This is a genomic window from Actinokineospora guangxiensis, assembly GCF_042657845.1.
GTDB lineage: Bacteria > Actinomycetota > Actinomycetes > Mycobacteriales > Pseudonocardiaceae > Actinokineospora > Actinokineospora guangxiensis.
In genome coordinates this window covers 112,344-225,672 of sequence record NZ_JBHSKF010000009.1, presented here as the reverse complement: position 1 = coordinate 225,672, position 113,329 = coordinate 112,344, and the positions used below count along the sequence as shown (strand labels likewise).

Annotated in this window: 106 protein-coding genes, 3 tRNA genes and 2 pseudogenes (2 of these 111 only partly in view); 52 read left to right on the top strand and 59 right to left on the bottom strand. The window is 73.4% G+C overall.

The features are described 5' to 3' along the window. From ACFPM7_RS18585 to ACFPM7_RS18565, 5 genes are all read right to left on the bottom strand, one after another. Nucleotides 1–3,877, bottom strand: partial view of a beta-ketoacyl synthase N-terminal-like domain-containing protein gene (locus ACFPM7_RS18585; RefSeq protein ID WP_378248903.1) — the 5' portion only. It extends 1,376 nt beyond the left edge of the window; 3,877 of the gene's 5,253 nt are visible here — the first part of the coding sequence; the start codon lies at nt 3,875–3,877; its stop codon lies beyond the left edge, outside the window. A gap of 284 nt (nt 3,878–4,161) precedes the next feature. Further along, nucleotides 4,162–5,478 carry an acyl-CoA carboxylase subunit beta gene (locus ACFPM7_RS18580; protein WP_378248902.1) on the bottom strand — a complete coding sequence of 439 codons (1,317 nt, stop codon included), beginning with the start codon at nt 5,476–5,478 and terminating at the stop codon, nt 4,162–4,164. Nucleotides 5,479–5,629: 151 nt separating this feature from the next. After that, a complete protein-coding gene (locus ACFPM7_RS18575; RefSeq protein WP_378248901.1) occupies nt 5,630–6,289 on the bottom strand; it encodes a maleylpyruvate isomerase family mycothiol-dependent enzyme in 660 nt (219 codons plus the stop codon). A 120-nt stretch (nt 6,290–6,409) separates the two neighbouring features. Continuing rightward, nucleotides 6,410–7,018, bottom strand: coding sequence for a hypothetical protein (locus ACFPM7_RS18570; RefSeq protein ID WP_378248900.1), 609 nt, complete (start codon nt 7,016–7,018; stop codon nt 6,410–6,412). 282 nt (nt 7,019–7,300) lie between these two features. Continuing rightward, nucleotides 7,301–7,663, bottom strand: coding sequence for an STAS domain-containing protein (locus tag ACFPM7_RS18565; RefSeq protein WP_378248899.1), 363 nt, complete (start codon nt 7,661–7,663; stop codon nt 7,301–7,303). 185 nt (nt 7,664–7,848) lie between these two features. Between ACFPM7_RS18565 and ACFPM7_RS18560 the strand changes: the two genes are divergently transcribed. Further along, entirely contained in the window at nt 7,849–8,490 is a 642-nt protein-coding gene (locus ACFPM7_RS18560) for a Pr6Pr family membrane protein (protein WP_378248898.1), read from the top strand. Here the strand turns inward: ACFPM7_RS18560 and ACFPM7_RS18555 are convergent. From ACFPM7_RS18555 to ACFPM7_RS18545, 3 genes are all read right to left on the bottom strand, one after another. Continuing rightward, nucleotides 8,459–8,917 carry a PPOX class F420-dependent oxidoreductase gene (locus ACFPM7_RS18555; protein WP_378248897.1) on the bottom strand — a complete coding sequence of 153 codons (459 nt, stop codon included), beginning with the start codon at nt 8,915–8,917 and terminating at the stop codon, nt 8,459–8,461. The two genes, ACFPM7_RS18560 and ACFPM7_RS18555, sit on opposite strands and share 32 nt — an antisense overlap. A 49-nt stretch (nt 8,918–8,966) precedes the next feature. Beyond that, nucleotides 8,967–9,980, bottom strand: a complete 1,014-nt coding sequence (locus ACFPM7_RS18550; protein ID WP_378248896.1) for an SMP-30/gluconolactonase/LRE family protein — start codon at nt 9,978–9,980, stop codon at nt 8,967–8,969. A 234-nt stretch (nt 9,981–10,214) separates the two neighbouring features. Beyond that, complete coding sequence (locus tag ACFPM7_RS18545) at nt 10,215–10,871, bottom strand: TetR/AcrR family transcriptional regulator (RefSeq protein WP_378248895.1); 657 nt, start codon at nt 10,869–10,871, stop codon at nt 10,215–10,217. A gap of 84 nt (nt 10,872–10,955) precedes the next feature. On the opposite strand from ACFPM7_RS18545, the gene ACFPM7_RS18540 reads away from it, so the two are divergent. Continuing rightward, nucleotides 10,956–11,903, top strand: a complete 948-nt coding sequence (locus tag ACFPM7_RS18540; protein ID WP_378248894.1) for an NAD(P)-dependent alcohol dehydrogenase — start codon at nt 10,956–10,958, stop codon at nt 11,901–11,903. A 167-nt stretch (nt 11,904–12,070) separates the two neighbouring features. Next, complete coding sequence (locus ACFPM7_RS18535; RefSeq protein ID WP_378248893.1) at nt 12,071–13,627, top strand: S8 family peptidase; 1,557 nt, start codon at nt 12,071–12,073, stop codon at nt 13,625–13,627. 52 nt (nt 13,628–13,679) lie between these two features. Here ACFPM7_RS18535 and ACFPM7_RS18530 read toward each other — a convergent pair whose 3' ends face one another. Genes ACFPM7_RS18530 through ACFPM7_RS18510 form a run of 5 tightly spaced genes read right to left on the bottom strand, consistent with a single transcriptional unit; the run spans nt 13,680 to nt 18,103 of the window. Next, entirely contained in the window at nt 13,680–14,315 is a 636-nt protein-coding gene (locus tag ACFPM7_RS18530) for a histidine phosphatase family protein (protein ID WP_378248892.1), read from the bottom strand. Beyond that, on the bottom strand, nt 14,312–15,352 hold the full coding sequence (locus ACFPM7_RS18525; RefSeq protein ID WP_378248891.1) for a phosphotransferase family protein: 1,041 nt from the start codon (nt 15,350–15,352) through the stop codon (nt 14,312–14,314). Before ACFPM7_RS18525 ends, ACFPM7_RS18530 begins: the two co-directional genes overlap by 4 nt. Further along, entirely contained in the window at nt 15,349–16,098 is a 750-nt protein-coding gene (locus ACFPM7_RS18520; protein WP_378248890.1) for an SDR family oxidoreductase, read from the bottom strand. Before ACFPM7_RS18520 ends, ACFPM7_RS18525 begins: the two co-directional genes overlap by 4 nt. Then, complete coding sequence (locus ACFPM7_RS18515) at nt 16,095–16,895, bottom strand: SDR family oxidoreductase (protein ID WP_378248889.1); 801 nt, start codon at nt 16,893–16,895, stop codon at nt 16,095–16,097. The genes ACFPM7_RS18520 and ACFPM7_RS18515 overlap by 4 nt, the downstream gene beginning before the upstream one ends. After that, on the bottom strand, nt 16,892–18,103 hold the full coding sequence (locus ACFPM7_RS18510) for an acyl-CoA dehydrogenase family protein (RefSeq protein ID WP_378248965.1): 1,212 nt from the start codon (nt 18,101–18,103) through the stop codon (nt 16,892–16,894). The genes ACFPM7_RS18515 and ACFPM7_RS18510 overlap by 4 nt, the downstream gene beginning before the upstream one ends. 83 nt (nt 18,104–18,186) lie before the next feature. Here ACFPM7_RS18510 and ACFPM7_RS18505 point away from each other — a divergent pair, with 83 nt between their 5' ends. Next, nucleotides 18,187–18,771 (top strand): TetR/AcrR family transcriptional regulator, encoded by a 585-nt coding sequence (locus ACFPM7_RS18505; RefSeq protein WP_378248888.1) that lies wholly within the window; start codon nt 18,187–18,189, stop codon nt 18,769–18,771. A 100-nt stretch (nt 18,772–18,871) separates the two neighbouring features. Continuing rightward, nucleotides 18,872–19,408: a dihydrofolate reductase family protein gene (locus tag ACFPM7_RS18500; protein ID WP_378248887.1), complete on the top strand. Its 537-nt coding sequence runs from the start codon at nt 18,872–18,874 to the stop codon at nt 19,406–19,408. A 4-nt stretch (nt 19,409–19,412) separates the two neighbouring features. Here the strand turns inward: ACFPM7_RS18500 and ACFPM7_RS18495 are convergent, their stop codons facing one another. After that, complete coding sequence (locus tag ACFPM7_RS18495) at nt 19,413–20,963, bottom strand: acyl-CoA synthetase (protein ID WP_378248964.1); 1,551 nt, start codon at nt 20,961–20,963, stop codon at nt 19,413–19,415. Between the two features lie 190 nt (nt 20,964–21,153). On the opposite strand from ACFPM7_RS18495, the gene ACFPM7_RS18490 reads away from it, so the two are divergent. The 3 genes from ACFPM7_RS18490 to ACFPM7_RS18480 all read left to right on the top strand — a co-directional run bounded on the left by ACFPM7_RS18490 (nt 21,154) and on the right by ACFPM7_RS18480 (nt 24,550). Next, entirely contained in the window at nt 21,154–22,782 is a 1,629-nt protein-coding gene (locus ACFPM7_RS18490) for a bifunctional 3'-5' exonuclease/DNA polymerase (RefSeq protein ID WP_378248886.1), read from the top strand. Between the two features lie 16 nt (nt 22,783–22,798). Further along, the gene (locus ACFPM7_RS18485; RefSeq protein WP_378248885.1) at nt 22,799–23,560 is read left to right on the top strand and encodes a hypothetical protein; all 762 of its coding nucleotides are present in this window, start codon (nt 22,799–22,801) and stop codon (nt 23,558–23,560) included. A 132-nt stretch (nt 23,561–23,692) separates the two neighbouring features. Next, a complete protein-coding gene (locus ACFPM7_RS18480; protein WP_378248884.1) occupies nt 23,693–24,550 on the top strand; it encodes an NAD(P)-dependent oxidoreductase in 858 nt (285 codons plus the stop codon). On the opposite strand, the gene ACFPM7_RS18475 is transcribed toward ACFPM7_RS18480, so the two are convergent. Then, nucleotides 24,543–25,691: a lactate 2-monooxygenase gene (locus ACFPM7_RS18475; protein WP_378248883.1), complete on the bottom strand. Its 1,149-nt coding sequence runs from the start codon at nt 25,689–25,691 to the stop codon at nt 24,543–24,545. The genes ACFPM7_RS18480 and ACFPM7_RS18475 overlap by 8 nt on opposite strands. Nucleotides 25,692–25,732: 41 nt before the next feature. Beyond that, entirely contained in the window at nt 25,733–27,013 is a 1,281-nt protein-coding gene (locus ACFPM7_RS18470) for a tetratricopeptide repeat protein (RefSeq protein ID WP_378248882.1), read from the bottom strand. Between the two features lie 203 nt (nt 27,014–27,216). Here ACFPM7_RS18470 and ACFPM7_RS18465 point away from each other — a divergent pair, with 203 nt between their 5' ends. The 5 genes and pseudogenes from ACFPM7_RS18465 to ACFPM7_RS18445 all read left to right on the top strand — a co-directional run. Then, the gene (locus ACFPM7_RS18465; protein WP_378248881.1) at nt 27,217–28,509 is read left to right on the top strand and encodes a multidrug effflux MFS transporter; all 1,293 of its coding nucleotides are present in this window, start codon (nt 27,217–27,219) and stop codon (nt 28,507–28,509) included. Nucleotides 28,510–28,600: 91 nt separating this feature from the next. After that, the gene (locus ACFPM7_RS18460) at nt 28,601–28,801 is read left to right on the top strand and encodes a hypothetical protein (RefSeq protein WP_378248880.1); all 201 of its coding nucleotides are present in this window, start codon (nt 28,601–28,603) and stop codon (nt 28,799–28,801) included. Nucleotides 28,802–28,869: 68 nt separating this feature from the next. Further along, nucleotides 28,870–30,753, top strand: coding sequence for an SDR family oxidoreductase (locus tag ACFPM7_RS18455; protein WP_378248879.1), 1,884 nt, complete (start codon nt 28,870–28,872; stop codon nt 30,751–30,753). A gap of 41 nt (nt 30,754–30,794) precedes the next feature. Beyond that, complete coding sequence (locus ACFPM7_RS18450; RefSeq protein ID WP_378248878.1) at nt 30,795–31,316, top strand: PH domain-containing protein; 522 nt, start codon at nt 30,795–30,797, stop codon at nt 31,314–31,316. 65 nt (nt 31,317–31,381) lie between these two features. Further along, a pseudogene (locus ACFPM7_RS18445) lies at nt 31,382–32,773 on the top strand (PH domain-containing protein); the annotation flags it as partial. A gap of 70 nt (nt 32,774–32,843) precedes the next feature. On the opposite strand, the gene ACFPM7_RS18440 reads toward ACFPM7_RS18445, so the two are convergent. Both ACFPM7_RS18440 and ACFPM7_RS18435 read right to left on the bottom strand, forming a co-directional pair. Beyond that, nucleotides 32,844–34,319, bottom strand: coding sequence for a glutamate-cysteine ligase family protein (locus ACFPM7_RS18440; protein ID WP_378248877.1), 1,476 nt, complete (start codon nt 34,317–34,319; stop codon nt 32,844–32,846). 56 nt (nt 34,320–34,375) lie between these two features. Continuing rightward, nucleotides 34,376–35,923, bottom strand: a complete 1,548-nt coding sequence (locus ACFPM7_RS18435) for a helicase HerA-like domain-containing protein (protein ID WP_378248876.1) — start codon at nt 35,921–35,923, stop codon at nt 34,376–34,378. A gap of 138 nt (nt 35,924–36,061) precedes the next feature. On the opposite strand from ACFPM7_RS18435, the gene orn reads away from it, so the two are divergent. The 4 genes from orn (at nt 36,062) to ACFPM7_RS18415 (ending at nt 38,629) form a co-directional block, all read left to right on the top strand. After that, nucleotides 36,062–36,670 carry an oligoribonuclease gene (orn, locus tag ACFPM7_RS18430; protein ID WP_378248875.1) on the top strand — a complete coding sequence of 203 codons (609 nt, stop codon included), beginning with the start codon at nt 36,062–36,064 and terminating at the stop codon, nt 36,668–36,670. 52 nt (nt 36,671–36,722) lie between these two features. Further along, nucleotides 36,723–36,798 (top strand) — tRNA-His (locus tag ACFPM7_RS18425). Nucleotides 36,799–36,906: 108 nt separating this feature from the next. Beyond that, nucleotides 36,907–37,488, top strand: coding sequence for a type IV toxin-antitoxin system AbiEi family antitoxin domain-containing protein (locus ACFPM7_RS18420; protein WP_378248874.1), 582 nt, complete (start codon nt 36,907–36,909; stop codon nt 37,486–37,488). Between the two features lie 361 nt (nt 37,489–37,849). After that, a complete protein-coding gene (locus ACFPM7_RS18415) occupies nt 37,850–38,629 on the top strand; it encodes a S1 family peptidase (RefSeq protein WP_378248873.1) in 780 nt (259 codons plus the stop codon). A 71-nt stretch (nt 38,630–38,700) separates the two neighbouring features. On the opposite strand, the gene ACFPM7_RS18410 is transcribed toward ACFPM7_RS18415, so the two are convergent. Next, the gene (locus ACFPM7_RS18410) at nt 38,701–39,885 is read right to left on the bottom strand and encodes a L,D-transpeptidase (protein WP_378248872.1); all 1,185 of its coding nucleotides are present in this window, start codon (nt 39,883–39,885) and stop codon (nt 38,701–38,703) included. Nucleotides 39,886–40,031: 146 nt separating this feature from the next. Between ACFPM7_RS18410 and ACFPM7_RS18405 the strand changes: the two genes are divergently transcribed. Continuing rightward, nucleotides 40,032–40,104: transfer RNA gene (locus ACFPM7_RS18405), tRNA-Lys, on the top strand. Nucleotides 40,105–40,152: 48 nt separating this feature from the next. Here the strand turns inward: ACFPM7_RS18405 and ACFPM7_RS18400 are convergent. Together ACFPM7_RS18400 and ACFPM7_RS18395 are read right to left on the bottom strand one after the other, a co-directional pair. Beyond that, entirely contained in the window at nt 40,153–40,680 is a 528-nt protein-coding gene (locus tag ACFPM7_RS18400) for an SRPBCC domain-containing protein (protein ID WP_378248871.1), read from the bottom strand. Then, complete coding sequence (locus tag ACFPM7_RS18395; protein WP_378248870.1) at nt 40,673–41,029, bottom strand: ArsR/SmtB family transcription factor; 357 nt, start codon at nt 41,027–41,029, stop codon at nt 40,673–40,675. The genes ACFPM7_RS18400 and ACFPM7_RS18395 overlap by 8 nt, the downstream gene beginning before the upstream one ends. A gap of 91 nt (nt 41,030–41,120) precedes the next feature. Between ACFPM7_RS18395 and ACFPM7_RS18390 the strand changes: the two genes are divergently transcribed. The 5 genes from ACFPM7_RS18390 (at nt 41,121) to ACFPM7_RS18370 (ending at nt 46,887) form a co-directional block, all read left to right on the top strand. Next, the gene (locus ACFPM7_RS18390) at nt 41,121–42,968 is read left to right on the top strand and encodes a DUF2339 domain-containing protein (protein WP_378248869.1); all 1,848 of its coding nucleotides are present in this window, start codon (nt 41,121–41,123) and stop codon (nt 42,966–42,968) included. Nucleotides 42,969–43,027: 59 nt separating this feature from the next. Then, nucleotides 43,028–43,948 carry a hypothetical protein gene (locus ACFPM7_RS18385; protein WP_378248868.1) on the top strand — a complete coding sequence of 307 codons (921 nt, stop codon included), beginning with the start codon at nt 43,028–43,030 and terminating at the stop codon, nt 43,946–43,948. Continuing rightward, nucleotides 43,945–44,832: a hypothetical protein gene (locus tag ACFPM7_RS18380; protein WP_378248867.1), complete on the top strand. Its 888-nt coding sequence runs from the start codon at nt 43,945–43,947 to the stop codon at nt 44,830–44,832. The genes ACFPM7_RS18385 and ACFPM7_RS18380 overlap by 4 nt, the downstream gene beginning before the upstream one ends. Nucleotides 44,833–44,961: 129 nt before the next feature. After that, nucleotides 44,962–45,891 carry a hypothetical protein gene (locus ACFPM7_RS18375; RefSeq protein ID WP_378248866.1) on the top strand — a complete coding sequence of 310 codons (930 nt, stop codon included), beginning with the start codon at nt 44,962–44,964 and terminating at the stop codon, nt 45,889–45,891. Nucleotides 45,892–45,900: 9 nt separating this feature from the next. Continuing rightward, nucleotides 45,901–46,887: a hypothetical protein gene (locus tag ACFPM7_RS18370; RefSeq protein WP_378248865.1), complete on the top strand. Its 987-nt coding sequence runs from the start codon at nt 45,901–45,903 to the stop codon at nt 46,885–46,887. A 1-nt stretch (nt 46,888) separates the two neighbouring features. Here the strand turns inward: ACFPM7_RS18370 and ACFPM7_RS18365 are convergent, their stop codons facing one another. Further along, nucleotides 46,889–49,168, bottom strand: coding sequence for a beta-N-acetylhexosaminidase (locus tag ACFPM7_RS18365; protein ID WP_378248864.1), 2,280 nt, complete (start codon nt 49,166–49,168; stop codon nt 46,889–46,891). Nucleotides 49,169–49,351: 183 nt separating this feature from the next. On the opposite strand from ACFPM7_RS18365, the gene ACFPM7_RS18360 reads away from it, so the two are divergent. Together ACFPM7_RS18360 and ACFPM7_RS18355 are read left to right on the top strand one after the other, a co-directional pair. Next, nucleotides 49,352–50,014: a DUF998 domain-containing protein gene (locus ACFPM7_RS18360; protein WP_378248863.1), complete on the top strand. Its 663-nt coding sequence runs from the start codon at nt 49,352–49,354 to the stop codon at nt 50,012–50,014. A 189-nt stretch (nt 50,015–50,203) separates the two neighbouring features. Beyond that, nucleotides 50,204–51,514, top strand: coding sequence for a M28 family peptidase (locus ACFPM7_RS18355; protein WP_378248862.1), 1,311 nt, complete (start codon nt 50,204–50,206; stop codon nt 51,512–51,514). A 102-nt stretch (nt 51,515–51,616) separates the two neighbouring features. Here ACFPM7_RS18355 and ACFPM7_RS18350 read toward each other — a convergent pair whose 3' ends face one another. Both ACFPM7_RS18350 and ACFPM7_RS18345 read right to left on the bottom strand, forming a co-directional pair. Further along, entirely contained in the window at nt 51,617–53,131 is a 1,515-nt protein-coding gene (locus ACFPM7_RS18350; RefSeq protein WP_378248861.1) for an LCP family protein, read from the bottom strand. Between the two features lie 181 nt (nt 53,132–53,312). Further along, nucleotides 53,313–55,379 (bottom strand): phospholipase, encoded by a 2,067-nt coding sequence (locus ACFPM7_RS18345; protein ID WP_378248860.1) that lies wholly within the window; start codon nt 55,377–55,379, stop codon nt 53,313–53,315. Between the two features lie 291 nt (nt 55,380–55,670). On the opposite strand from ACFPM7_RS18345, the gene ACFPM7_RS18340 reads away from it, so the two are divergent. Together ACFPM7_RS18340 and ACFPM7_RS18335 are read left to right on the top strand one after the other, a co-directional pair. After that, nucleotides 55,671–59,132 carry a tetratricopeptide repeat protein gene (locus tag ACFPM7_RS18340; RefSeq protein ID WP_378248859.1) on the top strand — a complete coding sequence of 1,154 codons (3,462 nt, stop codon included), beginning with the start codon at nt 55,671–55,673 and terminating at the stop codon, nt 59,130–59,132. Nucleotides 59,133–59,173: 41 nt separating this feature from the next. After that, nucleotides 59,174–60,025, top strand: a complete 852-nt coding sequence (locus ACFPM7_RS18335; protein WP_378248858.1) for a class I SAM-dependent methyltransferase — start codon at nt 59,174–59,176, stop codon at nt 60,023–60,025. Here the strand turns inward: ACFPM7_RS18335 and ACFPM7_RS18330 are convergent. Together ACFPM7_RS18330 and ACFPM7_RS18325 are read right to left on the bottom strand one after the other, a co-directional pair. Then, the gene (locus ACFPM7_RS18330) at nt 59,997–60,485 is read right to left on the bottom strand and encodes a helix-turn-helix transcriptional regulator (protein WP_378248857.1); all 489 of its coding nucleotides are present in this window, start codon (nt 60,483–60,485) and stop codon (nt 59,997–59,999) included. The genes ACFPM7_RS18335 and ACFPM7_RS18330 overlap by 29 nt on opposite strands. A gap of 86 nt (nt 60,486–60,571) precedes the next feature. After that, nucleotides 60,572–62,419, bottom strand: a complete 1,848-nt coding sequence (locus tag ACFPM7_RS18325) for a hypothetical protein (RefSeq protein ID WP_378248856.1) — start codon at nt 62,417–62,419, stop codon at nt 60,572–60,574. 138 nt (nt 62,420–62,557) lie between these two features. Here ACFPM7_RS18325 and ACFPM7_RS18320 point away from each other — a divergent pair, with 138 nt between their 5' ends. The 3 genes and pseudogenes from ACFPM7_RS18320 (at nt 62,558) to ACFPM7_RS18310 (ending at nt 64,249) form a co-directional block, all read left to right on the top strand. After that, nucleotides 62,558–63,544, top strand: a complete 987-nt coding sequence (locus ACFPM7_RS18320; RefSeq protein WP_378248855.1) for a LysR family transcriptional regulator — start codon at nt 62,558–62,560, stop codon at nt 63,542–63,544. A gap of 274 nt (nt 63,545–63,818) precedes the next feature. After that, nucleotides 63,819–64,055 (top strand): annotated as a pseudogene (locus tag ACFPM7_RS18315) (alpha-lytic protease prodomain-containing protein); the annotation flags it as partial. Beyond that, on the top strand, nt 63,974–64,249 hold the full coding sequence (locus tag ACFPM7_RS18310) for a hypothetical protein (protein WP_378248854.1): 276 nt from the start codon (nt 63,974–63,976) through the stop codon (nt 64,247–64,249). The pseudogene ACFPM7_RS18315 and the gene ACFPM7_RS18310, both read left to right, overlap by 82 nt. 36 nt (nt 64,250–64,285) lie before the next feature. Here ACFPM7_RS18310 and ACFPM7_RS18305 read toward each other — a convergent pair whose 3' ends face one another. Beyond that, nucleotides 64,286–65,215 carry a helix-turn-helix transcriptional regulator gene (locus ACFPM7_RS18305; RefSeq protein ID WP_378248853.1) on the bottom strand — a complete coding sequence of 310 codons (930 nt, stop codon included), beginning with the start codon at nt 65,213–65,215 and terminating at the stop codon, nt 64,286–64,288. An 80-nt stretch (nt 65,216–65,295) separates the two neighbouring features. Here ACFPM7_RS18305 and ACFPM7_RS18300 point away from each other — a divergent pair, with 80 nt between their 5' ends. Further along, on the top strand, nt 65,296–65,691 hold the full coding sequence (locus ACFPM7_RS18300) for a VOC family protein (protein ID WP_378248852.1): 396 nt from the start codon (nt 65,296–65,298) through the stop codon (nt 65,689–65,691). Between the two features lie 92 nt (nt 65,692–65,783). Here ACFPM7_RS18300 and ACFPM7_RS18295 read toward each other — a convergent pair whose 3' ends face one another. From ACFPM7_RS18295 to ACFPM7_RS18285, 3 genes are all read right to left on the bottom strand, one after another. Further along, the gene (locus ACFPM7_RS18295) at nt 65,784–67,283 is read right to left on the bottom strand and encodes a GGDEF domain-containing protein (RefSeq protein WP_378248851.1); all 1,500 of its coding nucleotides are present in this window, start codon (nt 67,281–67,283) and stop codon (nt 65,784–65,786) included. A 183-nt stretch (nt 67,284–67,466) separates the two neighbouring features. Then, complete coding sequence (locus ACFPM7_RS18290) at nt 67,467–68,345, bottom strand: SDR family NAD(P)-dependent oxidoreductase (protein ID WP_378248850.1); 879 nt, start codon at nt 68,343–68,345, stop codon at nt 67,467–67,469. Nucleotides 68,346–68,543: 198 nt separating this feature from the next. Next, nucleotides 68,544–70,043 carry a flavin-containing monooxygenase gene (locus ACFPM7_RS18285; protein ID WP_378248849.1) on the bottom strand — a complete coding sequence of 500 codons (1,500 nt, stop codon included), beginning with the start codon at nt 70,041–70,043 and terminating at the stop codon, nt 68,544–68,546. A 72-nt stretch (nt 70,044–70,115) separates the two neighbouring features. On the opposite strand from ACFPM7_RS18285, the gene ACFPM7_RS18280 reads away from it, so the two are divergent. Further along, nucleotides 70,116–70,754: a TetR/AcrR family transcriptional regulator gene (locus ACFPM7_RS18280; protein ID WP_378248848.1), complete on the top strand. Its 639-nt coding sequence runs from the start codon at nt 70,116–70,118 to the stop codon at nt 70,752–70,754. A gap of 132 nt (nt 70,755–70,886) precedes the next feature. Next, entirely contained in the window at nt 70,887–71,252 is a 366-nt protein-coding gene (locus tag ACFPM7_RS18275; protein WP_378248847.1) for a lipocalin/fatty acid-binding family protein, read from the top strand. A gap of 11 nt (nt 71,253–71,263) precedes the next feature. Here ACFPM7_RS18275 and ACFPM7_RS18270 read toward each other — a convergent pair whose 3' ends face one another. Beyond that, nucleotides 71,264–71,485: a DUF3618 domain-containing protein gene (locus tag ACFPM7_RS18270; protein ID WP_378248846.1), complete on the bottom strand. Its 222-nt coding sequence runs from the start codon at nt 71,483–71,485 to the stop codon at nt 71,264–71,266. Between the two features lie 94 nt (nt 71,486–71,579). On the opposite strand from ACFPM7_RS18270, the gene ACFPM7_RS18265 reads away from it, so the two are divergent. Further along, a tRNA-Leu gene (locus ACFPM7_RS18265) sits at nt 71,580–71,656 on the top strand. A gap of 5 nt (nt 71,657–71,661) precedes the next feature. On the opposite strand, the gene ACFPM7_RS18260 is transcribed toward ACFPM7_RS18265, so the two are convergent. The 3 genes from ACFPM7_RS18260 to ACFPM7_RS18250 form a co-directional block, all read right to left on the bottom strand. Continuing rightward, a complete protein-coding gene (locus ACFPM7_RS18260; RefSeq protein WP_378248845.1) occupies nt 71,662–72,195 on the bottom strand; it encodes an ATP/GTP-binding protein in 534 nt (177 codons plus the stop codon). A gap of 518 nt (nt 72,196–72,713) precedes the next feature. Then, nucleotides 72,714–73,049: a hypothetical protein gene (locus tag ACFPM7_RS18255; RefSeq protein WP_378248844.1), complete on the bottom strand. Its 336-nt coding sequence runs from the start codon at nt 73,047–73,049 to the stop codon at nt 72,714–72,716. Nucleotides 73,050–73,092: 43 nt separating this feature from the next. Then, nucleotides 73,093–74,184: a serine hydrolase domain-containing protein gene (locus ACFPM7_RS18250; RefSeq protein WP_378248843.1), complete on the bottom strand. Its 1,092-nt coding sequence runs from the start codon at nt 74,182–74,184 to the stop codon at nt 73,093–73,095. Between the two features lie 123 nt (nt 74,185–74,307). Here ACFPM7_RS18250 and ACFPM7_RS18245 point away from each other — a divergent pair, with 123 nt between their 5' ends. From ACFPM7_RS18245 to ACFPM7_RS18225, 5 genes are all read left to right on the top strand, one after another. After that, complete coding sequence (locus ACFPM7_RS18245) at nt 74,308–75,501, top strand: sialidase family protein (protein ID WP_378248842.1); 1,194 nt, start codon at nt 74,308–74,310, stop codon at nt 75,499–75,501. Next, nucleotides 75,501–75,683: a hypothetical protein gene (locus ACFPM7_RS18240; protein WP_378248841.1), complete on the top strand. Its 183-nt coding sequence runs from the start codon at nt 75,501–75,503 to the stop codon at nt 75,681–75,683. The genes ACFPM7_RS18245 and ACFPM7_RS18240 overlap by 1 nt, the downstream gene beginning before the upstream one ends. 172 nt (nt 75,684–75,855) lie before the next feature. Then, nucleotides 75,856–76,380, top strand: a complete 525-nt coding sequence (locus tag ACFPM7_RS18235) for a hypothetical protein (RefSeq protein ID WP_378248840.1) — start codon at nt 75,856–75,858, stop codon at nt 76,378–76,380. Nucleotides 76,381–76,405: 25 nt separating this feature from the next. Continuing rightward, nucleotides 76,406–76,873 carry a thioredoxin-dependent thiol peroxidase gene (bcp, locus tag ACFPM7_RS18230; RefSeq protein WP_378248839.1) on the top strand — a complete coding sequence of 156 codons (468 nt, stop codon included), beginning with the start codon at nt 76,406–76,408 and terminating at the stop codon, nt 76,871–76,873. Between the two features lie 49 nt (nt 76,874–76,922). Then, nucleotides 76,923–77,759, top strand: a complete 837-nt coding sequence (locus tag ACFPM7_RS18225; RefSeq protein ID WP_378248838.1) for a hypothetical protein — start codon at nt 76,923–76,925, stop codon at nt 77,757–77,759. Here the strand turns inward: ACFPM7_RS18225 and rdgB are convergent. From rdgB to clpS, 12 genes are all read right to left on the bottom strand, one after another. Further along, complete coding sequence (gene rdgB, locus ACFPM7_RS18220; RefSeq protein ID WP_378248837.1) at nt 77,756–78,382, bottom strand: RdgB/HAM1 family non-canonical purine NTP pyrophosphatase; 627 nt, start codon at nt 78,380–78,382, stop codon at nt 77,756–77,758. The genes ACFPM7_RS18225 and rdgB overlap by 4 nt on opposite strands. Then, entirely contained in the window at nt 78,379–79,134 is a 756-nt protein-coding gene (gene rph / locus ACFPM7_RS18215; protein WP_378248836.1) for a ribonuclease PH, read from the bottom strand. Before rph ends, rdgB begins: the two co-directional genes overlap by 4 nt. 43 nt (nt 79,135–79,177) lie before the next feature. Then, entirely contained in the window at nt 79,178–79,948 is a 771-nt protein-coding gene (locus ACFPM7_RS18210; protein WP_378248835.1) for an MBL fold metallo-hydrolase, read from the bottom strand. 47 nt (nt 79,949–79,995) lie between these two features. After that, nucleotides 79,996–80,796, bottom strand: coding sequence for a glutamate racemase (gene murI / locus ACFPM7_RS18205; protein WP_378248834.1), 801 nt, complete (start codon nt 80,794–80,796; stop codon nt 79,996–79,998). A 3-nt stretch (nt 80,797–80,799) separates the two neighbouring features. Further along, a complete protein-coding gene (locus tag ACFPM7_RS18200) occupies nt 80,800–81,426 on the bottom strand; it encodes a rhomboid family intramembrane serine protease (RefSeq protein ID WP_378248833.1) in 627 nt (208 codons plus the stop codon). A gap of 19 nt (nt 81,427–81,445) precedes the next feature. Continuing rightward, nucleotides 81,446–81,904: an SRPBCC family protein gene (locus ACFPM7_RS18195; protein ID WP_378248832.1), complete on the bottom strand. Its 459-nt coding sequence runs from the start codon at nt 81,902–81,904 to the stop codon at nt 81,446–81,448. A 157-nt stretch (nt 81,905–82,061) separates the two neighbouring features. Beyond that, nucleotides 82,062–83,012: a PLP-dependent cysteine synthase family protein gene (locus tag ACFPM7_RS18190; RefSeq protein WP_378248831.1), complete on the bottom strand. Its 951-nt coding sequence runs from the start codon at nt 83,010–83,012 to the stop codon at nt 82,062–82,064. 7 nt (nt 83,013–83,019) lie between these two features. After that, on the bottom strand, nt 83,020–83,292 hold the full coding sequence (locus ACFPM7_RS18185) for a MoaD/ThiS family protein (protein WP_378248830.1): 273 nt from the start codon (nt 83,290–83,292) through the stop codon (nt 83,020–83,022). Nucleotides 83,293–83,384: 92 nt separating this feature from the next. Then, entirely contained in the window at nt 83,385–83,837 is a 453-nt protein-coding gene (locus tag ACFPM7_RS18180; protein WP_378248829.1) for a M67 family metallopeptidase, read from the bottom strand. A gap of 53 nt (nt 83,838–83,890) precedes the next feature. After that, on the bottom strand, nt 83,891–84,853 hold the full coding sequence (locus ACFPM7_RS18175) for a P1 family peptidase (protein WP_378248828.1): 963 nt from the start codon (nt 84,851–84,853) through the stop codon (nt 83,891–83,893). Between the two features lie 7 nt (nt 84,854–84,860). Next, a complete protein-coding gene (locus tag ACFPM7_RS18170) occupies nt 84,861–85,421 on the bottom strand; it encodes a DUF2017 domain-containing protein (protein WP_378248827.1) in 561 nt (186 codons plus the stop codon). Beyond that, complete coding sequence (gene clpS, locus ACFPM7_RS18165) at nt 85,418–85,717, bottom strand: ATP-dependent Clp protease adapter ClpS (protein WP_378248826.1); 300 nt, start codon at nt 85,715–85,717, stop codon at nt 85,418–85,420. Before clpS ends, ACFPM7_RS18170 begins: the two co-directional genes overlap by 4 nt. 78 nt (nt 85,718–85,795) lie before the next feature. Between clpS and ACFPM7_RS18160 the strand changes: the two genes are divergently transcribed. Next, nucleotides 85,796–87,085 (top strand): nicotinate phosphoribosyltransferase, encoded by a 1,290-nt coding sequence (locus tag ACFPM7_RS18160; RefSeq protein ID WP_378248825.1) that lies wholly within the window; start codon nt 85,796–85,798, stop codon nt 87,083–87,085. Continuing rightward, nucleotides 87,085–87,684, top strand: a complete 600-nt coding sequence (locus ACFPM7_RS18155) for an isochorismatase family protein (RefSeq protein ID WP_378248824.1) — start codon at nt 87,085–87,087, stop codon at nt 87,682–87,684. The genes ACFPM7_RS18160 and ACFPM7_RS18155 overlap by 1 nt, the downstream gene beginning before the upstream one ends. Here the strand turns inward: ACFPM7_RS18155 and wecB are convergent. From wecB to ACFPM7_RS18140, 3 genes are all read right to left on the bottom strand, one after another. Beyond that, a complete protein-coding gene (gene wecB / locus ACFPM7_RS18150; RefSeq protein ID WP_378248823.1) occupies nt 87,681–88,862 on the bottom strand; it encodes a non-hydrolyzing UDP-N-acetylglucosamine 2-epimerase in 1,182 nt (393 codons plus the stop codon). The two genes, ACFPM7_RS18155 and wecB, sit on opposite strands and share 4 nt — an antisense overlap. An 83-nt stretch (nt 88,863–88,945) precedes the next feature. Then, the gene (locus ACFPM7_RS18145) at nt 88,946–89,104 is read right to left on the bottom strand and encodes an LPXTG cell wall anchor domain-containing protein (RefSeq protein ID WP_378248822.1); all 159 of its coding nucleotides are present in this window, start codon (nt 89,102–89,104) and stop codon (nt 88,946–88,948) included. 16 nt (nt 89,105–89,120) lie between these two features. After that, nucleotides 89,121–89,897 carry a choice-of-anchor P family protein gene (locus tag ACFPM7_RS18140; protein WP_378248821.1) on the bottom strand — a complete coding sequence of 259 codons (777 nt, stop codon included), beginning with the start codon at nt 89,895–89,897 and terminating at the stop codon, nt 89,121–89,123. Between the two features lie 280 nt (nt 89,898–90,177). On the opposite strand from ACFPM7_RS18140, the gene xrtP reads away from it, so the two are divergent. From xrtP to ACFPM7_RS18105, 7 genes are all read left to right on the top strand, one after another. Then, entirely contained in the window at nt 90,178–90,729 is a 552-nt protein-coding gene (xrtP, locus tag ACFPM7_RS18135; RefSeq protein WP_378248820.1) for an exosortase P, read from the top strand. Nucleotides 90,730–90,773: 44 nt separating this feature from the next. Next, nucleotides 90,774–92,099 carry a glycosyltransferase gene (locus ACFPM7_RS18130; RefSeq protein ID WP_378248963.1) on the top strand — a complete coding sequence of 442 codons (1,326 nt, stop codon included), beginning with the start codon at nt 90,774–90,776 and terminating at the stop codon, nt 92,097–92,099. Nucleotides 92,100–92,147: 48 nt separating this feature from the next. Further along, complete coding sequence (locus ACFPM7_RS18125; RefSeq protein WP_378248819.1) at nt 92,148–94,172, top strand: ATP-dependent DNA helicase; 2,025 nt, start codon at nt 92,148–92,150, stop codon at nt 94,170–94,172. Between the two features lie 235 nt (nt 94,173–94,407). Beyond that, nucleotides 94,408–95,826, top strand: coding sequence for a family 2B encapsulin nanocompartment shell protein (locus tag ACFPM7_RS18120; protein WP_378248818.1), 1,419 nt, complete (start codon nt 94,408–94,410; stop codon nt 95,824–95,826). A gap of 34 nt (nt 95,827–95,860) precedes the next feature. Continuing rightward, a complete protein-coding gene (locus ACFPM7_RS18115) occupies nt 95,861–97,156 on the top strand; it encodes a family 2B encapsulin nanocompartment shell protein (RefSeq protein WP_378248962.1) in 1,296 nt (431 codons plus the stop codon). A gap of 30 nt (nt 97,157–97,186) precedes the next feature. Further along, nucleotides 97,187–98,353 carry a family 2 encapsulin nanocompartment cargo protein terpene cyclase gene (locus ACFPM7_RS18110; protein ID WP_378248817.1) on the top strand — a complete coding sequence of 389 codons (1,167 nt, stop codon included), beginning with the start codon at nt 97,187–97,189 and terminating at the stop codon, nt 98,351–98,353. Continuing rightward, entirely contained in the window at nt 98,354–99,193 is an 840-nt protein-coding gene (locus ACFPM7_RS18105) for a geranyl diphosphate 2-C-methyltransferase (protein WP_378248816.1), read from the top strand. A 42-nt stretch (nt 99,194–99,235) separates the two neighbouring features. Here ACFPM7_RS18105 and ACFPM7_RS18100 read toward each other — a convergent pair whose 3' ends face one another. Then, nucleotides 99,236–100,210 carry a hypothetical protein gene (locus tag ACFPM7_RS18100; protein WP_378248815.1) on the bottom strand — a complete coding sequence of 325 codons (975 nt, stop codon included), beginning with the start codon at nt 100,208–100,210 and terminating at the stop codon, nt 99,236–99,238. A 63-nt stretch (nt 100,211–100,273) separates the two neighbouring features. Here ACFPM7_RS18100 and ACFPM7_RS18095 point away from each other — a divergent pair, with 63 nt between their 5' ends. Next, on the top strand, nt 100,274–100,456 hold the full coding sequence (locus ACFPM7_RS18095; protein ID WP_378248814.1) for a hypothetical protein: 183 nt from the start codon (nt 100,274–100,276) through the stop codon (nt 100,454–100,456). Here the strand turns inward: ACFPM7_RS18095 and ACFPM7_RS18090 are convergent. The 7 genes from ACFPM7_RS18090 to ACFPM7_RS18060 form a co-directional block, all read right to left on the bottom strand. Next, nucleotides 100,453–101,172 carry a peptidyl-tRNA hydrolase gene (locus ACFPM7_RS18090; RefSeq protein WP_378248813.1) on the bottom strand — a complete coding sequence of 240 codons (720 nt, stop codon included), beginning with the start codon at nt 101,170–101,172 and terminating at the stop codon, nt 100,453–100,455. The two genes, ACFPM7_RS18095 and ACFPM7_RS18090, sit on opposite strands and share 4 nt — an antisense overlap. Then, nucleotides 101,169–102,398: a phosphoserine phosphatase SerB gene (serB, locus tag ACFPM7_RS18085; protein ID WP_378248812.1), complete on the bottom strand. Its 1,230-nt coding sequence runs from the start codon at nt 102,396–102,398 to the stop codon at nt 101,169–101,171. Before serB ends, ACFPM7_RS18090 begins: the two co-directional genes overlap by 4 nt. A 63-nt stretch (nt 102,399–102,461) precedes the next feature. Then, the gene (gene ctaD, locus ACFPM7_RS18080; RefSeq protein ID WP_378248811.1) at nt 102,462–104,234 is read right to left on the bottom strand and encodes an aa3-type cytochrome oxidase subunit I; all 1,773 of its coding nucleotides are present in this window, start codon (nt 104,232–104,234) and stop codon (nt 102,462–102,464) included. 158 nt (nt 104,235–104,392) lie between these two features. Beyond that, nucleotides 104,393–105,634: an aldehyde dehydrogenase family protein gene (locus ACFPM7_RS18075; RefSeq protein ID WP_378248810.1), complete on the bottom strand. Its 1,242-nt coding sequence runs from the start codon at nt 105,632–105,634 to the stop codon at nt 104,393–104,395. Between the two features lie 10 nt (nt 105,635–105,644). Next, complete coding sequence (locus tag ACFPM7_RS18070) at nt 105,645–106,277, bottom strand: TetR/AcrR family transcriptional regulator (protein WP_378248809.1); 633 nt, start codon at nt 106,275–106,277, stop codon at nt 105,645–105,647. A 13-nt stretch (nt 106,278–106,290) separates the two neighbouring features. Further along, on the bottom strand, nt 106,291–106,935 hold the full coding sequence (locus tag ACFPM7_RS18065) for a M50 family metallopeptidase (protein WP_378248961.1): 645 nt from the start codon (nt 106,933–106,935) through the stop codon (nt 106,291–106,293). 68 nt (nt 106,936–107,003) lie between these two features. Next, a complete protein-coding gene (locus ACFPM7_RS18060) occupies nt 107,004–108,119 on the bottom strand; it encodes an FAD-dependent monooxygenase (protein ID WP_378248808.1) in 1,116 nt (371 codons plus the stop codon). 63 nt (nt 108,120–108,182) lie between these two features. Between ACFPM7_RS18060 and ACFPM7_RS18055 the strand changes: the two genes are divergently transcribed. From ACFPM7_RS18055 to ACFPM7_RS18045, 3 genes are all read left to right on the top strand, one after another. Beyond that, entirely contained in the window at nt 108,183–108,770 is a 588-nt protein-coding gene (locus ACFPM7_RS18055; RefSeq protein ID WP_378248807.1) for a TetR/AcrR family transcriptional regulator, read from the top strand. A 152-nt stretch (nt 108,771–108,922) separates the two neighbouring features. Further along, a complete protein-coding gene (locus ACFPM7_RS18050; RefSeq protein WP_378248806.1) occupies nt 108,923–109,126 on the top strand; it encodes a cold-shock protein in 204 nt (67 codons plus the stop codon). A 104-nt stretch (nt 109,127–109,230) separates the two neighbouring features. Beyond that, on the top strand, nt 109,231–111,609 hold the full coding sequence (locus ACFPM7_RS18045) for a Tex family protein (protein ID WP_378248805.1): 2,379 nt from the start codon (nt 109,231–109,233) through the stop codon (nt 111,607–111,609). Between the two features lie 232 nt (nt 111,610–111,841). On the opposite strand, the gene ACFPM7_RS18040 is transcribed toward ACFPM7_RS18045, so the two are convergent. Together ACFPM7_RS18040 and ACFPM7_RS18035 are read right to left on the bottom strand one after the other, a co-directional pair. Continuing rightward, the gene (locus ACFPM7_RS18040) at nt 111,842–112,198 is read right to left on the bottom strand and encodes an STAS domain-containing protein (protein WP_378248804.1); all 357 of its coding nucleotides are present in this window, start codon (nt 112,196–112,198) and stop codon (nt 111,842–111,844) included. Between the two features lie 36 nt (nt 112,199–112,234). Continuing rightward, a protein-coding gene (locus tag ACFPM7_RS18035) for a Gfo/Idh/MocA family protein (RefSeq protein WP_378248803.1) crosses the window boundary here: on the bottom strand, nt 112,235–113,329 show its 3' portion. 60 nt of this gene lie beyond the right edge of the window; 1,095 of the gene's 1,155 nt are visible here — the last part of the coding sequence; its start codon lies beyond the right edge, outside the window — the gene reads right to left on this strand; its stop codon occupies nt 112,235–112,237.

Below are 113,329 nucleotides of genomic sequence, written 5' to 3'. Positions count from 1 at the left end.
CGTGGATGAGCACGCGGTCGCCCGCCTTCATCCCGGCGAGGGCGTGCAGGGCGTAGTGGGCGGTGACGTAGGCCGAGGCCTGCCCGGCCGCCTCGGTCCAGCTCAGCCGGGACGGCTTGGCGACCGCGGCGCTGGAGGGCACGGTGACCCGCCGCCGCATCAGCCCGGTGTGGTTGACGATCACCTCGTCGCCGGGGCTGAAGTCCGCCGTCGGGCCCGAGGCGATGACGGTGCCCGCGCACTCGAAGCCCAGCGGCTGCGGCACGTACTCCACGCCCGCGTCCTGTGCGTGCTGCTTGAGCATCCCCAGCGCGTTGAGCACGTCCTTGAAGTTGAGCCCGGCGGCGTGCACCGCGACCTGGATCTGCGAGCCGGAGGGCAGCTCGTCGGGGACGGGCAGCGGCCTGATCCCGGCGAAGCGGCCGTGCTCGGTGATGGTCAGCGCCAGGTTCTCGCCGGTCTCCTTGGCCGAGGGCAGCAGCCTGCGCACGTGGCGGTGCCCGCCGCGGTAGGCCAGCTGCGGCTCGGCGCTCTCGCGCACCCACTCCTGGGCGAAGGCGGGATCGCCGCCCTCGGGCAGGTCGACCAGGCTGATCCGCAGGTCGGGGCGCTCGGCGCGCAGCGAGCGGGCCGCACCCCACGCGGCGGCGGCCGCGGGCGAGCCGCCCGCGTCGCCGGGCAGCCGCTGCGCGCCCACCGCGGTGATCCAGAGGCGCTGCCCGGTCAGGCGCGCGGCCACCTCCCTCGGGTCGGCCGCGGGGTCGGCCAGCACCACGTCGGTGGCCCCGTCGGCGATCTCGGCGCCGCGGGAGAGCCGTACGCCGAGGACGGCGGCAGCCTCGGCGTACGGGGTCGGGTCGCCGATCACGTGCACGTGCCGGGGCGTGTCGGCGGCGGGCGGCAGCTGCGAGCGCTTCACCCAGGCCTGGCGGTGCAGCAAGCCCGAGCCCGCCGCGAGCCGGGTGAAGCCGAGGCCGCGCACCTGCACCACCGGCTCGCCGTCCTCGGTCACCAGCAGGTCGGCGGTGCGGTCGGCGGTGCCGTCGTCGGTCAGCTTCAGCAGCACGCGCAGATCGTCGGACTTGGGCTTCTTGAACAGCCGCACCTCGCCGAAGCGCACCGGCAGGTAGTTGTGGCCGTCATCGATGAGCGGGGCGATGGTGTGCAGCGCGCCGTCGAGCACCGGCGGGGGCAGCAGCTCCATGCCCGCGACGCGCTCGCCGCGCAGGTCGCCGGTGGCGAAGTCGCCGCCGAAGGCCGCGGCGGCCCGGATGCGCCGGAACGCCGGGCCGTAGCCCATGCCGACGGCGGCGAACTCCGGGTACAGCTCCTCGGTCTCGCGCACGTCGTCGGCCGGGCCGCAGGCGGCGGCGCGGGCGCGCAGGTCGCGGCCGGGCGGCCCGGGGTCGTCCAGGTGCCGAGGGCCGCCGAGCACGGCGGTGGCGTGCACCCGCTCGACGGTCCCGTCGGCACCGCCGCGAACCACGCTGACGATCTCGGCGACGCCGCCGTCGGCGAGCCTGGTGCGCAGCTCGGTGCCCTCGGTGACGAACAGCGGCTCGCGGATGCGCACGTCGGTCAGCGCGCGGCCCGCGTCGCCGTGCACGGCGTCCTGCAGGGCCAGCAGGATCTCCACGTAGCCCGCGCCGGGGAAGACGCACTGCCCGCCGACGACGTGGTCGGCCAGGTAGGCGGGCTGGTCCGGGCTGATGACGGCGGCGAACTCGCCGTCGCCGCGCGGTTCGCCGAGCAGCGGGTGGTGGGTGGAGCCGGTGCGCGGGGCGGGCGCGGGCAGCCAGAACGCCTTGCGATCGAAGGCGTAGGTCGGCAGCGCGGTCTTGGCCCGCTCGCGGCCCTGGTAGTAGTCGGCCCAGCGCACGGGCACGCCGCGCCGGTACAGCTCGGCCAGGGCGAGCAGGTGCGCCTCGGCGCCGCCCAGGGTGGGCAGCCTGCCGTCGGCGCCGGTCGGCGGGCCGAGCTCCAGCAGCACGTGCGCGCCGCGGCGCTCGACGGCGGCCAGCGCGGGCCCCAGGTCCGGGGTATCGACCGCCTGGCGCGCCCAGTACTCCGGCTTGGTGATCTCCGAGCGGCGGGCGACCTTGCCCGACAGCGAGGTGACGAAGGCCAGCGTGGTCTCCCCGAAGGCGACCGGCTCGCCGCGGCCCAGCCGGGCGGCGTCGGCGACGGTGAACAGCCCGGACACGGTCGCGGCGACGACCTCGCCGACACCGCGGCCGACCATGATTCCCGGCTTGACGCCCCACGACAGCCACAGCCGGGCCAGCGCGTACTGGGCGGTGAACAGCGCGCCGTGGCCCTCGCGCTCGCACTCCTGCACGGCGGCGCGGTAGGCGGGGAAGACGCGCAGGTGGGCGTCGTCCACGTCGACAGCGGGCGCCTGCTGGTCCGCGCCGGGGGCGTCGAACACGAACGCCACCTTGGGTGTCTCCTCCGGTGGCTCGCCGGGCTCGGTGTCGAGCAGGGCGCGCAGCTCGTCCTGGGTGCGCACGACCCCGGCCACGCGCAGCGGGAAGTGCGCGCGGCCGACGGCGGCGGTGTAGCAGAGGTCGGCGACCTCGCCCGCCGGGTGCTCGCGCAGCCGGGCCAGCTGGGCGCGCAGCGCGCGCCGGTTCTTGGCCGATGCGGTGAACACGTGCGCCGCGTCGGCGGGGGCGGGCTCGGCGGGGGCGGGCGGCTGCGCCAGCACCGCGACGGCGATCGTGCCGCCGAAGCCGAAGCTGTTGACCACGGCCCGGCGCTCGGCCTCGGCCCACGACGCGGCCTCGGTGGGGATGTCCACCGGGTAGCGCTCCCACGGGATGCGTGCCGAGGGCTTGTCCAGGTTCAGGTGCGGGTAGAGGGTCGCCTCGCTGATCTGGAGCGCGGCCTTGATGAGCCCGGTGAGGCCTGCGGCCGGTTCGAGGTGGCCGAGGTTGGTCTTGGCCGACCCGACCGAGACCCGGTGCCCGGCGAACACGTCGGCGATGGCGCCCAGCTCGATCGGGTCGCCGAGCGCGGTGCCGATGCCGTGCGCCTCGACGTAGGACACCGCGGCGGGCGCGAGCCCGGCGTCATCGAGCGCGGCCCTGATGACCCGCTCCTGGGCGGCCCCGTTGGGCACGGCGATGCCCGGTCCGTCGCCGTCCTGGCCGACGGCGGTGCCGCGCACGACCGCGACGACCCGGTCGCTCCCGGCGTCGGCGAGTCGCTTGAGGACGATCGCGGTGGCGCCCTCGGCGCGCACGTAGCCGTCGGCGGCGTCGTCGAAGGCGCGCACCCTGCCCTGGTCGGAGAGCACGTTGGCGGCGCGCAGGATGGCGCTGGGCCGGGGATTGCTCAAGGTGTTGGCCGCCGCGCACACGGCGATGTCGCACTCGCCCCTGCGCAGCGCGACGACGGCCTGGTGCAGCGCGGTCAGCGAGGACGCGCCCGCGGTGTCGACGGTCATGCTCGGGCCGCGCCAGTCCAGGAAGTAGGACAGCCGTCCGGACAGCGCGAAGGGCGAGGCGCCCGCGGCCAGCGCGCCGTCGAGGTCGGAGTCGCGCAGCCCGTCGATGGCCAGCGCGTACTCCGACGCGCCCGCGCCGACGAAGACGCCGCCGGTGCCGCCCTTGAGCGCCGTCGGGTCGATCGCGGCGTCCTCCAGCGCCTCCCACACCGTCTCCAGCAGCAGCCGCTGCGCGGGATCGGTGTACTGCGCCTCGGTGGGCGTCATGCCGAAGAAGGCGGCGTCGAACTCGTCGACGCGGTCGAGGTAGCCGCCCGCCTGGCCGTCCCTGGTGCTGACGCCGCTGCGCCCCTCGGCCAGGAACTCGGCGAACTGGGCGGGCGTGCGGCTGCCGCCGGGCAGGCGCAGACCGATCCCCACGATGGCCACGGGTTCGTGCGTACGCGCCATTGCTCGGTCCCCTCCCCGGATCTGGATGGATCAACCCAACCAGCAGGCTCTGACAGGGAACTGATGGCCGGGGGACGCCGTCGGCCGAGGTGGGCGCCCGTTCGGGGGCAGCTCAATCGGATGAATTCACTGTGGACGGAGTCGAGGCTCACTTAACCTCGGCTTCACGGACTCCTCCCCTCGGGTGGGATGTTCCCCCAGGCCAGACACCGCCCGCCGCGGAACACAGGCGCGGCGGGCGGTGTCTTCCAGTCCGGTCCCCGCTACAGCGGGATGTTGCCGTGCTTGCGCCGCGGCGCCTCCGTGCGCTTGTGGCGCAGCATGGACAGCCCGCGGGCGACGGCCGCCCGGGTGCGCACCGGGTCGATCACATCGTCCACCAGGCCCCACTCGGCGGCGTGGTGCGGGTGCGCGGGCGGGAGGAGCTCGGCGCTCCGGGCGTTCTCGGTGATCACGTTGGTCGGCCAGGCCAGTGACAGGTCGGTGCCGACGCTTCGCGAGTCCATCACGGTGTAGGCCTCGCCGTAGGCCTTGCGCACGACCACCTGGACGCGCGGCACGGAGGCCTCGCAGTAGGCGTAGAGCAGCTTCGCGCCGTGCTGGAGGTCCTGCTCGTCGCCGGGCGCGAAGCCGGGCACGTCGACCAGGGTGACCAGCGGGATGCCGAAGGCGTCGCAGAAGCGCACGAACCGGGCCGCCTTCCGCGCGCCCGCGCCGTCCAGCGCGCCCGCGAGCACCGTCGGCTGGTTGCCGACCACGCCGACGACCTCGCCGTCGACGCGGCCGAGCGCGCAGACGACGTTGCCCGCCCAGTGCTCGTGCACCTCGATGTACTCGCCGTCGTCAACCAGCTCGGCCAGCACCTCGCGCATGTCGTAGGGCTGGTCGGGGTCGGGCGGCAGGATCTCGGCCAGCCGCGGCCGCTCGTCGGCGCCCGCGCCGCACGCCGGGTGCGCCGGAGCGGACTCGGCGCTGTTGGACGGCAGCAGCGAGACGAGGTAGCGCACGTCGTGCAGGCAGCCCTCCTCGTCGTCGTGGACGAAGCCCGCCAGGCCCGCGCCCGCGTCCTGGCCGACCGCGAAGGTGAAGTCGGCGAGGACGGGTGAGTAGGCCCCGCCCGCGCCGAGAACCACGCTGATCTGCGGGATCACCCCGGAGGCCTCGACGTGGCGGCGGAGGGTGGCGCCGTCGGCCGCGGGGGACCGCGGGCCCTGCGGCACCCGCGCGCCGTCGGTGATCCCGATCAGCGGGGCGCCCGCGGCCAGCGCCAGGTCCATCACCCTGTGGACCTTGGCGGTGTGCTCGGGGCCCGCGGCGGCGTCGTCCTGGGCGTAGACGAACACCCGGCGGCCGTCGACGGTGCCGGAACCGGCGATCACGCCGCCGTGCTCGCCCTGGGCGCGGAACACCTCCAGCTCCGCGAAGGAGCCCGCGTCCAGCAGCAGACCGATCCGCTCGCGCGCGGTGAGCCCGCTGCGCCCGACGGGCCGGGGACCCAGCAGCCGCAGCGGCCGGGGCCTGCTCGCCCTGCGCTCGGCGGCCGTGCGCGGCCGGGGGTGTCGCGCTCTGGCCGCCGTCATCGCCGCACACCTGTCTGAGCCATGTCCCCTGCCTCCCAACGTTCCCTCCACGGAAACACAGGGAATGGGAAAGGATCATCCTCCGGATTGCGCCGATGCTCGGCGTTCAGGGCATCCCCGCTCAGGGCATCCCCGTTCAGGCAATCGCCGTTCAGGGAATCGCCGTGCCGCCCATGGCGGCGGCCACGCGCCCGAGGCCCGCGCCGGACAGCGCGGCGAGCCCGGCGGGGCGGCCGGTGGCCACCATGAGCAGCTCGGCGACCGGGCCGCGCAGCTCGGCGCCCTCCCCCGCCGCGAACTCGGCGTCCTGGGCGACCAGGCGCACGCCGCGGAAGCGCTTGCGCGCGCCGTAGAAGCGGCTGCCGAGCACGTGGCCGAGGGCCGCGGTGGCCGCATCGGTCGGCATGGCGACGGCGAGGCCGAGCGGCCGGGCCATGTCCTGGGCGTGCACGAGGCCGTCGACCAGCGGGTCCAGCGCGCCCGAGCCCGGCGAGCGCCGGGGCGAGGACGCCGTCTCGCGTAGCTGGGCGATCAGCTCGGCCGGGGTGAACGCGCGCGCCCGCGCGCGGGCCTGCTCGGCTTCCATGCGGTCGAAGTCGCCACGGGCGCGGACGATGGCGGGCAGCAGCTCGCGCCAGCCCGTCCTGGTGGACAGGGTCATGTGCGCGAGCACGTCCAGCACCGTCCAGCCGTCGCACAGCGACGCGTGCGCCCAGACGCCGTCCCCTGGCCTGGCGTCCAGTCCCTCGGCCAGCTCCGCCGCCGCCAGCCGCGCCGCCGCTGTCCACCCCATGATCGTCTCGTCGGCCACGCCGCCTCCCTCGCCTCGCGCCGGAGTATGCGGCACCCGACCGACGAACACGGCGAGGCCCGGCTCCCAGAGCGGGAGCCGGGCCCGGGGGCCGCCGGGCGGCCCACTCCTCCAACAGGACTACGGCAGGCCGGGCAGGCCCGGGACGCCGGGAACACCGGGAACGCCGGGCACACCCGGGACGCCGGGAACCTCGGGAACGCCGGGAACGCCGGGCACCCCAGGAACGCCGGGCAGGCCGGGCACCGGGGCGCCGCCCGGGGGCGCGGGAACGCCCGGGATCGGGATCGGGACCGGGATCGGGATGGGCAGCAGGCCGAGCAGGGTGGCGATCAGGCCGCCGACCAGCCCCAGCACCGAGCCCACCAGCCCGAACACCGCGTCGAGCGGGCTGGGGATGCCCAGGGGCAGGATGCGCTGGATCTCCGCGGCGGTGGCGTCGGCCTGGTCGGCGAGGTAGACCGTCTGGTCGCTGCGGGCCACGTCGTAGGTGGCGTCGAGGACCGGTCGCAGGGCGTCGACCGCGGTGCGCAGGGCGATCGAGTCCTCGGCCTTGACCGCCGAGTCGATCTGGACGCGCAGGTCCTCCAGCTGGTCCACGATCTGCTGGGTCTTGCTGTCGACCGCGGGTGGCGGTGGGGTGCTCGCGGCGGCCATACCCGTGGCCGTCGTGGACAGCACACCCACGGCCGTGACGCAGGCCACGATCCGTGCGAGGTGTCGGTTCATCGAAGTTCCTCTCCGGGTAGGTCACTGCTCCGTGTCAACGGCTACCAGCGGAGACCCGCAGTCACCAGACGATCACCAACGGTGATCACCTGCGAGGACTCGATGTGTGCACAAGAGGCGCAATGCGTGCGACACACCATCGAGTGGGAATACGACATCGCGTCACCAAGCGACAGAATCTTGCCGTGGCGATAACCCAATCGCCTATCGCCTGACACGTTCGGCTCAATATAACCGTGTCGCCGCACTATCGGGCGGGGCACGCTCGGGATGATGCCCGGTTCACCAACGGGAGGCGACCAGCGGCCGCAGGGCGCTGTCGAGGTCCGGGCAGAGCGCGACGATCTCGTGCACGCCCGTCAGGCGCAGCGTGTTCAGCACCGGCCCCGGCCGCACGGCCACGCGCAGCCGCCTGCCGCGGTGCAGGCAGTGGTAGTGGGCGCGGATCAGCAGCGGGGCGGTCCCCACGCTGAGATAGCCGACGTCGGTGAGGTCGACCACGACGAGCGTCTTGGCCGAACTCTCGCCGCACGCCTCCTCCACCTGGTCGCGCCACGGCTGCTCACCCGCGAGGTCGATGCGCCCCCGGGCGGCCACCACGACCGCGGAGCGCGTGCTGCGGGTGGTCACCGCCAAGCGCGTCACCAGCAGACCTCCAGGCACAAGGGAGAACCCGACAACAGTCGGGCCTCACGAACTATAACGGACCTATCACCGAGGTACCCCGCATCGGTGATCACCGCACCCGATTGCCACCGATCTCACACCTTTATCGCCGAATTGCGCCGTTGCGACGAGCCCCGCCCGCCCAGCCGGGCTACGTTGCGCGCATGCAGCGCATCTGGTTCGCCGTCACCGCGGTGGTCGCCTTCGCCGGGCTCGCGGCGCAAACGGTCGTCTCGGTGTCAGCCGAGAGCGGCAGCGACACCGACGACACCGTCGCCGGGCGCGTCTTCACGATGCTCTGCTACTTCACCATCCAGTCCAACGTGATCGTCTGCGCGACGCACACGCTGCTGGCCCGCGACCCGTCCCGGTCGGGGCCCGTCTTCCGGGCGTTCAGGCTCGCCGGGATCGTCGGCATCGCGGTGACCGGGCTCGTCTACCACACGATCCTGCGCTCGCTCTACGAGCTGAGCGGCCTGGCGCACGTGGCCGACCTGCTGCTGCACACCGCGACGCCGCTGCTGGCGGTGCTCGGCTGGCTGCTGTTCGGTCCGCGCGGGCTCACCAGCGTCCGCACCGCCGTCCACGCGCTGCTGTTCCCGGCGCTGTACCTGGTGTTCACGCTGGTGCGCGGCCCGTTCGCGGACTTCTACCCGTACCCGTTCGTCGACGTGCGCACGCACGGCTACGGCGTCGTGCTGCTCAACAGCCTCGGCGTCGCCGCGCTGTTCCTGGCGCTCGCCTTCGGCGCGCTGGCGCTCGACCGGGTGCTGGCTAGGCGAGCCGAGCGGGGAAGCCCCCGGTAGCGATCGGACCCCAGCTGTCGATCTCGACCCTGATCAGGCACTTGCCCTGGCGGGTCATCGCCGCGCGGTACTCGTCCCAGTCGGGGTGCTCGCCGGAGATGCCGCGGAAGTAGTCCACCAGCGGCTCCAGCGCCTCCGGCAGGTCCAGCACCTCGGCGCGGCCGGAGACCTGCACGTACGGGCCGTTCCAGTCGTCGGAGACCACGCACGCCGAGACCGCGGGCCGCTGCCGGGCGTTGCGGGCCTTGGCGCGCTCGGGGTAGGTGGAGACGACCAGCCGCCCGTCGGCGTCCACTCCGCAGGTCACCGGCGACATCTGCGGCGAGCCGTCGGCGCGGGTGGTGACCAGGACGCATTTCGACCGCTCCCGGAGGAAGGCGGTCAGCTGCTCGCGGTCCGGGCGCTCGGCGGTGGCGATCTTCGGCATGCGCCCAGGCTATGACACCCGCGGGCACTCGGCCCGGCTCGACCGGGGCTCACGGGACGTCGAAGAACGCCACCGCCCGCTCCTCAAGGCTCCCGAGGTAGACCCGGCCGCCGTGCTCGCGGACGCCGGTCACCATGTGGTAGTCGGCGGGCGTGCCGTAGAAGTCGTGCACGACGCCGCCGGTGGCCGGGTCGAGGGCGCGGACCCACGCGGTGCGCTTCTCCTTCGGCTGCAGGCGGGGCGGCACCCGCCACAGCGCCTTGCGCAGCACAGGCGGGGTGCGCAGCAGGAAGTCGACCAGCGGGTCGCGCGGGCTGGCGAAGGCGATCCAGATGTTGCCGTCGCTGCCGGTGGAGATGTTGTCGGGGAAGCCGGGCAGGTTGTCGGCGAAGACATCGGACTCGCCCGCCCGCGGGCCGCTGAGCCACAGCCGCAGCAGCCGGTACTCCCACATCTCGGCGAACACGACGAAGGACTCGTCCGGGGCGAGCGCGACGCCGTTGGGGAACTGGAGCCCGGTGCGCAGGGTCTCGACCGCGCCGTCGGGGGTGCGGCGCAGGAAGCTTCCGGTCCCGGTGTGCTCCAGCAGGTCGGCCTTCCAGTGGGCCAGCTCGAAGCGCCGGGTGGAGTCGGTGAAGTAGACGGTGCCGTCGGCGGCCACCGCGGCGTTGTTGCAGACGTGCAGGTCCTCGCCCGCCGGGTGCAGCACCTCGACCGCGCCGGTGGTGCGGTCGACGGCCAGCAGCCCGCGCCGCGCGTCGCACACCAGCAGGCGCCCGTCGGGCAGGTGCTCGATGCCCAGCGGGCGGCCGCCGGTGTCGGCGATGGTGTCCAGCCTGCGGCCGTCGGAGGTCAGGCGCAGCACGCGGCCGTCGTCCACCCCGGTGTACACGTTGCCCTTGTCGTCCACGAGCACGTCCTCGGCCCCGCTGCCGTTGACGTGCCACACCGTCAGCCCCGGCAGCGACGGCGCGGGCCTGCGCCCGGCGCGCGGCGCCTTCCAGACCACCGGTTCGATCGCGGGCCTGCGCATCGGCGTCTCCTCCCAGTCGCGCTCGTCCACCCACTCTACGAGCGCGACCGGAACTCCTCAGGACGGCGCGAGAGTGCCGGGTAGCACCCCGAACTCCCCAACGACGCGGTGAGCGGCGGTCACGGCCGGGAAAGCCGCCGTCGCTGGACTCGTTGGTCGCGCCCGCGACGCCGATCGCCGACAAGCGCGACGCCACCGCGTTCTGGCTGCACCAGATCCGGACCTGCCGCCTGTGGACCACCCGCAGCGGACGCGCGTTGAGGCTCAGCCGCCCGCCTCGCGCAGGCGGACCTCGACGCTGTCGAGGATGAGGTCCAGGCCGTACTCGAACTCCTCGGCGTAGGAGTACCCACGCTCCTCGGCGTGCGCGGCGACGAGTTCGGCGAGGTAGGGGTAGCGCTCGGCGGGGATGAGGGCGCTCACGTTGTCGACGAAGGCGTCGACGGAGCCGGCCGGGTCGAAGGGGAGGTTCAGCTCGGTGACGACGAAGCCGTAGACGTAGGCGTCGATCGCGGAGAAGGCGTGGGTGGCCAGCGGCAGGGGGAAGCCGTCGCGGCGCAGGAAGCCGAGCACGGCGTCGTTGTGGCGCAGGACGTGCGGGCCGGGAACGCGGCGGGTGTCGACCAGGGCGAGCGACCACGGGTGGGCGGCCAGGGCGCCCCTGGTCGACGCCGCGCGGGCGGCCATCGCCGGACGCCAGGGGGTCGCGCGCTCGGGGAGGTCGATGCGCGTGTAGATCCAGTCGGCGAGGCCGTCGAGGAGGGCGGCCTTGTCCTTGACGTGGTGGTAGAGCGACATCGCCTCCACGCCCAGCTCCCGGCCGACGTTGCGCATGCTCACCTTGGCCAGGCCGCCCTCGTCGGCGACGCGGGCGGCGGCGTCGACCACGCGCGCGCGGGTCAGCGGGGGGCGCTGGGGCATCCGGACCGTCCTCCGTGCGGCTTGCGGTTCTTACGCACGTAAGGCTACCGTGGCGACCAGGCTTACAGGTGTAAGGAGCGAGTCATGCGCGCAGCGGTAGTCGACCGGTACGGCCCCCCGGAGGTCGCGCGGGTCACCGACGTCCCCAGACCGGAGCCCAGGGCGGGCGAGGTGCTGGTCCGGGTGCGGGCCGCCGCGGTGAACTCCTCGGACGCGCGCATCCGCGGCGCCCGGTTCCCCTCCGGATTCGGACTCTTCGCGCGGCTGGCGTTCGGGATCGGCAAGCCCCGGCGCGCGGTGCTGGGGGGCGCGCTCTCCGGAGAGGTGGTGGCACTCGGCGGACAGGTCGACGGGTTCGCGGTGGGCGAGGCGGTCTGCGGGATGACCGGCGCGCGGATGGGCGCGCACGCCGAGTACGCGGCGGTGCGGGCGTCCACGCTGGCGCGCAAGCCCGACGCGGTGAGCCACGAGGACGCTGCCGCCATCCTCTTCGGAGGGACGACGGCACTGCACTTCCTGCGCCGCAGGACTTCCGTCGGACCGGGGACGTCGGTTCTGGTCAACGGCGCGTCGGGGGCGATCGGCACCAGCGCCGTCCAGCTCGCCCGCCACCTCGGCGCGACGGTCACCGGCGTCACCAGCGCCGCGAACGCCGACCTGGTCCGCGGGCTGGGCGCCGAGCGCGTCATCGACTACACCCGCGTCGACCTCGCCGAGATCCCCGACCGGTTCGACGTCGTGCTGGACACCGTCGGCTCGCTGTCGATCGCCTCGGGCCGGCGGCTGCTCGCCCCCGGCGGGACCGTCGCGCTCATCGTCGCCGGACTCGGGGAGCTGCTGCGGACGCGCGGGAACGTCGTCGCCGGGCCTGCGCCCGAACGGGTGGAGGACTACGACTTCCTGCTGAACCTGGTGGCGGACAAGGAACTCACCGTGGTCGTCGACCAGACCTTCGACCTACTGGCTATTGTGGACGCCTATCGGCGCATTGACAGCGGGCGCAAGGTGGGCAACATCGTCGTGCTTCCGTGAACCAGACTGCGCGATTGGTGTGACATGACCAAAGCGCACGGGACCGCCCAGGCGAATCCCGGCTCTGTTCGGCCGTATTCCGGGGGCGACCGGTGCGCTCCCGTGGGGTTCGTCCGTAGCGTCGGGATGGTCCGTGATCCACTCCCCGATGCCTCAGGAGGGCAGCGTTGAGGTCACGTCCCAGACCCGGCTTGGCGGCACTCGTCACCGGAACCCTCGTCGTAGCCGTGTCCTCCGCGCTCACCCCCAGCGCGGCGGCCGAGTCCACCGGTGAGGTCGTCACCGTGGCGGGCGCCAAGGCGGTCCCCGACAGCTACGTCGTCGTGCTCAAGAACGGCGTGGACGCCGACGGCGCGGCGGCCGCCGTGGTGGACGCCCACGGCGGCGAGGTTCGCGACGTGTGGAGCCACGCGCTGCGCGGCTTCGCCGTCACCGCGACACCCGAGCAGGCGGCGAAGATCGCCGGCGACCCGCGGGTCGCGCTCGTGCAGCAGGACGTCGAAGTCAGCGCGAGCGGGACGCAGAGCCCGACGCCGTCCTGGGGCCTGGACCGCGTCGACCAGCGGACCCTGCCGCTGGACAACTCCTACACCTACCCCAACACCGCCGCCAACGTGACCGCGTACGTCATCGACACCGGCATCCGGGTCAGCCACGCCGACTTCGGCGGCCGGGCGGCCTGGGGCACCAACACCACCGGCGACGGCAACAACTCCGACTGCCACGGCCACGGCACGCACGTCGCCGGGACCGTCGGCGGCACAGCGCACGGCATCGCCAAGGGCGTCAAGCTGGTCGCGGTGAAGGTCCTCAACTGCGCGGGCTCGGGCACCACTGCGGGTGTCGTCGCGGGCGTGGACTGGGTGACGGCCAACCGCACCGGCCCGTCGGTGGCGAACATGAGCCTCGGCGGCGGCGCGCAGCCCGCCCTGGACACCGCGGTCGCGAACTCGATCGCCGCGGGCGTCACCTACGCCATCGCCTCCGGCAACTCCAACGCCGACGCCTGCGGGTTCTCCCCCGCCCGGGTGCCGACCGCGCTCACGGTCAACGCCTCCGACCGCAACGACGCGCGCGCCACCTTCTCCAACTGGGGCACCTGCACCGACCTGTTCGCCCCCGGCGTGGCCATCACCAGCGCCTGGGCCACCAGCGACACCGCCATCACCACCATCAGCGGCACCTCGATGGCCGCCCCGCACGTCGCGGGCGCCGCCGCCCTGCACCTGTCGGCCAACCCGGGCGCGACCCCGGCGCAGGTGGGCGCCGCGATCATCGACGCGGCGACCCCGAACGTGATCACGAACCCGGGCGCCGGCTCGCCCAACCGCCTGCTGTTCGTGCCCGGCGGCGGCACCCAGCCGCCCGCCAAGGCCACCCTCAACCGCTACCGCAAGGGCAGCGACCACGCCAGCGGCACCTCGGCGCCGTCCGGGTACCCGCTGGAAGGCGCGCTGGGCACGGTGAACACCACGCCGGGTCCGGGCACGCACCCGATCTACCAGTGCCTGGTCGGCGGCTGGGACTACATGACGTCGCAGGCCTCCAACTGCGAGGGCACGACGGTCGTCGGCGTGATCGGCTACCTGGCCGACGCGCCCGCCTCCAGCGCCAACCACCCGATTCGGCGGTGCCGGGTCGCGAGCAACGGCAACCACTTCGACTCGGCCTCGGCGAACTGCGAGGGCCAGATCGTGGAGGGCGTGCTGGGGTACTCGACCTGATCTCACCGATCGGGGGCGGCGGCCCGGGAGTGCGACCCGGGCCGCCGTCGGCTCAGCGGTAGGTCAGCAGGTCGCGGCGCTGGCCCTCGAAGTGGCCGTGCTCGTTGAAGGACACCAGGGTCGAGCCGGAGCGGCCGATGACGACCTTGGTGATCGCGGCGTTCACCGCGACGCGGTTGAGTGCCACGACGCCCTCAGGGCCCACGCCCAGCAGCCCGGCGCACAGGGCGGCGATCACCCCGCCGGAGGTCACCGCGACGGCGGTGCCGCCCTCGGCCGCGGCGGCCAGGGCCGCGGCGCCCGCAGCGGCGAAGTCGGCGTAGGTGCCCGCCGCGGCGGCGGGCTCGCCGCGCGCCCAGGCCAGCAGTGCCGCGTCCAGGGCGGACTGGAACTCGCGCGGGTCGGTGGGCAGCGGGTCGACCAGCTCGGTGACCAGTCCCAGGTGGTCGTACTCGTTCCACCGCGCGTCCTCGCCGACCTCCCCGCCGAGACCCGCGGCCACGGCGATCTCGGCCGTGCGCCGCTGCCGCGACAGCGTCCCGGCCAGCACCGCCACCGGCCGCACGCCGCGCGCGGACAGCTCCTCGCCGACGACCTTCGCCTGCCGCTCCCCCACCGGCGAGAGCACGTCGTAGTCGGCCTGCCCGAACGACGCCTGCCCGTGGCGCACCAGGTAGACCACGCTCATGCGCCCGCCACTTCGCGGCAGCGCCACTCCAGGTAGCCCACGAACATCCAGAAGTCCTTGAACCGCTCGTTGTGGGTCTGGCCGTGGTGGTAGCGGTAGTAGATCTGCTGCATGATCACCGCGAGCCGGAACAGGCCGAAGACCTCGTAGAAGGCCCAGTTCGCCGGGCTGGTACCGGACACCTCGCGGTAGCGCTCGACCAGCTCGGCGCGGGTGAGCATGCCCGGCAGGTGCGTGGGCTGGCGCCGCGCCCGCTGGAACACCTCGTCGTCGCCCGCCTCGATCCAGTAGGCGACCGCGCCGCCGAGGTCCATCAGCGGGTCGCCGAGGGTGGACATCTCCCAGTCGAGCACGCCGGTCACGGCCAGGTCCTCGTCGAGGACCACGTTGTCGAAGCGCCAGTCGTTGTGGATGACGACGGTGGCGACGTCCTCGGGCTGCTCGCGCGCCAGCCACGCCGTCACGGTCGCGAAGTCGGGCACGTTGTCGGTGCGCGCGGCGGCGTAGCGCGAGGTCCACCCGGCGACCTGCCTGCCGACGTAGCCGCGCCCCTTGCCCAGCTCCGCCAGTCCCGCGGCGGCCGGGTCGACCTGGTGCAGCTGCACCAGCCGGTCGACCAGCGCGGTGGACAGCGCGCGGGCGCCCGCGGCGTCGAGGTCCATCCCGGGCGGCAGGTCCCCGCGCAGGATCGTGCCCTCGACGCGCTCCATGACGTAGAAGTCCGAGCCCAGCACGGCGTGGTCGTCGCAGAAGCCCAGCACTGTCGGCACATACGGGTACACCGGCTTGAGCCCGCGCTGCACCCGGAACTCGCGCGCCATGTCGTGCGCCGAGGCCGCCTTCCGCCCGACCGGCGGGCGGCGCAGGATCAGCTCGCGGTCGGGGTAGGCCAGCAGGTACGTCAGGTTCGACGCCCCGCCGGGGAACTGGCGGACCTCCGGCTCGCCCGCGACGTCCACCACCGACTTCACCCAGGCGTCCACGGCGGCGGTGTCGAAGCCGTCCTCGCCGCGCACGGCCTCCGGCTCGTCCCTCACGACAGCCTCGCCACCCAGCCCAGCGGCAGGGTCCGCATGGCGAACCCCAGCACCGTCCACGGCCAGCGCGGCACCGAGGCGCTGCCCGGCTCGGCCTCGATCGCCCGCACCATCGCCCGCACGCCGGGCACGGTGTCGACCAGCAGCGGGGTCTTGGCGACGCGGCTGTTCATCTCCGAGCGGATGTAGCCGGGGTGCACGGCGGTGACCGCGATCGGCTTGCCGATCATCTCGGCGCGGATGCCCTCGGCGAGCGCGGACACCCCAGCCTTGGTGGCCGCGTAGGTGGTCAGGTTCTTGGGCAGGCCGCGCATGGCGCTCATCGAGGAGATCACCACCAGGTGGCCCGCGTTCTGCGCGCGGAAGATCTCCATCGCGGCCTCGCACTGGGCGAGCGCGGCGACGAAGTTGGTCTCGGCGGTCTGCTTGTTGGCCTGGAAGCCACCGGTGCCGATGGGCTGGCCCTTGCCCAGCCCGGCGTTGACGATGACCCGGTCCAGGCCGCCCAGCTCGTCGCGGAACTCGCCGAAGACGGTGAACACCGCGTCGTGGTCGGTGACGTCGAGGGCGCGCACGACCACCCGCACACCGGGGTGCTTGGCGGCGATCTCGGCCTTGAGCCCGTCGAGGTTCTCGGTACGGCGGGCGGCCAGCGCCAGGTCGCGGCCCTTGGCGGCGAACTGGCGGGCCATCTCCGCACCCAGGCCCGCGCTGGCCCCGGTGATCAGGATGTTCTTGCGGGTCACGGGGATTCCTTCTCCATCGCGGGCCGGATCTTGGCCCAGTACTTCGCCACCTGCCGGTCGCTGAGCCGGGGCAGCAGCCGCTTGAGCAGGTGGGAGCGGCGTCCGACGGCGTGGGTGTGCACGAGGAAGCGGCGCTCGGCGACGGCGGCGACCACCCGCGCGGCGACGTCGTCGGCGGTGACCGGGGACGAGGCCATCAGCTTGCGGCTGAGCTTGAGCGCGGCCGGGTCCGGGGTGCGGAGCCGGTCGTTGAGGTTGGTCTGGAAGAAGCCGGGGCAGACCACGCTCGTGCTGATCCCGTAGGGGGCCAGCTCGTGCTTGAGCGTCTCCGACAGGGCGAGCACGCCCGCCTTGGTGACGTTGTAGGAGGCCATGCCGGGCAGGTTCATGATCGCGGCCAGGGAGGCGATGTTGACCAGGTGCCCGGAACCCGCCGCCTTGAACAGCGGGACGAACTCCGCGCAGCCGCGCACGACGCCGCGCACGTTGATCTCCCAGATCCAGTCCCAGTCCTCGGCCGGGACGCGCTCGAAGCGCCCGCCCGAGCCGACGCCGGCGTTGTTGACCAGCACGTCGAGCCCGGCCCAGTACTCCTCGCACCACGCGCGAGCGGCGGTCCAGTCCCCGGCCGCGGTGACGTCGAGGGCCCGGTGCTCGGCGCCGATGTCGGCGGCGACGGCCTCGGCCGCGTCACCGTCCACATCGGTCACCAGGACGCGGTCGCCGCGGCGGGCGAAGGCGCGGGCCAGCGCGGCGCCGAGCCCGGACCCGGCGCCGGTGACCAGGACGCGGCTCACGGGAGGTACTTCTTCAGCTCGATGCGCGAGATCACGCCGAGGTGCACCTCGTCGGGGCCGTCGGCCAGGCGCAGCGAGCGCGCGCCCGCGTAGGCGGCGGCCAGCGGGAAGTCGTCGGTCATGCCCGCGGCGCCGTGCAGCTGGATGGCCATGTCGATGACGCCGAGCGCCATGTTCGGCACCACGACCTTGATCTGGGAGATCTCCGAGCGCGCGGCCTGCGCGCCGACGGTGTCGATGCGCCACGCGGCGTGCAGCACCAGCAGCCGGGCCTGGTCGATGGCGATGCGCGCCTGGGCGATGCGCTCGCGGTTGCCGCCGAGGTTGGCCAGCGGCTTGCCGAACGCGGTGCGCGTCGTCGCGCGCTCGCAGGCCAGCGACAGCGCCTTCTCGGCCAGGCCGATGAGCCGCATGCAGTGGTGGACGCGGCCGGGGCCGAGCCTGCCCTGGGCGATCTCGAAGCCGCGGCCGGGACCGGCGATGACGGCGCTGACCGGCAGGCGCACGTCGGTGAAGACGACCTCGCCGTGGCCGGAGGGCTCGTCGTGGCGGCCGAAGACCGGCAGCATCCGCTCGACGGTGACCCCCGGGGTGTCCAGCGGGACCAGCACCATGGAGTGCTGCTGGTACTTGTGGGCGTCGGGGTCGGTCAGGCCCATGAAGATCAGGACGCGGCAGTTCGGGTGGCCGATGTTGGTGGAGAACCACTTGCGGCCGTTGAGGACCACCTCGCCGCCGTCCGGGCCGTCCTTGACGATCGCGGTGGCGGCCATGTTGGTCGCGTCGGAGGAGGCGACGTCGGGCTCGGTCATGCAGAAGGCCGAGCGGATCTCGCCCTCCAGCAGCGGGGTCAGCCAGCGGTCCTGCTGCTCCTGGCTGCCGTAGAGGTGCAGGACCTCCATGTTGCCGGTGTCGGGGGCGTTGCAGTTGAAGACCTCCGGGGCGATGGCCGAGCGGCCCATCGCCTCGGCCAGCGGCGCGTACTCGACGGTGGACAGGCCCGACACCGACGGCAGGAACAGGTTCCACAGCCCGGCGGCGCGCGCCTTCGCCTTCAGCTCGGGCATCACCGGCAGCACTGTCCACGGGTCGTCCAGCGCCGCCAGCTCGCGGTGGTAGTCGGCCTCCACGGGCTCGATCTCGGTGGCGATGAACTCGTTCACCCTGGTCAGGTACTCCTCAGCGCGCGCTGAGCGGGCGAAATCCACGGCGTCCTCCTCGGTGAGCCCTCGTTGAGCGCTGCTCAACAAGGTACCCTTCTTATCGAGCACCGCTCAACAGCAGGAGGACCATGACCCCGGTGACGCGGCCCACCAGGACCCGGCGCACCGCCGAGGACCGCCGCCGCCAGCTCGTCGGCATCGGCCTGCGCATGCTGACCACCCGGCCGATCCACGCCATCACCGTCGACGACGTGGCCGCCGAGGCCGGGATCGCGCGCAGCCTGCTGTTCCACTACTTCCCCACCAAGCAGGACTTCTACGTCGAGGTGGTGCGCGCGGCCGGCCGCAGGATGCTGCGGGCCACCCGGGTCGACCAGGACGCGCCGGGCCCGCAGCGGCTGCGCGCGATAGTTGAGGGCTACATCGCGTTCCTGACCAGGCGGCGCTCGCAGTACGTCGGCCTGTTCCGCGCCGGCGGCCAGGGCGACTGGGTCCGCGCGGTGCACGACGAGACGCAGACAGCGCTGACCGAGCGCACCCTGGACGCGCTGGGCCTGGAGTCGCCGGATGAGGTGGTCGAGCTGTCGGTGCGCGCGTGGTGGGCCTTCGCCGAGGAGCTGACCATCGAGTGGACCGGCCGCGGCCGGGGCGACCTCGACGCCCTCGCCGAGGTGCTTCTGACCACTTTGGACGGCTTGGTCGGCAGGCGCTGATCGGGCTGCCGCACCGGCCACCTCCCATTGGTTGCGAGTCGCCATCGGCTTGACTAGCGTCGCGAAACCGGTTGCGAATCGCAAGCAGATGGGAGCTGTCATGGAGCCGCAGACGGCGGGCGGGAAGGTGCTCTGGCACTTCACGATGTCGCTGGACGGGTTCGTCGCCGCCCCGGGCCACGGCATGGACTGGATGGCGGGCACCGAGTTCCGCGACGGCCTGGTCGAGGAGTACGCGAGCACGACCGGCGCGGTGCTCGGCGGCCGCGACGGCTGGGACGCCTACCCCGACCCGTCGGGCATCTACGGCGGCGCCTGGCAGGGCCCGCTGTTCGTCCTCACCCACCACCCCGAGGACGCCACCCCGGTCGCGGGCGTCACCTTCCTCGACTGCGATGTCGCCGAAGCGGTGCGCATCGCCCTGGAGGCCGCCGACGGCAAGAACGTCGAGGTCTTCTCCGCCGACATCGGCCGCCAGCTCCTCGACCGGGGCCTGCTTGACGAGATCGACCTGCACATCGCCCCCGTCCTCCTCGGCGACGGAATCCGCCTGTACTCCAACCCCGGCGCCGCTCCGGTGCGCCTGGCCCGCGAAGGCGGCGGCGAGGTCGACGTCCGCTACCGCCCCATCCGCTGACCCGCTACCCCAGGGCGCTGAGCCGACCGCGCAGGAGCTTGCCGGTGGCGTTGCGCGGCAGCTCGTCCAGGAACACCACGTCCCGGGGCACCTTGAAGCGCGCCAGCGTCCCCTTCACGTGCTCGCGCAGGTCGTCGGCGGTGACCCGAGACGGATCACCCACCACCACGTACGCCTTGAGCCGCTGCCCGAACCGCTCGTCGGGCACGCCGACCACCGCGGCCTCGACCACCCCCGGGTACTCGACCAGCACGTTCTCGACCTCGCCGGGGAAGACGTTCTCCCCACCGGAGACGATCATGTCGTCGTCGCGGCCGTCGATGAACAGCCTGCCCTCGGCGTCGAAGTGGCCGATGTCGCCGCTGGAGAGCAGCCCATCGATCATGTCCTTGGTGCGCCCGTCGGTGTACCCGGCGAAGCTCAGGCCGCTGCCGACGAACACCCGACCCGTGGCCCCCGGCTCGGTGACGGGCCTGCCGCCCGCGTCGTAGAGCACCACCCGGCAGCCGACCGGGGGCTTGCCCACGGTGCCGGGCGCGGCCTTCCAGTCCTCGGGCGTGGCCACCGCGGCCACCGCCACCTCGGTCGACCCGTACAGGTTGTGGATGACCTCGCCGAAGGCCTTCGTGGCGCGGTTGCCCAGCTCCGGCGACAGCGCTGAGCCGGACACGAAGACGATCCGCAGCGAGGACGTGTCGTACGCGGCGAGGACGTCCGGGCCGAGGTCGAGGATGCGCTGGAGCATCGTCGGCACGAGCACGACCGCGCTCGCCCGGTTCGCGGCGATGTCGGCCAGCACCGTCTCCGGGTCGAACCTGCGCCGCAGCACCACCGCCGAGCCGAGCGCGAAGGACAGGATGAACTGCGAGAGCCCGGTCGCGTGGAACAGCGGCGCGCCGAGCACCGTGCACTCGCGGGCGCGCAGCGGCACCCGGTCGAGGAACTGCGCGGCCGCCAGCGGGGAGCGGACCTGGCGCGGGGCGCCCTTCGGGGTGCCGGTGGTGCCGCTGGTCAGCAGCACCATGCCGCCGGGTTCGGCGGGCGCGCGGACCGGGGCGTCGTCCGTGGCCGCGATCAGCGATTCCAGCGAGTTCGCCGCGCAGCCCCAGGCGAGGTAGCGGGGGATGTCCTCGGGCAGCGCGTCGGCGAGGTCGGCGAACTCCTCGTCGTGGATGAAGACGGTGACGCCCTCGCGCTCGGCGACGTCGACCAGCTGCGGGCGGGCGAACCCGGTGTTCATCAGCAGCAGCCGCGCCCCGAGCTTCCCGGCGGCGAGCATGGTCTCCACCGCCCCCCGGTGGTCGCGGGCCAGCAGCGCGACCACCGACCCGGCCCCGACGCCGCGCTCGCCCAGCGCGCGGGCCAGGGCGTTGGAGCGCAGGTCGAGCTGGTGGAAGGTCAGCGGCCCCAGGTCGTCGACCAGGCCCACCGCCGCCCGGTCCCGGGTCGCCGCGACCCGGGCCGCACCCGCGATCGGACCGTAGCGGCGCACCGCCAGCGCCGACTTGAGCACGTGGTCGGGCCGGGCCAGCGGGACCAGGCCCGCCTTCCGCATGACCTCGACGCCGCGCACCGCCACCACGGCCTTGCCCACCAAGCCGGTCACACCCACCTCCACGGAGCTACTCGCCAGTAGCACCGTGCCCCGGCGGGGCGGGGGCCGTCAACCGGGCCGGCGGAACTCTGGCCTGCGGAACAAATCCAGGGGTGCGGACTGTGTCGGTGGGGTGGCGCACAATCGAGCCGTGCTGGTGGCGGTGAGCCCGACCGAGGACGGCGGAGGCCGGGCGAAGGTGGCAGGCGAGGTGGTGGCGGTCGGCGACCTCGCGGCCTGGGTCGAACGCGTCGAACGGGAGAGCGCGCCGCGCTGGCTCGTGCAGGCCGCGGAGGAGTTCTACCCGCCGCTGCTGGAGCGCGGCGTGCGGATCGGGCGCTGCCACGACCTCGCCCTCACCGAGGCGCTGCTGCTCAACTTCGCCGAGACCCCGCGCCGCCCGCGCAACCTCGCCGCCGCCTGGGCCCGCCTGCACGGCGGCGCCGAGCCGCCCGACCCCCGGCCGCTCTCGCGCGGCGAGCAGCCCACCCTCTTCGAGCCCGACCGCGGCACCGCGCCCGCCGGGGTCGACGTGCTCGACGCCATGGTCGCCGTCCACGCCGACCAGGAGCGCCGCGCCGCCGCGACGGCGCACCCCGACCGCCTGCGGCTGCTGGCCGCGGCGGAGTCGGCCGGTGCGCTGGCGGCCGCGGAGATGACCCACCACGGCCTGCCCTGGCGCGTCGACGTCCACGCCGAACTGCTGGCCGACACGCTCGGGCCGCGCCCGGCCCAGGGCGCGCGCCCGGCCAAGCTCGCCGCCCTGGCCGACCGGATCACCGCGGCCTTCGGCGGGCGCGCGGTCAACCCCGACGCCCCGGCGAGCATCGTCACCGCGTTCGCCAAGGAGGGCGTGGAGATCCCGTCCACGCGCGCGTGGGTGCTGCGCGAGGTCGACCACCCGGCGGTGGAGCCGCTGCTGGAGTACAAGGAGCTGTCGCGGCTGTACGTCGCGCACGGGTGGTCGTGGCTGGAGAGCTGGGTGCGGGACGGGCGCTTCCGACCGGAGTACGTCGTCGGCGGGGTCGTGTCGGGGCGCTGGGCCACCCGCGGCGGCGCGGCATTGCAGCTGCCGAAGCTGCTGCGCACCGCGGTCCGGGCCGATCCGGGCTGGTCACTGGTGGTCGCCGACGCCGCCCAGCTGGAGCCGCGCGTGCTCGGCGCGCTCTCCGGCGACCGCCGCTTCGCCGAGGTGTCGGCGTCGGTGGACCTGTACACCAGCCTCGCCGCCGACGCCTTCGCCGGTGACCGCGGCCGGGCCAAGATCGCCATGCTCTCGGCCATGTACGGCGGCACCAGCGGCGAGGCGGGCCCCCTGCTCGCGGTGCTGCGCAAACGCTTTCCCCAGGCGGTGGAGTACGTCGAGCAGGCCGCGCGCGCAGGCGAACAGGGCCGCGTCGTGCGCTCGCGCCTTGGCCGCACCAGCCCACCCCCGAGCGACGCCTGGCGCGAGCTGACCGCCACCGAGGAGTCGGCGGGCCGCCGCGCCGCCCGCGACTGGGGCCGCTTCACCCGCAACTTCGTCGTCCAGGCCAGCGCGGCCGACTGGGCACTGACCCTGCTGGCCGCCCTGCGCCGCCGCCTGGCCGCCTCCACCGCCGCCATCGTCTTCTTCCAGCACGACGAGGTCATCGCCCACTGCCCCGCCGAACAGGCGACCTGGGTGGCCGCCGAGTTCGCCGCCGCCGCGGAGGAGGCCACCGCCCTGGTCTTCGGCCCCACCCCGGTGCTCTTCCCCCTCCAGGCGGTGATCGTCGACTGCTACGCCGAGGCGAAGTGACCTCTACCATCGGATCATGGGGAACCCGGACGAGGTGGAGAACAAGGCCCACATCGGCGGCGACCTCACCGGCACCGCCAACCTGGCGGGCCGCGACATCACCGTCAACTCCCCGAAACTCGACGTCCGCGTCCTCTACGCCGCACTCGCCTTCGTCGCCATCGCCCTGATCGCCGCCCTGGTTTTCGCCGTCACCATCGCCAGACCCACCACCCCCGCCGCCGCCCTGCCTCCCTCCCCCTCATCGGCAACCTCACCCGCCCCCTCCTCACCTCCACCCGCCACCACCCCAACCTCCTCCCTTTCCACCTCGCCCGCCTCCAACCCACCCACCCCCACCTTCACCGCCCCACCGACCACTCCCCCAGCTCTCCCGCCCGCTTCCCCCACCTACCAACAGACCTACTCCGCCGAACGCGCCCTGCACCACACCAACATCGACACCACCCCGCCCCGCCGCGACACCTCCCCCCAGACGTCCTACTCCGTCGACTTCGTCCCCCCGGTCGGCTCCATGACCCCGCAGGGCGAGCTGTACGCGGGCTCCATGTACTCCACCCCCACCGGCTTGGTCGCCGAATGGACCTCCTCCACCCACCCCACCGCCACCGCGTGCGCCGACCTCGCCGACCGCGCGGGCGCAGGCCGCGTCCGCATCACCGAGAACGCCTCGTACTGCCTTCTCACCCGGCGAGGCACAGTCGCGTTCCTGGAGTCGGTCCGCTTCACCGACCACCACGCCATCGCCACCGTCACCGTATGGGCAGCAGGACACTGAAGGCACCCGAACAACTCCCGCGCCTGGCACACCCTCGTCGTGTGCGATCTCCGGCGCCACCACGGCCACCGCACCCAGCGCCCTTCCGTCGAGGACGCCCATGATCTCACGGCGGCGCGGTAGAAACGGGGCATGACCGAACTGGGATTCATCGGGCTGGGCGTCATGGGCACCCCCATGGCGCTCAACCTGCTCCGCGCGGGCCACGGGCTCACCGTCTGGAACAGGACCGCCGAGAAGTGTGGGCCGTTGGTCGAGGCCGGGGCGAGGCGGGCCGACACCGCCGCCGACGTGTTCGCCGCCGCGGGGACCGTCTTCCTCATGCTCATCGACGAGCCCGCCACCGACGCCGTGCTCGACCGCGACGGACCCACCTTCGCCGGACGGGTGAAGGGCCGCACGGTGGTGCAGATGGGCACCCTGTCAGCCGAGTACTCCGCAGCCCTCCACGGCGACATCACCGCCGCGGGCGGCGCCTACGTCGAAGCCCCCGTCTCCGGCTCGCGCGGGCCCGCTGAAGCGGGGCAGCTCGTCGCCATGGTCTCCGGGGACCGCGACATCACCGCGCTGCTGGAACCCCTGTGCGCCAAGGTGGTCGACTGCGGGCCGGTGCCCGGCGCGCTGCTGATGAAGTTCGCCGTCAACACCTTCCTGATCACCATGGCCACCGGGCTGGTCGAGGCGTTCAGCTTCGCCGAACGGGCCGGGCTCGACGCCGGGAAGGTGGCGGAGATCATCGACGCGGGGCCGATGTCCTCCGGCGTTTCCCGGGCCAAGACGGCCAAGGTCGTCAGCGGCGACTTCTCCGTGCAGGCGGCCTGTTCCGACGTGCTCAAGAACAACCGCCTCGTCATCGACGCCGCTCGCGCGCGGGACATCCCCCTGCCGCTGATGGAGGTCTGCCTCGGCCTGTTCACCGACACCGTGGCCAGGGGCCGGGGCGGCGACGACATGGTCGGGGTCATCGCCGCCTACCGGGCGCTCACCTGAGCAGTGTCGAGTCCACTTCGGACAAGGACTTCTTCCCGCAGAGCGCCATCGTCAGGTCCGTCTCGGCGAGCAGGCCGCGCAAGACGTGGCGCACGCCCGCCTCGCCGCCGAGGCCGAGGCCGTAGACGTACGGCCGTCCGAGCAGCACCGCGTCCGCACCGAGTGCCAGCGCCTTGACGACGTCGGCTCCGGTGCGGACGCCGGAGTCGAACAGCACCGACATCCGCGATCCCACGGCCGCGGCGATCTCCGGCAGCACCTCCAGCGCGGCGACCGCGCCGTCGACCTGGCGGCCTCCGTGGTTGGACACCACGACGCCGTCCATGCCCTCGTCGGCGGCGCGGCGGGCGTCGTCGGGGTGCTGCACGCCCTTGAGGACGATGGGGCCGTCCCAGTGCTCGCGCAGGAACGCCAGGCGGTCCCAGCTCTTGTCCTGGCCGGTGAACAGCGACACCCAGCGCAGGATCGCCATCGGCTGGTCGTCCTCCGGCGGCGCGGCCAGAGCGGCGCGGAACGCCGGGTCGGAGAAGATGTTGGCCAGGCCCATCCCGCGCAGGAACGGCAGGTAGGCCTGGTCGAGGTCGGTCGGGCGCCAGGCGAGGGTCCAGGTGTCGAGGGTGACGACGAGGACCTCGTACCCGGCGGCCTTGGCGCGGTGCAGCAGGCTCGCGCACACGTCGGGCTCGTTGGGCCAGTACAGCTGGAACCAGCGCGGGCCGCCGACCTCGGCGACCTCCTCCATCGAGTACGAGGACACCGTGGAGAGCACCATCGGCACACCCAGCGCGGCGGCGGCGCGCGCGGTGGCCAGTTCGCCGTCGGGGTGCACGATCGACTGGACGCCGACGGGCGCGAGCAGCACGGGCGCGGGCATCGCGGTGCCCAGGACCGTGGTGGACAGGTCGCGCTCGGTCGCTTCGGCCAGCATCCTCGGCACCAGGGACCAGCGGTCGAAGGCGGCGCGGTTGGCCCGCACCGTCGCCCCCGACCCGGCGCCGCCCGCGACGTAGCCGAACGGGGCCGGCTCCAGCTTCTCGCGGGCCGCCTCCTCCAGCCGGACGCCGTCGGTGGTGAACGGCGGGGTCGCGCCGCCGAGGCCCTGCAGGTAGATCTCGCTCTGGTAGTCGCCGAAGTGCGCCATCGGGTCCCTTGCCGTCCGGGGGCGGGTCGGGCGCGAGTCTGTCACCGGCGGCGGCGGATGCGCCACATGCCGAGGGAGCCGACGCCGAAGCCCAGCAGCCCGAGGATGACCACCGGGGTGAGCAGGCCGAGCCCGCCCGCGCCGAAGGCCAGCGCCAGCGTCCAGCCTGCCAGCAGCGCCACGCCGAGGCCCAGCAGCGCGCCGCCGACGGCCATCAGCCTGTCCTGGGCCCACAGGAAGGACGGGGTCGCGCGGATCTCGGGCGGGAGCTTGAACACCGCCATGCCCGCCACCACGACCACCGCCACGGCCAGCGCCGCGGAGAACCACGCCAGCAGCCGGGTCGGCGACGGCATGCCCGCGATCATGAGGACGAACCCGCCTGCGGCCAGCCAACCGGACGCGCGCCGCTGCGCGATCCACAGGCCGATCCGCTGGGAGCGCCCGAAGCGGGAGCGGCGCGGACGGGCCGCGGCGGGCTCGGGCCGCGGCTCGTCGACCGCGGGAGCGGGGTCGGGCTCGGGGACCTCGTCGGACTGCTCGGCGACCGGGGCGGCGGCGCGGGTCGCGCCCGCGGCCGCCGGTCGCCTGGCTTTGCGGCCGGGTCCCTTGCTGAAGCGCCCCGGCTCCTCGCGGACGGGTTCGGGCTCGGGCTCGACCAGCGTCCAGTCCGGCTCGTCGGGGACGGCCTCCTGCCAGGCGGTGACCCGCTCCCACGGGACATCGCCGAAGCGCGCCCCGTTCCCGTTGCTGTTGCCGTTGCGGTGGGGCTTGCCCAGACGGGTCAGGGCGGCGCGCACGTCGTCGTTGCCCGGGTCGATGCGCAGCGAGTCCTGGTAGGCCGCGCGCGCGGCGTCGGGTTCGCCCGCCTTCTCCGCGGTGGCGCCGAGCACCTCGTGCGTGCGGGGTTCGTCGGGGGCGATGGCGACCGCGCGGCGGGCGGCGGTGAGCGCGTCGGCCGGGGCGATGGGGGCCAGCGCCTCGGCGAGGGCGACGTAGCCGCGCCAGTCGCCGGGGGTGCGCCGGGCCGACTCGCGGGCGGAGATGGCCGCCTCCTCGTGCCTGCCCAGCTCGGTGAGCGCGAGGCTGGCCAGGCGGTGCGCCCAGGCGGGCTCGCCCAGGGTGATCGCACGCTTGGCCGCGTCGAGGCAGCGCTGCGGCTCGCCGACGTCCAGGAACGCAGCGGCCAGGTTGCACCAGGCGCCCGGGTGGTCGGGGTGCTCGGCGATGACGGGCCGCAGGACCTCGATGGCGGCCGGGGCCCGGCCCGCCGCGGTGAGGCGCGCGGCGTCGGCGAGGGCCGCGTCGACCGGCTGGGCCATGGCTCCCCCTCCCCTTGCGCGTGTGGGGCGCCCAGTCTGTCAAGTCACCGACCGGGTGCCCAGTCGACCCGCCAAGGGAATCCCAGGGTGATCAGTGCTGACGGATGGATGTACCAACCCAGTGTGGACCAGACAGCGGACTGCCGGTAACCCTCGTTCGTCGAGGGTCATAGACTGATCGGGTGAGTGGACCGTCGCGATGGGTGAGAGTCCGATTGGCCCTCCTGCTCGGCGGACTCTCCGCTTTCGGCCCGCTGTCCATCGACATGTACCTGCCCGCGTTCCCGGAGATCGCCGAGCGCCTCGGCACCGGCCAGGCCCAGGTCCAGCTCACCCTGACCGCCTTCATGATCGGCCTCGCCGCCGGGCAGGCGGTCTTCGGTCCGCTCTCGGACGCCTACGGCAGGCGCGCGCCCCTGCTGGCTGGTCTGATCGGGTACGCGGCGGCGTCGCTGCTCTGCGCGATCGCCCCGTCGGTTTTCACCCTTGTGGGTCTGCGCTTCGCGCAGGGTGTCAGCGCCGCGGCCGGTGTCGTGATCGCCCGCGCGGCGGTGCGCGACCTGTTCACCGGCCCGGCGATGGCCCGGTTCCTCTCGATGCTGATGCTCGTCTCCGGCCTCGCGCCGATCCTGGCCCCGGTCATCGGGGCGCAGGTGCTGCGCTGGTCGACGTGGTCGGGCGTGTTCGTGGTGCTCGCCTACTTCGGCGTCGCGCTCCTGGTGGCCGCCGCGGTCTGCCTGCGCGAGACGCTGCCGCCGCAGCGGCGCAGGCCCGCCGACCCGCGCGGGATCATGCGCACCTACGCGCGGGTGGCCACCGACCGCACCTTCGTCGCGTACACGACCTCGATCGGGTTCGTCTCCGCGGCGATGTTCGCCTACATCGCCGGATCGCCGTTCGTCCTGCAGGAGCTGCACGGCCTGACCCCGCAGCAGTACAGCTTCGTCTTCGGCGCCAACGCCCTGGGCCTGATGGTGTTCACGCAGCTCAACCGGCTGCTGCTGCGCTGGTTCAGCCCGCGCGCGCTGCTCGCCGCCGGGCTGGTGCTCTCGGCGCTGGCGGGCGGGGGCGTGCTGGCCGCGGCGCTGCTGGAGCTGCCGCTGGCGTACCTGCTGCCACCGATGTTCCTGGTGGTGGCCAGCCTGGGCGTGGTCAATCCGAACGCGACCGCGCTCGCCATGGCCGACCACGGCTCGCGGGCGGGCACGGCCTCGGCGCTGCTGGGCCTCGTGCAGTTCCTCATCGGCGGCCTCGCCGCGCCGCTGGTCGGCATCGGGGACTCGGCGAGCGCGGTGCCGATGGCCGCGGTGATCGCCGCCATGTCCGGGGCGGGGCTGCTGTCGTTCGCGGTGCTCAGGCCGACCAAGCGCAGACCGGGCCGCTACGTGCTGCAGTCGCGGACCGAGCGCTTCGACCCGGTCGGATCCCAGGAGACGGTCAGGATCGCGCCGGTCCAGCCGGGTCGGCGGCGATTCCCGGGCAGATCGCGGAATTGACGTCACTTCCTCCCGTCACGGCTCGTTACCGTGCGCGTCGCACTAGCGGCAGGGCACACAGCACGTCGGGGAGCAGAGAGGGTGGGGCACGGTGAGCAGCCGGGAATGGACGGTCCACTGCCGCGACATCGCGGGTCGGCGCCGGGACGTGACGATCTTCGTCCGCCAGGGGCGGGTGGTGCTCGTCGCGCCGCCGGGGGAGACGGCGGTGTTCTCACCGCTGGACGTGGGCAGGCTGCGGGCGGCGCTGCGCGACGCGGTCGTGGACGCCTCGGTGGAGGCCGACCGCTGACCCGACCCGCCACAGGACTTCCTACCGTCGAGTAGGTAATGGCAGAATCCCGTGCGAGGAGGCACGGGATGACGACGTACTTCGTGACCGGCGCGACCGGGTTCCTCGGGCGACGGCTGGTCGAGCGGCTGCTCGCCCGACCGGGGACGACCGCGGTGCACGTGCTGGTGCGGGCCCGGTCCCTGCCGAAGCTGCCCGCCGGGGACCAGCGCGTCGTGCCGGTCGTCGGCGACCTGCGCGAGCCCGGCCTCGGCCTCGACCCGCTGCCCCCGGTCGACCACGTCGTGCACCTCGGCGCCGTCTACGACCTCACCGCCGCGGCCGCCGACAACCAGGCGGTCAACGTCGGCGGCACCGCCAACGCGGTCGACTTCGCCGCGTCGGCGGGCGCGCGGCTGTTCCACCACGTGTCCTCCGTCGCGGTCGCCGGCGATCACCGCGGCCGGTTCACCGAGCGCGACTTCGACCTCGGCCAGCGCCACCACTCCCCCTACCACGCGACCAAGTTCGCCGCGGAGAAGCTGGTCCGCGCGCAGGACCGCGTCCCGTACCGGATCTACCGGCCCGCGGCCGTGGTCGGCGACTCGCGCACCGGCGAGATGGACAAGGTCGACGGCCCGTACTACTTCCTGCCCGCGATCGCCCGGCTCGCCCGCCTGCCCCGCGCGCTGCCGCTGGTGCTGCCCGACCTCGGCGCGACCAACGTCGTCCCGGTCGACTACGTGGTCGAGGCGATGGCCCACCTCATGCACGTCGAGGCCCCGAACGGCACGACCTACCACCTGACCCACAACGGCAGGCAGCCCACCACCGAGGTCTACAACGCCTTCGCCGACGCCCTCGGCGCGCCGCGCGTCGCCGTGACCCTGCCGGTGCGCCTGCCCGCGCTCCGGCCCGGCCCCGCGCTCGCCGCGGCCCTGGCCGAGACGGGCGTCCCGGCCGAGGTCGTGCCGCACCTGGACATGCCGACAGTGTTCGACTCCACCGCCACCGAGGCGGCGCTGGCGGGAGCGGTGCGCCTGCCGCCGTTCGCCACCTACGCCGCGCGCCTGGTCCGGCACTGGTCCGAGCACCTGGACCCCGAGCGCGCCGGGCGCGGCCTGCGCGGCAGGCGGGTCGCGGTGACGGGGGCGTCCTCGGGCATCGGCAGGGCCACCGCGCTGGCGCTCGGCGCGCGCGGCGCGCACGTGCTGCTCATCGCCCGCCGCGCCGACGAGCTGGCCGAGGTGGCCGGGCTGATCACCACCGCGGGCGGCTCGGCGCGCACGCACCCGTGCGACCTGACCGACGCCGACGCGGTCGACGCGCTGGTCAAGGACCTGGGCGCGGTCGACATGCTGGTCAACAACGCGGGCCGCTCCATCCGCCGCTCGGTGCACCTGTCGGTGGACCGCATGCACGACTTCGAGCGCACGATGTCGCTGAACTACTTCGCCCCGCTGCGCCTGACGCTGGGCCTGCTGCCGGGCATGCGCTCGCGCGGCTTCGGCCGGATCGTCAACGTGACCACGATGGGCCTGCAGTCCGACACCCCGCGCTTCGCCGCGTACCTGGCCTCCAAGGGCGCGCTGGAGCACTTCGGCCGTGCCGCGGGACGCGAGCTGCTGGCCGACGGCGTCACCTTCTGCTCGGTGCGCATGCCGCTGGTCCGCACCCCGATGATCAAGGCGACGGACGCCTACCGCAGCGTGCCCGCGTTCTCCCCGGACACCGCGGCCCGCATGATCATCGACGCGCTGGAGGGCACCGCCGAGGTCGTGCAGCGGCCGGAGGGGCTGGCCCTGGAGCTGCTGCGCGCGCTCAGCCCGGCGCTGCACCGGCAGGCGCTCAACCTCGCCCACCGGCTGACCCCGGAGTCCGCGCCCGAGGCCCGCACCCGCGCCGAGCACCCGGCCGCGGTGCTGGTGAGCGCTGTCGTCCGGCCGCTGTGGCGGGGGCTGCGCGGCCGATAGCCGCGCGGCGGACGGCCGCTCCGCCCGTGGGGTGACGTCGGATGACCTCGCCGACGGGCAGACTGGTCGGCGTGGACGACGGCGTGTACCGGCTGAGGGCCCCGGCCAACCTGGTGAGCAAGAGGGCGGTGCTGCACTGGACCCTGAGCGCGGCGATCGGCTGGGTGGTCGCGCTCGGCGCGCTCGCGGGGTGGTGGGCCTTCGCGGGCCACGCCTGGCAGGGACCGGCGCTCGCCGCGCTCGGCGGCGTGGCGGTGCTGCACACCGCGGTGATGCCGACCTGGCGCTACCGGGTGCACCGCTGGGAGACCACGCCGGAAGCGGTGTTCACCCGCTCCGGGTGGGTCAGCCAGCAGTGGCGGCTGGCCCCGGTCTCGCGCATCCAGACCGTCGACACCCAGCGCGGACCGCTGCAGCAGGCGCTGAACCTGGCCACCGTCACGGTGACCACGGCCTCGGCGGCGGGCCCGGTGAAGATCGAGGGCCTGGACACCGACGTCGCGGCCCGGATCGTGGACGAGCTGTCGGCCACCACGCAGGCGGTGCCGGGGGACGCGACGTGACCGATCTGCCCGCCGCGCCGCCGGTCGCCGAGCCGCCGCCGGAGTGGGGCAGGCTCGACCCGAGGATGATCGTGGTCAAGCCGCTCAACGAGCTGATCGGCCTGCTGCCGCTGCTGTTCGCGCTGGTGTTCCTCGGCAACGTGGAGACCTGGCGGGTCGTCGTCGGCGTCGGCACCGTCGCCCTGATCATCCTCTACGGCCTGTTCGCCTGGCTGACGACGAAGTACCGGATCACCGACAGCCAGGTCGAGCTGCACACCGGGGTGCTGTTCCGCCAGCGCAAGTCCATCCCGCGCGAGCGCATCCGCACCGTCGACCTGACAGCCAAGCTCGGCCACCGGCTGTTCGGCCTGTCCGCGGTGCGCGTCGGCACCGGCCACCAGGAGCGGCAGGCGGGCGAGGGCGTCGCGCTCGACGCGGTCACCACCGCCGAGGCGGAGCGGCTGCGCGAGGTGTTCCTCCAGCGCCGCAGGGCCGCGCCCGCCGGTCAGGCGGCCGAGCCCGCCGCCGGTGCCCCCGGCGGGGCCGCGTCCGCCGACGAGCTGGCCGAGATCACCCGGCTGGACCGGCGCTGGTACCGCTACGCGCCGCTGTCGCTGTCGGGCCTGATCGGCGTCGCGGTCGCGGTCGGCTTCGGGATGAACCTGGTCAACGAGCTGGACCTGCGCTTCTCCGAGGTCGCCGCGCTGCGGGGGCTGGCCGACTGGGTCACCGCGACGCCGCTGCCCGCCGTGCTGCTGGTCGCCACCCTCGCCGTGGTCGCGCTGTCCACGCTCGCCTCGCTGCTGACCTACGCGCTGCAGAACCACGGCTTCCGCCTGACCCGCCACGCCGACGGCACCATCCGGGCCCGCCGCGGCCTGCTGACCACCCGCTCGGTGTCCATCGAGGAGCAGCGCCTGCGCGGGGTCGCCCTGCACGAGCCGCTGCTGCTGCGCGCCGCGCGCGGCGCCCGGCTCACCGCCGTCACCACCGGCCTCGGCGTGCGCCAGGCGGGCGGCAGCCTGCTGGTCCCGCCGTCACCGAGGGCCGAGTCGCACCGGGTCGCCGCCGAGGTCCTGCGGCTGCCCGAGACCCCGACCACGGCCCCGCTGGCCCGGCACCCGGCCGCCGCCCGCACCCGCCGCCTCGTGCGCGCCGTGGCGGGCCCGCTCGCGCTGGCCGCCGTTCTGGGCGTGCTCGCCGCGACGGCGGACTGGCCGCCGCTGTGGACCGCCGCGGCCGGGCTGACGCCGCTGGCCGTCCTCATCGGACTCGACCGCTACCGCAACCTCGGCCACGGGCTGACCGAGCGCCACCTGGTCTCCCGGCACGGCTCACTGGACCGCAGGACGGTGGCCCTGCAGCGCACCGGCATCATCGGCTGGCGCTTCGACCAGACGCTGTTTCAACGCCGGGCCGGGCTCATCACCGTCACCGCCGTGACCGCGGCGGGCAGCGGGCACTACGCGGTGACCGACATCGGCGAATCGGCCGGGGTGCGCCTGGCCGACGACGCCCTGCCGGGCCTGCTCGGGCCGTTCCTCCTCAGGTCGGCCACTCGTGCACCGGGCGGTTCTCGTGCATCAGGTCCAGGTAGCGGCGGGTCATCTCGGCCAGCGCCTGCCCCCGGTCCATCGACGTCGACTCCTCCAGCGAGCGCACCGTAGCCACCTGCCAGGTCGCGCCGTTGCGGCCGGTCAGGCAGCGCTGCTCGATGACGCCGAGCAGCCGGTCGCGGTCCTCGGGCGCCACGCCCCAGGCGTCCAGGCCTTGGTGGGCCAGCGGCAGCAGCCGCCGCAGCACCAGCTCGGTCAGCGGCACCTCACCGACGCCGGGCCAGTACAACCGCGCGTCGATGCCGTTGCGGGCTGCGGCGTGGAAGTTGTCCTCGGCGGCGGAGAAGCTCATCTGCGTCCACAGCGGACGGTCCTGGTCGGCCAGGCCGCGCACCAGGCCGAAGTAGAACGCGCCGTTGGCCATCGTGTCGACCACCGAGGGGCCCGCGGGCAGCACCCGGTTCTCGATGCGCACGTGCGGGCGACCGCGCACCACGTCGTAGATCGGCCGGTTCCAGCGGTAGACGGTGCCGTTGTGCATGCGCAGCTCGTGCAGCTCCGGGACGTCGCCGCGGGCCAGCACCTCGGCCGGGTCCTCGTCGGAGGAGACCGGCAGCAGCGCCGAGAAGTACTGCACGTTCTCCTCGAACAGGTCGAAGATCGAGGTGATCCACCGGTCGCCGAACCACACCCTGGGCCGCACGCCCTGGGCCTTGAGCTCGTCCGGGCGGGTGTCGGTGGCCTGCTCGAACAGCGCGATCCTGGTCTCGGCCCACAGCTGCTTGCCGAACAGGTACGGCGCGTTCGCCCCCAGCGCCACCTGCGGCCCGGCGATCACCTGGCTGGCGTTCCAGAACCGGGCGAAGTCGTCCGGGGCGACCTGCAGGTGGAACTGCACGCTCGTGCAGGCGGCCTCCGGCGCGATCGACTCCGCCTGGGTGGCCAGCCGCTCGGCCCCGGCGATGGCGATCGTCAGGTCCTCCCCGCGGGCGGCGAAGACTTGCTGGTCGAGCAGCCGGTAGCGCGGGTTCTCCGAGAGCGCGGCGTGTGAGGTGTGCTGCTGGCGCAGCGTCGGCAGGATGCCCACCATCGCGATGTGCGCGCCGATGTCGGCGGCCTTGGCCTCGGCGGCGTTGAGGTCGTCGCGGACCCGCTGCTCGAACACCGCCAGCCCGCTGGGCTCCAGCCGCTGCGGCGGGACGTTGATCTCGATGTTGAACCGGCCCAGCTCAGGCACGAACGCCGGGTCGGCGATGGCGTCGAGCACCTCGGCGTTGCGCATCGACGGCTGCCCGTCGGCGTCGACGAGGTTCAGCTCGACCTCGATGCCCGCCATCGGCCTGCCCGCGTCGAACTTCGACTCGGCCAGCATGCGCGCGAACACGTCGAGGCACTGCCGGACCTTCTGCCGGAAGCGCTGGCGGTCGGCGCGCGTGAACTCCGTCTGGTCGACGTCCTTTCCCATGCCCGCAAGAGTGATCGATCGCGGGCCGACCCGCCACACCTGCTACGCCGAGTGGACTACCTGCGCCTGCGCGTGCCGAAGACGCCGCGGCTGATCTCGCGGCCGAGCGTGCCCGCCGCCGAGCGCAGGAACTGCTTGACGGCGCTGTTGCCCATCACCTTCTCGAAGAAGCCGGGCTCGTCCTTCTCCTCCGTGGGAGGAGGCGGCGGAGGCTGCGAGGGCGGCGAGGACGGCGAGGACGGCTCTGCCTGGGCGGGCGGGGGCGGGGCGACCTTGGCGGCCATGCGCTCGTAGGCGGACTCGCGGTCGACGGTCTCGGCGTACTTGCCGTGCAGGGCGGACGAGGCGGCGGACTGGCGGATCGCGTCAGCGCCGATGGTGTCCATCAGGGAGCGCGGCGCGCGCAGCCTGGTCCAGGCGACCGGGGTCGGGGCGCCCTTCTCCGAGAGCACCGTGACGATCGCCTCACCGGTGCCCAGCGAGGTGAGCGCTTGATCCAGTTCGTAGTGCTTGGTCGTGGGGTAGGTCTTGACCGTCCTGGCCAGGGCCTTCTGGTCGTCGGGGGTGAAGGCGCGCAGGGCGTGCTGCACCCGGGCGCCGAGCTGGGAGAGCACGGCGTTGGGGACGTCGGTGGGCAGCTGGGTGCAGAAGAACACCCCGACGCCCTTGGACCGGATCAGCTTCACGGTCTGCTCGATGCGCTCCAGGAACGCCTTGGACGCGTCGGCGAAGAGCAGGTGGGCCTCGTCGAAGAAGAACACCAGCTTGGGCTTGTCGAGGTCGCCCTCCTCGGGCAGCTCCTCGAAAAGCTCGGCCAGCAGCCACATCAGGAACGTGGAGAACAGCGCCGGGTCGGCCTGGACGTTGCCCAGCTCCAGCAGGCTCACCACGCCCCGGCCGCCGTCGAGGCGCATCAGGTCGGCGATGTCGAGCTCGGGCTCGCCGAAGAACTCCTCGCCGCCGCGGGACTCCAGGTTGGCCAGCGCGCGCAGGATGACCCCGGCGGTCGCGCTGGACACCCCGCCGATGCCCTTGAGGTCGGCCTTGCCCTCGTCGCTGGTCAGGTGAGTGATGACGGCGCGCAGGTCCTTGGTGTCCAGCAGCGGCAGCCCCTGCTTGTCGGCCCAGTGGAAGATCAGGCCGAGGGTCGACTCCTGGGTGTCGTTGAGACCGAGCACCTTGGACAGCAGCAGCGGCCCGAACCCGGTGACCGTGGCCCGGACCGGCACGCCGACGCCGCCGGTGCCGAGGGAGAGGAACTGCACGGGGAAGGCCGTCGGCGCCCAGTCGTCGCCGGTGTCGGCGGCGCGGGCGGTGATCCTGTCGTTGGCCGTGCCCGCCTGGGCGAGGCCGGACAGGTCGCCCTTCATGTCGGCCATCACCACGGGCACGCCGTGCGCGCTGAGCTGCTCGGCCAGGCCCTGCAGCGTCTTGGTCTTGCCGGTGCCGGTGGCCCCGGCGACGAGCCCGTGGCGGTTGACCATCGATAGCGGCACGCGGACGGCGGCGGCGGGGTCGGCCTGCCCGTCCACGACGACCGAGCCGAGTTCCAGCGCGGCCCCCTCGGTGGCGTATCCGGCGGCGATCTCCTGGGCGCTGCTCACCGTGGGGTGCCTCCTCGGGCTCGGCTGACCAGCGGGATCGTAAGTCGGGGTGAGCTGGATCGCAGCCCGAGGAAGGACACCGGCACACCGGCGCGGCAGCGGAGGGTCACCGTCGGCTGTGCGGCTAAGCTACGTCGGGTGACGGACCGCTTGGTATGGATCGACTGCGAGATGACCGGCCTCTCCCTGGGCCACGACGCGCTCATCGAGATCGCCGCCCTGGTGACCGACTCCGAGCTGAACGTCCTCGGCGACGGCGTCGACCTGGTCATCCACGCCTCCGACGAGGCCCTCGCCGCCATGCCCGAGGTCGTCGCCGACATGCACGCCCGCTCCGGGCTCACCGAGGAGGTCCGCGCCTCCACGCTGACGGTGGCCGACGCCGAGCAGAAGGTCCTGGAGTACGTCCGCCAGTACGTCCCCGACGTCCGCTCGGCCCCGCTGTGCGGCAACTCCATCGCCACCGACCGCGGCTTCATCGCCCGCGACATGCAGGCCCTCGACGCCCATCTGCACTACCGCATGGTCGACGTGTCCTCGATCAAGGAACTGGCCCGCCGCTGGTACCCGAGGGTCTACTACGCCCAGCCCGACAAGGGCCTCGCCCACCGCGCCCTCGCCGACATCCAGGAGTCGATCCGCGAACTGCGCTACTACCGCGGCACCGTCTTCGTCCCCCAGCCCGGCCCGACGACCGAAGAGGCCAAGTCGGTCGCCGACTCGCTGCGGGTGAACCCCCCGGCGTAAGGCGGTATCCAGACCCGGTACCATGGTTACCGCACGGTCAGCCGTGCGCATGGTGGGTGTAGCTCAGACGGTAGAGCACCTGGTTGTGGTCCAGGATGTCGCGGGTTCAAGTCCCGTCACTCACCCCAGTCGAGCGGCCTCCGGTTCCCCGGGGGCCGTTTCGCTTTCCCGGGTCGCTCTCTCCGCAGTGGATAGAAACGTCCCCACTGGGCCCTTCCATGGCAACATTCTTATCCATGAGCAGGCCGCTGCCCCCCACCTTCACCACGGCCGCCGCGCGCGAGCGTGGCCTGCACCCGCGCGAGCTGTACCGGATGCGGGACGACGGCGAGGTGGTCGAGCTGTCCAGAGGGGTGTTCCGCCGAGCGGACGCGCCCACCCCGACCTGGCCGGACCTGCTGGCCGTCGCCCACCGGACGCCCGCGGCCGCGGTGTGCTGCGTGTCAGCGCTGCAAGTGCACGACCTGACCGACGAGATCCCCGCAGAGGTGCAGATCGCCGTGCCGCGCGGGCACCGGCCGCCACGGATCGACTACCCGCCCACCGAGGTCTTCCGCTTCGCCACCGCCACCTTCGACCTCGGCGCGTCCACCGTGGAAGCCGCCCCCGGCGAGCCGGTCAGGGTCTACGGACCGGAGCGCACCGTCGTCGACATGATGCGCCTGCGCCTGCGCCTCGGGGAGAACATCGCGCTCGGCGCACTCCGCCGCTACCTGCGCCGCCGCGACGCCCGCCCCGGCACCCTGCTGGACCTGGCTCGCGCCATGAACGTGCTGGGCCCGGTGCGCGCCGCCATCTCCGTGGCGTCCGCCGGATGAGCCGCCCCACCCGGGGACGCCCGACGGCCGCGCTTACCTCGACCTGCGGAACCGGGCCCGCCGCGAGAAGCGCACCACCCAAGAGCGGATGACCCTCTATGTGCTGGAGCGCCGGCCGGGCCCGGGGGCGGCACCTGGGACCCGACCGACCGAAAGTGGGCGTGATCGGCCAACTGGGAATCATCCGCTGTCTGGCGCCCGCGCCCGGGCGGACCTGCGAGCTTGGCGGTGTTCCCAGTCCGGTGAATCGTTGACTGGCAATCGGGAACACCGGTCAGCGGGTGCCGAGCGAGCGGTCGAACTCCTAACGTCCGTCGCATCGCCGGGTCGAGGGCCCCGGGGATGGAAGGAGTCCCAGGCAATGAAGATTCGCACCCTGCTGGTGGGCCTGATCGCGGCGGCGGCTGCCGTCGCGGCGCCCACCGCGGCTTCCGCCGCGCCTCCGTCGAGCGACAGCGACATGGGCACGATGATCGTCGGGGGCGGCAACGCCACCCAGACCTACAGCTTCATGGTTTCCCTGCAGTCCACCTCGGGCGGTCACTTCTGCGGCGGCTCGCTCATCAAGGCCAACTGGGTGGTGACCGCCGCCCACTGTGTGCAGGGCAGGTCCCCGTCCAGCACGCAGGCCCGCATCGGCACCACCAACCGCACCAGCGGCGGCACGGTGGCGCGGGCCTCGCGCATCATCATCCACCCGTCCTACCGCGGCCCGTACGACATCGCCCTGGTGCAGCTCAGCACCAGCGTCGGCCAGGCCCCGGTCCGCATCGCCGACACCGCGGGCCCGGTCGGCACCGCGACCCGCATCATCGGCTGGGGCCAGACCTGCCCGGTCCGCGGCGCCTGCGGCGCTCCCATCACCCTGCAGGAGCTGAACACCTCGATCGTCAGCGACAGCGGCTGCTCCGGCATCTCCGGCTCGGTCGAGATCTGCACCAGCAACCCGGGCGGCCGCGCGGGCGCCTGCTACGGCGACTCGGGTGGCCCGCAGATCAAGTCGGTCGGCGGCGCGTGGCAGCTGATCGGCGCCACCAGCCGTTCCGGCGGTGGCTCCCAGTGCGCCGTCGCCCCGTCCATCTACGGTGACGTGACGGTGTTCAAGAGCTGGATCCAGGGCTACACCGGCGCTCTGCCGTAAACCGGTAGACGCGAGCGAGGGCCCCCGGCTGTCCCGGCCGGGGGCCCTTCGCGTTCCTGCTGTTCCAGGTCCTACTTCGCGCCGCCCTTTTTCCAGGTCTCCCACGGCACCTGCCACACGCCCAGGCCGTCCCAGACCTCCAGCTTCGGGCCGCCCGAGCCGGAAACCGTGATCACGTCGCCCTTCGACGAGATCTTCTGCAGCCACCGCGCGTTCTCCGTGGACACGTTGATGCACCCGTGGCTCACGTTCCGCTTGCCCTGGTCCCCCACCGACCACGGCGCGGAGTGGTAGAAGATGCCGCTGTTGGACATCCGGGTGGCCACCTCGACGTGCGTGCGGTAGCCCTCGGCCGCGTCCGTCGGGACGCCGTAGGTCGAGGAGTCCATTGTGTAGTCGGTGTGTTCGCTCATGACCACGTAGGTGCCCACCGGGGTCTCGTAGCCGGGCTTGCCCATCGAGATCGGCATCGTCTTGGCGACCTTGCCGTTGATCGACACCGTCATCTTGTGGGTCTTGCCGTCGGCCTTCATGACCACCGCGTCGCCGATGGTGACCGTGGCCTTGCGGTCCTCGGCGCCGAAGGTGCCGTTGCCGAGGTGCTTGCCGTAGATGCGGGCGTCGATGGTGATCTTCGTGCCCGACTTCCAGTACTCCTGCGGGCGCCACATGACGGTGCTGTCGTCGAACCAGTAGTAGGCGCCCTCGGCGGCGGGCTCGGTGGTGATCTTGATGGCCTTCTCGGCCGCGGGCTTGTCGCGGATGTTGGTGCTGAAGTAGAACGCCAGCGGCTGGCCGACGCCGACCTTCTGGCCGTCGAGGGGGTTCATCGACAGGGTCGAGGTGCGGGCGGGCTGGGCGGTGGTGAAGGTGGAGGTGGACTCCTTCGGCTTGCCCTCGGCGTCCTGCGCGGTCGCGGTCGCGGTGTAGGTCTTGCCGTAGCCGAGGGGCTCCGACGACGTCCACGTGCGAGCGTCGCCGGACAGGGCGCCCTTGACGACCTTGCCCGCCTCGTTCTTCAGCACGACCTCGGTCAGCAGGCCGCCGCCCACGGCGACGGTCACCGGGGCGCCGGGTTCGACGTCCTCGGACTTGTCCGCCGGGGTCAGCTTCAGGCTGAACGGCTCCGGCGGTGTCGTCGTGGTGGTCGTCGTCACATCCCCCTGCTGCCCGGCAGGCGCCTGCGATTCCGGCGTCGACGTGCACCCCGCCAGTCCGACGAGCACGGCGGCGACCACGGCGGTACGTCCCCGCATACTCCCCCACTTTCCTCACTCTGACCTGTGCGAACAAGTGTGCCGCACAGCGGTAGGACGTATGCGCGCGCGGTCAGGTTGCCCGACCCACCCCCCGATTTCTGACCGGCCGCGTCCCTGTGCTAACTTTTCTCCCGTCAGAACGAGCGCCGCTAGCTCAACTGGCAGAGCAGCTGGCTCTTAACCAGCGGGTTCGGGGTTCGAGTCCCTGGCGGCGCACTCCCAGAAGGCCCGGTCCGATGTCCTCGGACCGGGCCTTCTGGCGTGTCAGCCCGCGGGGATCGGCGGCGGCTCGGGGACGTTGGCGCTCTTGGTGCCCGCGGGCATCGCCCACATGAAGGCGCGCATCATGGCGTACTGGAGCTTCAGGCCCGCGCCGATGTCGCCGTTCTCCAGCACGTCCTTGAGCGCGGCCAGGACACCCTTCCAGGTCGCGTCGACCTTGTGGAGCTTGGTGGCGTCCTGCGGCCAGCCGGAGTTGCGCAGTGTCACCCGGGTGCCGCCGTCGACCTCGGCCAGCTCCCAGGTGACCAGGGTCCACGGGTCGTCGCGCATGGTGAGGCGCTGGGTGTGCGACAGCAGGCGCGGCGGGTCGAGCGCGACCACGCGGCCGACGACGAAGACGCGCGTGCCGTCGGGCGAGCGGTAGTACAGCGGGGCGCCCACCTCCAGCGCGGAGTCCAGGACGGCGTCCATCATGGCGCGCTGCTTGCCGTCGAGCTTGGTCAGCTCGGCCCACACCGCGGTGATCGGGGCCGCGATGGTGACGCCGTGGAGGAGTTCCCTGTCAGCCAACGTCCTCGCCTTCCTCTCGGTCCGGCCCGGCGCGCTCGACGCTGTCCTTCAGCCCGACGAGCGCGGCGGCCCACGGCTGCTCGAACTCGGCGACCCACCGGCGGTGGATGCGCTGGATGGGCACCGGGTTGAGGTGGTTCACCCGCCGCCGCCCGCGCGGCTCCACCACGACCAGGTCGGCCGCGCGGAGCACGCCGAGGTGCTGCATCAGCACGTGCCGGTCGGCTTCCAGCTCGGCGACCAGCTCGCCGGTCGTGCGCGGCCCCGCCCGCAGCACGTCCAGCACCGCCCGGCGCACGGGGTGCGCGAGCGCCTTCCAGACCGGCTCATCATCATGTGAGATCTTCATTACGTAAGGAAGTTATCACACAAGAATCGTTATCGGGGTTTGAGTAGAGCTACGGATCTGCGCGGGGCGGCTGCCGGGTCAGGCTGGCGACATGACCGAATCCCTGCTCAGCCTCGCCCGCGAAGTCGACGACCTCGGCAGGCGGCTGACCGCCGTCAGCACCGAGCTGCGCACCCTGGGCGCCGCGCCCGCGACCGCCGAGCCTCCCGATTTAGCCGCCGGGCATCCGGCCCCCCGCCGCCAGGTTATCGAGCGGGAAGGGGCTGCGGCCGCCTCGGAATCGGGGCTGTGGACAGGTGCGGGCGGGGAGGCGTCTGCGGTGGGTGCCGCGGCAGGGGGCGGGTCGTCGGGGTTCGGGGCCGGGGGGCCTGTGCCCTATCCGAGTGTGCCGCCGGTGGCGTGGGTGCGACCGCCGTCGGGGTGGGCACCGCCGCCGCCGGTGCCGCCGGGGCCGCCGCGCAAGACGCTGGGGGAGATGCTCAGCGCGGAGGGGGCGGGCAGTCGGGTGCTGGCGTGGGTGGGTGGGGCGATCACGCTCGTCGGTGTGGTGCTGCTGCTCGTGCTCGCGATCCAGCGGGGGTGGCTCGGGCCGGTGCCCCGGGTGCTGGTCGGGGCGGCGTTCGGGGTGGGACTGGTGGGGGTCGGGGTGCGGCTGCACCGGGTGCCTGCGGCGCGGACGGGGGCGTTCGCGCTGGCGGCGACCGGGTTGGCGGTGCTCTACCTGGATGTCATCGCCGCTACCGCGCTGTATGGGTTCCTGCCGGTGCTCGGGGGGCTGGGCGCGGCGGTCGGGGTCGCGGCGGGTGGGATCTGGCTGGCGCTGCGGTGGGACTCCGAGCACCTGGCGACGGCGGTCATCGTGGCGACCGCGGTGTGCGCGCCGGTGATCACCGGGGGGCCGGACCCGACGCTGGTCGCCTTCCTGTTGGTCTGCACCATCGCCGCCTCCCCGCTGCGCTGGCCGACGACCGTGCTCATCGCGCGGGTGCCGCCCGTGCTGGCGTCCATCGGCTCCTCCGGGGTCGTGGGGCCGACGTGGCAGAACACCGCGGCCGCGCTGGCCGTCACCGCCGTCGCGGTCGTGCTCGCGCTGTGGCGGCTGCACCGGGTTCCCGGGGACGTCGCGGCGCAGGCGTCGCAGGCCGTGGCCGTCGTGCCGACGCTGCTGGCCGCGGCGGTCCTCGTCGACGCGCGCGGCGCGGTCATCGCGGCCGCGACGGGCGCCGTGCTGATCGCGGTGTGGGTGCTGCTGGGCAAGCCGGTCGCGGGGGTGGCGGGCATGGTGGCCGTGGCCCAGGCGACCGCGATGCACTTCGACGGCTCGGTGATGACGAGCGTGCTGCTGGCCGAGGGCCTGCTGCTGGCCGCCGCCGCCTGGCGGACCCGGGACCGCGTGACGCTGGCGGGCGCGACCGGCTTCGCCGTGCTCGGCGCGCTGCGGGCGCTGCCCATCGACATCCCGCCGCACCTGCTGGTCGAGCCGGGCGTGCCCAGGACCGGGGCGCTGGCGGTGGCCGCGCTGCTGCTGGCCGTCTCGGTCGCGGTGCCGTGGGCGGCGTGGCGGGCCGGGGCGATCCCGTCGCCCGCCAGGAGCATGGGGCCGTGGCTGAGCGCGGGCGCGCTCGCCCTCTACGGCGCGGCCGCGCTCGTGCTCACCGCGACGCTGCTGGCCGTGCCCGACCGGACCGGGTTCCTCGTCGGGCACGTGCTGATCACCGTGTTGTGGGCGGCGACCGCGCTCGTGCTGCTGGCCAAGGGGATCGAGACGACGCCGCTGCGGGCGGCGGGGCTCGCGCTCGTCGGCGCGGCGGTGGCGAAGCTGGTCCTGTTCGACCTGTCCGCGCTGGACGGCATCGCGCGGGTGGCGGTGTTCATCGCCGCCGGGCTGATCCTGCTCGCCGCGGGCACCCGCTACGCGCGGCTGGTCGCCTCGCGGTGACGCGGGTGCGGTGAGGGCTGCGGGCAGCCGTCCGACGATCACCTGTACCGTGCCCGGCCATGGGGTGGTTGCGCAGGAACCGGCGCGCCCCGCGGACGGTGACGCGGGGGCGCGGCTGGCCGGACGCCGTCCTCGACGCCGCCGTCGCCGAAGCCGAGGACGGCAGGCTCGGCGCGGCGCGCACGGTGCTCGCCGAGTGCCGCGACCTCCCCGAGATCCGCGCCTTCCGCGTCGGCGAGCTGGCCGCCGCGCTCGTCGGCTTCGGTGACGGGGTCGCCACTGTGGCCGGGGTCGGCGACCCGGACCTGCTGCTGCTCAGCGGCGCGGTGTTCTCCCGGGAGGCGTGGACGATCCGCGGCTCGGCCGCGGTCGTGGGCGCCACCCGCGAGAAGGTGTTCCGCGGCCACGCCGCCCTCGCCGTCGCCCCGCTGCGCGCCGCGGCCCGGCTGCTGCCGCACGACCCGGTGCCGTGGGCGGAGCTGGAGCCGGTGGCCCGCGGCCTCGGCGCCGCCCGCGCCGAGCGCGACGACGTCTGGGCCGAGGTCGCGCGCCGCTGCCCGACGCTGACCGTCGCGGTCAAGCGCAGACTCACCACGCTGACCCCGCGCTGGGGCGGCGACGAGGCCGACATGCTGGCCTTCGCCAGGGAGGCGGTCGCGGCCGCGCCGGAGGGCCACCCGGCCGCGGCGATCCTGGCCGAGGCCCAGTTCGAGCGGGCCGCGCACGCCGAGGCCCCGGTGGCCAAGTACGCCAGGCCCGCCCGCGCGGAGCTGTCGACCGCCTCGGCCAAGCTGCTGGCGGGCACCCGCCCGATGCCGCAGACCGCGTGGGCGCACAACGCCTTCGCCGCGGTGTTCGCCGCCATGGGCGACGCGCACGCCGCCCCGCACCTGCGGGCGATGAACGACCACCTCGACGTCGCGTGGGACCGCGTCGGCGGCGAACCCGCCTACCAGCGCGCCGTGGCGAAGTTCCTGTGACCGGTTGGGACGACCCGGCCCTGGCCGCCGCCACCGCGTCGCTGGACGACTCCGCCGACCTGCCCGCCGACTTCGCGGGCGCGCTCACCGCGGCCCGCACCGTGCTGGCCGAGTCCCGCGCCGAGCCGGAGGTGCGCTCGCTGCGGGTCGAGGTGCTGGCCGAGCACCTCGTCGGGCACGGCGCGCGGATCACCGGGCAGGCCATGGACGACGTGGACGCCGAGCTGTTCCTGCTGGCGGGCGCGGTCGCGGTCCGCGAGGCCAAGGTGATCGCCGAGTCGGCGGCGGGCGAAGCGCCCGGCGAGCGGGCGGCTGAGCCGACGGCCAGGATGGTGCACGCCTACCTGCGCCGCGCCGTCGGCCCGCTCACCCACGCCGCCGAGCTCATCGAGGCCGACCCCGTCCCGCACGACCTCCTGCAGTGGGTCACCGCGGTGCTGACCCCGAAGGAGCGCGACCGCGCGTGGGAACGGGCGATCCGCCGCGCCCCGCGGCTGTACTCCGCGCACCGCACCCGCCTGGACCTGCTGCCCGCCGAGCAGGCGCTGGCCTTCGCCCGCGCCACCGCCCGCGCCGCGGGCTCCGGCGACCCGAGGATCGCGCTGGTCGCCCACGCCCATTTCCGCCTGTGCGCGCGCCTGGCCGCCGATTACCGCGCCAAGGGCAAGACCGGCGACGGCGCCGAGCGGCACGCCGCCTGGGAGTACTTCGGCCGCACCGCCAGCCCGATCCGCACCGAGATCGCCGCGCTGTCCCAGCGCTTCCTCGCCGCCGCCCGCCCGCACCCGCGCACCCCGCAGGCGCACCGGCTCTTCGCCGCCGCGTTCACCGCGATGTCCTCCCCCGAGCAGGCCGAACCGCACGTGGCGGCGCTCGGCCGATAGGCGCTTCCACTCCGGACTGCCGTGGGATACGTTCTCGCCTCGGGTCAGCCGACCCGATCTGGGGCGGTGGCGTCGGGGCCACCGGGGGACGCGCGGGCAGGGCCCGGCGCGGGCAGGAGTGCGACATCCATGGGCTGGCTGCGCAGGAACCGCCGTGCGGCGCGCACGGTCACGACCGGCAGGAACTGGCCGGACGCCGTCCTCGACGCCGCCGTGGCCGAGGCGGTCGAGGGACGCCTGGACGCGGCGCGCACGGTGCTCATCGAGTGCCGGGCCGAGCCGGAGATCCGGGTCTTCCGGGTGGGGGAGCTGGCCGAGGCGCTGATCGGCCACGGCGACGACATCACCGGCCTGGCCGGGGCGAACGACCCTGATCTGCTGCTGCTGGCGGGCGCGGTGTTCGTCCAGGAGGCCTGGGCCGTGCGCGGCTCCGGGCGGGCCTCGACCGTCGGCAGGCAGCGGTTCGCGGTCTTCCACAGCCACCTCGCGCGGACGATCGGCCCGCTGCGGGCGGCCGCGGAGCTGCTGCCGGAGGACCCCGTGCCGTGGAGCGAGCTGGACCCGGTCGCCCGCGGCCTGGAGTTCGAGCGCGCCGAGAAGGACGACATCTGGGCGGAGCTGGCGCGGCGCGGACGCACGCTCACAGTGGGCGTGCAGTGCAGGCTGCAGACCCTGGCGCCCAAGTGGGACGGTGACGAGGCCGCCATGCTGGCCTTCGCCCGGGAGACCGTCGGTCTCGTCCCCGACGGGCACCCGGCCATCGCCGTCATCGCCGACGCCGTGCTCGAAGGCGCGATGCACCACGACGTCAGCCTCGCCCGGTACGCGCGCCCGCACCGGGACGAGCTGGTGGCGGCCTCGGCGAGGTTCCTCGCCGGACCCGCCGCGCTGCCGGAGACCGCGCGGGCGCACAACATCTTCGCCGTCGTGTTCTGCGCCCTGGGCCAGGCCGACCACGCCGCCGAGCACCTGCGGGCCATGGACGACCACCTGTGCTCGCCCTGGGACCACATCGGCGGCGAGCGCGCCTACCAGGCCGCCGCCGCCAAGTACCTCTGAGGACCGACGATGGACAACTCCACGGACCCGTCCTGGGACCGCGCGTGGGACGACCGCACCCTGGACGCCGCGCTCGCCGAACTCGCCGACGGCGACATCGGGCCTGCCTGCGCGGTGCTCGCCGAGGCCCGCGAGCAGCCGGAGGTCCGCTCGCTGCGCCTGGAGGTGCTGGCCGAGCGCCTGGTGGGCGCGGGCGACCGGGTGCTGGAACTGGCCATGGACGAGGTCAACCCGGAGCTGGTGCTGCTGGCCGGGGCGGTCGCGCTCCGCGAGGCGCGGGTGATCGCCGACGGGCCGCTGGACCCCAACGCGCTCAAGGTGGCCGCGGCCTACCAGCGCCGCTCGTTCGGCCTGCTCGCCCAAGCCGCGGAGGACGTCGACACCGATCCGGTGCCCCACGAGCTGGCGCTGTCGATCGTGGCGGGCCTGCGCCCCGCCGACGCCGACGCCGTGTGGGGCCGGGTCGCCAAGCGGTGCCCCACCTTCTACACCGGGCACCGCACCCGGGTGTCCACGCTCGCGCCGACCGACGCGCTGGCCTTCGCCCGCGCCACCGCCCGCGCCGCGGGCTCCGGCGACCCGAGGGCCGCCCTGGTCGTGCTGGCGCACTTCCTGGGGTGCCGGGCGAAGGCGGCGGAGTTCCTCGCCGCGGGCAAGAACGCCGACGGGGCACTGCTGAACGCCCGCTGGGAGACCTTCCGCAACCCCAGGTCCGGCGTCCCCGGCGAGATCGCCGAGCTGTCGCAGCGCTACCTCGCCGCGGCCCGCCCGCACCCGAGGGCGATCGAGGCGCACAACCTGTTCGCCGCGGCGTTCTCGGCGATGGGCAGCCCGGAGCTGTCCGAGCCGCACCTGCGGCTGGTCGTGGGCAAGCCCTCGGCGTGGGCGTGGCGCTGGGCGGGCGGCGAGGAGGGCTACAACTCCGCCCAGCAGGCCCTGCGCGGGATCAAGCACCCGGACCTGGCGCCCGAGGTGCGCAACCACCCCTTGTTCTGAGCTACCTGACCTCGACCGTTGTGGTCGCGGTCAGCTCGCCCTGCACGGCGGTGACCGTGCGGGTTCCCGGGGTCGTCGTGGCGGGGATGAGGCCGTGCCGGGCGAAGACGCCCGCGGCGTTCGGGCGCACGGTGTAGGCGGGGACGCCGTCGAGGCGGATCTCGACGTGGTCGGGGGTGAAGCCGCTCAGCGCGAGGGGGACCCAGGTGTTGGCGGCCGCCGTCGCCGGGAGGGTGATCGTGGGGGTGGCCGGTGCCGGGTCGGCCGGGGTGCGCCGGGTGGTGGTGACGCGGATCGTGCTGGGCGGGCCCGCCGACGGGGTGAGGACGCAGGTAGTGGGGCGGGTGAAGGCGGTGGTGACGGTCGCGGTGTAGAGGCCGGTGCTGTGCAGGCCGTCGCGTGGGCGGGTCTGGGTGAAGGTGACAGGGAGGGCGCGGCCCGCGCAGGTGGCGGTCGCGGTCAGCGGGGTCCCCGGGGTGAGGATCTGGGCGCCGTCGGCCGACAGGGTGGTGCCGGGGGCGGCCACCAGGCCGATCGGGTGGGCGGCGCGGTGGCCGTGGCGGACCTCGGCGTCGGTGCCCGCGGTGGTGGCCGACCAGCGGGCCGACGGGCTCTCGTAGAAGTTGGTGCCCGCCGCCGTCCAGCGCGGGCCCTGCTGGGCCAGGCGGAGGCTGAAGTCGGCGATGTCCTTGTGCTCGGCGCGCGACCAGCCCGTCTCCAGGACGGCGGCGGCGCGCGGGAAGGCCATGAACTGGGCCTGCTCGACGCCGCGGATGGTCTCCGACCACAGCGGGGCCTCCACGCCGAGCACCCCGGACTCCGGGATGCCGCCGGAGACGGTGGTGGTCGGGTCCCAGGCGTAGTACTCGGGGAAGTCGCAGATCCCCTTGCAGGCCCAGGTCAGGCCGATCGGGGTGTCCTTGGTGTACTTCTGGTCCAAGTAGGACGCCGCGGCGGCGGACACCACGGCCTTGCCGCCCTTGGCGACGAAGTCGCGCACCCAGTCGCCGGAGCCGATCCAGTACTGCACGACCGAGCCGTCCCAGTAGCCGGGGCCCTGCGACAGACCCGCCTCGGCGTACTCGGTCCAGCCCATCGTGCCGACCCCGGTCGCCGCCTGCACCGCGGGCACGGCCCGGGTGACGAAGTCCACGTAGCGCTCGTGGCCCATCGCGTGCGACTCGTCGCCTCCGATGTGGACATACGGTCCGCCGGTCAGCTCGGCCAGCTGCCGGAAGACGTGGGAGACGAAGGTGTAGGTCAGGTCGAGGCGCTCGTCGAGCGCGGAGTAGCCGACCGCGCCGGTGCCGTTCCAGTCCACGACACCGGTTCCCGGGTCGCGGGCGGGCAGCGAGCGGTCGGTGTTGAGCTGCGGGATGGCGTGCAGGGCGGCGTTGGTGTGGCCGGGGACGTCGACCTCGGGGACGACGGTCACGTGCCGCTCGCGGGCGTAGCGCACGATCTCGCGGTACTGCGCCTGCGTGTAGTACCCGGTGCGCCCCAGCTCGGACTTGTGGCCCTGCTGGTTCATCGCGGTCTTGCCGGACACGCGGGTCAGCGCGGTGTAGTCGATCGGGTCACCCGGCGCGCGGCCCTCGTTGGTGATCTCGATGCGCCAGCCCTGGTCGTCGGCCAGGTGCAGGTGCAGCACGCTCATCTTGAAGCGCGACAGCGCATCGATGTGGCGCTTGACCTCGGCCACGTCCTGGAAGGACCGGGCGACGTCGAGCATGATGCCGCGGTAGACGAAGCGCGGGGCGTCCTCGATGCGCACGGCGGGCACCCGCCAGTCCGCGGCGACCGGGCGCGGCGACTCCGCCCACGCTGGCAGCAGCTGCCGCAGCGTCTGCACGCCGTTGAACGCGCCGTGCGCCGTGCGCGCGGTGATCTCCACCCCGCGGCGGTCGACGTCGAGCACGTAGGACTCCGGGGCGGGCGCGGCGCCGTCGACGGTGTAGTCCGCGCTCGGGTCGACGGTGATCCGGATGCCCGGTCCGCTTCGCCGCACCGGCAACCGGAACCCGGTCGACTTGCGCAGCTGCTCGGCGAGCCGCTCCCCCACCGCGACCGCGTCACCGCGGGCGATGATGGCCGCCGAGCGCGTCAGCACGTACGGCGCGGCCCCGGCCGGGCGCTCGAGGACCACCGGCCGCGGGATCACCGCGATGTCGGCCGCCTGCGCCGACGCCCCGGCGGCGGGCCCGCTGACCAGGCCTGCGAAGACGGCGAGCGCCGTCGCGGCCAGCGTCGATCGTCCTGGGTCGCCTGCCTGCCACCGCATGGGGACTCCCGCCTGCGCGAAGGTGCTCGTACTGGGCGTTCTCCGAGCACAGTAGTGAGCCACCCTTTGGTGGTCTAGACCCATGCGGGTGGTCTGCCGCGACCGGGGGTAGGGGTAACCCCCGAGACCTCTCGGGAGTGTTCCGGATGGATGCCGGCCGCGGATTCCGCGACCGTCGGCGGGGTGGACATTCACGGGGAGAACGGGGCGCCGACGCGCTCCAGGGGGCTCGCGCTGGGCTATACCGGCCTGGTGCTGTCGGCGGTGCTCATGCTCGGCGTGCACATCGTCGGGAGTGGACAGATCGACGCCGTCGGATCGACGCTGTCGGCGCTGGTTTTCGTGGACGGCTACGGCTGGATGTTCGGCGCGAGCGTGCTGTGCATGGCCGCGGGCGCGGCGGGCGTGGGCGTCGCCGCGCGCGGGCACCGCCCGCTGCGGTGGACTCTGGGCGTGGTCGCGGTGTGCTGCGTGCTGGTGGCGGTGTTCCCCACCAACGAGAGCGGGCCGCTGACCGCCTCAGCCGAGATCCACCGCTACGCCGCGGGGGTGGCGTTCTTCCTCGTCCCCGTCGCCGCGCTGCTGGTGGCCGTCCGCCTGCCGCACGGCGACGCGGCCCGGCGCGGGCTGCTGCGCGGCACGCTCGGCGCGGGCGTGATCCTGCTGCTGTTCCTCACCAGCCACTTCGGAGTCATGCCCGAGGCCGTGCAGGACCTGCGCGGGGTGTTCCAGCGCTCGATGTTCGTGCTGCAACTCGGAGTCCTGGCGCGGATGCTGCGCGCCACCGCCCGCCCGGTGACCGTCGCGGTCCCGGCCGCGCGCCGCCCGGTCCTGGTCGCGGCGTAGCGGGCCCGCCCTGGAATCTCGCCGCGCGGCCCCGCGCCGGGGCACCCGCACGGTCCGCCGTGTCCGGGGTGTCCGATTCCCACATGCGGAAATGGCAATGAGAACCCACGTTCGACCCCTACTGAGTGAACGCCACCTGCGTCACGATCCAGCACGGTTGTCCCCCTTACCCTGCTGGAGGCAGCAACCATGTCCCGTAGATCCCTCCTGCCCATCGCGGCCGGCGTGGCGCTCACCGGAGCGCTGCTCCTCGTCCCGATGGCCAACGCGGCCCCCGCGGCGGCGCCAGACATCTCCCTGGCGAACGTGCAGGCCCACCTCAACCAGTTCCAGACCATCGCCACCAACAACGGCGGCAACCGGGCGCACGGCAGGCCCGGCTACCTCGCCTCGGTGAACTACGTCAAAGGCAAGCTCGACGCCGCCGGCTGGACCACCTCGGTCAAGCAGTTCACCTACAGCGGCGCCACCGGCTACAACCTCATCGCCGACTGGCCGGGCGGCGACCCGAACGCGATCATCATGGCCGGGGCGCACCTGGACTCGGTGACCGCGGGCGCGGGCATCAACGACAACGCCACCGGCAGCGCCGGGCTGCTGGAGGTCGCCCTGCAGATCTCCGCCGCCGACCTCGCCCCGGACAAGCACATCCGCTTCGGCTGGTGGGGCGCCGAGGAGGTCGGCCTGGTCGGGTCGACGAACTACGTCAACAGCCTGAGCACCGCGGAGAAGGCGCAGATCGACGCCTACCTCAACTTCGACATGATCGGCTCGCCGAACCCCGCCTACTTCGTCTACAGCGCCTCCGGGCAGCCCGCGGGCTCCCTGGCGCTGCAGCAGACGCTGACCGGCTACTTCAGCTCCATCGGCGTGCAGACCGAGCTGACCTCGGTCGGCGGGCGCTCCGACCACGCGGCGTTCGCCCGCGCGGGCATCCCCGTCGGCGGCACGTTCACCGGCGCGGAGGGCATCAAGACCGCGGCCCAGGCGCAGAAGTGGGGCGGCACGTCCGGCCAGGCCTACGACCCGTGCTACCACCGCTCCTGCGACCGCACGAACAACGTCAACGCCACCGCCCTCGACCGCAACAGCGACGCCATCGCCCACTCGGTCTGGACCCTGGCGGGCGAGGGCGGCGGCACCAACCCCGACCCCGACCCCCGCTTCGAGAACGGCACCGACGTCGCGATCCCGGACCTGACCACGGTCGAGTCCCCGATCACGGTTTCCGGCGTCAGCGGCAACGCCCCGTCCGACCTCAAGGTCGACGTCAGCATCCTGCACACCTTCCGCGGCGACGTGCAGATCGATCTCGTCGCCCCGGACGGCACCGCGTTCCGGCTGAAGAACTCCTCCAGCTCCGACTCCGCCGACGACGTGATCGCCACCTACACGGTCAACGCCTCCGGCGAGACCGCCAACGGCACCTGGAAGCTGCGCGTGCGCGACGTCGCACGCGCCGACACGGGCCGGATCGACAGCTGGGCGCTCCAGTTCTGATCCGTCCGCGCGCCGCGGGCCACCCCGGACGGGGGGTGGCCCGCGTCCGCGTTTCAGGGGCTCAGCGGCTGGCCCGGTCCACGGACCGGCCGGGCGACCGCGTCAGTTGACGCAGGGCGGGCCCGCGGGCTGCTGGGCCGCGGCCCTGGCCCCGTTGAGGGTCAGCGGGCGCTCGCCCGCCAGGGACTGGGTGGACTGGAAGTCCTCGCCCAGCAGGACGCTCACCTGGCCCGCCGCCAGGTTGGAGTCCGGCTCGACCGCGTAGTCGCCGCCCAGGGCCTTGCGGACGCCCTCGGCGCCCGCCGACTCGCCGTCGGCGTGACGGACGACGGTGTCGGCGCGGCCGGTGGCGTTGCCGGGGTCGCCCATGGTGTAGCCGGCGGACTGGAGCTGCTGGGAGACCTGGGCGGCCAGGCCGGTGCGGCCGCTGGCGTTGAAGACGGTGACGGTCGGCTTGGCGGTGGCGGCGTCCTCGGCGGGTGGGGCGGCGGGGGTGTCGCCGAGCAGGCCCGCGACGAAGGCGCGGACCTGCGCCGGGTCGATCTCGATGGCCGAGCCGTCGCCGGTCTCCAGGTCGATGCGGCCGTGCGGGATGGTGAGGAACTCCAGGTCGCCGCCGGTGAAGCTGACCATCTGCTGGGCGAACTGGATGACGTTCCAGCCCTCGTCCAGCACGACGGACTTCTTGATCGCCGTCTGCAACGCGCTCAGCTTGTCCGAGCCGGGCAGGATCATCTCCTGGGAGAAGACCTTGCGGGCCATCCCGGACATGAAGACCTGCTGGCGCACCACGCGGTCGAGGTCGCCGTTGGGCAGGCCGTGGCGCTGGCGCACGAAGGCGAGGGCGCCCACGCCCTTGATGGTCTGCTTGCCCGCCTTGAAGTTCGCGCCCGAGAAGCGGTCCTTGACCGACTTCTTCAGGCAGACCTCGATGCCGCCGACGGCGTTGGTGATGTCGTAGAAGCCGAGCAGGTTGACCTCGGCGTAGTGGTCGACCGTCGCGCCGGTCAGCTCCTCGACGGTGGCGATGAGGTTCTTGGCGCCCTCGCGGTTGGCGGTGCGCTCCAGTTCCTTCTCGTCGCTGACGCCCGCGGCCTGCTGGTCCTTGCGGGACTGGTTCTTCGCCCGGACATAGGCGGAGTTGACCTTGTGGGTGCCGTAGCCCGGGATGTCCACATAGGAGTCCCGGGGAATGGAGACGCCGTAGGCCTTCTTGCCGTCGTTGGGAATGCGGATGAGGATGATCGTGTCGGTGTTCAGGACGCCGTCCTCGGCGGTGGCGTTGATCATCCGCAGCTGCTCCTCCGACAGCGGGTTGCCCTGCGCGTCGGTGCGGCTGTCCATGCCGACCATGAGGATGTCGATCGCGCCGTCGGCGGGCCGCTCGGTCGGGCCCGCGGCGATGACGTCGGTGGTGGCCAGGCCGTCGGAGAAGTCGTCGGCGACCTGCCAGTAGTAGCCCGTCGCGGCCAGCACCAGCGCCGAGACGACGCCAAGCACGACCTTGCCAGCGACCAGTCCGCCGCCGCGCGGCGGCGGCGGCGGGGGGGCGGGCCTGCGGGCGGGGCTCCTGGGGGCCTGCTTGGGCGCGATGCGCTCGGTGCGCAGGTCGGCCACGCGCGGACGCTGCCGGGGCTCGCCCGCGCGCTGGCGGGGCTGTTCCACCGGGCGCTGGCCGGTGGGGCGCGGACGGCGCTCAGGCTGCGGGGCGGGGCGCCGCTCGCCCCCGCGACTGCCTGACCTCGGCGGCCGGTACTCCACGCCCTACTCCCTCCATGGCCCGTAAGAACAGACGTGCTCAAGCGCCCTCGGGTTGCCCGCTAGCCTGACACACGCTCGCGTCCGCCCGGTCGGCCACCTGCGGTTTGCGGCGTGCGCCACAGGCCGCGGCGGCCACGGCCGCAAGCGCCACGGTGGCCCCGTGCAGGGCGAACCCCGCCGCGCTCGGCCGGGCCAACGCCGCGGGCACGCAGGCCAGCGCGGCCAGCAGCCACGGTCCGGGCAGCGAACTGGTGCCGACGCGGACCGAGTGCAGCAGGTACCACCCGAGCAACAGGTGGATGATGCCCGCCATCGGGTCCAGCGGCAGCCCGAGCACGGCCGAGCCCGGCCCGGCGGCGAAGCCGATCACCCCGAGCGCGGCGTAGGCGACGCCGAGGGCCGCCGCCACGCCATCCCAGCGGGACAGACCGTCGGCGAAGCCGCCCTCGGGCGCGGACTTCCACTCGAAGAGCAGGAAGCCGAGCACGGCGGGCACGGCCACCAGGCCGATGGCCAGCAGCGTCGACGGACGCGTCAGCCACGCCGCGGGCACGCCCGGCCCGGCGACGGCGGTGACCATCCCCGCGACGAGCAGCGCCGCGCACAGGTAGCCGAGGTAGACCGTCATCGGCGCGGTGCGCACGATCCGCACCGCGCGCTCGGCGGCAGCGCCGACCCGCCGCACCCGCGGCAGCGCCACGACCGCGACCTGGGCGAGCCCGAGCAGCAGCACCCCCGCGGCCGACGGCACGAAGCTGGGCGTGCCCGCGGGCTCGGCGATGAGCATCGGATCGACCCAGCCCAGCGCGGTCGTCGCCGCCAGCGCGCCGAGCGCCGAGACCGCCACGCCGACCAGGACCGGGCGCGGGACCCGCCAGAGCACGCCGTCGGCGTAGGCGTGCGCGAGCTGGGCGAAGAGCAGCGCCAGCGCCACGCCTGCCGCGTAGTCGGTGAGGGTGCCCGGCCCGAGCAGCTCCAGCGCCAGCACGAGCACCAGCCAGAACGCGGCCGCGCCGGTCCCGGCGGCGCGGTGCAGCACGTGCAGCAGCGGGACCGCGGCGACGACGACCAGCGACAGGCCCAGCAGCCACAGCGGCTGCGCGACGAGTCTGCCGAACGCGGTGGCCACCTCCGGCGGCGCGCCGAACAGCTCCAGCGACAGCGGGACCGCCAGCCACGCGGTGACCAGGGCGAACACCGGCCGGATGAGCCAGCACAGCCGCCCGGCCAGGTAACGGCCGTAGCCGCCGCCCGCGCGCCAGGCGTGCAGGGTGCAGTGGCCGCAGGCGAAGAAGAACAGCGGCACCAGCTGCAGCGCCCAGGTCATCGGCCACAGCGCCGACACCGGCCCGGCGGCGGGCGGGGCGAACGCGAGCGCCGTCTCGGCCAGGACCAGCCCGGCCAGGGCGCCCACCCCGACCAGGGAGACGTAGGCGGCCCCCTCGACCGGCGCGGGCGGCGGACGCGGCGCGGGCCGGGGCCGCCGCCGGAAGACCGGCAGCCGCACCGCCAGCAGCACCACCACCATGGCCAGCACCAGGCCCCACACCCCCATCGGCTCGCTGGCGGGCGGGCCCCAGCTCTGGTGCCAGGAGTTGACGACGAGGCCGACGGTGAACAGCGAGGCCACGACCTGGCAGAGCCCGGCCGAGTCGCGCGGGTTGAGCGCGCACTGGGCGTGCATGTCCAGCGAGAGGCGCTCGTCCAGGGCGCGGCGGCGCTCGGCGTCGACGGGGACGCCGGTGGCGGCGGCGTAGCGCAGCAGGTCGTAGCCGAGGTCGTGGGCCTGGCAGCCGACCGTGTAGTCCCAGCGGGTGGCCGTGTCGCCCCATGGGGCCGAGCAGCCGCCCTCGGGGTTGATCGCGCGCAGCGTCCCGTCGGGAGCGGTGCGCAGGCGGTAGGCGACGCCGGTGACGGCGGTGAAGTCCGCCGGGATCAGGGCTGTCGGATCGCGATCCGGACGCGGGTCCAGAAGGGCGTCCACCGCGGCGGTGACCGGGCTCGCCGCGACGGTCTGCGGCGGGCGCGGCGGACGGGAAGCGACGACGGCGTAGGCGCCCGCGACCAGCACGATCAGCAGCAGCCAGGCCACGCGCAGGCGCATCGGGACCCGTCCTCCGGACGGGTCGACCTCAACACCCGTGGTTCCCCCCACGCAGGCAGGCTAGCGAAGAACCGCGACCGGCGAGGCGGGCGGCGCACCCCCAGGACGCCGCCCGCCCGCACCAGGCTAGTGCGCGCGGCTGGCAACAGGCCTGTACTCGGTGTTAACTGGAGGTTGTCCAGCAAGGGTGCGGTCTACCTGCACCAATGCTCGCCGGGAATGCCCTAGGATGAGCGAACCGGCAACTTTTCACCAGCGCCTTGCGGCAAGTTGTCGATCGGAGGGGGAGCCATGGCCGGCCGTGCCGCGTACATCGGCGAGGTGCTGCGCGCGCACCGGCTGCGGGCCCGGCTCACCCAGCAGGAGCTGGCCGAGCGCTCCGGGGTCAGCGTACGTGCGCTGCGCTACATCGAGCGCGGTTCCGTGGGGCGCCCCCGGCCGGATTCGGTGCGCAGGCTGGCCGCCGCGGTCGGCGTCGACCCCGAGGAGCTGACCAGGCGCGCGGGGGCGGGCGAGCAGCCCAGCGCCCGGCTGTCGGTGAAGGTGCTCGGCGAGCTGCGGGTGCAGCAGGGCGGCGACGACGTCGAGCTGGGCGCGTTCAAGCAGCGCACCCTGCTGGGCCTGCTGGCGCTGCGGGCCAACCAGCCGGTGCGCCGCGAGGAGATCGTGGACGTGCTGTGGGGCGAGCGGCCCCCGGACTCCTGCCACGGCCTGGTCCACACCTACATCTCCCGGCTGCGGCGGGCCCTGGTCTCGGCCAGCAGGCGCAACCGCACCGCGATCGCGTCGGTGCCCGGCGGCTACCTGCTCGCCGTGCCCGACCAGGTCGACGCGGTCGCCTTCGACGACCTGGTGACCCGCGCCGAGGCCCGCGCCCACACCGACCCCGCCGCCGCCCTGGGCCTCTACGACCGGGCACTGGGCCTGTGGCGCGGCGCCGTGCTCGCCGACCTGGGCAGCAGGCTGCGCGGGCACCCGTCGGCGGTGGCGCTGACGATCCGCAGGCGCCAGGCCGCCCTCGCCCACGCCGACCTGGCGATGGCGCTGGGCAGCCCGGCGCAGGCCGTCGAGCGGGTGCGCCCGCTGGTGCGGGACGAGCCGCTGCACGAGGGCCTGCACGCGCGGCTGATCCTGGCGCTGGCCGGGACCGGCGAGCAGGCCGCGGCGCTGCGGGTGTTCGCCGACCTGCGGGCCCGCCTCGGCGACGAGCTGGGCGTGGAGCCCGGCGCCGAGGTCAGGGCCGCGCACCTGCGGGTGCTGCGCGCCTCCGAGCCCGGCCCGGCGGCGCAGCGCGCTCCCGCGCAGCTGCCGCCGGACCCGCCGGGCTTCGTCGGCCGCGCCGCCGCGGTGGCCCGCCTCGGCGCGCTGCTGCCCGCCCCGGACCGGCAGGCGAGCCCGGTGGTGGCGGTGGTCTCGGGCGCGGCGGGTGTCGGCAAGACGGCGCTGGCGGTGCACTGGGCGCACCGGGTGCGCGACCGCTTCCCCGACGGGCAGCTCAGCGTCGACCTGCGCGGCTACGCCTCGCGCACGCCGCCGTCCACCCACGAGGTGCTGGTGCGGTTCCTGCACGCGCTGGGCGTGCCGCCGGAGCGGGTGCCGGTCGACGGCGACGAGGCGATCGGCCTGTACCGCACGATGCTGGCCGGCAAGCGGGTGCTGGTGCTGCTGGACAACGCCGCCGCGGCCGAGCAGGTGCGTCCGCTGCTGCCCGGCGCCCCCGGCTGCTTCGTCGTGGTGACCAGCCGCGACCGGCTCACCGGGCTGACCGCGCGCGACGGCGCGCACTCGGTGCCGCTGGACGTGCTGGCCCCGGCGGAGTCGGTCGACCTGCTCGGCGGCCTGCTGGGGGCGGGCCGGGCGCGCCGGGAGGCCAGGGCGGCCGCCGAGCTGGCCGACACCTGCGGGCACCTGCCGCTGGCGCTGCGCATCGCGGGCGCGAACCTGGCCGTGCGCCCGGGCGACAGCGTCGCCGACCACACCAGGGAGCTGCGCGCCAGGGGCAGGCTGAGCGGGCTGGCGGTGGCCGGCGACGAGTCCGCGGCCGTGCGGGCCGCCTTCGACCTGTCCTACGACAAGCTGGTGCCGCCCGCGCGCAGGCTGTTTCGGCTGCTGGGCCTGGTCCCCGGCGTCGACGTCGACCTGGCGGCGACCGCGGCGCTGGCCGGGCTGGCCCCGGCGGCGACGACCCGGCTGGTGGGCGTGCTGGTGCAGGGCAACCTGATCCGCGAGTCCGCGGCGGGCCGCCACGCCTTCCACGACCTGCTGCGCGAGTACGCGCGCAGCCGCGCCGAGGACGAGGACACCGCGCGCGAGCGGATCTCGGCGCTGGAGCGGCTGTTCGACCACTACATCGATGAGATCCGCGCGCACAGCGCGGTGCTGTGGCAGACCGGCGCGCACACCGACGCCATGCCGGGCACGGAGTCCTCGGCCCTGGCGTGGCTGGACGAGGAGCGCGCGAACCTGGTCGCCGCCACCGTCGCCGCGCCGGAGATCGGGCTGCCCGCGCACTCGTGGCGCTTCGCCGAGGCGATGCGCGGCTACTTCGCCAACCGCGGCGGCGGCGCGGACGGCGTGGTGGCCGCCGCGGCGGCGCTGACCGCGGCCCGCGCCGAGGGCGACGTGGACGCCGAGGCGTCCGTGCACGACCTGCTGGGCCTGGTGCACTGCAACCTGTCGGACTACGCCTCCGCCGTCGAGCACCACCGGTGGGCGCTGGAGCTCAGCCGCGGCACCGGCAACCGGGTCGTGGAGGCGGCGGCGCTGCACAACCTGGGCCGCGCCTACTCGCAGCTGGGCCAGCCCGCGCAGGCCGAGGCCTACTACGAGGAAGCGCTGTCGATCAACCGGGCGATCGGCAACCGCAGGGGCGAGGCCGCGGCGCTGCACTACACCGGCGCGGTGGCGCTGTCGCTGGGCAGGCCGGAGGCGGCCATCGAGCGGCACCAGGAGGCGCTGGAGCTCTCCACCAGCATCGACCACCGGCAGGTGCAGGGCGCCGCCGCGCAGGGGCTCGGCCTGGCCTACTGGGCGCTGGGCGACCTGCGCCGGGCCGCCGAGTGCTACGAGCGCGCCTTGGCGGTGTGCAGGCGCTACGGCTACCGCCACGGCGAGGTGGCCATGCTGATCTGCCTGGCCGAGACCGGCCTGGACAAGGGCGAGTTCACCGAGAGCGCAGCGGGGGTGCGGGTCGCCCTCGACCTGGCCAGGCAGCTGGGCGAGCGCAGGCACGAGGTCTCGGCGCTGGACGTGCTGGCCACCATCCAGCAGCGCACCGGCGAGTGGTCGGAGGCGGCCCGGCACTACCAGGAGGCGCTGGCGCTGGCCAGGGAGATCCGCTTCGGCTACGGCGAGGCGTCGGTCCTGACGGGACTGTGCGTGCTCTCCCGCCGCACCGGCGACCTGGAGTCCTCGATCCGCGACGGCATGGCGGCGCTGGCGCTGATGCGCGACACCGGCATGCGGCTGCTGGAGGGCCGCGCGCTGACCGAGCTGGCGCACGGGTTCCTGGACGCGGGCGAGGTCACGGCGGCGGCCGACTTCGCCGAACAGAGCCTGGCGGTGACCGAGCGGGCGGGCCAGCGGCTGGCCCGCGGCCGGGCGCGGCACGTGCGCGCGCTGGTCCGCCAGGTCTCCGGCGACCTGCCCGGCGCGGTGGCGGACTGGCGCGCGGCGCTGGTCGTCTTCGCCGAGCTGGCGGTGCCCGAGGAAGCGCACGTGCGCGCGCTGCTGGCGGCGTTCGCGCGACCGTAGGCCCGCAGGAGAACGACGGGCAAGAACGATGGGGGACAACGATGGGGGACAAGGCCGTGGAGATCGATCCGGGCAACGCCGCGCAGCGCGCGGACTGGGACGGGCCGATGGGCGAGTTCTGGGTGCGGTGGGCGGCACAGCTGGACCGCGCCTCGGCGGGCTACCTCCCGCACCTGGTCGTCGAGGTCGGCGCGGGCGACGCGGTACTCGACATCGGCTGCGGCACCGGGGCGACAACGCGGGCGGCGGCCCGTCGCGGGGCGCGCGCGACGGGGGTCGACCTCTCCGCCTCGATGCTCGACCTGGCCCGGCGCAGCGCGGCCGAGGAGACGGTGGACGACGTCGAGTTCGTCCAGGGCGACGCGCAGGTGCACCCCTTCCCGCCCGCGGCCTACGACGTGGCGATCAGCAGGCACGGGTCGATGTTCTTCGCCGACCCGGTGGCCGCCTTCGCCAACATCGCCTCGGCGCTCAAGCCCGGCGGGCGACTGGCGCTGATCACCTGGCAGGCCCAGAAGCGCAACGAGTTCCGCACCGCGGTGCACGCGGCGCTGGCGGGCTGGCGGCCGATCGCCGAGCCGCCCGCGCACGCGCCGAGCCCGTTCTCCCTCAGCGACCCCGAGCGCGTGCGGGAGGTGGTGGGGGCGGCCGGGTTCGAGGACGTCGCGCTGCGCGAGGTGCGTGAGCCGATGTGCTTCGGCGACACGGTGGACGAGGCCTACGAGTACCTCAGCGCCCACTTCGGCCCGGTGACCGCCGACTACGACGAGGAGCTGAAGGCCCGCGTGTTCGCCGCCCTGCGCGCCGATGTCGCCGCGCACCTCACCGATGGCGGCGTGCTCTACGGGTCGGCGGCGTGGCTGGTCACCGCGCGTCGGGGTCGGGGACGCTGAGCGGGCGCAGCCGGGCGATCAGCTCGGTGACCTCCAGGCCGCACAGCTCGGCGAGCCGGTCGAGGGCGGCGATGTCGAGGTGCACGACGGGCGGCTCGGGGCCGACGTGGGCGGCCAGGCGCCCGGCGGCCCAGCGGCGCAGCGGGGACAGCTCGGGGCGCCCGTCGCGCACGACGCGGCGCAGGTCGACGTGGGCGCGGCCGACCGGCGTCCCGGCGAAGACGCGGTCGTGGACCCGGGAGATCAGCTCGTGCGGCTGCTCGTCGAGCGCCAGGCACAGCTCGACGAAGCGGACCACTGTGCACTGTCTGGTGCCCAGCTCGTAGGTGGCGAGGGTTTGCAGGGATATCTCGGTCTGCAGACGGTCGTTCAGCTCCTTGCGCGTCCACCCGCGCTGCTTGCGCGCCTTGCGCAGCTCGTCGCCGAGCACGCGCTGGTAGACGGCCGCGTCGATGTGCACGCCTGGTCCCTTCCGCCGGATGTGAACGGAAGTGCCGAACCCGGCCCGCATTACGCGGTTCCGGCGAAGTTGCGCCGATCGGGTGATCACCACTGCCAAACAACCCACCCCCGGTGCGGCACCGGCCCGGCGGGTCCGGGCGGTCGCAGCGGGGCGAGCAGGGTCGTGGTGGCCGGGTCGGGGACGCTCACCCGCGGCGTGGCGGGGTCGGCGGAGCCGTTGGCCACCGCGACCCTGAGCCTGCCGCCGACCAGGGCGGCGTGCGGGATCAGGTGCGGGCCGCCGGTGACGAGGGGGATGCCGGGGTCGAGGTGGGCGACGGCGGCGTGCAGGTCGGCCTGGTGCTCGTCGGAGCCGGGCAGGTCCTCGGGCGCGGTGGCGGCCAGCACCGCGACCCGCCCGCCCTGCGGGGTCTCCGACAGCACCAGCGCGTCGCCCCAGTACGCGCCGTCGGGCGTGCGGACGGTGCTGAGCACCTCGGCCGACGGTCCGGCGTGCAGCCGGGCGAGCGCGGGCTGCTGGTTGACCGAGGTGCGGCCGCGCCCTTCGGCGACCGAGTAGAGCGCCGAGGCGCGGTCGACGACCTCGTGCACGGTGACGCCGAGGTCGGCCCCGCGCTCGGTGAGGATCGCGGCGGCGACGCCGTCGAGCAGCAGGCCGCCCGCGAGCAGGGCGGGCAGGGCGGTGTCGGGGACGGCGCGGGCCAGCAGGCCGAAGACGGCGGTGGCGGGCGCGCTGCCCGCGCGGACGGGGACACCGTTGGTGAGCAGGTAGCGGGCGGCCCGGGTGGCGTCGAGCGCCAGCGAGTCCAGGGTCCCGTCGGCGTGGACGTGCTGGGCGGCGTCGCCGTACCAGGGGATGCCCACGCCGACGGTCTCGGCCGGGCCCGCGCAGAACTCCAGCGCGGGCCGGGAGTCGCGCAGCAGCGCGCCGACGGCGGGGAAGCGCTCGGGCGAGCCCGCGGTGAAGGGGACGACGTCGAGCAGCAGGCCGTCCGCGCCGGACAGCGCGCAGGCCACCATCTCCGACCAGGTCTGGGTGTCGGATTTGGACCAGGCGGTGAACGGATAGTTCTCCACCTCCGGGGCGACTTCCACGCCCTCGGGCCGCAGCGGTCGCTGGAGTTCCAGCATCGCCACCGACCAGGCCAGCTCCCGGCCGACGGCGTCGCCGTAGGGGGCGTAGTGCGGCCGGTGGACGGCGCCGGGTCCGAGTGCGGCGAGCAGCCGCCGCCAGTCGCGGCCCTCCACGGAGGCGACGCCGAGCGTGGAACTCATCAGGCCGAGCGCCGAGCGGCCCGCGACGGCCTCGCGCACCGCGTCGACGGCCTCCAACTGCGCCTCGAACCAGGTGCGCGCCAGCAGCGCGCGCCACGGGTGCGGCCGTCCCGGCGCGGTGATCGCGGCGACCAGCTCGGCGCGGCCGACGCGCTCGCCCGCCAGCGCGGCGAAGCGCTCCAGCATCGGCGGCTCGAAGCCGCCGCCCCAGGACAGCGGGGCGTGGTTGTGGAAGCGGAAGTCGTCCTCCAGCCACAGCACGCGCAGGCCCAGTGCGGCGTAGCGGCCGTAGTGCGCGGCCAGCCAGGAGCGCCAGCGCGGGCAGGCGAAGGACGCCTGCGCGGCGGCGACCTCGCCGAGCGGGGACACCATGGGCGCGAAGCCGCGGCGGTCGCGGCGGCCCCGGTCGGCGTGGCCGACGGTGGTCCACGGGTTGAGGCTGACCGCCAGCCCGCCCGCGCGCAGCACGGGCACGGCGGCGGCGACGGTGTCGAACCAGCGGTCCTCGTCCGCGCCGACCCCGGTGAAGTGCTCCTCGGCGTTGGTGATCAGCACGACCTCGCCGATCCCGTTGGCGTCGCAGAAGTCCACGACCCTGGCGGCGTCGTCGGGGACGCCCGGTCCGGGCAGCACCTGGAAGCGCAGCGCGTAGTACAACCGACCCTCCTTGTTCAGAAATGCACATTAGTGCGCATCTTCAATCAAGACCAGACGCTTTTGCGCAGCGGGGCTCAACCTGGTCACGTGGCAGCGTTGGGACTTGGCCAATGGGTGCGCCGGGCTTAGCGTTGCCCCATGGAGCTGGAGCTGCGCCACTTCAAAATCATCTGCGCCGTCGCCGAGGCGGGCAGCATCACCAAGGCCGCATCGGCGCTCGGACTCGCCCAGCCCGCGCTGACCGCCCAGCTCCACCGCATCGAGCGCGCCCTCGGCGGCCCGCTGTTCGAGCGCGACCGCCGCGGCGCGCGCCCGACCCCGCTCGGCGAGCTGGTGCTCGCCAGGGCGAAGCTGCTGCTGCCCGCGGTCTCCGGCCTGCGCGAGGAGGCCGCCCGCTTCGCCAACAGCAGCGCGCTGCCCGGTGACACCCCGGCCCGGCTGCGGCTGGGCTCGGCCACCGGGCCCATGCTCGGCGGCCTGGTGCACCAGCTCAACGCCGCGCACCCGGAGCTGGAGGTCACCACGCACGTCTCGTGGTCCTCGGAGGAGCTGGCCGCCATGCTCGCCGACGGCCGCGTGGACTACGTCCTCGCCGGCGTCTGCGGCGACGCGCCGCCGCCCGCCCAGCCCGGCCTGAGCTGGCGCACCCTGGGCACCGACCCGGTGTTCGTGCTGCTGTCCACCGAACACCCCGAGTCGGACAAGGCCGAGGTCGAGCTGTCGGCGCTGGCGGGCGAGCAGTGGGGCGCCACGCCCGGCGACGGCTGCTTCGCCGAGTGCTTCGCCGCCGCCTGCGCGCGCTCGGGCTTCACCCCGCGCACGCTGTACGAGACCGACGTGGTCACCTGCATCGACATGGTGGAGGCGGGCGACGCCGTCGTGCTCTGCCAGCCGATGTTCCGCGAGATGCCCGGCGTCGTGCCGGTCCCGATCGCGGGCAACCCGCTGCGCTGGCGCAACCTCGTCGGCTGGCACCCCGACAGCGCCTGCGCCTCCTTCGCCGACCAGCTGGTGAAGCTGGCGGGGGCGGCCTACCAGGACGTCATCTCGCGGCGGCCGCGGTACTCGGGCTTCCTGGAGCGCTTCCCGATGTTCGGCGTGGAGACCGACCGCGCCGCGATCTGAGCATCCCCCGGACGCTATGGACAAGTGCTATTACCCGCGTCCGAATCCACTGAACAGCGTGTGTCCACCTGCCTACCCGGGTGGCAGCCATCCAGTTGGCCATGCACACCGCCATGCAGCGTGACCTCGGCCTGACCGCCGAGCAGGCCACCATCCGCCTCGCCACGGAGACCACCGCCGCGCGCGCCGAGGGCGCCACCGTCGGCATGGCCGCCCGCAGTGAGTCCACACTGGACTCGCCCAAGGCGGCGCTCGACGCCCGGCTGCCACCGCGCCGCGCACGCTGGTGGGCTGGCGGGTGGACGTCACCGCCAACTCGGTCGTCGTCTCGGCCACGCCGGGCGCGACCGCCGAAGCCAGGCGCTTCGCCGCGGCGGCAGGGCTGCCCGGGGGGCGCGCTTCGGGTCGACCACCCCGTACACGGGCTCGGTGGCCGGTGGCGGCAGGCAGATCCAGCCGAACGGCAGCTTCTACCAGTCGACGTCCTCGGGCACCCACCGTGCGTGTCTGACCGGACCGTCGGGCGCCGACTTCGACCTGTACCCGCAGCGCTGGTCCGGCTCGGCCTGGACCTCGGTGGCCGGCGGGACGACCCCGGCGGCCTCGGAGGCGGTGTCCTACAACGGGAGCCCGGGCTACTACCGCTGGGTGGTGCTCGCCTACAGCGGCTCGGGCAGCTCCACGCTGACGACCGCCCGACCGTAGTGCGCGCTGAGGACGCCCGCTTCCCCGCGGGCGTCCTCAGCCGTACCGGGCCGACAGCTCCGCGCCGATGCGCGCCAGCTCCGCGCGCACCGGCTCGGGCTCCAGCACCTCCACGGCGTCACCCCATCCCGCCAGCTGGCGCGCGATGTCCAGCGGCGTCGGCGCGCCCACCCGCACGCGCGCCGCGTCCGGGTCGTCGACGTGGCAGTGCCGTCCGAAGTGGTCACGCAGGATCGGCACGAACCGCGGCGCGATGCCGACGGTGGCCCAGGTCCGCGACCGCCGCCGCTCCACGTCGCCGACGACCTCCCGCCACGCCTCACCCACGGCGAAGTCCGCGGGCCGCTCGGCCGCCTCCCCGGTCGCCACCACCCCGGAGATCCGGTCGACGCGAAAGGTCCGCCGCCCCTTCGACGTCCCGGCGATCAGGTACCAGACGTCGTCCTTGTCGACCAACCCCCACGGGTCCACGACGCGCTCACCACGCTGCCGCGTCCGGTCGGTGTACCCGATGCGGATGCGCTCGCGGCGCACGACGGCGTCCTGCAGCCGCCCCACCAACGGCGACCGCTCCCGGTCCCGCTCCCCCCACGGCGTCGGGTCGACGGCGACGGCGGCCGCGGCGGCCTCCGCGTCCGCCCGGAAGGTGGCGGGCAGGGCGCGGACCAGCTTGCGCAGCGCGGCCTTCGCCTCCGGAGACGCGGCGGAGGGGCCGATGAGCAGGAACAGCGCCCGCGCCTCCACCGCGGACAACCCGGTCAGGTCGGTCCGCGCCCCACCGACCAGCGACCACCCACCACCGCGGCCGCGCTGCGGGTAGACGGGAATGCCCGCGGCCGACAGCGCCTCCAGGTCGCGGCGAGCGGTGGCCACCGACACCTCTAGCTCAGCCGCCACCTCGGCGGCGCTCACCCGCCCCCGGGCCTGCATGAGCAGCAACGCCGCCACCAGTCGATCCGCACGCATCGAGAAGCCCTTCAGAAAGTGCTCAGACGGTGAGCACTTTAACCGCGAGCATGGGAGTCACCACGAGAGAGGACAGACCAATGCTGCGAGGCTTCGCCACCGTCAACTACTTCGCCGACGACGTCCCCGCGGCGGTCGCCTGGTACACCGAGTTCCTGGGCACCGCCCCCTACTTCCACCGCGAGTTCGATGACGGCGTCCCCGCCTACGTCGAGTTCCGCATCGGCGACCACCAAGCGGAACTGGGCATCCTCAACCGCCGCCACTTCTCCCCCACCCCCGGCGGCGCCCTGATCTACTGGGCCGTCGACGACGTCCACACCACCCACACCCGCCTGCTGGCCCTCGGCGCGACCCCCCACCTCCCACCCACCGACCGCGGCCCCGGCTTCACCACCGCCTCGGTGACCGACCCCTTCGGCAACGTCCTGGGCATCATGTACAACCAGCACTACCTGGACATGCTGGCGCGATAACCGCCCGCCCACTCCCCAACCCATCGGACACCCACCCCGCCCACGCGCCAACAACGGAACCGCGATCACCGCACCCCACCGCGGAACCGCGATCACCCAGCCGTCCGAATCCGGTCCCGCCCCTGCTGCTTGGCCTCATACAACGCCGCATCCGCAGCCCTCAACAACCTCTCCAACTCCACCCCAGACCCGCCACCGGCAGCGATCCCGATCGACGTGGTCCGCCCCCCGATCATCACCCGCCGCCCCCGCTTGTCCGCCGCCTCCACCCGCATCGACGCGATCCCCTGCCGCACCCGCTCAGCCACCGCCACCGCCGCCGCCGCGTCCGTGTCCGGCAGCAGCAACACGAACTCCTCCCCGCCGAAGCGCCCCACCACGTCCCCGTGCCGGGTCGACTCCCGCAGAACGGACCCGACCGCGCGCAGCACGGCGTCACCCGCCGGATGCCCCCACGTGTCGTTCACCTGCTTGAAGTGGTCCAGATCGATCACCGCCACCGCCACCTGCCGAGCCCGGACCACCTCGCGCGCGGCAGCCTCCAACCACCCCCGGCTGTTGAGCAGCTGCGTCTTGTGATCGGTGCGCGCGTCCCCCCGAGCCGTCTCGATCTGCAGCGCGCCCCAGTCCAGCGCTGCCAGCAGCGGAACCAGGAACAGCGGAGCCATCCATGCGTGCGCCGTGGCGAGCGCGGCGATCACGGCCAAGCACACCATCAACGCGCCGCCGAGGTTGTCTCGGCGGCTGCCCGCCACCTGCTCCCAGGTGGCCGACTTGCTCGACAGGGCGATCACTCCGGCGATGGCGAAGGCGTTGACCAGGAAGTACGCCGCCCCCGCCCCGGCGAGGGCCACGGCGTCCCCCACGCCGAACGCCGCGTCGACCGACACCCCCGCCAACCGGATGACGGCCATCGACGCGAGCGCGGCCAGCAGGATGCCCGCCGTGCCGAAGGTGTAGCGGTACAGGGGTCTGCGGGCGACCGGGTAGAGCTGCACGCGCAGCAGGATGAGGGCGACGACCGCCATCCACGCCGGGAGCAGCACCATGCCCGGCAGGATCCACACGACGCTGGTGTCCATGTGCGGACCGCTCGCCGCCTGGTCGCGGCGGGTTTCCTCGGTGCGCCGCGAGAGCCAGCGGTGAGTGGCGCCCGCGGCGACCAGGACGGTGAAGCGCAGCCAGTCCAGCGAGTCGGCCGATGCGGCGGTGAGCGTGGCCCAGCAGGCCGTGGCCAGGGTGATCGCCTCGAAGGCCAGGACGTAGCCGCGGGCCGGTGCGGGCAGGTCGGACAGGCTGGGCCTGCGCGCGTGACGCGGGCCCGGCCGGTCCGTCACACTGTTGGCCGAATCCGCGGTGGCTGCCGGGTCCGCTGTGGACGCCTCGGGAGGAGTGTCCGATGAGCCGCGACTGGTGACCTCGACCGGGGCCCCGTCGTTGTGCGGGGTGGCGGGCCCACCATCAGAGTCGGCCCGGCCGACCGGGCTTTCCGGACCGTCGACCGCGGGCGCGTCGCCTGTGGACGACTCCGACGGGAAAGGAGCATCCGATGAGCCGCGACTGGTGAAGCCCACCTCGGTCCCGTATCCCATCGGCACCTCCCCTCGTCCCAGTTCTGGACGCGGGAGCCGCGACCGGGTTCCGCACCGCCGCGCGGCACCTGTCCACCGTAGTCCGGGGAGAGGCCGCCGACGCCGCCGAACGGCGGAGTCCAGCGACGCCACCGCCCAGTTCGATGCTGACGGGCATGATCGCCGCGGGCAACGTGACCGGACTCACGCGAGGACCCACTCGCGCAGGGGAGGCGGCTGCCGCCGCTCCAGGCCGTAGGGCTCCAGCGCACCGCCGAGCACCTCGGCGAAGGCCCGCTCCACCGACGCCAGGTCCCACTCGTCGCGCTCCAGCACCGGCTGCTTGAAGTAGGGGTGCCCGAGCAGGTGCAGCTGGGTGCCGGTGCAGCGCACGACCTGCCCGGTGATCCCGGCGGCCCGGTCCGACAGCAGGAAGCGCACCACCGGCGCGACCCGGTCTGGCGTCTCGGTCGGCTTGGACAGCTCCGCCGCCCTCGGCGACTGCCGCACCATGCGGGTGTAGGCCTTCGGGCACAGCGCGTTGACCCTGATCCCGTCCTCTTCCAGGTCCAGGGCCCACGACCAGGTCAGCGACGCCACCGCGCCCTTGGTGGCCGCGTAGACGCCCAGCCCGCGCTGGCCCAGCAGCGCGCCGGAGGACACGTTGAGGATCGCGCCGCCGCCGAAGCCGCGCATCCTGGCGACCGCGGCCAGCCCGACGTTGATCACGCCGAGCACGTTCACCTCGACCAGCTCGCGGGCGCGCCCCGCGTCGTCCTCCCACGGCGTGGCCGTGTACTGGAGCCCGGCGTTGTTGACCAGCCCGTGCAGCACGCCGAATTCGCGCACCGCCGTCTCCACGATCTCCTCGGCCTGCTCGGGGTCGGCGACCGACCCCACGCTCGGCACCGCCGCCCCGCCCCTGGTCCTGATCCGCTCGACCACGTCGGCGACCACGTCGCCGTCGACGTCGTTGACCACCACGCCCGCCCCGGAAGCGGCCAGGTACTCGGCGAAGGCCGCCCCCAGCCCGCGGCCCGCCCCCGTGACGACGATCGCCTTGCCGTCCATCGTGCTGTCCATGTCGTTCTCCCCACCACCGGCCCCGACGAAGAAACGCGGCGCACCGGGCGCCGCCCACCGGCTCGCCGCCAGTGTCGCGGCGGGGAGCGCGGCGTGGCCCGGTGAGACGGTGAGCGGCCGGTTCCGGCGGCGAAGCGCCGAAACCCGGTGGCGGGCAGTTCGGCCCGGCCGAATTACCCGGGCCGAACGGTCAGCGGGTCATCCGACGGCGCGAGCGGGCGCCCGCCGGTGGCCGACGACCTCGTAGGCGGCCGGGTCGACCGCCCGGGTCTGCAGCCAGTAGCGCCAGGTGAAGCCCGGCCAGATGGTCCGGTTGAGGCCCTGGGAGTCCAGGTACCAGCTGGCGCAGCCGCCCTTCGTCCACACCCCGTCGGCGAGCTTGCGCTGGATCTCGGCGTTGAAGCGCTCCTGGGCGCCCTTGCGGACCTCGATGGACTGCCCGCCCGCCGTCTCCACCACGCGCATCGCGTCGGCGATGTAGCGGATCTGCGCCTCGATCATGAACACCACGGAGTTGTGGCCGAGGCCGGTGTTGGGCCCGAGGAGGAAGAACAGGTTCGGGAAGCCGTTGACGGTGATGCCCTTGTAGGTGTTGATGCCCCGCTCGCTCCAGGTCTTGGCGAGGTCCTGGCCGTCGCGGCCGGTGATGTCGAGGTAGTCGAAGGCGTCGGTGACGTGGAAGCCGGTGCCGTAGACGATGGCGTCGACCTCGATCTCGCGGCCGTCCTTGGTGAGCACGCTGTTCTCGCGCACCTCGGCGACGCCGGAGGTGTCGAGGTCGACGTTGGACTGGTTGAAGGTCGGGTAGTAGTCGTTGGAGACCAGGACGCGCTTGCAGCCCATGACGTAGTCGGGGGTCAGCTTGCGCACGGTCTCGGCGTCCTTGACCGAGCGGCGGATGTTCCAGGCGGCCAGCTTGGACGCGGTCTTGAGCACGCCGGTGTGGCCGTTGAAGCCGACGGCGCGGACCTCGTTGATCCAGTACAGGAAGCCGCGGTAGGCGCGCTGGACGCCGGGGACGGTGGCGAACGCCTTCTGCGTCCACTTCGGCATCGCGTGGTCGGCCTTGGGCATCACCCAGGCCGCGGTGCGCTGGAACAGCGTCAGGTGCTCGACCTGCTTGGCGATCCGCGGGACGAACTGGATCGCGCTGGCCCCGGTGCCGACGACGGCGACGCGCTTGCCGGTGAGGTCGTAGTTGTGGTCCCACTGGGCGGAGTGGAACGTCTTGCCGCGGAAGTTCTGGATGCCGGGCAGTTCCGGGATGGACGGCAGGTGCAGCGCGCCGATGCCCGCGACGAGGTACTGGGCGACGTAGGTGTCGCCTGCCTTGGTGGCCACGTGCCAGCGGGCCTCGTCGGCGTCCCAGCGGGCGCCCGCGACCTCGCAGTGGAAGCGGGTGAAGCGGCGCAGGCCCCACTTGTCGGCGACCTGGCGCAGGTAGGCCCAGATTTCCGGCTGCGGGGCGAAGGAGCGCGTCCAGTCCGCCTTCTGCTCGAAGGAGAAGGAGTACATGTGGGACTGGATGTCGCAGGCGCACCCCGGGTAGGTGTTGTCGCGCCAGGTGCCGCCGAAGTCGCCCGCCTTCTCCAGCACGACGAAGTCGTCGCGGCCCTGCCTGCGCAGCTCGATCGCCATGCCCATGCCGGAGAACCCGGTGCCGACGACCACCACGCCGGTGTGGATGACTTTGCCCATGCGAGCCCTCCCGTAAGTGTTACCGGAAGTCCAGCTTACCGCGAGTAGGTTACCTCCGGTAGACTGGATTTCGTGACCACCGCCGGGAGCACCGCCGACCAGCCGCGCAAGCGCATGCCGCGCGCCGAGCGCGAGCGGCAGATGCTCCAGATCGCCGAGGAGATCTTCAGCGAGCGCGGCTACCTGGCGACCTCGGTGGACGACATCGCCGAGCGGTGCGGGGTCTCCAAGCCGATGATCTACGAGTACTTCGGCTCCAAGGAGGGCCTGCTCGTCGCCTGCATCCGGGCGGCGCGGGCCGAACTGGCCGAGGTCACCACCAAGGCGGCGGTCGGGGCGAACACCCCGGAGGAGGCCCTGCGCCGCGGCCTGCGGGCCTTCCTCACCTTCGCCGACTCGCACCGCAGGGCGTGGGCGCTGCTACTCAGCGGCGAGGCCGCCGCGGCCGGGCCCGCCGCGGCCGAGGAGGTCGAGGCCGGCAGGCGCCAGCAGGTCGAGATCGACGTGATGCTGTTCCGCTCGTTCCTGCCGGACGCGCCGCAGCGGGCCCTGGAGGCGGCGGCCCAGGTCGTCGTCGGGGCGTGCGAGCGGCTGTCGCTGTGGTACGTCGCCCAGGAGGAGATGGGGGCGGACGAGGCCGCCGAGTACCTGATCATGTCGCTCTGGCACGGCCTCAGCGGACTAATCGACCGCAATAACCCTTCTGGGTGATCTTTGGGACCGGTTGTCCGGCCTGACTTCACCATTCAGCGAGCAGGACGGCAGCCAAACGGGTTAAGTGCGTCATAAAGAAGCTGGCGGATCGTCCCTCGACCCGAGGACCGCCGAGAAGCGAGGTACGCGATGTTCGAGCCGATCATGGCCAACTACACCCCTGACGGGGACGACTGGACCGTCGAGGTGACCGCCAAGGGCGAGACCCGCACCGCCACCGCGCCCGGCCTCATCGCCGCCCGCGATGCCGCCGACCAGCTGGTCGACGAACTCGTCCCCGACGACGACGTCCGCACGGTGGTCCACACCCTGGACGGCGACGCCTTCGAGTTCACCCAGGCCTACCTGGCCGCCCGCCTGGCCCGCCCGTCCGAGACCACCGGCGAGACCCAGCCGGAATCCGGCGCCGAGCCGCCTGCCGCGGCCCCCGCCGCCAGGACGGCCGAGCCCGCGGCCAAGCCCGCGCCCGCGAAGTCCCCCGCGGCCACGGGATAGCCCGCCGAGGTCTAGCGGAACAGGCTCCGCACGACGAGCAGGCCCACCACGACACCGACCCCGATCAGGGCGTACTTCACCTTGGGGTCGTCCAGCGTCGAGCGCGCGCTCGCCTTCGCGCTGTCCACCACCCGCTGCGGGCTGGCCTTCTCCCCCAGTCGGTCCAGGGTCACCGCGAGCGCGTCGCGCGCCTTCTCGATCTCGCGCTGGATGGTCTCGGGGTCGCGGGCCACAGGTCCTCCTCAAGCGGTGCTTGCCCCACGGTAGATCACCGGTGGTTTCTCTTCCGCATGGGCCATGCCAGTAGGCTGACCGGGCTACCACTCGGGGGCCGTAGCCCAATTGGCAGAGGCACACGGTTTAGGTCCGTGCCAGTGAGAGTTCGAGTCTCTCCGGCCCCACCACCGGCTCAGCGGCGTGGCCCGACCGTCCGCCGGATCACCGCGGCTCGCTCGCGCAGCGCGCCCGCGGGGACCTCGACCAGGTGAAACCCCAGGTCCCGGTAGGTCTGCTCGTGGAGCCGCTCGAACTCCAGCGAGTCGGCGAAGCTGATCCGGCGGGCGGCGGTGTTGTGGATGAAGCCCTGGTTGCGGACCAAGAACGCGGTCGGTGAGTACAGCCCTGCCGCCAGGACGCGGTCGACCTCCTCGGTCAGCAGGGCGGAGGGCGGGAAACCCAGGTAGCGGCTCAGCGCCAGGGTGCACACCGGAGACCGGTCGTGGAGGGCGTCCGCCGGGGCGGCGGCGCGGCGCAGACGCTGCAGGCGCACGATGTCGTCGATGAAGGACGGCACGCGCCAGGGGTCTTCGGCGCCGAGCGCGTGGTGCAGACCGATGACGTCCGTCGCGGCTTCCTCCACGACGGGGTGGCCCTCGGTCTCCAGCAGGCGCAGGACGGACGTCTTCCCGGCGCCTGGGGTGCCGGTGAGGATGTGGCCGGGCATGGCGGGCTCCTGTGGCGGTGGGGTTGGTGGTTCAGCAGTGCCTGCGGCGGAGGTTGGATCAGCGGCGCAGGTGGGCGAGGGCCGAGGGGCGGAGTCAGCTGAGCCGACGGCGGGGGCTGGGTGCTGGGCCCGGGGGTGGGAGTGGGGTCAGCGGCACCCATGGTGAGCCCCAGGTGGCGGGGTCAGCTGTGCGGCTGGCGGCGTTGCCGCTGAGGCGGCGGCTGTGGGCCAGAGTGGCCGGGTAGTCGACCGCGTGCCGCTGGTGGGGGTCTCGGTCGTCGGGAAGGTCAACCTGTGGGTGATGCTCGCGCCGTTCTGGCGGGGCTCGGTGTCCCTGCTCGTCGCCGGGCCGTCCCTGCGGCCCGAGCAGCGCGCCGGGCCGCGGCGTCTACAGCGGAGGGCCAGTCGGGATGACGACCGTCACCGGCGTCAGCGCGGCGGTGACGGTCGTCATCGCGGTGCTTGTCGTGACGACACTACAGCGGGGGCTCCCGACCGGGCACGCGGAGCTGTGGTGGTCAGCGGCGCAGGGCCTCGCTCGGCCGCTCGACGGTGCGGCTCTGGTAGGCGTCAGGGTGGCCGAGGTCGGTGATCGTGACGCGGACGCGGTCCGGGTTGGCCTCCTGGATGGCGCAGGCGTACCACTCGCCGTCGGCGTCGCGGTACTGCCAGGGCTCGGCGAGGGCGGCCATGCCGGTCGACTCGACGGCCGCGCGAGCGTCCTCGTAGGGCGCGTCCGGACCCAGCGGGAAGCCGAAGACGGTCAGCGGGGACCACAGGTCCCCGTCCGCCTCGCGGACGTATCCCACCAGTTCGCCGTCGGACTCGCGGATCACTTCCCTGCCGTGGCTCATGGCCGGGGACGGTAACCGCCCGTCCCCGGCCGCGGCCACGCGATTACGGGCAGAGGGCGGCGATCAGCACGTCGTTGAGACCGTCCATCCCGTCCTCCGCCACAGCGCCGGTGCTGATCGACAGGTGCACGCTGGTGCGCTCGCCGCTGAGCGAGACGGTCACGTAGCCGGGGATGGCGCCCTCGTGGCCCCAGGCGACCCCGCCGCACGGCGTGGGGATCTGGGCGATGCCGAGCCCGTAGCCGGAGACCGTCTCGCGCATCTCGGCCAGTTCGGCCCGCCGCAGCAGCTTGCCGCCGAGCAGGGCACTGAAGAAGCGGTCCAGGTCGGCGGTGGTGGAGATCATGCCGCCCGCGGCGCCGCCGATGGAGGAGTCCAGAGCGGTCACGTCGACCAGCGTCCCGCGCACCTCAAGGTAGCCGCGCGCGTGCGGTCCGGGAAGGACGGTGCCGCCCGTGCGGGTGTCGCGCATGCCCAGCGGGCGCAGGACGCGCTGGGTGACCTCGCGCTCCCACGAACGGCCGGTGACGTCCTCGATCAGCATGCCCGCGACGATGTAGTTGGTGTTGGAGTACGAGAAGCGCTCCCCCGGCGGGAACAGCAGCGGCCGCGAGGTCGCCAGTTCCACCAGTTCACCGGCCCGGTAGTGGCGGAAGCGCTCCTTGACGAACGTCTCGTTGTCCAGCGGCAGGGCGTCGGTGTAGTTGAACAGGCCGCTGGTGTGCCCCAGCAGCATGCGGACCGTGATCCGGTCGTCGACGAGCCCCGGCAGGTACCGCGACACCGGCTCGTCCAGGCCGACGCGGCCCTCGCCGACGAGCTGGAGCACCACCGTCGCCACGATCGTCTTGGTGACGCTGCCGATCCGGAAGCGCCCGTCCAGCGGCACCGGCCGCGCGCTGCCCGCCTTCGCCGTCCCGCCGCGCAACAGCAGCGTCCGCTTGCCGTCCACGACGCGCACCTGCACGCCCTGGGCGCCATCGCGGGCCATCAGGTCCAGGCCCGCCTGGACGGCCGCCGGATCGACCCGCCCCGGCCGTGCGGACGACTCAGCCGTCCCTGCCGACGCCGCCCCCGCTGTGCCCAGCACGAGCACAGCCGCCGTGCCCACCACGGCCCATCTCATGATCCCCATCAGCGCTCCCTCGGTTTCCGGCCTCCCGCCGATGAAGATCAGTCTCACGCCGCCCCGCGTGCGCCCACATCTGCCCGCGGGTGGACGCCGGGTCCCCCGCTCGGCGGACCCACCCTCGATCGGGTGAGCCCGGTTGCGGGTCGCGCGCGCCGCACCTACTCGTTGACCATGCGCAGGATCAGCTCGCTCGCCGCCGCCCTGCTGCTGGTCGGGGCGGCCCTCCCGGCCGCAGCGACCCCGACCCGCACGCTGCTGGACGACGTCGGCAGCAGCTACCCCAGGGTCATCCGCCTGGAGCACTCCGGCGCGGCCAACGGCACCGTTCTGGCCAGCATCGGCACCCGCATCGATGACCACGCGGTCGGCCTCGTCTACCGCAGCACCGACGGCGGCAAGTCCTTCCGCAAGCTCTCGACGGTGGCCGACCCGGCGGGCGTGTCCGGCCAGGGCGCCTGCTGCGCCGCCCTCTACGAACTGCCCCGGCGGGTCGGCGCGCTGGCGAAGGGCACGCTGCTGTGGGCGAGCACGGCGGGCATGGACGCCCCCAAGGGCGTGCGCCGGGTCTCCCAGCGGCTCTGGCGCAGCGACGACCACGGCGCGACCTGGACCTACCTGTCCGACATCGCCGTGTCCCCCAACCACGAGCCGGGCTGGGAGCCGGAGCTGGCGGTCACCGAGGACGGCTGGCTGGCCGCCTACTACTCCGACGAGTCCGAGCGCTCCCAGCACGACCAGAAGCTGGTCAAGACCCGCACCCGCGACGGCATCACCTGGACCCAGCCGCAGGACCTCATCGCCCACGAGGGCGACCGGCTGGTCCGCCCCGGCATGGTCGGCGTGCGGCGGATGCCCGACGGCTCGTACTTCATGGTCTACGAGGTCTGCAACAACGACCTGCTGCGCCTGTGCGGCATCTACTGGCGCACCTCGGCCGACGGCTGGGACTGGGGCGCCGCCGACGACCTCGGCACGCAGGTCATCACCGTGCACGACCGCTACCCCCGGCACACGCCGACGATCACCATCGCCGACGGCGCGGTCGTGCTGGCCAGCGAGATGCTGGTCGAGGCCGACGGCCGCCACGCCCCGGGCAACGGCGCCACGCTGATGATCAACCGGGGGGACGGCGAGTGGCACGAGTTCCCGGCCCCGGTGCCGGTGGCCGGGGTCAACAACGAGGGCTGCCGCAACTTCAGCCCGTCCATCCTGGCCTCCCCGGACGGCGGCGAGGTCCTCCAGGTCACCTCCGACCTCGACGGCGGCGTCTGCAAGACCTACCACGCGACCGGCCCGATCCCCCGTGGGACCATCGGCTAGTGCGCAGGCCGAGGCCGATCCGAGCGCTCCTGAGGCTGGTCGACCGCTTCGAGGAGCGCGGTGTCTACGTCCCCGGCGAGGACAACCAGGCCATCTCGCCGTGGCGGGACTTCGGCTGGCTGATCGCGCTGTGGCTGGCCACGGTCGGCGTCGTGGTGCTGTTCTTCGCCCTGGCGGCCTGAGATCCCGATCACTGTTGGTGGCCTCTCGATCACGGCTCGGCCACAGCCTGGCGGCAGGTGCGACTCAACCGGCTTCCGGCGTGGGCATCGGGGACCTCCAGGCGACATCGTGGGAACCCGAACCCCTGTGTCCCCCGTGTCCCGATGTCCCGACAGCCGAGGAAGTGGATCGTTGCAGACCGTCAGGCGTGCCCTCGCCGCCTGCGCCGCGCTGGCCGTGCTGGCCGGGTGCGGCGCGGCCGAGCCGGACGCGCCCGCCCGCGCGCCGCTCGGCGCCTCCGACGAGCGGGCCGCCCTGCCGGGCGCCGCGCCCGCGGGCGGCGAGCTGACCGCGCTGGGCGACGGCCTCACGATCGCGGTGTCGGCGCCCCAGTCGTTCGTGCCCACCTCCTCGGCGTCACCGGCGGTGGCCCGCGCGGTCGGCTTCGAGATGACCGTCCGCAACGAGGGCGCCGCGCCGTACCGTCCGACGCTGCTCGCCCTGACCGCGCACGTCGGCGCGGACAAGGCCCAGCAGGTGGTGGACTCCACCCAGGGCTACGGCGGCCTGGTGGGCGCCGAGGAGATCTCCCCCGGCCAGTCGCTGCGCTTCTCGATCGCCTTCGCCGCGCCCGCGCAGAAGACCGGCGTGCGGGTCGTGGCCAAGCCGGACCCGGCCGCCACCGCGGCCGTCACCGTGTTCGACGGCGAGGCCTGAGCGCGGGCGCGATAGGTTGCCGCCCATGACCGACCGCCTCAGCCAGGGCGACGCAGCGCCCGACTTCACCCTCCCCGACAGCGACGGCAAGCCGGTGTCCCTCGCCGACTTCCGCGGCCAGTCGGTGATCGTCTACTTCTACCCGGCCGCGGCGACCCCGGGCTGCGCCAAGCAGGCCTGCGACTTCCGCGACAACCTCGGCGAGCTGGCGACCGCGGGCTACGCGGTGCTCGGCATCTCGCCGGACCCGCAGGCCAAGCTGGCCAAGTGGGTGGCGGCGGAGTCGCTGACCTTCCCGATGCTCTCCGACGCCGACCGCGCGGTGATGACCGCGTGGGGCGCCTACGGCGAGAAGAAGATGTACGGCAAGACGGTGACCGGCGTGATCCGCTCGACGTTCGTGGTCGACCCGGACGGCAAGATCGCCCTCGCCCAGTACAACGTGAAAGCGACCGGTCACGTAGCGAAACTGCGCCGCGACCTGGGAGTTTGACCGGACCGTCCGGCATGCCGCCCGCCGCTCGGCGGCGCATGATGGGCCCATGGCCCGAGTGGGGATGTCGCTGATCGCGTCCGCGGTCACCGTCACCATGCTGGCCGTCCTCACCACGGCCGCCCTCCCCCAGCCCTGCTCCGCCGACCCGGCGCGCACCGCCGCCCCGACGGCCGCCGAGGCGGCGCCCGCGCCGCGGACGGCCCCGGCGCTGCCCGCGGACACCGCCTCCCGGGTGGTGGCCGCGGTGCGCGGGGTGTCCCCGGGCGCGCGCGTCGGCCTGCTGGTGTGGGACATCGGGAGCGGCACGACGCTGGCCTCGTCGGGTGCGGGGACGCGCTACCAGTCGGCGTCGCTGGTGAAGCTGCTGGTCGGGATCCAGGCGCTGCGCGAGGGCGTGCCGCGCGAGCGGATCAGCCGCATGCTGCGCGAGAGCGACGACGCCGTCGCCAGCGCCCTGTGGGGTGAGCTGGGCAGCGACGCGCTGCCCGGCTCGGTGGCGCGCGGGCTCGGGATCAGCGGGGTCGGCGGGCCGGACATCCCGGGCCGGTGGGGCAACGTGCTGCTCAGCGCCGAGGACCTGCTGGCCGTCTACCGGCACCTGCTCACGCGGGCGCCGTCGCTGATCAGCCCCCTGCGCGACGCCCCGCGGCGCGCGGCGGACGGGTTCGACCAGCACTTCGGCATCCCGTCGGCGTTCGCGGGGCCGTGGTCGGTCAAGCAGGCCTGGGGAACCTCGGCGCGGGCGACCACCGCGCACACCACCGGTCTGCTGGGCGAGGCCACGCTCGTGCTCCTGCTGACCTCGCACCCGCCGGGCACCGGCTTCCGGCAGGCCACCAGCGCGGCGACCGCCGGGGCCACCGCACTGGCCGGGGTGCTCTAGAGCAGCTCGCGCAGGTGCGGCACCAGCAGGCTCAGGGCCAGGCCGCGGTGCGAGCGGGCGTCCTTCTCCTCGGGAGTCAGCTCGGCGGAGGTCTTGTCATCGCCGTCGGGGACGAAGATCGGGTCGTAGCCGAAGCCGTTCGCGCCGCGCTCCTCGCGGATCACGGTGCCGCGCCACTCGCCGCGGACGACCTTCTCGGTGCCGCCCTCGCCGCCCTCGCCGCCCGCACCCGGCAGCGCCAGCGCCACCGCACAGACGAAGGCGCCGCCGCGGCGCTCGTCGGGCACGTCCGAGAGCTGGCCGAGCAGCAGGTCCAGGTTGGCCTGGTCATCGCCGTGCTTGCCCGACCAGCGGGCCGACAGGACGCCGGGCATGCCGTTGAGGGCGTCCACGGCGATGCCGGAGTCGTCGGCGATCGCGGGCAGCCCGGTGGCCGCGACCGCGTCGCGCGCCTTGGCCAGGGCGTTCTCCTCGAAGGTGGCACCCGTCTCCGGGGCGTCGGGGAACGGCGGCAGGTCGTCGAGGCCGACGATCTCGATGCCGCCCAGGCCCGCGGCGGCCACGATGCGGCGCAGCTCGGCGAGCTTCTTGGCGTTGCGCGAGGCGAGCAGGACCCTGGTCACGACTTCACCGCCGGGAGGTCGCCGGGGTAGGGCTGGGCCAGCGCGGCGTTCTGCAGGCGGGTGATCTCGGCGCAGCCCGCCAGCGCGATGTCGAGCATGCGGTCGAGGGTGGAGCGGGCGAACGTCGCGCCCTCGCCGGTGCCCTGGACCTCGATGAGGGTGCCCGCGTCGGTGGCGACGACGTTCATGTCGACCTCGGCGCGCACGTCCTCCTCGTAGGGCAGGTCCAGCCGCACACGCCCGCCCACGACGCCGACGCTGACCGCGGCGACCGAGCAGCTCAGCGGCTGCGGGTCCTTCAGCAGGCCCTTGGCCCCGAGGTAGGTGACCGCGTCGGCCAGCGCGACGTAGGCGCCGGTGATGGCCGCGGTGCGGGTGCCGCCGTCGGCCTGGATGACGTCGCAGTCCAGCTGGATGGTGTTCTCGCCGATCGCGGCGAGGTCGATGCACGCGCGCAGCGAGCGCCCGATCAGCCTGCTGATCTCGTGCGTGCGCCCGCCGATGCGGCCCTTGACCGACTCGCGGTCACCGCGGGTGTTGGTCGCCGAGGGCAGCATCGCGTACTCGGCGGTCACCCACCCCAGCCCGGACCCCTTGCGCCACCGGGGAACCCCTTCGCTGACGCTCGCCGCGCACAGCACCCGCGTCTTGCCGAACTCCACGAGCACGGAGCCCGCGGGCCAGTCCTGGTAACCGCGGGTCAGCTTGATCTCGCGGAGCTGGTCGTCTTCCCTGCCATCCTTACGCGCCACGACAGCCAGCCTAGCCGGCGCACGCGCGCGGCCCCGCCCGGCATCAGATCGTGTAGGTGACGCCCTGTTCGACGCGCTCGGCGGCGCCGGAGTAGGTCGCGCCCACCTCGGCCATGATCGCCTCGCCGTCGGCCCACGGCGGGATGTGGGTGACCAGGGCGCGCTCGACGCCCGCGGCTTCGGCCAGTTCACCCGCCTGCGTGCCGGAGAGGTGCAGGTCGGCGGGGCGGTCGTCGGCGTGGGTCCAGGAGGCCTCGGTGAGCAGGACGTGCGCGCCCGCGGTGAGGGCGGTCAGGGCCGGATTGGGCCCGGTGTCGCCGGTGTAGACGAGCGTGCGGCCGTCGTGGGTGATGGCGATGCTGTACGCCTCGCACGGGTGGGCGGCGACGGCGGTGCGGACGGTGAACGGGCCGATCTCGACCGGGCCGGGGGTCCAGGGCAGGAACTCGAAGACGTCGGAGTGGTCGATCTCGGGCAGCTCGGCCTCCGAGGTCGCGTACGCCATGGCGAAGCGGTGCGGGGCCGTCGAGGGGGCGTGCACCGGCAGGCGGTGGGCGCGCGGGTCGCGGCTGGGGCGCGGGTGGTAACGGCGCAGCACCGACAGGGAGGCGAAGTCCGAGCAGTGGTCGGCGTGCAGGTGGGAGAAGGCCAGCGCGTCCAGCTGGAACGGGTCGCGGCGCGACTGCAGCTCGGCGAGGGTGCCGGGACCGAGTTCGACGGCCATCAGGAAGCCCTCGGCCTCCAGCAGGTAGCCCGACGCCGGGGCGTCGGGGCCGGGCAGGGAACCGGAGCAGCCGAGGACGGTGAGCAGCACCCGTGCAGCCTGTCACACGGACCGGTGACGGCGGGCGGTGAGCGGGATCACGGGCGGGACAGGGCGAAGCTGGCCAGTTCGGGGCCGAGGAAGCGGCGGGCGAGGCGGTGGAACGGCTCGGCGGGGCCGGTGGCCAGGAACTCGTGCTCGGGCTCGCCGTCGGCGGCGGTGGTGAGCAGGTCGCGGCGGGTCAGCTCGGCGAAGACGTCCTTGGCGCACTCGTCGGCGCTGGACACCAGGGTCACCGACGGGCCCATGACGACCTGGATGAGGCCGCTGAGCATCGGGTAGTGCGTGCAGCCGAGGACGACGGTGTCGACGTCGGCCTGCTGCAGGGGTTCGAGGTAGGTCTGGGCTAGGCCGAGGACTTGGCGCCCGGAGGTGACGCCGCGCTCGACGAAGTCGACGAACCGCGGGCAGGCCGCCGAGGTCAGCTCGACGCCGGGGGCCGCGGCGAAGGCGTCGTCGTAGGCGCGGGAGCGGACCGTGCCCTCGGTGCCGATGACGCCGATCCGCCCGGTGTGGGTGGCCGCGACGGCCCGCCGCACGGCGGGGACGACGACCTCGACCACCGGGATGTCGTAGCGCTCGCGCGCGTCGCGCAGGCAGGCGGCCGAGGCGGTGTTGCACGCGATGACCAGCATCTTCACCCCGCTGGCGACCAGCTCGTCGGCGATGTCGATGGCCAGCGCGCGCACCCGGGCGATCGGCAGCGGGCCGTATGGGCCGTTCGCGGTGTCGCCGACGTAGCGCAGCCGCTCGTGCGGCAGTTGGTCGAGGACGGCGCGGGCGACGGTCAGGCCGCCGACACCGGAGTCGAAGACGCCGATCGGCGCGCGGGGGTCCACGGGTCAGGAGGGTACGGCCGGCGCGGCCTTGCCTGCCTGCCTGTTCGCCACCGAGACCATCCAGGCCGCGAGCACGCCGCCGAGCGCGCCGAACAGGTGCCCCTGCCAGGAGATGCCCGGGTCGCCGGGCAGCACGCCGAACAGCATCGTCCCCCAGTAGGCCAGCAGCACGACCGCGACGGCCAGCTGCCGGAAGCTGCGGTTGAACACACCCCTGACCAGCAGGAACAGCATCCAGCCGAAGATCACCCCGGACGCCCCGACGTGCACGGAGCCACTCGCCCCGGTCAGCCACACCCCGACCCCGCCGACGATCCAGATCGTCGCCGTGACCGCGATCCACTGGCCGAAGCCGTTGGCGAAGACGAGGAAGCCGAGCACGACGAACGGCAGCGTGTTGCTGAGCAGGTGCGGCCAGCCGCCGTGCAGGAACGGCATCCACACGATCCCGTCGAGCCCGCCGAGCGTGCGCGGGACGATGCCGTTGAGGTCGAGGTCGGCGGGCAGGATCACGTCGATCAGCTCGACCAGGTAGAGCAGCACCGTCGCCGCGCCGACCACGATCGCGGCGCGCAGCGGCTCCTTCGGCAGGACGCGGCCGGTGTCCGGTTTGACTGGTGTGGTGCTCACCTGTCCGAGGGTACGTGCCTCAGCCGTCGATGGCCCCCGCCAAGCGGACCAGGGACTCCTCCATCCGCCTGACCAGCTGCCTCGTCCCGAACCGCATCATGATCCCGTGCAGGGCGGAGACGGGCTCCTGCCGCAGCCGCAGGGTGACCGTGGTGGTCGTCCCCGCGGACTCCAGCTCGACGCGGAACACCGAGGACTTCGCGTACTTCGGCGCGGGCAGCCCGTCGACCCGCTCGGCGGTGTGCTTCCAGGCGATGAGCCGCCCCGGCTCGAACGCGATGACCGTCTGGTCGATCTCGGCGCGCTTGCCGCCCCAGTCCGCGTGCTGCCGCCGCTTCTCCCCCTCGCCCGCCCCGGACACCACCTCGGTGCGCTCGGCGAGGCTGAACCAGTCCGGCACCCGCCGCGCGTCGGCGACCACCGCCCAGACCTGCTCGGGACCGGCGGCGAACTCGGCGGAGCGGACGACCTCGATCACCAGGGCAACCTACACAGCCGCACCGGCGGCGTGAACGTCTGCGGTACCGGCTTGCGGGCGGGCACACCCGCCTGCGGGCACGGGCCGGGCGGCGCGGGGGGCTCCGCCGACCGAACCGCGGCGAGGCTCCCCAGGAACGGCCGGTTGAGCTGCCTGGTCAGGCCCAGAGGTGGCCGTCGAGGCGTTCGGAGGCTTCGTCGAGGGAGCCGGAGTAGGCGCCCGTCGACAGGTACTTCCATCCCGCGTCGGCCACGATGAAGACGATGTCGGCGGGGTCGCCGGTGCCCGCGGCCTTCTCCGCGACCGCCAGTGCGGCGTGCAGGATCGCGCCGGTGGAGATGCCCGCGAAGATGCCCTCGACCTCCAGCAGCTGGCGGGTGCGGCGCAGGGCGTCGTAGGAGCCGACGGAGTAGCGGCCGGTGAGGACGTCCGGGTCGTAGAGCTCCGGGACGAAGCCCTCGTCCAGGTTGCGCAGGCCGTAGACCAGTTCGCCGTAGCGGGGTTCGGCGGCGACGATCTGGACGTCGGGCTTGTGCTCGCGCAGGTAGCGGCCCACCCCGACGAGGGTGCCGGTGGTGCCCAGGCCCGCGACGAAGTGGGTGACCGACGGCAGGTCGCGCAGGATCTCCGGGCCCGTGGAGCGGTAGTGCGCCTGGGCGTTGTCGGGGTTGCCGTACTGGTAGAGCATCACCCATTCCGGGTGTTCCTCGGCCAGTGCCTTCGCCCGCCGGACGGCTTCGTTGGAGCCGCCCGCGGCGGGCGAGTAGACGATGCGGGCGCCGTAGGCCTGCAGGAGCTGCTTGCGCTCCTCGGAGGTGTTCTCCGGCATGACGCACACCAGGCCGTAGCCCTTGAGCTTGGCGGCCATGGCCAGGGCGATGCCCGTGTTGCCCGAGGTGGGCTCCAGGATGGTCGCGCCGGGGACCAGGCGCCCGTCGCGCTCGGCCGACTCGATCATGGCCAGCGCGGGCCGGTCCTTGACCGAGCCGGTCGGGTTGCGGTCCTCCAGCTTCGCCCACAGCCGGACGTTCTCCGACGGGGAGAGCCGGGGCAGCCCGACGAGCGGGGTGTCGCCGAGCGCGTGCAGGAGCGAGTCGTAGCGCGCCATCGCCGGATCAGCCCCCGGCGACGGCGGGCAGGATGGTCACGTTGTCGCCGTCGGCGACCTTGGCCTCCAGGCCACCGGCGAAGCGCACGTCCTCGTCGTTGACGTAGACGTTGACGAAGCGGTGCAGGGCCCCGTCCTTGACCAGGCGCGACTTGATGCCGCCGTGGTCGGCGTCCAGGCTGTCGATGACCTCGGCCAGCGTGGCGCCCGCGGCGGAGACGGACTTCTCGCCGCCGGTGTGGGTGCGCAGGATGGTCGGGATCGAGACGGTGACGGCCATGGGGAACCTCCGGTTGGGTGCTGCTTCGTTCGGGACTGCCGCGTGGGGGCTGCGTTCGGGAGAGACGCGGTCGGGCGGGCGGGTATTCCCGCTCAGACCTCGGGGACGTCGTCGGGGCCGGTGTGGGCGAAGCGGTAGGACTCGACGACCTCGACGGGCTCCTCGGTCACGACGCCGTCGACGATGCGGAAGGACCGCAGCTCGTGGACGTCGGCGTCACGGGTGGAGACCAGCACGTAGTGCGCGTCGGGCTCGGAGGCGTAGGAGACGTCCGTGCGCGACGGGTAGGCCTCGGTCGCGGTGTGCGAGTGGTAGATGACCACGGGCACCTCGTCGCGGGAGTCCATGTCGCGGTAGAGCCTCAGCAGGTCCGCCGAGTCGAACTCGTAGAACGTGGGCGAGCGCGCGGCGTTGAGCATGGGGATGAACCGCTCGGGGCGGTCGGCGCCCTCGGGGCCCGCGATCACCCCGCAGGCCTCGTCCGGGTGGTCGCGGCGGGCGTGGTCCACCATCGCGTCCACGAGGTCTCGACGGATCTGCAGCACACCCCCATCCTACTGTGCGGGCGCCCGGCTCCCAGTGGATGAGAGCGCACCCGTCAACGCCATGCGTCCTGGTAGGAGCGCAGATCGCCCACCGAAACCGCGCTCAGCACGGCGTGTCCGACGGCGCGGGCGACCACGTCGGCGGCCGCGGCGCACAGGCCGTCGAAGGCGAACGCGTCGGGCACCGGGCGGGCGCCGGTGGCGGCGGCGAAGAGGGTGTCGCCGTCGAAGAGCGAGTGCGCGGGGCGCAGCGCCCTGGCCAGCCCGTCGTGGCCGGACATCGCCAGCCTGCGGCACTGGGCCTTGGTCAGCTCGGCGTCGGTGGCGATGACCCCGACCACGGTGTTGAGGTCGGAGGCGGTGGGCGCCGACAGCGCCCCGGGCCGTCCGGGCGCGGGCGGGAAGTCCTCGGGGGCGACCGCGGCGGCGTAGAGCGCTCCGGTGTCCGGGTCGGCGGCCTCGCCGCGGGCGTTGACCGCCAGCAGCGCGCCGACTGTGACTTCTCCCACGCCTGCCGAACCCACCCGGACCGACGCGGTGCCGATACCCCCTTTGAGCGACCCGGCCCGCGCGCCGGTCCCCGCGCCCACGCAGCCCTGCGCCACCGGACCCGCCGACGCCGCCGCGCACGCGGTGTACCCGAAAGTGGCATCCGGCCAGTTGCCCCAGTCCGAGCGGGGCAGGTCGAACAGCACCGCCGACGGCACGATCGGCACGACCTCGCGCTCGTCGGCGCCGACCCGGAAGCCGCGGCCGCGCTCGCCCAGCCAGCGCATCACGCCGTCGGCGGCGGCCAGCCCGTACGCGCTGCCCCCGGACAGGCACACCGCGTCGACGGTGGCGACCAGGTTCTCCGGGGCGAGCAGGTCGGTCTCCCGGGTGCCGGGCGCGCCGCCGCGCTGGTCGACCCCGCCCACCGTCCCCTCGGGGAACAGCACGACCGTGGTGCCGGTGGCCCAGCCGCCGCCGAGGCGCTGGTGGTGGCCCACCAGCACGCCCGGCACGTCGGTGATCACGCCCGGCTCACCCGGCGACCGCCTGCAGCAGGCTCTCCTGCACCCAGGTCAGCCAGTGGTAGACGGACATGTTCGGGGCGCGCGGGTCGTCCTCGGCCAGCTCGTCCGGCGTGTCGTCGGAGATGTCCAGGGCGGTGCCCAGGGCCAGCCGCACGTCGTTGAGCGCGGAGAGCCACGCGTCGGCCTGCTCTTCGGTGAGGCGCACCTCGCCGCCGTACATCGGGCAGGTGTCCATCACCACGGCCGCGACGCCGATCTTGCTGTCGAGCAGCTCGGGCTCGTGCAGCGAGCGCAGCACGGCCGCGGAGTCGATGTCCTCCTTGGCCGGGGCGTCGGGGTCCAAGCGGTGGAAGTCCGGCAGCAGGCGGGACAGGATCGGGTCGTCCGGCGCGGTGCTCGGACCGGTGCGGATGCCGGTCAGCTCGGCCAGCTCGTCCTGCGGGGTGTCCTCGGCGCGGGCTTTGAGCATGTCGTCGATCTGGGACACCAGGCCGCGCAGCACGGCGGCCTCCTGGCGCTCGATCACGGCCACGACCAGCGCGCCCTTGCGCGTCCAGTTCTGCCTCACGAGGTGTGTTCCATCGTCGCCCACAGCCCGGCGGCGTGCAGTCGGGCCACGTCGGCCTCCATCTTCTCCTTGCTTCCGGAGGAGACGATGGCCTTGCCCTCGTGGTGCACGTCCAGCATCAGCTTCGTCGCCTTCTCGCGGCTGTAGCCGAAGAGCTTCTGGAAGACGTACGTGACGTACGACATGAGGTTCACGGGGTCGTTCCAGACGACCGTCTGCCACGGTCTGTCCTCGGCGACCACCTCGGACCCGACCGGGCTGGTCTGCGTCTGCTCCATGTCGACGGGCGCGGTCATGGGTCCAATGGTGTCATGCCCGGTTCGGACGGGTTCGCGGGATCTTCCCTCGAATGGCGTACCCCGTAGGCTCCGGACATGAGCACCGCTCTGCTGACCGACCACTACGAGCTGACGATGCTCGCCGCCGCCCTGCGCGACGGCACCGCGTCGCGGTCGTGCGTCTTCGAGGTCTTCGCCCGCAGGCTCCCCAACGGCCGCCGCTACGGCGTGGTCGGCGGGACCGGCCGGGTCCTCGACGCGATCACCGAGTTCCGCTTCGGCGACGCCGAGCTGGCGCACCTGCGCTCGACCGGCGTGGTGGGCGAGGACGCGCTGGCCTGGCTGGCCGACTACCGCTTCAGCGGCGACGTCGACGGCTACGCCGAGGGCGAGCTGTACTTCCCCGGCTCCCCGGTGCTGACCGTGACCGGCACGTTCGCCGACGGCGTGGTGCTGGAGACGCTGGTGCTCTCGATCCTCAACCACGACAGCGCCATCGTCTCGGCGGCGGCGCGGATGGTCTCGGCGGCCAACGGCAGGCCGATCATCGAGATGGGCGGGCGCCGCACCCACGAGCGCGCCGCGGTGTCCTGCGCCCGCGCCGCCCACCTGGCCGGGTTCTCGACCACCTCCAACCTGGAGGCCGGGCGCACCTACGGCATCCCGACCACGGGAACCTGCGCGCACGCCTTCACGCTGCTGCACGACAGCGAGCGCGAGGCGTTCGCCGCGCAGGTCGACGCCCTCGGGGTGGGCACGACGCTGCTGGTCGACACCTACGACATCACCCGCGGCATCGACACCGCGATCGAGGTGGCGGGCCCCGACCTCGGCGCCATCCGCATCGACTCCGGCGATGTCGGGGTGCTGGCCAGGCAGGCCCGCGAGCAGCTGGACCGCCTCGGCGCGACCCGCACCCGGATCGTGGTCTCCGGCGACCTCGACGAGTACGCGATCGCCTCGCTGCGCGCCGAGCCGGTGGACGCCTACGGCGTGGGCACCTCGCTGGTCACCGGGTCGGGCGCGCCGACGGCCGGGATGGTCTACAAGCTGGTCGAGGTCGACGGGCGGCCGGTGGCCAAGCGCAGTTCGTCCAAGGAGTCCCTCGGCGGGCGCAAGGTGGCGCTGCGCAGGCACAAGGCCACGGGCACCGCGCTGGAGGAGGTCGTGTTCCTGGCCTCGGGCAAGGCGCCGGAGGCCGACGGGCACGACCGCTACCCGCAGATCCCGCTGGTGCGCGGCGGCGAGGTGGTGCCCGACGTGCCGACGCTGGAGGATGGTCGGCAGCGGGTGCGCACCGGGCTGGTGAGCCTGCCGTGGGAGGGCCTGAAGCTCTCCGCGGGCGAACCCGCGATCCCGACCGTCCACCACACCGGGGAGCAGTGATGAGCGACAAGGCGGCGTTGATCGTCGTGGACGTGCAGAACGACTTCTGCGAGGGCGGCTCCCTGGCCGTCGCAGGCGGCGCCGAGGTGGCCACCGCGATCAGCGCCTACATCGCCGAGACCGCCTACGACCACGTGGTGGCCACCCAGGACCACCACATCGACCCGGGCGGGCACTTCAGCGACACCCCCGACTACGTCGACTCGTGGCCGGTGCACTGCGTGGCGGGCACGCCGGGCGCCGATTTCCACCCGAACCTGGAGACCGGCCGCGTCGAGGCGGTCTTCCGCAAGGGCGACTACGCCGCGGCCTACTCCGGCTTCGAGGGCAACGCCGACGGCGCTGGTCTGGCCGAGTGGCTCTCCGAGCGCGGGGTGGGGGTGGTCGACGTCGTCGGCATCGCCACCGACCACTGCGTGAAGGCGACCGCGCTGGACGCGGCCCAGGCGGGCTTCACCACGCGGGTGCTGCTGGACATGACTGCGGGCGTCGCCCCGGCGACCGTCGAGTCGGCGCTGCTGGGCCTGGCCGACGCCGGGGTCGTGCTGGTCGGCGTGCCGAAGGTCGCTGCTCCCCAAGGTCCTGAGTCAGGACGCTAGAGCGCCCCGGACATGATCGCCGGGGAGGTGGGCGCGCCGAGCACGGCGCCGGCCGGGCGCGGCGCGGACACCAGGCGGCGCAGCGCGTCGACCACCCGGTGGGCGGCGTGGCCGTCGCCGAAGGGGTTGCGGTCGGCGGGCACCCGCAGGTTGGCGGCCAGCGCCTGGTCGGCGGCCGTGAGGACCCGGGTGCGGTCGGTGCCCACCAGGCGCGCGCAGCCCGCGCGGACGGCCTCCATGCGCTCGGTGACATCGCGGGTGACCAGGACCGGCACGCCGAAGGTCGGGGCCTCCTCCTGGATGCCGCCGGAGTCGGTGATGACCAGCGCGCTGCGCCGCAGCGCGCGGACGAGGTCCGGGTAGGACAGTGGGTCGGTGACGACCGCGCGCGGCACGCCGCCGAGGACCGCGGTCACGCGGGCGCGCACGTTCGGGTTCGGGTGGGCGGGCAGCAGCACGCGGATGTCGAGGTGGCGCTCGACCAGGGCGCGCACGGCGGAGAGCACGTCGTCCAGGGGCGCGCCCCAGGACTCGCGGCGGTGCACGGTGACGAGCACGAGGCGCGCGCCCGCGTCCAGCTCGGGCTCCAGCGCGGCGAAGGCCGGGTCGGCGGGCGGGCGGTCGGCGGTGGCGATGACGCGCACGGCGTCGACCACGGTGTTGCCGGTGACGACGATGTCGGGCACCGGGACGGACTCCGCCCGCAGCGCCCGCGCCGAGTCCGCCGTCGGGGCCAGGTGCAGCGCGGCGATCCTGGCCACCATCTGCCGGTTGGCCTCCTCCGGGAACGGGGCGGCCAGGTCGCCGGTGCGCAGCCCCGCTTCCAGGTGGGCGACGGGGATGCCGCGCCAGAACGCGGCCAGCGCGCCCGCCAGGGTCGTCGTGGTGTCGCCCTGGACGACCACGGCCGCGGGTTTGCGGCGGGCCAGCAGGGCGTCGAGGGCGGGCAGCAGCCCGGCCATCAGCTCGGCCTGCCCGCCGCCGCTGCGGCGCACGGGCAGCCGTTCGTCGGGGGTGAGGCCGAACGGGGCGAGCGCCTGGTCGACCACCCACTCGTGCTGTCCGCTGTGGACGATCACGGGCGACAGGTCGGGGTCGGCGGCCATGGCCACCGCCACCGGGGCCGCCTTGACGGCCTCGGGGCGGGTGCCGACGAGCAGCAGGATCTCGTTGCGCACTAACGGCCTTCCAGTGCCGGGGGATCAGGAACCGCTGGGGTCGGACGCGGGGCACCGCGCCCGACCCCAGCGGTGTGGTGGTGCTATGCGGAGCTGTCGCGCCTGCGCCGGTTGGCGTGCAGCAACAGTGCGCCGGTGATCAGCAGGGCGATGCCGAGCGCGATCCACCAGCCGACGTCGGCGCCGGTGACCGCGAGGCCCGCCCCGCCGCCGACAGCGCCTCCGGATGGGGCTTTGTACACGCGTCGACCTCCTTCGTCAGGCGGTGGCGCCGGCCTGGCGCCTGCGCAGCAGCCCGACGCCGACCGGGATTGCCGCCGCGCCGACGAGGCCGAGGCCGATCCACAGACCGGCGCCGGAGGCCATCGGGATGGGCGGTGCGGCCGGGCCGCAGCGCGACTGCGCGATGATCACGTTGCCGGAGGCCACCGACGCCAGGTTCAGCGAGACGCGGACGGCGTTGACCGTCAGCGAGCCGTCCGGGTTGGCGATCTGCTCGTTGAAGATGATCTGGCCGAGCGGCGGCAGCGGCGGCAGCGGCGGCGGCGGGTTGAGCGGGTTGGCGATGGTGATCGCGGTGTTGGGCGCCGGGTTCACGCCGACGGTGATGCCCGCGAGGTCGACATCGGCGAGCGTGGTGCTGCCCGCGTTGCCCGACTGGGTGGCGTCGCAGACCGACTCGACCGCGCCGATGGAGCCCAGGCTCGCCAGCCCGATCGCCACGTCGGCCACCGACGCCTCGGCGTGCACGACGCCGGTGGCGTCGTCGCGGATCGCCTCGGTGGCCAGCACGCCGGTGCTCAGCACGGCGGGGACGTTCACGCTCGCCACGGTCGCCGATGTCGGCCCGTCGGTGTTGCTCGGGGCGATGGGACCGACGTTGACCGCTCCGGTGAGGGGCAGCGTCAGCGCCACGTTGAGGGCGAACGCCGACCCGTCTCCGGGGGCAGCCGAGGCGGGCGCGGCGCCCGCCAGGAGTGCGGCGGCGGCGGTGAGGCCCACCAGGCCCACCCGCCGCGCCTTGGGGTTGTGCATTCGTTCCTCCGTCGTTCAGGTCGCCCGTCGGGGGAGGGCGATCCGTCCACATGGCACTGGAGACACAGCCAATGACTGCTTATCGCTACCAACGAGCCGCATTGGACACCTGAAACGAAGTAAGACCCGATCGTGTTTCACATCGACGGCAACGTGGGCGAAAGGCCAAGAAGGTGACTCGCCGTGCTCGAATCTCCCGGCAACATCACCCGATTCAGCGATGCCATCGGCCGTGGGCCCGATCAAAGATAAGTCGGACGCCCCTGACCGAGGAGCCCGCGTGGCCGTTGCCGGACCCCTGCCCGTCCCCGCACCCCGCACCACCCCGCTGTCGCGGGCCGTGGTCGTCGGGCTGGTGGGGCTCGCCGTGCTGCTGGTGGTGCTCAACCGCGCCTACCGCACCGGCGAGATGATGCTGGCAAGCTTGATCCTGCGGGTGGTCTCCAGTGACGGAGTCCACCTCGCGGCCCATCGCCAGACAGTCTACTTCGGACTTGGCTCGGACCGCCCGTTCGGCCTGCAGATGAGCCCGGAGTGCACCTCGGCGTTCCTGGTGCTGCCGCTGCTGGTCGTCGGCGCGGTGATGATCGCCCTGCGCCCCCGCATCGCCAGGCGCGTGCTCACGGCGCTGCTCATCGCCGGGCTCGCGGTCGTCCTGGTCAACCAGCTGCGCATCCTGACCCTCGTGGGGCTCATCGAGTGGCTGGGCACCGACCGCGGCTACTACTGGGGCCACACGCTGCTGGGGTCCATGGTCAGCGTCATCGGCGGCGCGGCGGCGCTGGTGCTGTTCGTCTGGCTGTCCACGCGCAAACCGAAGGGCGAGCGGTGAACCTGTCCCTGCTGCTGGGGCTCACTCAGGCGCTCGCACTCACCATGAGCGTGGCCTTCGTGACCTACGTCTGCCTCATCGTGGTGCCGTACCTGCGCCACAAGCGCCTGCCCTCCGGCGATCCCACCACGCTGGAGTGGCACTTCTTCGTGCCCTGCCGCGACGAGGAACCGGTCATCGGCGACACGATCCGCTACCTGCGCAAGAACTTCCCGCACGCGCACGTGTGGGTCATCGACGACGACTCCGACGACGGCACGGTCGATGTCGTCGGCGCGCTGCGCGGCCCCAAGCGCGGCGGCGACCGGCACCTGCACCTCGTGCGCCGCTTCCGCCCGCACGCGCGCACCGGCAAGGGCGACGCGCTCAACACCGCCTACCGCGAGCTGAAGGGCTGGATGGGCAGGCACGCCGACACCGAGCGCGCCATCGTCGTGGTGGTCGACGCCGACGGCAGGCCCGCCCCGGACTGCCTGCAGGTCTGCTCGGCCGCGCACCTCTTCGGCGACGCGGCGATCGGCGCGGTGCAGGTCGACGTCCGGATGAGCAACCGCGGTGTGCCGCCCGAGCACGGCGGCTTCTTCCGCCGCAGGCTCGGCTCGGCGCTGGTGCGCATGCAGGACCTGGAGTTCCGCAGCGCCATCGCGGCGATCCAGATGTCGCGCGGGCACACCGGCACGATCTCCATGGGCGGCAACGGCCAGTTCACCCGGCTCTCGGCGCTGGACGACATCGCCGACGGCGCCGGGCCGTGGCGCGGCGCGCTGCTGGAGGACTTCGAGCTGGGCGTGCACCTGCTCACCGCGGGCTGGAAGACGGGCTTCACCGTCGACACCCACGTCGACCAGGAAGCGCTGTACAGCATGCGCCGGTTCCTGGCGCAGCGGACGCGGTGGGGCCAGGGGACGATGCAGTGCGGCCGCTACGTCCGCCGCATCTGGGACTCCCGGCACCTGTCCACCCTCGGCGCCGCCGAGATGCTCTATTACCTCGCGCAGCCGTGGCTGCAACTGCTGGGAACGCTCGTCTACCCCATCCCCTTCATCCTGCTCGGAATCCGCGCCACCCAGGAACCGGCCGAGGTGTGGGCGTGGTTCTCCGGCGGCGCCTGGATCCTGTTCGCCACCTACGGCACCTTCGGCCTGCTCCCATTCCTGATCTGGGGACCGATCTACCGCCGCAAATGCGAACCGGGGGTCGGGCGCATTCGCGCCATCGGATACGGATTCCTCTACGCGCTCTACATCTACACCTTCTACATCACCTCGTGGCGGGCAGTGGCGAGGCTGGTGCGCGGCAACACGGGGTGGACGAAGACCCGCCGCAACGCCGAGCCGCTCCATACCAGGGTCGTCGCGCTCGACCACTGACGGCATGGCTGCCGGGCCCGGTCGGTCCCGGCGGGTACGGTCTGCGCCATGCCCGCCCTGCCTGGAGTCCGTGCCCTCCTGGAGTCCGCCGTCGGCGCGGTCGGCGGGGCCGAGCGGCCGGGCCAGGTGGAGATGGCCGAGGCGGTCGCCAAGGCCATCCGCACCGGCGACCACGTGGCCGTGCAGGCCGGGACGGGCACCGGCAAGTCGCTGGCCTACCTGGTGCCCTCGGTCCGCCACGCGGTGGAGAAGGGCAGGACGGTCGTCATCTCCACGGCCACCATCGCCCTGCAGCGGCAGCTGGTCGACCGCGACCTGCCGCGGCTGGCGAAGGCGCTGAAGAAGGACCTCGGCCGCGAGCCGTCCTTCGCCATCCTCAAGGGCCGCCGCAACTACCTGTGCCTGCACCGCCTCGACGCCCCCGAGGAGCCCGACGACCAGGTGCTGTTCGACCCGTTCGCGGTCTCCCGGATGGGCCGGGAGATCACCCGGCTGCGCGAGTGGGCCTCCGACACCGAGACCGGCGACCGCGACGAGCTGGTGCCGGGCGTGGCCGACCAGACCTGGCGGCAGGCGTCGGTCTCGGCCCGGGAGTGCCTGGGCGCCTCGCGCTGCCCGATCGGCACCGACTGCTTCGCCGAGCGGGCCAAGGCCGAGGCGGGCAAGGCCGACATCGTGGTGACCAACCACGCCCTGCTGGCCATCGACGCCCTGCAGGGCTACCAGGTGCTGCCCGAGCACGACGTGGTCGTCGTGGACGAGGCCCACGAGCTGGTGGACCGGGTCACCTCGGTGGCCACCGGGGAGCTGTCGGCGGCCTCGGTGTCGATCGCGGCCCGCCGGGTGGGACGCCTGGTCGAGGAGGGCATCGCCGACCGGCTCGCCGAGGCGGGCGACGGCCTCGGCATGCTGCTGGAGGACGTGCCCGCCACCCGGATGGACTCCCTGCCCGACCCGCTGCGCACGACCCTGCTGGTGATCCGCGACGCCGCGCACGCCTGCGTCACCGCGCTCGGGCCGGAGAAGAAGGAGGACGTGGAGACGGCCTCGGCCCGCAAGCTGGCGCTGTCGGTGCTGGAGGAGGTGCACGACACCGCCCAGCGGATGGTGGAGTCCTTCGAGCCCGCCGAGGCCGACCGCCGCGACGTCGTGTGGGTCAGCGTCGACGGGACCAACCCGCCGCGCCCGCCGGTCATCCGCATCGCCCCGCTCAGCGTCGCCGGCCTGCTGCGCGAACGGCTCTTCGCCGAGACCACGACCGTGCTCACCAGCGCGACGCTGACCCTCGGCGGCTCCTTCGACGCGCTGGCCAGGCAGTGGGGCCTGCCGCCGGAGCAGCGCGCGGGCAAGCAGGCAGACGGCGCGGCCACGGCCAAGGAGGCCCCGCACGACCGCACCGACATCCGCTGGAGCGGCCTGGACGTCGGCTCGCCGTTCGACCACGCCAAGAGCGGCATCCTCTACCTGGCCAGGCACCTGCCCCCGCCGGGGCGCGACGGCCTGCCGGAGGCCGTGCTGGACGAGCTGGCCGAGCTGGTGGAGGCCGCGGGCGGGCGGACGCTGGGCCTGTTCTCCTCGATGCGCGCGGCCAAGGCCGCCACGGCCGCGATGCGCGAGCGGCTGGGCACCGACATCCTGTGCCAGGGCGAGGACTCCACGTCGCTGCTGGTGAAGAAGTTCGCCGAGGACCCGGCCACCAGCCTGTTCGGCACGCTGTCGCTGTGGCAGGGGGTGGATGTGCCGGGCCCCTCGCTGTCGCTGGTGGTGATCGACCGCATCCCGTTCCCGCGCCCGGACGACCCGCTAGCCTCGGCGCGGCAGCGCTCGGTGGAGGCGCGCGGCGGCAACGGCTTCCTCACCGTCGCCGCGACGCACGCGGCGCTGCTGCTGGCCCAGGGCGCCGGGCGGCTGCTGCGCGCCACCAGCGACCGCGGGGTGATCGCGGTGTTGGACCCGCGCATCTCCACTGCCCGCTACGGCGGCTTCCTGCGCAATTCGCTTCCCCCCTTCTGGACAACCTCCGATGGACAGGTTGTTCGCGGTGCGCTCACCCGCTTGGCCAAACAGGGCTGACCGCCGCTACGGATGTGTGAGTGCGCTTCCGCCGCACACGGCCGTTTCTGAGCCATTTGTGTGCAATCGCAGCACTCTTTCAGGGGACTGTACGGAGGCCCGCCAAGAGCGTTAGCGTCGATCTGCAGGTTGACAATCGCACTGTGTAGAAACGGAATGCCGCTCGTTTTCCGCGAGCCGCATTCCCGCGCATTCTTCCCCCCAGGTCGATGACCCACAGATTGGCGGCGGCGTTGTGACTGTGACGGAACCGGTTCAGCCTCACCTCGACTCCGAGAACGGCCACCCCTCCAGCCTGGGGACAGCCGCGGCGAGGAACCTGGCGACCACCACCAAGTCCGTCCCGCAGATGCAGGCCATCACCTCGCGCTGGCTGCTGAAGGTGCTGCCCTGGATCGACGCCAAGGGCGGCACGTTCCGGGTCAACCGCAGGATGAGCTACGCCATCGGCGACGGCCGCGTCACCTTCTCCAACGTCGGCGACCGCGCGCAGGTCGTGCCGCCCGAGCTGTGCGAACTGCCGCTGTTCCGCGGCTTTGACGACATTGAGGTGCTGACCGCGCTGGCGCAGCGCTTCGAGCAGCGCGAGTACGCCGCGGGCGACGTGATAGTCGAGTTCGGACACCCGTCCGACCACGCCTTCCTCATCGTGCACGGCAAGGTGAACAAGGTCGGCACCGGCCAGTACGGCGAGCCGACCGTGCTCGGCACGCTCGCCGACGGCGACCACTTCGGCGACGAGACCCTGGCCGACCCGCAGAGCATCTGGGAGTACACGGTCAAAGCGGGCACCGCGACGACCGTCCTCGTGCTGGAGCAGCGCGGCTTCGACAGCGTGCTGGAGCAGTCCCCCGCGCTCCAGGAGCACCTGCACGCCTTCCGGGACCGGCAGAGCAGCTCCCGCAACGAGCACGGCGAAGCGCGGATCGACCTGTCCTCCGGGCACGAGGGCGAAGCGCAGCTGCCCGGCACCTACGTCGACTACGAGCTGAGCCCGCGCGAGTACTCCCTCAGCGTCGCGCAGACGGTGCTGCGGGTGCACTCCCGCGTCGCCGACCTCTACAACGAGCCGATGAACCAGACCGAGCAGCAGCTGCGGCTGACCGTGGAGGCCCTGCGGGAGCGCCAGGAGCACGAGCTGGTCAACAACCGCGAGATCGGCCTGCTGCACAACGTGGACTACGCCAACCGTCTGCACACGCGCACCGGACCGCCCACCCCGGACGACCTGGACGAGCTGCTCTCGGTGGTGTGGAAGGAGCCCACGGCGTTCCTGGCGCACCCGCGCACGATCGCGGCCATCGGCCGGGAGTGGAACAAGCGCGGCCTCTACCCCGACCCGACCGACTTCGGCGGGCACAAGATCCCGGCGTGGCGCGGCGTGCCCATCCTGCCCTGCAACAAGATCCCGGTCACCGACACGCGCACCAGCTCGATCATCCTGCTGCGCGCGGGCATGGACAACCAGGGCGTCGTCGGCCTGCACCAGACCGGACTGCCCGACGAGTACAAGCCCGGCCTGTCCGTGCGGTTCATGGGCATCAACGAGAAGGCGGTCATCAGCTACCTGGTGAGCGCGTACTACTCGGCAGCGGTGCTGATCCCGGACGCCCTGGCGGTCCTGGAGAACGTCGAGATCGGCCGCGAGGGCTGAGGCGGTGCGCACCGAGCTCGTCGCCGAACTGCGCATGAGCCTGTCCACCGCCGCGGCCAGGAACCTGGCGACCACCACCAAGACCCGGCCGCAGTCGCAGGAGATCACCGACCGGTGGCTGCTGCGGGTGCTGCCGTGGGTGGAGGCGCGCGGCGGGGCGTACCGGGTCAACCGGCGCGCCTGCCCGCTCGCGGGCGACGGCCTGGTCGGCTGCACCAGGATCGGGTCCTGGTACCGGGTCGTCCCGTCCGAGCTGTCGGAGGTGCTGTCCGGGTTCGCCGACGACGACGTGCTCTCCGCGCTCGCCGACCGCTTCCAGCAGAACGAGTTCGCCGCGGGCGACGAGATCCCCGCAGGCGCGCTCTCGGTCGTGGCGCACGGCAAGGTCGGCCGCTACGGCACCGGCGCCTACGGCGACCCCGTCGTGCTGGACGTGCTCGGCGAGGGCGGGCACTTCGGCAGCGAGGCGCTCCTCGGCCGCGAGCCCGCGTACTCGGTGCGCGCGCTGACCCCGGTGACCGTGCTGGTGCTGCCGCGCGCCACGCCGCTGCCCGACGCGCTGGCCGAGCACCTGGCCCGCGAGCGACCCGCGGTCAACAAGAAGGGCGAGGCCGAGGTCGCGGTGGCCTCCGGGCACGACGGCGAGACCGCGCTGCCCGGCACGTTCGTGGACTACGACCTGCGCCCCCGGGAGTACCAGCTCAGCGTCGCCCAGACGATCCTGCGCACGCACACCCGGGTCACCGACCTCTACAACGAGCCGATGAGCCAGGCCGAGGAGCAGTTGCGGCTGACGATCGAGGCGCTGCGCGAGCGCCAGGAGCACGAGCTGGTCAACAACCCCGGCTTCGGGCTGCTGCACAACGTCGACCCGAGCCAGCGCATCCACACCGCCACCGGCCCGCCGACGCCCGACGACCTGGACGACCTGCTCTGCCGCAGGCGCAAGACGCAGGCGTTCCTCGCCCACCCGAGGGCGATCGCCGCCTTCGGCAGGCAGTGCTCGCGGATGCGGCTGGACCCGCCCAGCGTCGAGGTGGACGGGACGGCCCACGCGTCGTGGCGCGGGGTGCCGATCCTGCCGTGCGACAAGATCCCGGTCCGCGACGACCGGGTCACCGCGATCATCGCGCTGCGCACCGGCGAGGAGAACCAGGGCGTCGTCGGCCTGCGCCAGACCGGCCTGCCGGATGAGCACGAGCCGGGGCTGTCGGTGCGGTTCATGGGCATCGATGAGACCGCGATCGCCTCGTACCTGGTCACGACGTACTACTCGGCCGCGGTGCTGGTGCCCGACGCGCTCGGCGTGCTCGACGGCGTGCAGGTCTAGGCCCAACCCGAACGTTCCCCAGGAGGAACCGTGTCTGTGCTGTCGCGGGTGTTCGCCCCGGCATCCGGCTCCGAGACCGCGGCGGCGGCGGCGGCCATTCTGTCCAACATGGATGGCGCGCCGGGCGCGCTCGCCGAGCTGCTGCCGAAGGCGCCGCACCCGCTGCTGTCCGGGCCGACGGGGCTGGGCACTTCGGCGGCGCGCTTCGGCAGGGCGGCGCCGCAGCCGTCGCTGGTGGACGACCACGGCCTGTTCTGCCCCGGCGCGCTGCGCGACGACGTCGCGCTCGGGGAGCAGGTCAACGACGCGCTGATCGCCTGGGCCAGGGAGGTGGGCATCTACCCAGGGCAGGAGGAGAAGCTGGTCAAGGCCAACTTCGGCAGGCTGATGATGCTCACCCACCCGGGCACCGACGACCCGGAGCGGCTGCTGGCCGCCTCCCGGTGCGTGCTGGCCGAATGGGCGACCGACGACCACTTCGTCGACGAGGTGGCGATGGGCGCCGACCCGTCGGTGCTCGGCGAGCGGCTGGGCATCACGCACGCGGCCATGGACCCGGTCGACCTGCCCGATGCCTACACCCCGGCCCTGCGCGGGGCGCTGGACGCCGAGCCGGTGGCCGTGGCCTACCGCTCGGCGTTCGAGCACCTGGCCAGGATCGCCTCGCCTGCCCAGGTGCTGCGGCTGCGCCACCAGCTCTCGATCATGTTCATGGCCTACAACCACGAGGCGATCTGGCGGATGAGCGGCCGCGTGCCGCCGGTGTGGGAGTACCTGACCCACCGCCACCAGAACAGCTTCCTGCCCCCGATGACGCTGGTGGACCCGGTCGCGGGCTACGAGCTGCCCGCCTCGGAGTTCGCCGACCCGCGCGTGCGCCGGGTGTTCTCCATCGCGGGCAGCGCCAGCGTGATCCTCAACGACGTCTACTCCAACGCGAAGGAGACCGACGACGACTTCGACCTCCCCAAGGTGATCCGCACCGAGGAGGGCTGCACCCCCGCCGAAGCCCTCGCCCGCACGGTCGAGATCCACAACGAGCTGATGCGCACCTTCGTCGCCGAGGCCGCGGTGCTCAGCGCCGCGGGCTCCCCCCACCTGCGCCGCTTCCTGGCCGACATCTGGGCCTGGCTCGGCGGCAACCGCGAGTGGCACGCCACCACAGCCAGATACAACGAACCGCAGAAGGAGTCCTAGATGACCAGCACGGCGATCCCCGTCCTGCGGACCGCGTACCAGCAGTCCATCGCCGATTACTGGAACGCCGAGCGCGACCCCGTGAACATCCGCCTCGGCGAGGTCGACGGGCTCTTCCACCACCACTACGGCCTCGGCGACTACGACCCCGCGGTGCTCAACGGCTCCGACGACGACGTCATCGCCGAACTGCACCGCCTGGAGACCGCCCAGGCCGACGTGCTGCTCGACCACCTCGGCGACGTGCGCCCCGAGGACGCGCTCCTGGACGCGGGCTGCGGCCGCGGCGGGACCTCGATCATGGCCAACGCCCGCTTCGGCTGCCGGGTCGACGGCGTGTCCATCTCGGAGAAGCAGGTGGAGTTCGGCAACGGCGAGGCGAAGCGGCGAGGCGTGGACGACAAGGTCGCCTTCCACTTCCGCAACATGCTCGACACCGGCTTCGAGACCGGCTCCCGCCGCTCGATCTGGAACAACGAGAGCACCATGTACGTCGACCTGTTCGAGCTGTTCGCCGAACACTCCCGCCTGCTGCGCTTCGGCGGCCGCTACGTCACCATCACCGGCTGCTACAACGACGTGACCGGCGGGCGATCCAAGGCCGTCAGCCAGATCGATGAGCGCTACACCTGTAGCGTCCACGCCCGCAGCCAGTACTTCAAAGCCATGCAGGCCAACGGTCTCGTCCCCATCACCGTGGTCGACCTGACCCCGGCCACCATCCCGTACTGGGAACTGCGCGAGCAGTCCTCAGTGGCCACCGGCGTGGAGAAGTCCTTCCTCCAGGCCTACCGCGAGGGCAGCTTCCACTACCTGCTGATCGCCGCCGACAAGGTGTAGTCCGGGGGGGGGGGGGGGACCGGGCCGGGCCTCGGCCCGGTCCTACTCGGCGAAGAGGTCCACGCGGTCACCGGGATCGATGGCGCGCTGGGCGAACGCCTTGATCCCCTCGGTCAGCCGGTGCTCGCCCGAGGCGTCGTAGCGGTCTTGGTCGCCGCCCCCGGTCGACACGCTCAAGCCGATCCCCATGGCCAGCGGGGCGATCAGCCCGTGCAGCCGCAACCCGCTCCACCCGGGCCGGTAGCGCACCCCGAGCAGGCGCACCGCCTCGTCGTATCGGTCGACCCAGCGCCGGGTGTGGTCCAGCTGGAAGTCGACGTTCGCCGCGCGCGCGATGTCGGCCCAGTTGCCGTCGATCCCCAGGCCGAGCTGGAAGACCTGGAACTTGGCGAACCGGATGCGCAGCTTCACGTCGACCGACGCCGCGGTGTCGATGAGCGCGAACAGGCGCATCGTGCCCGCGGCCACCTCCGGCAGGTGCTTGCCGAAGATGCGGGCGGGCTGCTCCAGCGCCGCGCGCCACCGGGGCGCGTAGAGGCAGTAGATCACCAGACTGCGGTTGTAGTCGAGCATGGTCGGCCACCGGTAGTTGAAGGCGCCGCGGCCGATCGGGATGGCACCCCAGTCGTGCCCGGGCCGCAGCTCGGCCTGCACCCGCCGAGCCTGCTTGAGGATCCGCTCGCGGGAGATCTCCCCGAGGCCGAAGCAGTCCTTGTTCGCGCGGCCGGTGCGGTCGAGCTGGTGCTCGACCTCGGTGACCCCCGCGCGCAGGAACAGCTCGACGGCACCGCGCAGCGCGCCGCGGTCATCGGGCGGGCCCGCTTCGACCCCGTCCTTGCGCGGCAAGGTCTCCGCCACCTTCTCCCACCAGCCGCCGAGTTCCACGTCGCGCCCCCGTCGTCCGGAGAATCCGATCGTCGCCGAGCCGAGCATCCCACCCGCCCGTGCGGTCGGGAAGCGCGCGCGAGCATGCGGGACCGCATACCCGCCCTGCGCGACCGCAGGGCGATCCGGCACCGCGGCGGTGGCTACCTTTCGCTCACGGCACCACGGGGTGTCCTGAGCCGGAGGGCGGAAACCATGGACGCAGTCTCGTCATCGGCCGCATGGGCCGAACACGCCGCGACCGTCATCGCCGTGGCGGTCGGCTGCTACCTCGCGCGGCGGTGGATCATCCGGGCGCTGGCGTGCGCGATCGGGTTCGTCTTCCTGATGGGCGTCACCAGCGCCGTCACCGTCGTGGACACCCTGTCGGGCTCCTAGTCGGGAGCTTGCCCGGGCCACTGCGCGACGACGGTGACGGTGCCCGGGTCGACCTCGGTGAAACCGGCGTCGCGCACGGCGACCACTCCGTCGGCCGCCCAGGTGCCCGCGGCCAGCGCGGGCCAGCGCGTCGGCTCGGCGGTGCGCACGGCGCAGTGGCGGTTCCAGTCGGTGAGGTCGACCCCGTCGGCCTCGGCGAGCGCCGCCAGCAGCATCGACCCGTGACCCACCTGCGCGGCGAGCTTGCCGACCGTCATCGGGACGGCCGGGTTCAGCCACAGCACGGGCACGCCCGCGGGCACCGGCCCCGGCGTGTCCTCGGGCAGTTCGGTGCCGGAGATCTGCAGCCGGGACACCGCCTTGGGCAGGTCGGCCACCCGCCACGGCAGCAGCGCCCTGGCCGCGGCCCCGCCGACCTCGACGGTCACCCCGGGCAGCTCCCCCACCGCCGCCCAGTGCGCTCCCCTGGCCCGCCGCGACACCTTGCGGATGCGCCCGTCGACCCAGTCGCCGACCTCGTCGTGCCATTCGCCGCCTGGCTGGGCGCGCTCGTCGAGGCACAGCGCCACCGCCGCGGCGGCGGCGGCCTCCAGCAGCGGCGTGCGCCCCGGCAGGTCGCGCTCGACGCGGAGGACGACCGGCATGGCCCGCACGGCCAGCGGATCGTCCTCCTCAGCACGGACCTCCCTGCTGAACAGCGCCGAGAGCACGCTCACGTCCGCGACGGCTCGATTCCGTCGGCCAGGTCCGCGGCCTCCACCTCGGCCCTGGTCACCCCGAGCATGAACAGCACGGCGTCGAGGTACGGGTGCGACAGCGCCGTGTCCGCGACCTCGCGCAGCGCGGGTTTGGCGTTGAACGCCACTCCCAGGCCCGCGGTCGCCAGCATGTCGATGTCGTTGGCCCCGTCGCCCACCGCGACGCACTGCTCCAGCGGAATCCCGAACGAGTCCGCGAAGCGCCGCAGGGCGACGGACTTGCCCGGCCGGTCCACGACCTCGCCGACGACGCGCCCGGTCAGCCTGCCGTCGACGATCTCCAGCTCGTTGGCCGCGGCGAAGTCCAGCTCCAGGTCGTCCACCAGCCGCGCGATGATCGCGCTGAAGCCGCCGGAGACGACCCCGCAGCGGAAGCCGAGGCGCTTGAGCGTCCTGATCGTCGTACGCGCCCCCGCCGTCAGCTCCAGGTCGGCGGCGACCTCGTCCAGCACCGACTCCGGCAGCCCGGCCAGGGTCGCCACCCTGCGGTTCAGCGACTCGGTGAAGTCGATCTCGCCGCGCATGGCCGCCTCGGTGACCTCGCGGACCTCGTCCTCGCAGCCTGCCCGCGCGGCCAGCATCTCGATGACCTCGCCCTGGATGAGCGTGGAGTCGACGTCGAAGACGATCAGGCGCTTGGCGCGGCGGGCCAGCAGGTCGCGCTCGACGGAGATGTCCAGGCCGCCCTTGGTGGCCACGTCGAGCAGCGCGGCGCGCAGCGAGGCGTCGGCGGCCTCGGTGTCCTCGGCGACCGAGACGCGCAGCTCCAGGCCGGTCACCGGGTAGTCGGCGACCCGGCGGATGGTGTCGATGTTGACCCCGAGCGCGGCCAGCCTGCGGGCGACCTCGGTGAACTCGCGTGCCCGCATCGGCGCGCCCAGCACGATCACGACGTGGGAGGAGCCGATGCGGGCCTGCGAGCCCGGGTCGACCCCGATCTCGACGTCCACCCGCATGGACACCGAGGCCATGGCCTGCTCGACGGCCTCCTGCAGGCCTTCGGCGTCGTGCCCTGCCGAGACGAGCACGCCCAGCACGAGCTGGCCGCGGATGACCACCTGCTCGACGTCGAGGATGTCCACCCCGTGCCGGGTGAGGACCGCGAAGAGGACCGAGGAGACGCCGGGCTTGTCGGGCCCGGTGACCGTGATGAGGACAGTGGTGGGCTGGGGACCAGGGGCCACTGAGTTCTCCCGGGGAAAGGCCAGGCCCCGCGGTTGCGCGCGGGGCCTGGGGTGAAAAGCGGATCAGTTGGGCAGCGTGGGATCGCCCTTGGAGATCTCGTCGGGGTTCATCTTCTCCGCGAGGATCTCCGACGGTGCTGGGCGGTGCTTGGCCGAACCGACGCCGACGTACTTGTCGTGGTTGGCCTGTTCGACCACATGCGGGTAGTGCAGGTCGAAGGCCGGGCGCTCGGAGCGGATGCGGGGCAGTTCCGTGAAGTTGTGCCGCGGCGGCGGCGAGCTCGTGGCCCACTCCAGGGAGTTGCCGTAGCCCCACGGGTCGTCGGCGGTGGTGATCTCGCCGTAGCGGTAGCTCTTGAAGACGTTCCAGATGAACGGCAGCGTGGACGCGCCGAGGATGTACGCCCCGATCGTGGAGATCATGTTGAGCGTGGTGAACCCGTCGGTCGCCAGGTAGTCGGCGTAGCGGCGCGGGAAGCCCTCGTTGCCCAGCCAGTGCTGGACGAGGAAGGTGCCGTGGAAGCCGATGAACGTGGTCCAGAAGTGCAGCTTGCCCAGCGGCTCGTCGAGGAACCGGCCGGTGATCTTCGGGAACCAGAAGTAGATGCCCGCGAACGTCGCGAACACGATCGTGCCGTAGAGCACGTAGTGGAAGTGCGCGACGACGAAGTAGGTGTCCGAGACGTGGAAGTCGATGGCCGGGGCGGCCAGCAGCACGCCGGTCAGACCGCCGAAGAGGAACGTCACCAGGAAGCCGACGCTGAACAGCATCGGGGTCTCGAAGGTGAGCTGCCCCTTCCACATCGTGCCGATCCAGTTGAAGAACTTCACACCGGTCGGGACCGCGATGAGGAACGTCATGAACGCGAAGAACGGCAGCAGCACGGCGCCGGTGGCGTACATGTGGTGCGCCCACACGGTGACCGACAGGGCGGCGATGCCGATGGTGGCGTAGATCAGGCCGCGGTAGCCGAACAGCGGCTTGCGGCTGAAGACCGGGAAGATCTCCGAGACGATGCCGAAGAACGGTAGGGCGACGATGTAGACCTCTGGGTGCCCGAAGAACCAGAACAGGTGCTGCCAGAGGATCACGCCCCCGTTCTCGGGGTCGAACACGTGCGCGCCGAGTTGTCGGTCCGCCAGCAGGCCGAAGAGGGCCGCGGTCAGGATCGGGAAGGCGAGCAGCACCAGCAGGCTGGTGACCAGGATGTTCCAGGTGAAGATCGGCATCCGGAACATGGTCATGCCGGGGGCCCGCAGGCAGACGATCGTCGTCAGCATGTTGACCGCGCCGAGGATCGTGCCCAGACCACCGACGATCAGACCGGTGATCCACAGGTCCGCGCCGACGCCCGGTGAGTGGATCTTGTCCGAGAGCGGTGTGTAGGCGAACCAGCCGAAGTCGGCCGCACCACCCGGGGTCAGGAAGCCCGCCATCACCGTCAGGCCGCCGAAGAGGTACAGCCAGTAGGAGAAGGCGTTGAGCCGGGGGAACGCGACGTCGGGCGAGCCGATCTGCAGCGGAAGGATGAAGTTCGCGAAGCCGAAGAGGATCGGGGTCGCGTACAGCAGCAGCATCACCGTGCCGTGCATGGTGAACAGCTGGTTGTACTGCTCCTGGGACAGGAACTGCTGTCCCGGGACGGCCAGCTCGCTGCGGATCAGCATCGCCATCGCGCCGCCCACCATGAAGAAGGCGAACGACGTGACCAGGTACATGATGCCGATTTGCTTGTGGTCCGTCGTGCGGAACAGCCGCAGCAGGTACGAACCCTTGGCCTTCTCGCTGGCCGGATAAGGCCGCGTGGCGATCGGCTTGGGGGCTACTGCAGTCACTCCTGCCTCCTGCACTGCCTTGTGGTGGGACTGCCGGCCGTCGGGGACTACCGGCGGGTTACCTCTCGGCACCCGGGAGGATCGTAGCCCTCGCGCCCCGGGTCAGCCCCGTTGGGCTCGGTCCGGTTCAGTGGGTCCGATCACCGGAGTTGCCCAGGTCACACCGCGCGGGCGGGACGGACCGCGTATTGCCGCAAGACCAGGTCGGTAAACGTCACCGGGCCGCGCGGGCCGGGGACCCGGTCCAGGTTGATGCCGGTCTCGGGCACCCCGAGCAGCTTGAACCCGTCGAGCAGGCGGGTGGGAGCGTTCCAGAAGACCCCGGTGCCGGTGTAGGCGGCGAAGAAGGCCTCGGCCGCGGCGGCGTCGGTGGTGACGATGCCCGCGGCCAGGCCGGAGGTGTCCTCGTTGGCCACCCGGGCGGCGTGGGCGAGGTCGTCCACGACGGCGATGGTGACGGTGGCCTCGCGCTCGCCGTCGAGGGCCCACTCGTAGCCGACGGGGTGGCTGTGCGGGGGCAGCGAGGCGCTCACGCCCACGGTGGCCAGCGCGTCCTGGATGCCCGGGAGCGCCTGGTCGTAGACGTCCTTGTGCACGAGCAGCAGGTTGAGGCGGTTGCACACGCCGAGGCGGTCCAGGCTGCGGGTGATGAGGTCCTCGGCGAAGGCGGGGTCGGCCTTGGCGTCGTAGTAGAGGACGCCGCCGCCGTCGGCGTGCGCCAGCGTGCGCACGCCGTGCTGGGCGGCGCGGCGGTCCAGCTCGCGGGTGGTCTCGCCGCTGCCGCGCACGATGACCAGCGGAATCAGGTCGGGCAGCTCGACCAGCGCGCCCGCGGCCTCGCGGTCGGGGCTGGGCACGAGCTGGACGACGTCCTCATCGATGCCGACGTCGGACAGGGCGGGGGCGACGACCCGGCTCAGCAGGGCCTGGGCGCTGCGCAGGGCGGCCGACCCGGTGCGCAGCACGCCCGCGTTGCGCGACTTCACCAGCTGGGAGGCGACGTCGATGGTGACGTTCGGGCGGGCCTCGTAGTTGGCGCCGATGACACCGACCGGCTTGCGGAGTTCGACCAGCTCGAACCCGCCGTCGAGGACGCCGACGACGCGGCTGGGCTCCGGGTGCGGGACCGAGGCGAGCAGGCGCAGCTGCTCGGCCATGTCGTCCAGGCGCTCCCCGGTGATGCGCAGCCGGTCGAGCAGGCCGCCGCTCATCCCGGCGGCCTCGGCGGCGGCGACGTCCTCGGCGTTGGCCGTGAGGACGTGCGCGCGGGCCGAGGACAGGCGGGCGGCCATCTCGCCGATGGCGGCGTCGACGGCCTCGTCGGAGGCGGCGGCCAGCACGGGCGCGGCCTGCTTGGCCTTGGCGGCGCACCCGCGGACGATCTGGGCGATGTCGGTCACGGCTTCCCTCTCATCCCGGCTGGTCGGCGGCCTGAATTCTGCCGGTTGGCCCAGGCCGGGCCGCAGATGGGGGTGCGGGGGCGGCGAGCAGCGCCGCCAGGGTGCCGGTGAGGACGTGCGCGCCGATGGCGGGGTCGATGACCCGCTGGATGCCCAGCCCGACGCCGAGGCCGAGCAGCGCGGTGGCGAGGTCGTCGGGGGGCAGGGCGGTGGGTCCGCGCCGGGCGAGCGCGGCGATGGCGGCGCGCACGGCCTGGTCGCGGGCGGCCAGCTCGGCGCGCAGGGCCGGGTCGCGCCGGGACTGCGCGGCGAACTCGACCCGCAGCAGGGTCCAGCCCTCGTCGCCGACCACACGCTCGGCCCACCCGGCGAACGCGGCAGCGGTCTCCTCGCCGGTGCGCCCCGCCAGCAGCGCGGCGAGCTGGTCGATCTGTTCGGCGTGGATGCCGTCGAGGACGGCCAGGCACAGCTCGTCCTTGTTGCGGAAGTTGGAGTAGACCGCGCCCTTGGAGAACCCGGCGGTGTCGGCGACCTTGTCCAGGGAGGTGGCGTGGTAGCCGTCGGTCAGGAACATCCGCCGGGCGGTCTCCAGCAGGCGCTCGCGGGTGCGCGCCTGGCTCTGCGCCCTGGTCAGTCGTGCCACGCGCCCAGCGTAATCAGGGCAGGAGCAGCCACGCGGCGGCGATCAGCAGCGCCCCGGTGTTGATCACCGCGAACACCCCGACCCAGAACAGGCCGGGCGCGCCGGTCAGCCGGGCCAGCTGGTCGGCGTCGGAGTCGCGCGCCTGGCCCCGGCGCCGCTTGCGCTGCAGCTCGAAGACCGGCCGCACGCCGCCGACCAGCAGGAACCAGGTGATGAGGTAGGCGAAGGCCGCCTTGATCTCGGCGGTGGCCAGCCACGACACGGCGAAGAGCACGGCGCCGGTCAGCACGATCGACAGCACGCCGTAGACGTTGCGGATCATGATGAGCACGCCGAGGAGCAGCACCGCGCAGGTCACCAGCACCGCGCCGACCCGCTCGCCGAGCAGCAGCCCGGCGAACACCAGCCCGAGCACCGAGGGCGCGAGGTAGCCCGCGAGCGCGGTGCACACCATGCCCGGCCCCTCGGTGCGGCCCCGCGAGACGGTGACGCCGGAGGTGTCGGAGTGCAGCCGGATCGAGGACAGCCTGCGCCCGGCCAGCAGCGCCACGACGCCGTGCCCGGCCTCGTGCACGATCGTGACGACGTTGCGCGCCGGACGCCACGCCGCACGCCACAGCACGACGACGAGCGCGACGCCCAGCGTGACCAGCACCATCGTCGCGGGCGGCTGGAACTGCTCTCCGAAGATCTCGGTGATCACACCGTGGATTGTGCCCCGTTCGCTCAGCCGGGTGACGGGGCCCGCCAGCCCGCGACCGACTGGAGCTGCCTGCGGGCCGCGCTGTCGGGGGTGAGCCGCACGGCCAGGTTCCGCAGCGCCGCGGCCGGGCCCCAGCTCAGGTGGGCCATGGCGGCGACCTGCCGGGAGCGGCGGGCGATGGCCTGGGCGCGCGGGCGGCGCAGCGCGTCGTAGCGGGCCAGGCCGTCGGGCTCATCGACCAGGGCGGCGAGGGTGACCGCGTCCTCCAGGGCCTGGCAGGCGCCCTGGCCGAGGTTCGGGGTCATGGCGTGCGCGGCGTCGCCGACGAGGGCGACCGGGCCCGCGGTGAAGGACGGCAGGTCGGGCAGGTAGCCCAGGTCGTGGCGCAGGACGGCGGCGGGGTCGGCGGCGGCGAGCAGCGCGGGGATGGGATCGGGCCAGCCCGCGAAGCGGCGGCGCAGCTCGGTCAGCTCGTCGGGGACGCGCGCGTCCTCCGGGGAGCGGGCGGCGGCGTAGCAGTAGATGTGGTCGGTGCTCATGCCACGGCCCATCGGGAACGCGCCGAAGACGAGGCCGCCGCCCCAGGTCTCACTGCCGTCGAAGCGCGGCACGCCCGCGTGCGGCAGCACGAACCGCCAGGCCGTGTAGCCGGCGTAGCGGGGTGCCGCCGCGTCCGGCCAGAACACCTGGCGCACCCGGCTGCGCAGGCCGTCGGCCCCGACGAGCAGGTCGACCGGGGTCCCCTCGACCACCGCCCGGCCGCCGGTCACCCTCGGGTCCTCGACGCGCCTGCCCGCGACCAGGCACTCCGCGGGCACCGCGGCGCGCAGGATGGCGAGCAGGTCGGCGCGGTGCAGCATGACCAGCTCGTCGGCCGCGCCCGCCCCCCTGGCCAGCCAGCGCCCGCGCCGGTCGCGGAAGCCGCCGCGGCCGGGGTGCGCGCCCGCGGCGCGGACCTCGTCGCCGACGCCGATGGCGTCCAGCGCCGAGAGCGCGTTCGCCCACATCGAGATGCCCGCGCCGACCTCGGTGAATCCCGGCGCCTGCTCGTAGACCCGCACGTCCCACCCGCGCCGCACCAGAGCCGCCGCCACGGCCAGTCCCCCGATGCCGCCGCCGACGATCGCCGCCGTCCCCATGACCATCCTCCTCTACATCCGTAGAGCACTCTACACTCGTAGAGGCTCGGTGGAAGGGGACCCATGACACGGCGCGACCAGGTGACCGACGCGGCGATCGCGACGCTGGCCGCCGACGGCCTGCGCGGGCTGACCCACCGCGCGGTCGACCGCGCGGCCGGTCTGCCCGAGGGGTCCTGCTCCTACTACTTCCGCACCCGCCAGGCGCTGCTGGAAGCCACCGTCACCCGGCTCGCCGCGCTCGACGACGTCGACCTCATCCCGCCCGGCATGCTCGAGGGCCCCCCGCCCGCGCTGCCCCCCGAGGCCATCGTCGACCTCGTCGCCGCGACCGTCGAGCGCTCGGCCACCGAGCACCGCGCCCGCATGCTCGCCCGCTACGAGCTGTCCATCGAAGCCACCCGCAGGCCCGAGCTGCGCGCGGCGCTGGCCGCTGTCGGCGAGCGGTACCGGCTGCTGGCCGCCGGGCTGCTGGCCGCGGCGGGGGCGGCGGACCCGCAGCGGCAGGGCCGCGCGCTCGTCGCCTTCCTCGACGGCCTGATCTACGACCGGATCGCGGGCGCGGGCCGCAAGCCGCTGACGCACGAGGAGATCCGCGCCAGCGTCGCCGAGGCGGTGGCCGCGATGACCCGCCACCCGTCCGGGTCATGATCCGGCGCTGGAGCCTCGCCACGCCCCCGGCGCTGTGGTTGACTGGCCGTGGTCGCTCGCTCCGCCGCCGTGTTCGCCCGGCGGCGAACCCGCGCCCGCCAACACAGAGGTGGCCGTCGACACGGCCGAAGCAGGACATCTAGGAGACAGGCATGGCCCAGGGCACCGTGAAGTGGTTCAACTCGGAGAAGGGCTACGGGTTCATCTCCCCCGACGACGGCAGCTCCGACGTCTTCGTCCACTACTCGGAAATCCAGTCGCAGGGATTCCGCACCCTGGAGGAGAACCAGAAGGTGCGCTACGAGGTCGGCCAGGGCAACAAGGGCCCGCAGGCGACCGGCGTGACCGTCATCTGATCCGACTTTCACAACCGTTCCACTTTGCGGACTTCGATCGGGCTCCACGAGCGGTGTGGGGCCCGATCGCTCGTTCCCGGCTCCCCATCAGGAAAGAAAGCCACATGACAGCCCAAACCCAGGCCCCCAGGGGCGTCACCGAGCGGATCGCCGAAGAGCTCGGGGTGCGTGAGCGGCAGGTCGTCGCGGCCGTCGACCTGCTCGACGGTGGCTCGACGGTCCCGTTCATCGCCCGGTACCGCAAGGAGGTGACCGGCGCGCTGGACGACGAGCAGCTGCGCACGCTGGAGGAGCGCCTGCGCTACCTGCGCGAGCTGGAGGAGCGCCGCGGCGCGATCCTGGAGTCCATCCGGGAGCAGGGCAAGCTGGACGACGCGCTCACCGCGCAGATCATGGCCGCCGACACCAAGTCGCGCCTGGAAGACATCTACCTGCCGTACAAGCCGAAGCGGCGCACCAAGGCCCAGATCGCGCGCGAGAACGGCCTGGAGCCGCTGGCCGACGCGCTGCTGTCGGACCCCGGCCTGGACCCGAAGGCGACGGCCGAGGGCTACACCGGCGAGAACGTCGCCGACGCCGCCGCCGCACTGGAGGGCGCGCGGGCCATCCTGGTCGAGCGCTTCGGCGAGGACGCCGACCTCATCGGCGAGCTGCGCGAGCGCATGTGGACCCGCGGCGCGATGGTGTCGAAGGTCCGCGAGGGCAAAGCGGACGACGGCGCCAAGTTCGCCGACTACTTCGACTTCGCCGAGCCGCTGTCCAAGCTGCCTTCGCACCGCGTGCTCGCGCTCTACCGCGGCGAGAAGGAGGAGGTCCTCGACCTCACCCTGGAGCCGGACCCGGAGGCGGACCCGCTCGCGCGCAGCGACTACGAGGTGCGCATCGCCGCCCGCTTCGGCGTCGGCGACCACGGCCGCCCGGCCGACAAGTGGCTGCTCGACACCGTCCGCTGGGCGTGGCGCACGCGCATCCTCGTGCACCTGGGCATCGACCTGCGCGGCAGGCTGCGCCAGGAGGCCGAGGACGAGGCGGTGCGCGTCTTCGCCGCGAACCTGCGCGACCTGCTGCTCGCCGCCCCGGCGGGCACCCGCGCCACGCTGGGCCTGGACCCCGGCTTCCGCACCGGGGTGAAGGTGGCCGTGGTCGACGCGACCGGCAAGGCCGTCGACACCGCCACGATCTTCCCGCACGTGCCGCAGCAGCGCTGGGACGAGTCGCTGGCCGTGCTGGCCAAGCTGTGCGCCAAGCACTCGGTGGACCTGGTGGCCATCGGCAACGGCACCGCGTCGCGGGAGACCGACAAGCTCGCCGCCGACCTGCTCAAGCGCTACCCGGACCTCAAGCTCACCAAGGTGATGGTGTCGGAGTCGGGCGCGTCGGTGTACTCGGCGTCGGCCTACGCCACCCAGGAACTGCCCGGCATGGACGTCTCGTTGCGCGGCGCGGTGTCCATCGCGCGGCGCCTGCAGGACCCGCTGGCCGAGCTGGTGAAGATCGACCCGAAGTCGATCGGCGTCGGCCAGTACCAGCACGACATCTCCGAGGTGAAGCTGTCGCGCTCGCTGGACGCGGTCGTCGAGGACTGCGTGAACGGCGTCGGCGTCGACGTCAACACCGCCTCGGTCCCGCTGCTGACCCGGGTCTCGGGCATCGGCGCGACCCTGGCGGAGAACATCGTCGCCCACCGCGACGCCAACGGCCCCTTCCGCTCGCGCGCCGGCCTCAAGGCCGTCCCGAGGCTGGGCGCGAAGGCCTTCGAGCAGTGCGCGGGCTTCCTGCGCATCCGCGACGGCGAGGACCCCCTGGACTCCTCCAGCGTCCACCCCGAGTCCTACCCGGTGGTCCGCCGCATCCTGGCCAGCACCGGCGGCGACCTGAAGTCCCTGATCGGCTCCTCGGCCCTGCGCTCGGTGCGCCCGGCGGACTTCGTCGACGACACCTTCGGCCTGCCCACCATCACCGACATCCTGGCGGAGCTGGAGAAGCCCGGCCGCGACCCCCGTCCGGCCTTCACCACCGCCACCTTCGCCGACGGCGTGGAGACCCTGAAGGACCTGCGCCCCGGGATGACCCTGGAGGGCGTCGTCACCAATGTCGCCGCCTTCGGGGCGTTCGTGGACATCGGCGTCCACCAGGACGGCCTCGTGCACGTCTCGGCGCTGTCCAAGACCTTCGTCAAGGACCCCCGCGACGTCGTCAAGTCCGGCGACGTGGTCCGCGTCAAGGTCCTGGACGTCGACATCCCCCGCAAGCGCATCTCCCTGACCCTGCGCCTGGACGACGAGCTGCCCGGGGCCCGCACCCCCCGCGACAGCCCCGACCAGGGCGGCAACCGCACCCAGAACCCGCGCTCGCAGAACCCGCGCGCCCAGAACCGCCAGGGCGCCCAGCCGCGCGCCGCCAACGCCAAGCAGCGGGACCGCCGCGACACCCCCGCCTCCGGCTCCATGGCCGACGCCCTGCGCCGGGCCGGCTTCAAGTAGGTCCACAGAGGACACAACGGCCGCCTCCCCCGCGAACGGGGAGGCGGCCGTCGCTTTCCCACCAGCGCACTGCCCCCGCCCGGCAGACAACAGGACAGGGACGCAACGAGAAGCGAGAAGGAGAGAAAGAGCCCACCACCAAAGCAACGCGCCAGACGCTCCACCCCATCGGCCCCACCCACAAACACCGCCGCGGAACCACACCGGGAACCCCGACCAAGCCACGGACCGATCAATCCACCAGATCGTCCGACATCTCCAGGTCGGTCACCGACCCCACGGTCAGCGCCGTGTTCATCCCCGTCACGTCCAGCACCCGCGACACCGCCCGCGAGACATCGGCCAACAGCAACCACCCGCCCATCCGGTGCAGCCGCTGCTGCGTCGACAGCAGCGCGTTGACCCCCGCGCACCCGATGAACTCCGTGTCCGAGAGGTCCACCACCAACCCGGGCTCGACCGCCCGCCGATCGGCCACCGCCCCCAGCAGGAACCGCTCCAGCACCCCGGCGGCCACCAGGTCGATCTCCCCGCCGACGGCCACCTGGACCACACCCTGCGCGGGCGGGTCATCCATGCGCAGTTCCACGGCGGGTCACTCCCCGAGATCAGGTCCGACCCGACGCTACCCCCCGACCGCCCTGCCGGACGACCCACGATCGAGTGAGAAGTGCGCGATGATGCCCTCATCCGCCCCCCGAACGTGCACGAGCGCGCCACCCGCCCGCACCGACTCGGTGGCCGCGACAGCCGTCGCCACGGCCTCCCTGGCCGCGACGGGTGAGGTCAGGGTCGGCGCGCCCGTCCGCACGTGGTCGAGGAACTCGGCGACGATCGCGGCGTCGGCGCCGCCGTGGCCGCCCTCGGCGCCCCCGACCCGCACGACGTGGTCCGGGGTGCCGTGGGAGCGGTGGCGCCGGTTCCACACCCGGACCTCGGCGCCGGGTCCGTCGCCGAGGTTCTCCAGCCTGCCCGCGTCCCCGATCACGGTGTAGTTGCGCCAGTAGTCCGGGGTGTAGTGGCACTGCGCGTAGGTCGCGAACACGCCGTTGTCGAGGGCGAGCGTCGCCATCGACAGGTCCTCGACGTCCACGACCGGGTTCAGCCCGGTGTGCGCCGACGGCGGCCAGTTCGCCAGGTAGGCGTCGATGTCGTGCCCGGCGAGGTAGCCGGTCCCGCCCCGGTCGCCCAGACCGCCGTAGACCGTCAGCGCACCCATGGCGGTGACCCGGCGGGTGTACCCGCCCGCCAGCCAGTGGATCACGTCGATGTCGTGGGCGCCCTTCTGCAGCAACAGCCCCCCGCTCTTGGCGCGCTCGGCGTGCCAGTCCTTGAAGTAGAAGTCGCCGCCGTGCCCGACGAAGTGCCTGCACCACACCGCCCGCACCGCGCCGACGGCCCCGTCGGCGATGAGCGCGCGCATCGCCAGCACGACCGGCATGTGCCGCATGTTGTGCCCGACGTAGAGCCTGGCGCCCGTGCGCCGCGCGGTGTCCAGGACGCGGTCGGCGTCCTCGGCGGTGAGGGCCAGCGGCTTCTCCACATAGGCCGCCGCGCCCGCTTCGAGGACGGCGGTGGCGTGCTCGGCGTGCAGGTGATCAGGGGACAGCACGAAGACCGCGTCGAGCCGGTGTCCGAGCAGTTCGGCGACCGAGCCGCAGGCGGCGACCCCGGGCGGAACCCGCTCCGGCCTGGGATCGTGCGCGGCGACCACGCTGCC

Coding starts and splice junctions, on each gene's coding strand:
- ACFPM7_RS18065 (WP_378248961.1), bottom strand. CDS start 106,935: ATGGTGCTGGTCACGCTGGGCGTCGCGCTCGTCGTCGTGCTGTGGCGT.
- ACFPM7_RS18410 (WP_378248872.1), bottom strand. CDS start 39,885: ATGCGGGGACGTACCGCCGTGGTCGCCGCCGTGCTCGTCGGACTGGCG.
- ACFPM7_RS18370 (WP_378248865.1), top strand. CDS start 45,901: ATGGACAACTCCACGGACCCGTCCTGGGACCGCGCGTGGGACGACCGC.
- clpS (WP_378248826.1), bottom strand. CDS start 85,717: ATGACCGCGCCCGTCGACATGGAGCAGACGCAGACCAGCCCGGTCGGG.
- ACFPM7_RS18560 (WP_378248898.1), top strand. CDS start 7,849: ATGCAGCGCATCTGGTTCGCCGTCACCGCGGTGGTCGCCTTCGCCGGG.
- ACFPM7_RS18295 (WP_378248851.1), bottom strand. CDS start 67,283: ATGGGATACGGGACCGAGGTGGGCTTCACCAGTCGCGGCTCATCGGAT.
- ACFPM7_RS18300 (WP_378248852.1), top strand. CDS start 65,296: ATGCTGCGAGGCTTCGCCACCGTCAACTACTTCGCCGACGACGTCCCC.
- ACFPM7_RS18290 (WP_378248850.1), bottom strand. CDS start 68,345: ATGGACAGCACGATGGACGGCAAGGCGATCGTCGTCACGGGGGCGGGC.
- ACFPM7_RS18345 (WP_378248860.1), bottom strand. CDS start 55,379: ATGCGCCTGCGCGTGGCCTGGCTGCTGCTGATCGTGCTGGTCGCGGGC.
- ACFPM7_RS18060 (WP_378248808.1), bottom strand. CDS start 108,119: ATGGGGACGGCGGCGATCGTCGGCGGCGGCATCGGGGGACTGGCCGTG.
- ACFPM7_RS18355 (WP_378248862.1), top strand. CDS start 50,204: ATGTCCCGTAGATCCCTCCTGCCCATCGCGGCCGGCGTGGCGCTCACC.
- ACFPM7_RS18140 (WP_378248821.1), bottom strand. CDS start 89,897: ATGCACAACCCCAAGGCGCGGCGGGTGGGCCTGGTGGGCCTCACCGCC.
- ACFPM7_RS18365 (WP_378248864.1), bottom strand. CDS start 49,168: ATGCGGTGGCAGGCAGGCGACCCAGGACGATCGACGCTGGCCGCGACG.
- ACFPM7_RS18155 (WP_378248824.1), top strand. CDS start 87,085: ATGAGCGACAAGGCGGCGTTGATCGTCGTGGACGTGCAGAACGACTTC.
- ACFPM7_RS18185 (WP_378248830.1), bottom strand. CDS start 83,292: ATGGCCGTCACCGTCTCGATCCCGACCATCCTGCGCACCCACACCGGC.
- ACFPM7_RS18455 (WP_378248879.1), top strand. CDS start 28,870: ATGACGACGTACTTCGTGACCGGCGCGACCGGGTTCCTCGGGCGACGG.
- ACFPM7_RS18385 (WP_378248868.1), top strand. CDS start 43,028: ATGGGGTGGTTGCGCAGGAACCGGCGCGCCCCGCGGACGGTGACGCGG.
- ACFPM7_RS18160 (WP_378248825.1), top strand. CDS start 85,796: ATGAGCACCGCTCTGCTGACCGACCACTACGAGCTGACGATGCTCGCC.
- ACFPM7_RS18130 (WP_378248963.1), top strand. CDS start 90,774: ATGAGCGTGGCCTTCGTGACCTACGTCTGCCTCATCGTGGTGCCGTAC.
- ACFPM7_RS18335 (WP_378248858.1), top strand. CDS start 59,174: ATGGGGGACAAGGCCGTGGAGATCGATCCGGGCAACGCCGCGCAGCGC.
- ACFPM7_RS18480 (WP_378248884.1), top strand. CDS start 23,693: ATGACCGAACTGGGATTCATCGGGCTGGGCGTCATGGGCACCCCCATG.
- ACFPM7_RS18470 (WP_378248882.1), bottom strand. CDS start 27,013: ATGGCCCAGCCGGTCGACGCGGCCCTCGCCGACGCCGCGCGCCTCACC.
- ACFPM7_RS18570 (WP_378248900.1), bottom strand. CDS start 7,018: ATGAACCGACACCTCGCACGGATCGTGGCCTGCGTCACGGCCGTGGGT.
- ACFPM7_RS18050 (WP_378248806.1), top strand. CDS start 108,923: ATGGCCCAGGGCACCGTGAAGTGGTTCAACTCGGAGAAGGGCTACGGG.
- ACFPM7_RS18390 (WP_378248869.1), top strand. CDS start 41,121: ATGACCGAATCCCTGCTCAGCCTCGCCCGCGAAGTCGACGACCTCGGC.
- ACFPM7_RS18260 (WP_378248845.1), bottom strand. CDS start 72,195: ATGCCCGGCCACATCCTCACCGGCACCCCAGGCGCCGGGAAGACGTCC.
- ACFPM7_RS18255 (WP_378248844.1), bottom strand. CDS start 73,049: ATGAGCCACGGCAGGGAAGTGATCCGCGAGTCCGACGGCGAACTGGTG.
- ACFPM7_RS18275 (WP_378248847.1), top strand. CDS start 70,887: ATGTTCGAGCCGATCATGGCCAACTACACCCCTGACGGGGACGACTGG.
- ACFPM7_RS18095 (WP_378248814.1), top strand. CDS start 100,274: ATGGACGCAGTCTCGTCATCGGCCGCATGGGCCGAACACGCCGCGACC.
- ACFPM7_RS18305 (WP_378248853.1), bottom strand. CDS start 65,215: ATGCGTGCGGATCGACTGGTGGCGGCGTTGCTGCTCATGCAGGCCCGG.
- ACFPM7_RS18105 (WP_378248816.1), top strand. CDS start 98,354: ATGACCAGCACGGCGATCCCCGTCCTGCGGACCGCGTACCAGCAGTCC.
- ACFPM7_RS18125 (WP_378248819.1), top strand. CDS start 92,148: ATGCCCGCCCTGCCTGGAGTCCGTGCCCTCCTGGAGTCCGCCGTCGGC.
- ACFPM7_RS18580 (WP_378248902.1), bottom strand. CDS start 5,478: ATGACGGCGGCCAGAGCGCGACACCCCCGGCCGCGCACGGCCGCCGAG.
- ACFPM7_RS18190 (WP_378248831.1), bottom strand. CDS start 83,012: ATGGCGCGCTACGACTCGCTCCTGCACGCGCTCGGCGACACCCCGCTC.
- ACFPM7_RS18420 (WP_378248874.1), top strand. CDS start 36,907: ATGAGCAGGCCGCTGCCCCCCACCTTCACCACGGCCGCCGCGCGCGAG.
- ACFPM7_RS18320 (WP_378248855.1), top strand. CDS start 62,558: ATGGAGCTGGAGCTGCGCCACTTCAAAATCATCTGCGCCGTCGCCGAG.
- ACFPM7_RS18450 (WP_378248878.1), top strand. CDS start 30,795: ATGACCTCGCCGACGGGCAGACTGGTCGGCGTGGACGACGGCGTGTAC.
- ACFPM7_RS18415 (WP_378248873.1), top strand. CDS start 37,850: ATGAAGATTCGCACCCTGCTGGTGGGCCTGATCGCGGCGGCGGCTGCC.
- ACFPM7_RS18055 (WP_378248807.1), top strand. CDS start 108,183: ATGACACGGCGCGACCAGGTGACCGACGCGGCGATCGCGACGCTGGCC.
- ACFPM7_RS18225 (WP_378248838.1), top strand. CDS start 76,923: ATGGCCCGAGTGGGGATGTCGCTGATCGCGTCCGCGGTCACCGTCACC.
- ACFPM7_RS18440 (WP_378248877.1), bottom strand. CDS start 34,319: ATGGGAAAGGACGTCGACCAGACGGAGTTCACGCGCGCCGACCGCCAG.
- ACFPM7_RS18530 (WP_378248892.1), bottom strand. CDS start 14,315: ATGAGCGTGGTCTACCTGGTGCGCCACGGGCAGGCGTCGTTCGGGCAG.
- ACFPM7_RS18505 (WP_378248888.1), top strand. CDS start 18,187: ATGACCCCGGTGACGCGGCCCACCAGGACCCGGCGCACCGCCGAGGAC.
- ACFPM7_RS18250 (WP_378248843.1), bottom strand. CDS start 74,184: ATGGGGATCATGAGATGGGCCGTGGTGGGCACGGCGGCTGTGCTCGTG.
- ACFPM7_RS18340 (WP_378248859.1), top strand. CDS start 55,671: ATGGCCGGCCGTGCCGCGTACATCGGCGAGGTGCTGCGCGCGCACCGG.
- ACFPM7_RS18555 (WP_378248897.1), bottom strand. CDS start 8,917: ATGCCGAAGATCGCCACCGCCGAGCGCCCGGACCGCGAGCAGCTGACC.
- ACFPM7_RS18545 (WP_378248895.1), bottom strand. CDS start 10,871: ATGCCCCAGCGCCCCCCGCTGACCCGCGCGCGCGTGGTCGACGCCGCC.
- ACFPM7_RS18475 (WP_378248883.1), bottom strand. CDS start 25,691: ATGGCGCACTTCGGCGACTACCAGAGCGAGATCTACCTGCAGGGCCTC.
- ACFPM7_RS18375 (WP_378248866.1), top strand. CDS start 44,962: ATGGGCTGGCTGCGCAGGAACCGCCGTGCGGCGCGCACGGTCACGACC.
- ACFPM7_RS18495 (WP_378248964.1), bottom strand. CDS start 20,963: ATGCGGAAGGCGGGCCTGGTCCCGCTGGCCCGGCCCGACCACGTGCTC.
- ACFPM7_RS18395 (WP_378248870.1), bottom strand. CDS start 41,029: ATGAAGATCTCACATGATGATGAGCCGGTCTGGAAGGCGCTCGCGCAC.
- ACFPM7_RS18540 (WP_378248894.1), top strand. CDS start 10,956: ATGCGCGCAGCGGTAGTCGACCGGTACGGCCCCCCGGAGGTCGCGCGG.
- ACFPM7_RS18500 (WP_378248887.1), top strand. CDS start 18,872: ATGGAGCCGCAGACGGCGGGCGGGAAGGTGCTCTGGCACTTCACGATG.
- ACFPM7_RS18115 (WP_378248962.1), top strand. CDS start 95,861: ATGAGCCTGTCCACCGCCGCGGCCAGGAACCTGGCGACCACCACCAAG.
- bcp (WP_378248839.1), top strand. CDS start 76,406: ATGACCGACCGCCTCAGCCAGGGCGACGCAGCGCCCGACTTCACCCTC.
- ACFPM7_RS18285 (WP_378248849.1), bottom strand. CDS start 70,043: ATGGGCAAAGTCATCCACACCGGCGTGGTGGTCGTCGGCACCGGGTTC.
- ACFPM7_RS18485 (WP_378248885.1), top strand. CDS start 22,799: ATGGGGAACCCGGACGAGGTGGAGAACAAGGCCCACATCGGCGGCGAC.
- ACFPM7_RS18045 (WP_378248805.1), top strand. CDS start 109,231: ATGACAGCCCAAACCCAGGCCCCCAGGGGCGTCACCGAGCGGATCGCC.